The organism is Escherichia sp. E2586 (assembly GCF_005781105.1).
Classification (GTDB): Bacteria; Pseudomonadota; Gammaproteobacteria; order Enterobacterales; family Enterobacteriaceae; genus Escherichia.
Window position 1 is genome coordinate 1 of the sequence record NZ_VATN01000025.1, and the last position, 115,343, is coordinate 115,343.

General features: G+C 51.0%; 101 protein-coding genes, 1 tRNA gene and 2 pseudogenes (1 of these 104 running past the window's edge). 42 read left to right on the forward strand and 62 right to left on the reverse strand.

Annotated features, from left to right (window positions below; genetic code table 11):
• Positions 1 to 578 precede the first annotated feature (578 nt).
• Together FEK50_RS20985 and FEK50_RS20990 are read left to right on the forward strand one after the other, a co-directional pair.
• A complete protein-coding gene (locus FEK50_RS20985) occupies positions 579 to 956 on the forward strand; it encodes a DUF1878 family protein (protein ID WP_130205450.1) in 378 nt (125 codons plus the stop codon).
• A gap of 209 nt (positions 957 to 1,165) precedes the next feature.
• On the forward strand, positions 1,166 to 2,026 hold the full coding sequence (locus FEK50_RS20990) for a hypothetical protein (protein ID WP_131162293.1): 861 nt from the start codon (positions 1,166 to 1,168) through the stop codon (positions 2,024 to 2,026).
• Between the two features lie 113 nt (positions 2,027 to 2,139).
• On the opposite strand, the gene phoH is transcribed toward FEK50_RS20990, so the two are convergent.
• From phoH to FEK50_RS21020, 6 genes are all read right to left on the reverse strand, one after another.
• Positions 2,140 to 2,928: a phosphate starvation-inducible protein PhoH gene (gene phoH / locus FEK50_RS20995; RefSeq protein WP_167852377.1), complete on the reverse strand. Its 789-nt coding sequence runs from the start codon at positions 2,926 to 2,928 to the stop codon at positions 2,140 to 2,142.
• A gap of 641 nt (positions 2,929 to 3,569) precedes the next feature.
• Positions 3,570 to 4,841 (reverse strand): iron uptake transporter deferrochelatase/peroxidase subunit, encoded by a 1,272-nt coding sequence (gene efeB, locus FEK50_RS21000; RefSeq protein ID WP_131162295.1) that lies wholly within the window; start codon positions 4,839 to 4,841, stop codon positions 3,570 to 3,572.
• 5 nt (positions 4,842 to 4,846) lie between these two features.
• Complete coding sequence (gene efeO, locus FEK50_RS21005) at positions 4,847 to 5,974, reverse strand: iron uptake system protein EfeO (RefSeq protein WP_131162296.1); 1,128 nt, start codon at positions 5,972 to 5,974, stop codon at positions 4,847 to 4,849.
• A 57-nt stretch (positions 5,975 to 6,031) separates the two neighbouring features.
• On the reverse strand, positions 6,032 to 6,862 hold the full coding sequence (gene efeU / locus FEK50_RS21010) for an iron uptake transporter permease EfeU (RefSeq protein ID WP_000497942.1): 831 nt from the start codon (positions 6,860 to 6,862) through the stop codon (positions 6,032 to 6,034).
• Positions 6,863 to 7,174: 312 nt separating this feature from the next.
• Positions 7,175 to 8,683, reverse strand: a complete 1,509-nt coding sequence (gene putP / locus FEK50_RS21015) for a sodium/proline symporter PutP (RefSeq protein ID WP_131162297.1) — start codon at positions 8,681 to 8,683, stop codon at positions 7,175 to 7,177.
• A gap of 157 nt (positions 8,684 to 8,840) precedes the next feature.
• A complete protein-coding gene (locus tag FEK50_RS21020) occupies positions 8,841 to 9,047 on the reverse strand; it encodes a hypothetical protein (protein WP_138211679.1) in 207 nt (68 codons plus the stop codon).
• A 57-nt stretch (positions 9,048 to 9,104) separates the two neighbouring features.
• On the opposite strand from FEK50_RS21020, the gene putA reads away from it, so the two are divergent.
• Positions 9,105 to 13,067, forward strand: a complete 3,963-nt coding sequence (putA, locus tag FEK50_RS21025; RefSeq protein WP_131162298.1) for a trifunctional transcriptional regulator/proline dehydrogenase/L-glutamate gamma-semialdehyde dehydrogenase — start codon at positions 9,105 to 9,107, stop codon at positions 13,065 to 13,067.
• A 39-nt stretch (positions 13,068 to 13,106) separates the two neighbouring features.
• Here putA and rutR read toward each other — a convergent pair whose 3' ends face one another.
• Entirely contained in the window at positions 13,107 to 13,745 is a 639-nt protein-coding gene (gene rutR / locus FEK50_RS21030) for an HTH-type transcriptional regulator RutR (protein WP_000191701.1), read from the reverse strand.
• A gap of 260 nt (positions 13,746 to 14,005) precedes the next feature.
• Here rutR and FEK50_RS24595 point away from each other — a divergent pair.
• Positions 14,006 to 14,260, forward strand: a pseudogene (locus tag FEK50_RS24595) (solute carrier family 23 protein); the annotation flags it as partial.
• Between the two features lie 250 nt (positions 14,261 to 14,510).
• On the opposite strand, the gene FEK50_RS21040 reads toward FEK50_RS24595, so the two are convergent.
• Positions 14,511 to 14,684 (reverse strand): general stress protein, encoded by a 174-nt coding sequence (locus FEK50_RS21040; RefSeq protein WP_001273658.1) that lies wholly within the window; start codon positions 14,682 to 14,684, stop codon positions 14,511 to 14,513.
• 376 nt (positions 14,685 to 15,060) lie between these two features.
• Here FEK50_RS21040 and wrbA point away from each other — a divergent pair, with 376 nt between their 5' ends.
• Together wrbA and FEK50_RS21050 are read left to right on the forward strand one after the other, a co-directional pair.
• The gene (gene wrbA / locus FEK50_RS21045; protein ID WP_001151442.1) at positions 15,061 to 15,657 is read left to right on the forward strand and encodes an NAD(P)H:quinone oxidoreductase; all 597 of its coding nucleotides are present in this window, start codon (positions 15,061 to 15,063) and stop codon (positions 15,655 to 15,657) included.
• A gap of 20 nt (positions 15,658 to 15,677) precedes the next feature.
• The gene (locus FEK50_RS21050) at positions 15,678 to 15,905 is read left to right on the forward strand and encodes a YccJ family protein (RefSeq protein WP_001143120.1); all 228 of its coding nucleotides are present in this window, start codon (positions 15,678 to 15,680) and stop codon (positions 15,903 to 15,905) included.
• Positions 15,906 to 16,124: 219 nt separating this feature from the next.
• On the opposite strand, the gene agp is transcribed toward FEK50_RS21050, so the two are convergent.
• Both agp and FEK50_RS21060 read right to left on the reverse strand, forming a co-directional pair.
• On the reverse strand, positions 16,125 to 17,366 hold the full coding sequence (agp, locus tag FEK50_RS21055; protein WP_131162299.1) for a bifunctional glucose-1-phosphatase/inositol phosphatase: 1,242 nt from the start codon (positions 17,364 to 17,366) through the stop codon (positions 16,125 to 16,127).
• A gap of 149 nt (positions 17,367 to 17,515) precedes the next feature.
• Positions 17,516 to 18,949 carry a gluconate:proton symporter gene (locus FEK50_RS21060; RefSeq protein WP_130205434.1) on the reverse strand — a complete coding sequence of 478 codons (1,434 nt, stop codon included), beginning with the start codon at positions 18,947 to 18,949 and terminating at the stop codon, positions 17,516 to 17,518.
• 272 nt (positions 18,950 to 19,221) lie between these two features.
• Between FEK50_RS21060 and FEK50_RS21065 the strand changes: the two genes are divergently transcribed.
• The 5 genes from FEK50_RS21065 to cbpM all read left to right on the forward strand — a co-directional run bounded on the left by FEK50_RS21065 (position 19,222) and on the right by cbpM (position 23,232).
• Complete coding sequence (locus tag FEK50_RS21065; RefSeq protein ID WP_130205432.1) at positions 19,222 to 20,136, forward strand: LysR family transcriptional regulator; 915 nt, start codon at positions 19,222 to 19,224, stop codon at positions 20,134 to 20,136.
• A 50-nt stretch (positions 20,137 to 20,186) separates the two neighbouring features.
• Entirely contained in the window at positions 20,187 to 21,440 is a 1,254-nt protein-coding gene (locus FEK50_RS21070; RefSeq protein WP_131162300.1) for a D-amino acid dehydrogenase, read from the forward strand.
• A complete protein-coding gene (locus FEK50_RS21075; protein WP_131162301.1) occupies positions 21,437 to 21,793 on the forward strand; it encodes a RidA family protein in 357 nt (118 codons plus the stop codon). Before FEK50_RS21070 ends, FEK50_RS21075 begins: the two co-directional genes overlap by 4 nt.
• A gap of 213 nt (positions 21,794 to 22,006) precedes the next feature.
• A complete protein-coding gene (gene cbpA / locus FEK50_RS21080) occupies positions 22,007 to 22,927 on the forward strand; it encodes a curved DNA-binding protein (protein WP_130205426.1) in 921 nt (306 codons plus the stop codon).
• Complete coding sequence (cbpM, locus tag FEK50_RS21085; RefSeq protein ID WP_130205424.1) at positions 22,927 to 23,232, forward strand: chaperone modulator CbpM; 306 nt, start codon at positions 22,927 to 22,929, stop codon at positions 23,230 to 23,232. Before cbpA ends, cbpM begins: the two co-directional genes overlap by 1 nt.
• A gap of 155 nt (positions 23,233 to 23,387) precedes the next feature.
• On the opposite strand, the gene torD is transcribed toward cbpM, so the two are convergent.
• Genes torD through torC form a run of 3 tightly spaced genes read right to left on the reverse strand, consistent with a single transcriptional unit; the run spans position 23,388 to position 27,687 of the window.
• The gene (gene torD / locus FEK50_RS21090; protein ID WP_131162302.1) at positions 23,388 to 23,987 is read right to left on the reverse strand and encodes a molecular chaperone TorD; all 600 of its coding nucleotides are present in this window, start codon (positions 23,985 to 23,987) and stop codon (positions 23,388 to 23,390) included.
• Complete coding sequence (gene torA / locus FEK50_RS21095; protein ID WP_131162303.1) at positions 23,984 to 26,518, reverse strand: trimethylamine-N-oxide reductase TorA; 2,535 nt, start codon at positions 26,516 to 26,518, stop codon at positions 23,984 to 23,986. Before torA ends, torD begins: the two co-directional genes overlap by 4 nt.
• A complete protein-coding gene (gene torC, locus FEK50_RS21100) occupies positions 26,518 to 27,687 on the reverse strand; it encodes a pentaheme c-type cytochrome TorC (protein ID WP_130205418.1) in 1,170 nt (389 codons plus the stop codon). The genes torA and torC overlap by 1 nt, the downstream gene beginning before the upstream one ends.
• Before the next feature lie 131 nt (positions 27,688 to 27,818).
• Between torC and torR the strand changes: the two genes are divergently transcribed.
• From torR to FEK50_RS21115, 3 genes are all read left to right on the forward strand, one after another.
• Positions 27,819 to 28,511, forward strand: a complete 693-nt coding sequence (gene torR, locus FEK50_RS21105; RefSeq protein WP_130205416.1) for a two-component system response regulator TorR — start codon at positions 27,819 to 27,821, stop codon at positions 28,509 to 28,511.
• A 32-nt stretch (positions 28,512 to 28,543) separates the two neighbouring features.
• The gene (gene torS, locus FEK50_RS21110; protein ID WP_131162304.1) at positions 28,544 to 31,288 is read left to right on the forward strand and encodes a TMAO reductase system sensor histidine kinase/response regulator TorS; all 2,745 of its coding nucleotides are present in this window, start codon (positions 28,544 to 28,546) and stop codon (positions 31,286 to 31,288) included.
• 71 nt (positions 31,289 to 31,359) lie between these two features.
• A complete protein-coding gene (locus FEK50_RS21115) occupies positions 31,360 to 32,433 on the forward strand; it encodes a 4Fe-4S binding protein (protein WP_131162305.1) in 1,074 nt (357 codons plus the stop codon).
• A 48-nt stretch (positions 32,434 to 32,481) separates the two neighbouring features.
• Here FEK50_RS21115 and FEK50_RS21120 read toward each other — a convergent pair whose 3' ends face one another.
• The 4 genes and pseudogenes from FEK50_RS21120 to cspG all read right to left on the reverse strand — a co-directional run bounded on the left by FEK50_RS21120 (position 32,482) and on the right by cspG (position 33,260).
• Positions 32,482 to 32,655 carry an addiction module toxin, GnsA/GnsB family gene (locus tag FEK50_RS21120; protein WP_130205410.1) on the reverse strand — a complete coding sequence of 58 codons (174 nt, stop codon included), beginning with the start codon at positions 32,653 to 32,655 and terminating at the stop codon, positions 32,482 to 32,484.
• Positions 32,645 to 32,880: pseudogene (locus FEK50_RS21125) on the reverse strand (cold-shock protein). Before FEK50_RS21125 ends, FEK50_RS21120 begins: the two are co-directional and overlap by 11 nt.
• Positions 32,849 to 33,037, reverse strand: coding sequence for a cold-shock protein (locus FEK50_RS21130; RefSeq protein WP_130205730.1), 189 nt, complete (start codon positions 33,035 to 33,037; stop codon positions 32,849 to 32,851). The pseudogene FEK50_RS21125 and the gene FEK50_RS21130 overlap by 32 nt, the downstream one beginning before the upstream one ends.
• A gap of 10 nt (positions 33,038 to 33,047) precedes the next feature.
• A complete protein-coding gene (gene cspG, locus FEK50_RS21135; RefSeq protein WP_000066493.1) occupies positions 33,048 to 33,260 on the reverse strand; it encodes a cold shock protein CspG in 213 nt (70 codons plus the stop codon).
• Positions 33,261 to 33,546: 286 nt separating this feature from the next.
• On the opposite strand from cspG, the gene cspH reads away from it, so the two are divergent.
• Positions 33,547 to 33,759: a cold shock-like protein CspH gene (gene cspH / locus FEK50_RS21140; RefSeq protein ID WP_130205408.1), complete on the forward strand. Its 213-nt coding sequence runs from the start codon at positions 33,547 to 33,549 to the stop codon at positions 33,757 to 33,759.
• On the opposite strand, the gene FEK50_RS21145 is transcribed toward cspH, so the two are convergent.
• The 10 genes from FEK50_RS21145 to hyaA form a co-directional block, all read right to left on the reverse strand.
• Entirely contained in the window at positions 33,747 to 35,057 is a 1,311-nt protein-coding gene (locus FEK50_RS21145) for an AppA family phytase/histidine-type acid phosphatase (protein ID WP_131162306.1), read from the reverse strand. The genes cspH and FEK50_RS21145 overlap by 13 nt on opposite strands.
• Before the next feature lie 80 nt (positions 35,058 to 35,137).
• Complete coding sequence (gene cbdX / locus FEK50_RS21150) at positions 35,138 to 35,230, reverse strand: cytochrome bd-II oxidase subunit CbdX (protein ID WP_032161491.1); 93 nt, start codon at positions 35,228 to 35,230, stop codon at positions 35,138 to 35,140.
• Between the two features lie 12 nt (positions 35,231 to 35,242).
• The gene (gene appB / locus FEK50_RS21155) at positions 35,243 to 36,379 is read right to left on the reverse strand and encodes a cytochrome d ubiquinol oxidase subunit II (RefSeq protein ID WP_131162307.1); all 1,137 of its coding nucleotides are present in this window, start codon (positions 36,377 to 36,379) and stop codon (positions 35,243 to 35,245) included.
• Between the two features lie 11 nt (positions 36,380 to 36,390).
• A complete protein-coding gene (gene appC, locus FEK50_RS21160; RefSeq protein ID WP_131162308.1) occupies positions 36,391 to 37,935 on the reverse strand; it encodes a cytochrome bd-II oxidase subunit 1 in 1,545 nt (514 codons plus the stop codon).
• 134 nt (positions 37,936 to 38,069) lie between these two features.
• Positions 38,070 to 38,927 carry a hydrogenase expression/formation protein gene (locus tag FEK50_RS21165; RefSeq protein ID WP_131162309.1) on the reverse strand — a complete coding sequence of 286 codons (858 nt, stop codon included), beginning with the start codon at positions 38,925 to 38,927 and terminating at the stop codon, positions 38,070 to 38,072.
• Positions 38,924 to 39,322, reverse strand: coding sequence for a hydrogenase-1 operon protein HyaE (hyaE, locus tag FEK50_RS21170; RefSeq protein WP_131162310.1), 399 nt, complete (start codon positions 39,320 to 39,322; stop codon positions 38,924 to 38,926). Before hyaE ends, FEK50_RS21165 begins: the two co-directional genes overlap by 4 nt.
• The gene (gene hyaD, locus FEK50_RS21175; protein ID WP_131162311.1) at positions 39,319 to 39,906 is read right to left on the reverse strand and encodes a hydrogenase 1 maturation protease; all 588 of its coding nucleotides are present in this window, start codon (positions 39,904 to 39,906) and stop codon (positions 39,319 to 39,321) included. Before hyaD ends, hyaE begins: the two co-directional genes overlap by 4 nt.
• Positions 39,903 to 40,613, reverse strand: coding sequence for a Ni/Fe-hydrogenase b-type cytochrome subunit (gene hyaC, locus FEK50_RS21180; protein ID WP_130205393.1), 711 nt, complete (start codon positions 40,611 to 40,613; stop codon positions 39,903 to 39,905). The genes hyaD and hyaC overlap by 4 nt, the downstream gene beginning before the upstream one ends.
• An 18-nt stretch (positions 40,614 to 40,631) precedes the next feature.
• Positions 40,632 to 42,425 (reverse strand): Ni/Fe-hydrogenase large subunit, encoded by a 1,794-nt coding sequence (hyaB, locus tag FEK50_RS21185; RefSeq protein ID WP_131162312.1) that lies wholly within the window; start codon positions 42,423 to 42,425, stop codon positions 40,632 to 40,634.
• A complete protein-coding gene (hyaA, locus tag FEK50_RS21190; protein ID WP_010344442.1) occupies positions 42,422 to 43,540 on the reverse strand; it encodes a hydrogenase 1 small subunit in 1,119 nt (372 codons plus the stop codon). The genes hyaB and hyaA overlap by 4 nt, the downstream gene beginning before the upstream one ends.
• Positions 43,541 to 43,944: 404 nt before the next feature.
• Between hyaA and FEK50_RS21200 the strand changes: the two genes are divergently transcribed.
• From FEK50_RS21200 to tusE, 3 genes are all read left to right on the forward strand, one after another.
• A tRNA-Ser gene (locus FEK50_RS21200) sits at positions 43,945 to 44,032 on the forward strand.
• A 198-nt stretch (positions 44,033 to 44,230) separates the two neighbouring features.
• A complete protein-coding gene (gene yccA / locus FEK50_RS21205; protein ID WP_131162313.1) occupies positions 44,231 to 44,890 on the forward strand; it encodes an FtsH protease modulator YccA in 660 nt (219 codons plus the stop codon).
• A gap of 91 nt (positions 44,891 to 44,981) precedes the next feature.
• Entirely contained in the window at positions 44,982 to 45,311 is a 330-nt protein-coding gene (tusE, locus tag FEK50_RS21210) for a sulfurtransferase TusE (RefSeq protein WP_000904443.1), read from the forward strand.
• Here the strand turns inward: tusE and yccX are convergent.
• Complete coding sequence (gene yccX, locus FEK50_RS21215; RefSeq protein ID WP_131162314.1) at positions 45,308 to 45,586, reverse strand: acylphosphatase; 279 nt, start codon at positions 45,584 to 45,586, stop codon at positions 45,308 to 45,310. The two genes, tusE and yccX, sit on opposite strands and share 4 nt — an antisense overlap.
• 94 nt (positions 45,587 to 45,680) lie before the next feature.
• Here yccX and rlmI point away from each other — a divergent pair, with 94 nt between their 5' ends.
• The gene (gene rlmI, locus FEK50_RS21220; protein ID WP_064528417.1) at positions 45,681 to 46,871 is read left to right on the forward strand and encodes a 23S rRNA (cytosine(1962)-C(5))-methyltransferase RlmI; all 1,191 of its coding nucleotides are present in this window, start codon (positions 45,681 to 45,683) and stop codon (positions 46,869 to 46,871) included.
• 57 nt (positions 46,872 to 46,928) lie between these two features.
• Positions 46,929 to 47,246 (forward strand): heat shock protein HspQ, encoded by a 318-nt coding sequence (gene hspQ / locus FEK50_RS21225; RefSeq protein ID WP_001295356.1) that lies wholly within the window; start codon positions 46,929 to 46,931, stop codon positions 47,244 to 47,246.
• Between the two features lie 44 nt (positions 47,247 to 47,290).
• On the opposite strand, the gene FEK50_RS21230 is transcribed toward hspQ, so the two are convergent.
• A complete protein-coding gene (locus FEK50_RS21230) occupies positions 47,291 to 47,704 on the reverse strand; it encodes a CoA-binding protein (RefSeq protein WP_064528416.1) in 414 nt (137 codons plus the stop codon).
• Positions 47,705 to 47,876: 172 nt separating this feature from the next.
• On the opposite strand from FEK50_RS21230, the gene FEK50_RS21235 reads away from it, so the two are divergent.
• Positions 47,877 to 48,539, forward strand: a complete 663-nt coding sequence (locus tag FEK50_RS21235; RefSeq protein ID WP_130205387.1) for a DUF2057 family protein — start codon at positions 47,877 to 47,879, stop codon at positions 48,537 to 48,539.
• Positions 48,540 to 48,634: 95 nt separating this feature from the next.
• Positions 48,635 to 49,093: a methylglyoxal synthase gene (mgsA, locus tag FEK50_RS21240; RefSeq protein WP_064528411.1), complete on the forward strand. Its 459-nt coding sequence runs from the start codon at positions 48,635 to 48,637 to the stop codon at positions 49,091 to 49,093.
• Between the two features lie 31 nt (positions 49,094 to 49,124).
• Here mgsA and helD read toward each other — a convergent pair whose 3' ends face one another.
• On the reverse strand, positions 49,125 to 51,179 hold the full coding sequence (gene helD, locus FEK50_RS21245) for a DNA helicase IV (protein ID WP_131162342.1): 2,055 nt from the start codon (positions 51,177 to 51,179) through the stop codon (positions 49,125 to 49,127).
• Positions 51,180 to 51,301: 122 nt separating this feature from the next.
• Between helD and FEK50_RS21250 the strand changes: the two genes are divergently transcribed.
• Together FEK50_RS21250 and yccS are read left to right on the forward strand one after the other, a co-directional pair.
• A complete protein-coding gene (locus FEK50_RS21250) occupies positions 51,302 to 51,748 on the forward strand; it encodes a YccF domain-containing protein (protein WP_032161476.1) in 447 nt (148 codons plus the stop codon).
• Between the two features lie 9 nt (positions 51,749 to 51,757).
• On the forward strand, positions 51,758 to 53,920 hold the full coding sequence (gene yccS / locus FEK50_RS21255) for a YccS family putative transporter (RefSeq protein ID WP_130260791.1): 2,163 nt from the start codon (positions 51,758 to 51,760) through the stop codon (positions 53,918 to 53,920).
• Here yccS and sxy read toward each other — a convergent pair.
• Positions 53,883 to 54,512, reverse strand: a complete 630-nt coding sequence (gene sxy / locus FEK50_RS21260; protein WP_130205381.1) for a CRP-S regulon transcriptional coactivator Sxy — start codon at positions 54,510 to 54,512, stop codon at positions 53,883 to 53,885. The two genes, yccS and sxy, sit on opposite strands and share 38 nt — an antisense overlap.
• 217 nt (positions 54,513 to 54,729) lie before the next feature.
• Between sxy and sulA the strand changes: the two genes are divergently transcribed.
• Positions 54,730 to 55,239 (forward strand): SOS-induced cell division inhibitor SulA, encoded by a 510-nt coding sequence (gene sulA / locus FEK50_RS21265; protein ID WP_064528402.1) that lies wholly within the window; start codon positions 54,730 to 54,732, stop codon positions 55,237 to 55,239.
• A 356-nt stretch (positions 55,240 to 55,595) separates the two neighbouring features.
• Complete coding sequence (gene ompA, locus FEK50_RS21270) at positions 55,596 to 56,648, forward strand: porin OmpA (protein ID WP_064528817.1); 1,053 nt, start codon at positions 55,596 to 55,598, stop codon at positions 56,646 to 56,648.
• 74 nt (positions 56,649 to 56,722) lie between these two features.
• Here ompA and matP read toward each other — a convergent pair whose 3' ends face one another.
• The gene (gene matP / locus FEK50_RS21275; RefSeq protein ID WP_131162315.1) at positions 56,723 to 57,175 is read right to left on the reverse strand and encodes a macrodomain Ter protein MatP; all 453 of its coding nucleotides are present in this window, start codon (positions 57,173 to 57,175) and stop codon (positions 56,723 to 56,725) included.
• Positions 57,176 to 57,360: 185 nt separating this feature from the next.
• Between matP and FEK50_RS21280 the strand changes: the two genes are divergently transcribed.
• Positions 57,361 to 59,121 (forward strand): Lon protease family protein, encoded by a 1,761-nt coding sequence (locus tag FEK50_RS21280; RefSeq protein WP_131162316.1) that lies wholly within the window; start codon positions 57,361 to 57,363, stop codon positions 59,119 to 59,121.
• A 68-nt stretch (positions 59,122 to 59,189) separates the two neighbouring features.
• Complete coding sequence (fabA, locus tag FEK50_RS21285) at positions 59,190 to 59,708, forward strand: bifunctional 3-hydroxydecanoyl-ACP dehydratase/trans-2-decenoyl-ACP isomerase (RefSeq protein ID WP_000227926.1); 519 nt, start codon at positions 59,190 to 59,192, stop codon at positions 59,706 to 59,708.
• 69 nt (positions 59,709 to 59,777) lie between these two features.
• On the opposite strand, the gene rmf is transcribed toward fabA, so the two are convergent.
• The 6 genes from rmf to rlmKL all read right to left on the reverse strand — a co-directional run bounded on the left by rmf (position 59,778) and on the right by rlmKL (position 67,891).
• Positions 59,778 to 59,945, reverse strand: a complete 168-nt coding sequence (gene rmf, locus FEK50_RS21290) for a ribosome modulation factor (RefSeq protein WP_000828648.1) — start codon at positions 59,943 to 59,945, stop codon at positions 59,778 to 59,780.
• Positions 59,946 to 60,200: 255 nt separating this feature from the next.
• On the reverse strand, positions 60,201 to 60,764 hold the full coding sequence (gene pqiC / locus FEK50_RS21295) for a membrane integrity-associated transporter subunit PqiC (RefSeq protein WP_130222099.1): 564 nt from the start codon (positions 60,762 to 60,764) through the stop codon (positions 60,201 to 60,203).
• The gene (pqiB, locus tag FEK50_RS21300; protein WP_130205377.1) at positions 60,761 to 62,401 is read right to left on the reverse strand and encodes an intermembrane transport protein PqiB; all 1,641 of its coding nucleotides are present in this window, start codon (positions 62,399 to 62,401) and stop codon (positions 60,761 to 60,763) included. Before pqiB ends, pqiC begins: the two co-directional genes overlap by 4 nt.
• A 4-nt stretch (positions 62,402 to 62,405) precedes the next feature.
• Entirely contained in the window at positions 62,406 to 63,659 is a 1,254-nt protein-coding gene (gene pqiA / locus FEK50_RS21305) for a membrane integrity-associated transporter subunit PqiA (protein WP_131162317.1), read from the reverse strand.
• Positions 63,660 to 63,863: 204 nt separating this feature from the next.
• Positions 63,864 to 65,771 carry an ABC transporter ATP-binding protein gene (locus FEK50_RS21310; RefSeq protein ID WP_131162318.1) on the reverse strand — a complete coding sequence of 636 codons (1,908 nt, stop codon included), beginning with the start codon at positions 65,769 to 65,771 and terminating at the stop codon, positions 63,864 to 63,866.
• An 11-nt stretch (positions 65,772 to 65,782) separates the two neighbouring features.
• Positions 65,783 to 67,891, reverse strand: coding sequence for a bifunctional 23S rRNA (guanine(2069)-N(7))-methyltransferase RlmK/23S rRNA (guanine(2445)-N(2))-methyltransferase RlmL (gene rlmKL / locus FEK50_RS21315; protein WP_131162319.1), 2,109 nt, complete (start codon positions 67,889 to 67,891; stop codon positions 65,783 to 65,785).
• Positions 67,892 to 68,133: 242 nt separating this feature from the next.
• Here rlmKL and ycbX point away from each other — a divergent pair, with 242 nt between their 5' ends.
• Positions 68,134 to 69,243 carry a 6-N-hydroxylaminopurine resistance protein YcbX gene (ycbX, locus tag FEK50_RS21320; RefSeq protein ID WP_131162320.1) on the forward strand — a complete coding sequence of 370 codons (1,110 nt, stop codon included), beginning with the start codon at positions 68,134 to 68,136 and terminating at the stop codon, positions 69,241 to 69,243.
• Here the strand turns inward: ycbX and zapC are convergent.
• Complete coding sequence (gene zapC / locus FEK50_RS21325) at positions 69,240 to 69,782, reverse strand: cell division protein ZapC (RefSeq protein ID WP_064528385.1); 543 nt, start codon at positions 69,780 to 69,782, stop codon at positions 69,240 to 69,242. The two genes, ycbX and zapC, sit on opposite strands and share 4 nt — an antisense overlap.
• Before the next feature lie 173 nt (positions 69,783 to 69,955).
• Positions 69,956 to 70,966: a quinone-dependent dihydroorotate dehydrogenase gene (pyrD, locus tag FEK50_RS21330; RefSeq protein ID WP_130205367.1), complete on the reverse strand. Its 1,011-nt coding sequence runs from the start codon at positions 70,964 to 70,966 to the stop codon at positions 69,956 to 69,958.
• 236 nt (positions 70,967 to 71,202) lie between these two features.
• On the opposite strand from pyrD, the gene ssuE reads away from it, so the two are divergent.
• From ssuE to ssuB, 5 genes are read left to right on the forward strand one after another with little or no spacing between them, the layout of a single operon-like run.
• Positions 71,203 to 71,778: an NADPH-dependent FMN reductase gene (ssuE, locus tag FEK50_RS21340; RefSeq protein ID WP_131162322.1), complete on the forward strand. Its 576-nt coding sequence runs from the start codon at positions 71,203 to 71,205 to the stop codon at positions 71,776 to 71,778.
• Positions 71,771 to 72,730 carry an aliphatic sulfonate ABC transporter substrate-binding protein SsuA gene (gene ssuA, locus FEK50_RS21345; protein WP_131162323.1) on the forward strand — a complete coding sequence of 320 codons (960 nt, stop codon included), beginning with the start codon at positions 71,771 to 71,773 and terminating at the stop codon, positions 72,728 to 72,730. The genes ssuE and ssuA overlap by 8 nt, the downstream gene beginning before the upstream one ends.
• Positions 72,727 to 73,872, forward strand: coding sequence for an FMNH2-dependent alkanesulfonate monooxygenase (gene ssuD / locus FEK50_RS21350; protein ID WP_131162324.1), 1,146 nt, complete (start codon positions 72,727 to 72,729; stop codon positions 73,870 to 73,872). Before ssuA ends, ssuD begins: the two co-directional genes overlap by 4 nt.
• 11 nt (positions 73,873 to 73,883) lie before the next feature.
• On the forward strand, positions 73,884 to 74,675 hold the full coding sequence (gene ssuC, locus FEK50_RS21355) for an aliphatic sulfonate ABC transporter permease SsuC (RefSeq protein ID WP_053263467.1): 792 nt from the start codon (positions 73,884 to 73,886) through the stop codon (positions 74,673 to 74,675).
• Positions 74,672 to 75,439: an aliphatic sulfonates ABC transporter ATP-binding protein gene (ssuB, locus tag FEK50_RS21360; RefSeq protein ID WP_130205361.1), complete on the forward strand. Its 768-nt coding sequence runs from the start codon at positions 74,672 to 74,674 to the stop codon at positions 75,437 to 75,439. The genes ssuC and ssuB overlap by 4 nt, the downstream gene beginning before the upstream one ends.
• A 198-nt stretch (positions 75,440 to 75,637) precedes the next feature.
• Here the strand turns inward: ssuB and pepN are convergent, their stop codons facing one another.
• Positions 75,638 to 78,250, reverse strand: a complete 2,613-nt coding sequence (gene pepN / locus FEK50_RS21365) for an aminopeptidase N (protein WP_131162325.1) — start codon at positions 78,248 to 78,250, stop codon at positions 75,638 to 75,640.
• Positions 78,251 to 78,515: 265 nt separating this feature from the next.
• On the opposite strand from pepN, the gene pncB reads away from it, so the two are divergent.
• The 4 genes from pncB (at position 78,516) to aspC (ending at position 84,333) form a co-directional block, all read left to right on the forward strand.
• Positions 78,516 to 79,718, forward strand: a complete 1,203-nt coding sequence (gene pncB / locus FEK50_RS21370; protein ID WP_131162326.1) for a nicotinate phosphoribosyltransferase — start codon at positions 78,516 to 78,518, stop codon at positions 79,716 to 79,718.
• A 167-nt stretch (positions 79,719 to 79,885) separates the two neighbouring features.
• Entirely contained in the window at positions 79,886 to 81,286 is a 1,401-nt protein-coding gene (asnS, locus tag FEK50_RS21375; RefSeq protein WP_131162327.1) for an asparagine--tRNA ligase, read from the forward strand.
• 602 nt (positions 81,287 to 81,888) lie between these two features.
• Complete coding sequence (ompF, locus tag FEK50_RS21380; protein ID WP_130205353.1) at positions 81,889 to 82,959, forward strand: porin OmpF; 1,071 nt, start codon at positions 81,889 to 81,891, stop codon at positions 82,957 to 82,959.
• Positions 82,960 to 83,142: 183 nt separating this feature from the next.
• Entirely contained in the window at positions 83,143 to 84,333 is a 1,191-nt protein-coding gene (aspC, locus tag FEK50_RS21385) for an aspartate transaminase (protein ID WP_130205351.1), read from the forward strand.
• Positions 84,334 to 84,554: 221 nt separating this feature from the next.
• Here aspC and gloC read toward each other — a convergent pair whose 3' ends face one another.
• From gloC to cmoM, 7 genes are all read right to left on the reverse strand, one after another.
• Positions 84,555 to 85,202, reverse strand: a complete 648-nt coding sequence (gene gloC, locus FEK50_RS21390; RefSeq protein WP_131162328.1) for a hydroxyacylglutathione hydrolase GloC — start codon at positions 85,200 to 85,202, stop codon at positions 84,555 to 84,557.
• A gap of 26 nt (positions 85,203 to 85,228) precedes the next feature.
• A complete protein-coding gene (locus tag FEK50_RS21395) occupies positions 85,229 to 85,777 on the reverse strand; it encodes a YcbK family protein (protein WP_130205347.1) in 549 nt (182 codons plus the stop codon).
• Between the two features lie 180 nt (positions 85,778 to 85,957).
• Positions 85,958 to 87,805: a L,D-transpeptidase gene (gene ldtD / locus FEK50_RS21400; RefSeq protein WP_130260781.1), complete on the reverse strand. Its 1,848-nt coding sequence runs from the start codon at positions 87,803 to 87,805 to the stop codon at positions 85,958 to 85,960.
• Positions 87,806 to 88,062: 257 nt separating this feature from the next.
• On the reverse strand, positions 88,063 to 92,523 hold the full coding sequence (gene mukB, locus FEK50_RS21405) for a chromosome partition protein MukB (protein WP_130258245.1): 4,461 nt from the start codon (positions 92,521 to 92,523) through the stop codon (positions 88,063 to 88,065).
• A complete protein-coding gene (mukE, locus tag FEK50_RS21410; protein WP_010344468.1) occupies positions 92,523 to 93,227 on the reverse strand; it encodes a chromosome partition protein MukE in 705 nt (234 codons plus the stop codon). The genes mukB and mukE overlap by 1 nt, the downstream gene beginning before the upstream one ends.
• Entirely contained in the window at positions 93,208 to 94,530 is a 1,323-nt protein-coding gene (gene mukF / locus FEK50_RS21415; RefSeq protein ID WP_130205341.1) for a chromosome partition protein MukF, read from the reverse strand. Before mukF ends, mukE begins: the two co-directional genes overlap by 20 nt.
• Positions 94,527 to 95,312, reverse strand: a complete 786-nt coding sequence (gene cmoM / locus FEK50_RS21420) for a tRNA uridine 5-oxyacetic acid(34) methyltransferase CmoM (RefSeq protein ID WP_130260779.1) — start codon at positions 95,310 to 95,312, stop codon at positions 94,527 to 94,529. Before cmoM ends, mukF begins: the two co-directional genes overlap by 4 nt.
• Positions 95,313 to 95,447: 135 nt before the next feature.
• On the opposite strand from cmoM, the gene elyC reads away from it, so the two are divergent.
• Positions 95,448 to 96,227, forward strand: a complete 780-nt coding sequence (elyC, locus tag FEK50_RS21425; protein ID WP_131162329.1) for an envelope biogenesis factor ElyC — start codon at positions 95,448 to 95,450, stop codon at positions 96,225 to 96,227.
• On the opposite strand, the gene FEK50_RS21430 is transcribed toward elyC, so the two are convergent.
• From FEK50_RS21430 to FEK50_RS21500, 14 genes are all read right to left on the reverse strand, one after another.
• Positions 96,204 to 97,097 carry a YcbJ family phosphotransferase gene (locus tag FEK50_RS21430; RefSeq protein WP_130205335.1) on the reverse strand — a complete coding sequence of 298 codons (894 nt, stop codon included), beginning with the start codon at positions 97,095 to 97,097 and terminating at the stop codon, positions 96,204 to 96,206. The genes elyC and FEK50_RS21430 overlap by 24 nt on opposite strands.
• A 154-nt stretch (positions 97,098 to 97,251) precedes the next feature.
• Entirely contained in the window at positions 97,252 to 97,998 is a 747-nt protein-coding gene (gene kdsB / locus FEK50_RS21435; RefSeq protein WP_064528339.1) for a 3-deoxy-manno-octulosonate cytidylyltransferase, read from the reverse strand.
• A complete protein-coding gene (gene ycaR, locus FEK50_RS21440; RefSeq protein ID WP_000350058.1) occupies positions 97,995 to 98,177 on the reverse strand; it encodes a protein YcaR in 183 nt (60 codons plus the stop codon). Before ycaR ends, kdsB begins: the two co-directional genes overlap by 4 nt.
• Positions 98,178 to 98,228: 51 nt before the next feature.
• Positions 98,229 to 99,461, reverse strand: a complete 1,233-nt coding sequence (ycaQ, locus tag FEK50_RS21445; RefSeq protein ID WP_131162330.1) for a crosslink repair DNA glycosylase YcaQ — start codon at positions 99,459 to 99,461, stop codon at positions 98,229 to 98,231.
• Between the two features lie 36 nt (positions 99,462 to 99,497).
• Positions 99,498 to 100,484 (reverse strand): tetraacyldisaccharide 4'-kinase, encoded by a 987-nt coding sequence (gene lpxK, locus FEK50_RS21450; RefSeq protein WP_131162331.1) that lies wholly within the window; start codon positions 100,482 to 100,484, stop codon positions 99,498 to 99,500.
• Positions 100,481 to 102,229 (reverse strand): lipid A ABC transporter ATP-binding protein/permease MsbA, encoded by a 1,749-nt coding sequence (msbA, locus tag FEK50_RS21455; protein WP_130205329.1) that lies wholly within the window; start codon positions 102,227 to 102,229, stop codon positions 100,481 to 100,483. The genes lpxK and msbA overlap by 4 nt, the downstream gene beginning before the upstream one ends.
• Before the next feature lie 36 nt (positions 102,230 to 102,265).
• Complete coding sequence (locus FEK50_RS21460; protein ID WP_131162332.1) at positions 102,266 to 104,530, reverse strand: ComEC family protein; 2,265 nt, start codon at positions 104,528 to 104,530, stop codon at positions 102,266 to 102,268.
• A 205-nt stretch (positions 104,531 to 104,735) separates the two neighbouring features.
• Positions 104,736 to 105,020, reverse strand: coding sequence for an integration host factor subunit beta (ihfB, locus tag FEK50_RS21465; RefSeq protein WP_000167336.1), 285 nt, complete (start codon positions 105,018 to 105,020; stop codon positions 104,736 to 104,738).
• Positions 105,021 to 105,179: 159 nt separating this feature from the next.
• Complete coding sequence (gene rpsA, locus FEK50_RS21470) at positions 105,180 to 106,853, reverse strand: 30S ribosomal protein S1 (protein WP_000140327.1); 1,674 nt, start codon at positions 106,851 to 106,853, stop codon at positions 105,180 to 105,182.
• A gap of 110 nt (positions 106,854 to 106,963) precedes the next feature.
• Positions 106,964 to 107,647 carry a (d)CMP kinase gene (cmk, locus tag FEK50_RS21475; RefSeq protein ID WP_000125014.1) on the reverse strand — a complete coding sequence of 228 codons (684 nt, stop codon included), beginning with the start codon at positions 107,645 to 107,647 and terminating at the stop codon, positions 106,964 to 106,966.
• A gap of 172 nt (positions 107,648 to 107,819) precedes the next feature.
• Complete coding sequence (ycaL, locus tag FEK50_RS21480) at positions 107,820 to 108,584, reverse strand: metallopeptidase YcaL (RefSeq protein WP_130205325.1); 765 nt, start codon at positions 108,582 to 108,584, stop codon at positions 107,820 to 107,822.
• A 164-nt stretch (positions 108,585 to 108,748) separates the two neighbouring features.
• Entirely contained in the window at positions 108,749 to 110,032 is a 1,284-nt protein-coding gene (gene aroA, locus FEK50_RS21490; protein ID WP_131162333.1) for a 3-phosphoshikimate 1-carboxyvinyltransferase, read from the reverse strand.
• A 70-nt stretch (positions 110,033 to 110,102) separates the two neighbouring features.
• On the reverse strand, positions 110,103 to 111,191 hold the full coding sequence (gene serC, locus FEK50_RS21495; protein WP_022645462.1) for a 3-phosphoserine/phosphohydroxythreonine transaminase: 1,089 nt from the start codon (positions 111,189 to 111,191) through the stop codon (positions 110,103 to 110,105).
• 198 nt (positions 111,192 to 111,389) lie between these two features.
• A complete protein-coding gene (locus tag FEK50_RS21500; protein ID WP_131162334.1) occupies positions 111,390 to 112,082 on the reverse strand; it encodes a DUF421 domain-containing protein in 693 nt (230 codons plus the stop codon).
• 129 nt (positions 112,083 to 112,211) lie between these two features.
• On the opposite strand from FEK50_RS21500, the gene ycaO reads away from it, so the two are divergent.
• The 3 genes from ycaO to pflB form a co-directional block, all read left to right on the forward strand.
• A complete protein-coding gene (ycaO, locus tag FEK50_RS21505; protein WP_131162335.1) occupies positions 112,212 to 113,972 on the forward strand; it encodes a 30S ribosomal protein S12 methylthiotransferase accessory factor YcaO in 1,761 nt (586 codons plus the stop codon).
• Positions 113,973 to 114,376: 404 nt separating this feature from the next.
• Positions 114,377 to 115,234 (forward strand): formate transporter FocA, encoded by an 858-nt coding sequence (gene focA / locus FEK50_RS21510; protein ID WP_000642546.1) that lies wholly within the window; start codon positions 114,377 to 114,379, stop codon positions 115,232 to 115,234.
• 54 nt (positions 115,235 to 115,288) lie between these two features.
• Positions 115,289 to 115,343, forward strand: partial view of a formate C-acetyltransferase gene (gene pflB / locus FEK50_RS21515; RefSeq protein ID WP_001292820.1) — the beginning only. Its footprint extends 2,228 nt past the window's final position; 55 of the gene's 2,283 nt are visible here — the first part of the coding sequence; the start codon lies at positions 115,289 to 115,291; its stop codon lies beyond the right edge, outside the window.

The window sequence follows — 115,343 nt, forward strand, 5'->3', positions numbered from 1 at the left end:
GTACGGGCTTTTTTTTCGCATGTGACCCGTCCTGGCGGGGTGAGAAGCCCGGACCCGGGTTCGACAACTGCGGCAGCCAGTTGGACAGACCGCGAACGCAGTGAACGGGCTGCCCGCAGGGCGACGAGGAATTTCCCAACATAGTCTCCTGTTGCGTTCAGAAAGGATGCGGTAAGCGATACCTTGTTTTGCAAAATCATTTTTGCATTAGATAATACCGAAATAACATTTATTATTTACCAAAGCAAAAGCTGAATATAAATGTACAAAGTGATTCAATTCTAACTATTGCGGGTAAATGGATGGGAGTATCCTTTAATAACAGACAGCATGACTATGCTCTTCTGAAGCGAGCACAAGACAAAAGAGTTTCCGATATTGCTTTAGGAACTCTTGATACAAAAGATCCTGATGCTGATACTCACCTGCTTCTTGTTGAAGCAAAATCAATCTTAACTCTTACGAAACAGGTTGGCATTCAGGCACTCCAGACTCGCATATGTTCATGATCTACAAACCAAGACTCAAGATGTCATATCTGCGATGAATTCTACAAATTCTAAAATGGAGGATAAAGCATGAACTTAACTGAAATTTCAAAAGAAATTGAAAAATTGAAATACCATATAAGTATCCTTGGTGACATAATCGATTACCATAATCATCCTGTGGAGTCATTAACTATTTCAATGGATTGGAATGAAAAAAACATTAATCGTACACATGATATATTTGAAAAATACGATGAAAAATTAAGCAACAATGAAAAATTAAAATGGTATGAATTTGAAAACGACTTAAAAGATGAACTCGATATTGAATACCAAATGGTAAAACAAGTTATTCTTGCTTTTTACAAAAACCATCAGTGGACAGATGTTTGTTATCAATATGCGCTGAGTTTTGGCCCCAACATACCTGCCGAGTTTTACCAAATTATTCGCCACAATAACTGATTGTTTATCTGGTAGTAGGCTAAATCTATTACCAGATAAATGCTTTTGTTCATAATCATTTATTTATCAACTAATCTAATGCACAAACTGATATGGCATTGATTCGGGCGATGAGGCAGTAAATTATATACGATATTAATAATAATCTTGCGCATGCATTAATATCAATCAGTATAGTTTTCATAGTAAATCAATTTAAGGATATAACCATGTATAATACAAAGAGGATTGCCTGGCGTGCATATAAAAAAGGGTATCATACAGGGGAGAGTATAAAATGGTTTTCATATTTTCACTCAATTCTTACTGGAGCCTGCTTTACCTTTTTTATTGGGCTTTTTAGTGTACCCCCTGTTAATATCTCCAATAGTTTTCCGCTATGGTGGGCTACGTTAGGTTTCGCAATATCAACATTACTGAACACAGGCTTCTCATTATTTTACATATTCGCAAGTGACGAAAGGGAATTCATTTTTGAGCTACACTCATATAGTAAAGTCGGTAATTTATTGATTATTACTTCATTAGCACTACCAGTAATTTCATTTATCATGTTACTTTTTTATTACTCCACACATATTGGCGTAATTATTTTATTTGTCACGACCATCATTTTATTGATAATAAAAAGAATGTTTTCAGAGATAAAATCAACAAAGGATAAAATAGAAAAGAGAAAATTATGGTTAATTGAAAATGATAAGTTTGATGATTATGATACAATATGTGAACAATATGACTTTCCAATTTTCACACCAGAAGAACAAACCCAGAGAAATATTGAGTTTTATTTCCTTATCAAGATAAATAAAATTATTAAAAATTTTCAAGACAGCAACCCTCAAATCGACAACATGGATAATATTGATTTTTTCAATAACGAATTACTCAGCATTATTCAAGAAATGTATAACAGCAGAAATTTTCACCCGGGAATTTTATCAAAAAAAACAAAGGAATTGATTTTATTAACCATGACCGACAACAATGAATTAAACAAGGAAAAAATCGCAGAAGAGCTGACAAAACTGAATGAATATATTGAGAACAGACTTTATAATTTAAAATAGCTATCCTGCATTGCAACTAAACCGGCTGTAGGTAGTTTCAGATAAATTTGCACTCCGGGCATACACATCAAAAACAAAGCCCGGTTAGCCCGGGCTCTGTGCTTGTAATACGCTTAACTATAGGCATGTAGCGCACGTTGGCAAAGTGCCGAACGTACGCAATCATTTTTGCCGAACCGGACGATCCCGACCATTTCATCTTCTTCGAAACGTTCCAGCGCGTCACTTAATCCGGAGCGCACGCCGCGAGGCAGATCGCATTGCGTGATATCACCATTGACGATAACCGTTACGTTTTCCCCGAGGCGGGTTAAAAACATTTTCATTTGCGCGGCAGTCACATTCTGCGCCTCGTCAAGAATGACAACTGCATTTTCAAAGGTACGTCCACGCATATAGGCGAACGGCGCGATTTCCACCTTCCCTATTTCCGGTCGCAGGCAATACTGCATAAAGGAAGCCCCCAGGCGCCGGACCAGCACGTCATAGACCGGACGAAAATAGGGAGCAAACTTTTCTGCGATATCTCCAGGTAAGAAGCCAAGGTCTTCATCGGCTTGCAAAACTGGACGGGTGACGATGATCCTGTCGACATCCTTATGTATCAGGGCCTCAGCCGCTTTTGCCGCACTGATCCAGGTTTTACCGCACCCGGCTTCGCCCGTAGCGAATATCAGCTGCTTACTCTCAATAGCCTTCAGATAGTGCAATTGCGCTTCATTTCGCGCCACGATTGGCGAAGTATCGCGACTGTCGCGGGCCATACCAATGGCTTCTACGCCGCTCATCTGCACAAGCGAGGTGACCGATTCTTCTTCACGCTGTTTATGGCTGCGTGAATCCCGTCTCAGCACACGTTTTGCTTCGCGACGAGCTTTGATCACTGCTTTTTGTCTTCCCATGGAGAGCACCTTGAGTTGTTTGTATTCATCACACGCGCCGTTGGCAGCGCGATTATGCGCACGAACATCAGAGGGTTGGCTTCCTTGTAAGCCATAGTTTGCTTTTGGAAATAACACCGAAAACGGCTACGCGCACCGTTCACGGCGTCGGTAACACAAGAAAAGGGAGGAAGTGAGTAAAAATACAGAGTGACGAAGTTGCTACCGGAGGAGAAATCTCCGCGTTTGGTCGAGCGTTGATTGTCAAAAACATGTCCAGTGCAGGACGTTACCATCCGCGATCTCCATAGTGACTGACTATCACTGCCGGGAACTACCGCTGTTACTTAATAAGTACAACAGTTTTCGCATTCATTGCAACAATATTTTTACTTGCATTTAACCATAAAACACCATTTCAGTGACATCACTTTCTACTGGAAAGATGACAGAGTGATGACAGTGATGAAAAAAGCTGTGTGCTTTCAGCAGGATTCTCAGTACTGGTAAGATGTACCTTGTGTTTGCCGGATGCGGCGTAAACGCCTTATTCGGCCTACCGAGCCAGCACCGATTGTAGGCCTGATAAGATGCGCCAGCATCGCATCAGGCATCAGTGCACGAACGCCGGATGCGCCGAACTCCTTATCCGCCTAAAAACATTAAACCTGCAATAGCGCCCTTCCCAGGTAATCATTCGCGTCCTTCACCCCCGGCAACGCATAAAAATAACCGCCGCCGATAGGTTTGACGTATTCCTCCAGCGCTTCGCCATTGAGCCTTTTTTGTACTGTCAGGAAGCCTTTTTCCAGATCGTGCTGGTAGCAGACAAACAGCAACCCCATATCGAGTTGTCCGGAGTTGGTGACGCCCAACGAATAACTGTAGCCACGACGCAGCATCAGACTGGACTCACTCTCCGCCGTGCGGGGATTCGCCAGACGAATATGGCTGTCCAGCGCAATCACCTTCCCTTCCGGATCGCTGGCGTAATCCGGCACATCGTGCTCATGCTTCATCCCCAGCGGCGCACCGGTTTGCTTATCACGACCAAAAATCGTCTGCTGTTCTTTCAGCGGCGTTCTGTCCCAAAATTCCACTCGAAACTGAATCAAGCGCACCGCCTGGTAGCTGCCGCCGATAGCCCACGTAGGCTCCTGCTGATCTGCCGTGACCCACACCACTTTTTGCATCAACTTATCATTCTGGCTGTCGGGATTGGCAGTGCCGTCTTTAAAGCCCAGCAAATTTATCGGCGTCTCTTTGCCTTTACTACGCGCCGCGTGATCGGAAATAAACCCTTCCCGCTTCCAGCGCACACTGAGCAAATCCGGCGTGTGTTTGATGATATCGCGCAGCGCATGGATCACCGTGTCCTGGGTGTTGGCGCAAATTTGTAGCAACACATCACCATGACATAACGCCGCATCAAGCGAGTCGTTGGGGAAACGCGTCATCTTCTGCAACTTTTTCGGCATCTGCGGCGCAAGCCCAAACCGTTCATCAAACAATGAGTGGCCCACCGATAACGTGATGGTGAGATTATCGGGCGCAATGTAGTCGCCAATAATGCCGGAATCGAGTGGTGGCAGGCGCGGATTTGGTGTTTCTGGTGCCGCTCCGCCCTGAGTCAGAAAAGCAAAACGCTGAGTCAACAAGCGAAACAATCGTTCAAGATCGGCTTTATCGCTGGCAAGCACATCAAACGCCACCAGCATCATTGCGGCCTGTTGTGGCGTCAGGACCCCTGCCTGATGCTCACCGTAAAACGGCTGTTTCTCATTACGTGCATCCGGTGAAAGCGTACCCGGCGCACTTTGCGTTTTTTGTGCATGAGCGACCGGACAACTTCCCGCCAGCGCCAGCGCACCAATCCCTTTCAATAAACGTCGGCGTGACAGTTCATTCACGCCGTTTTCATCTTCATACTGCATAACGCTTAGTCCAGCCCCAGCACACCGCGAAGTTGCGCCAGATCTTCCGCCAGCGCAGTAATCGGCCCTTTCAGCGCGTTACGGTCGGCGTCGGTCAGCTTGTCGTAGGTTTCAAAACCGTCTTTGGTACGGTATTTCGCCAGAATGGTATCGACCTTTTTGAAGTTAGCATCGACTTTTGCCAGCAGCTCCGGGTTGGCTTTTTGCAGTTGTGGACGCAGCAGATCGACAATTTTCTGCGAGCCTTCAACGTTAGCCTGGAAGTCCCACAGATCGGTGTGGCTGTAGCGATCTTCTTCACCGCTGATTTTGCTGGCTGCCACTTCCTCAATCAGTCCGGCTGCGCCGCCGACCACTTTTGAAGGTGGGAAAGCCAGTTCACTGATGCGTTTTTGCAAATCGACCACATCGGTATAAAGCTGGTCAGCGTACGTATCCATCCCTTTGGTGGTGTTGTCGCCAAACAATGCTTTTTCCAGACGGTGGAAACCGGTGAATTTTGGATCGGCGGCTTTTTGCTCGTAATCATCTTCACGGGCGTCAATGCTGCCATCCAGATCGGAGAACAGTTCAGCAATCGGTTCGATGCGCTCATAGTGCTGACGCGTCGGCGCATACAGTGCTTTCGCTTTTTCGATATCGCCTGCTTTGATGGCGTCGGTAAAGGCTTTAGTGTCGGTCACCAGCTGCGTGGTTTCTGCCATGACATACGCTTTATATGCAGTAATTGCACCACCAAGACTTAACAGCGCATCACTTTGCGCCGCATCCGCCGTTGCCTCGCCTTTGACGATCAACTTCCCTTTCGGGTTAGTCAGCAGACCGCAGGTCATATCGTATTCGCCAGGCTGTAAATTCGCCGTCATTTTCTGGCTAAAGCCAGGGGCGATATTTTCCCGCTCTTCCACTACCATTACGCCTTTAAGGATCTCCCACTCCAGCGCCTTCTGGCTGTGGTTCTGAATGATAAATTGCGTTTTCCCGGCGTTAACCGTAATGGACATCGGTTCGCACTGCTTATCCGTCACGGTCACTTTGACCTGCGGCACATCAGCGGCGTTAGCCATAAAAGCAGAAGAAAACAGCGCAGCCACGCTCAACTGCAATGCGTTACGGTGGAAGTTAATGGTCATGACGAGACTATCCCTTTAAAGTATGTTGTAACTAAGCAAGAGTTTGCGTCGTATTCGTTATGCGGAGCGAGACGCTGTCGCCCCTGCACGTGGTGGCAGAGCAAATGCCACCAGCGCCGGGATGAGATAAATAAACCAGACGGCGACTTCGCTGACGCTCGGCGCTTCCTGATAGCCAAAAATCCCTTCCATTAGCGTGCCGAATAGCGAGTGAGTTGAGAGCACCGCGCTCATATCGAAGGCGATTTCCTGAAAGTGGTTCCACAGGCCAGCTTCATGAAATGCGCGAATGGCACCAGCTGCCAGCCCTGCGGCGACGAAGAGAATAAACAGGCTGGTCCATTTGAAAAATGCGCCGAGATTAAGACGAATACCGCCCCAGTAGAGCAGGAAGCCGAGCACCACGGCAGTAGCAAGACCGAGCATTGCACCCAGCGGCGGCCAAATCCCGACATCTTGTTGAAATGCCGCCAGCAGGAAAAAGACCGACTCCAGCCCTTCCCTTGCAACAGCAAAAAAGACCATCATCACCAGCGCCCAGCCATGATGATTTCCACGCTGCAATGCGCTATCGACTGCCTGTTCCAGTTGCACTTTGACGTTGCGCGACACTTTGCGCATCCAGAAAACCATCCAGGTGAGGATCACCACAGCGATCACTGCCACGATACCTTCAAACAGTTCCTGTTCTTTTTGCGGGAATTCGCCGGTAGTTTCGTTAATGAAGATACCCAAGCCCAGGCACAACGCAGCGGCAAGCAACACGCCAATCCACATGACACCAATCCACCGGCCTCGCTGGGTACGCTTAAGATAGCTGGCAATCAAACTGACAATCAGCGCGGCTTCAAGTCCTTCGCGCAACATAATGAGAAACGGAACAAACATGCCACCACCCTTAAACGTTTTTCTGAGTCAATCTATGCAAAGAAAAGTAAATCGCAGTGATAGCGATTATCATTACGATGAAGAAAAATACAAGCGGAATGTTTATAAAATGATGTTGGAATGTAAACAAAGAGAGATAATGCCCGGGATATAAACGATTATTCCAGGGTAGAAAGATGGGATTGTTTACAACGAGCCATGTGTTCTTGCCAGATGCCGCGTAAACGCCTTATCCGGCAAGAACCACACAACTATTTTAATGCTGCGCAACACGCTGCTGAAGCCAAACAAAACCGCCGCAGGCTAAGTCCCTTAGCTTTCCTGCAACCGTGACGGCGGCGCAGAATGATAGTGCGCATCTGCTTCAGCAAAGCGTTTTTGCATCGCCGCTGACGGCGCTTTACCCAGCAAACTGAACACCACAATTCCAATGCTACCAAAGATAAAGCCCGGAATAATTTCGTACAGACCCAGCCAGCCGAACTGTTTCCAGACGATAACCGTCAGCGCACCGATGATCATCCCCGCCAGCGCACCGTTGCGCGTCATGCGTGACCACATCACCGAGAACAGCACCACCGGACCAAACGCCGCGCCAAAGCCTGCCCACGCGTAGCTCACTAAGCCCAGTACGCGGTTTTCCGGGTTTGCCGCCAGCGCAATCGCCACCAGCGCCACCACCAGCACCATCACACGCCCTACCCACACCAGCTCTTTCTGGCTGGCATGTTTACGCAGAAACGCTTTGTATAAATCTTCGGTAATTGCACTGGAGCACACCAGCAGCTGGCAGCTTAAGGTTGACATCACCGCCGCCAGAATCGCCGACAGCAAAATCCCGGCAATCCACGGGTTAAACAGAATTTGCGCCAGTTCGATAAACACGCGCTCGGCGTTCTGATTTACCGCACCCGCCAACGCCGGATGCTCGTTAAAGTAAGCAATCCCAAAGAAGCCAACAGCCACCGCCCCTGCCAGGCAGAGGATCATCCAGGTCATACTGATACGACGCGCATGGACAATGCTGTGGTGAGAATCTGCTGCCATAAAACGCGCCAGAATGTGCGGCTGCCCGAAGTACCCCAGACCCCAGCCCATCAGCGAGATAATGGCGATAAAGTTCAGTCCTTTGAGCATATCGACGTTTTCAATGCTCTTTTGTTTGATCACTTCCAGCGAGTCGCCAAAGCCGCCAACGCTGATAATGACAATTACAGGCGTCAGGATCAGGGCAAAAATCATCAGGCTGGCCTGTACAGTGTCAGTCCAGCTCACCGCGAGGAAACCGCCAATAAAGGTGTAAAGGATCGTCGCCGCAGCTCCCGCCCACAGAGCCGTTTCGTAGCTCATGCCAAAGGTGCTTTCAAACAGGCGCGCGCCTGCCACAATGCCCGAAGCGCAATAAATGGTGAAGAACAGCAAAATAACCAGCGCGGAGATAATGCGCAAAATGCGGCTTTTATCTTCAAAGCGCCCGGTGAAATAATCCGGCAGAGTTAAGGCGTTATTATTGTATTCGGTATGAACACGCAACCGCCCGGCCACCAGCTTCCAGTTGATCCACGCGCCTAATGTCAGGCCGATGGCGATCCAGCTCTCGGAAATCCCGGAAAGAAAGACTGCGCCCGGCAACCCCATTAACAGCCAGCCGCTCATATCCGACGCACCCGCCGATAATGCCGTCACGAATGGCCCAAGGCTACGACCGCCCAGAATATAGTCGTCAAAGTTTTTGGTTGATCGCCAGGCGATAAACCCAATCAATATCATGCCAAAGATATAGACACAAAATGTCACCAACATCGGTGTGCTAATAGCCATCTAAAGTCTCCAAAAATTATTATCGGCAATGTCGAAACTTGCCGTTATATCTGCCACCGGAACGGGGTAACAGAGTTTATGTTTTACCAGGGCGACCGTATCCTGCCGGAAGTGCTGGTTATTCACAATCGATTTAACACATCATTTACATCAAATTTTATTGCCCAGCGATACTATTTTTCATCAGGTTGCACTTCCTCACATTTTTTACGGTTGCACCTTTCAAAAATGTTAACTGCCGCAGAGAAAAAGTCTGCATTACTTTTTTAATCCCTGTCATATCGATTTCTTTTATTAACATTTCATTCATTTTTAAGCTTGCTACGTAAGTCACATTTAACGTGGTTGCACAAAGTTGCAACATAATAGATATTTCACGATAACGTTAAGTTGCACTTTTCAGAACAACAGGAGCAATGGCATGGGAACCACCACCATGGGGGTTAAGCTGGACGACGCGACGCGTGAGCGTATTAAGTCTGCCGCGACACGTATCGATCGCACACCGCACTGGTTAATTAAGCAGGCGATTTTTTCTTATCTTGAACAACTGGAAAATAGCGATACCTTGCCGGAGCTGCCTGCACTGCTTTCTGGCGCAGCCAATGAGAGCGATGAAGCGCCGAATCCGGCAGAGGAACCACACCAGCCTTTCCTCGACTTTGCCGAGCAAATTTTGCCCCAGTCGGTTTCCCGCGCCGCTATCACCGCGGCCTATCGCCGCCCGGAAACCGAAGCGGTTTCTATGCTGCTGGAACAAGCTCGCCTGCCGCAGTCAGTTGCCGAACAGGCGCACAAACAGGCGTATCAACTGGCCGATAAACTGCGTAATCAAAAAAACGCCAGTGGTCGCGCAGGTATGGTTCAGGGGTTATTGCAGGAGTTTTCGCTGTCATCGCAGGAAGGCGTGGCGCTGATGTGTTTAGCAGAAGCGTTGTTACGTATTCCCGACAAAGCCACCCGTGATGCGTTAATTCGCGACAAAATCAGCAACGGTAACTGGCAGTCACACATTGGTCGTAGCCCGTCTTTGTTTGTTAATGCCGCCACCTGGGGGCTGCTGTTTACCGGCAAACTGGTTTCTACCCATAACGAAGCCAGCCTCTCCCGCTCGCTGAATCGCATTATCGGTAAAAGCGGTGAACCGCTGATCCGCAAAGGTGTGGATATGGCGATGCGCCTGATGGGCGAGCAGTTCGTCACGGGTGAGACCATCGCGGAAGCGTTAGCCAATGCCCGCAAGCTGGAAGAGAAAGGTTTCCGTTACTCTTACGATATGCTGGGCGAAGCCGCGCTGACTGCCGCGGACGCGCAAGCGTATATGGTTTCCTATCAGCAGGCGATTCACGCCATTGGTAAAGCATCCAATGGTCGTGGCATCTATGAAGGTCCGGGCATTTCAATCAAGCTGTCGGCGCTGCATCCGCGTTACAGCCGCGCCCAGTATGACCGCGTAATGGAAGAGCTTTACCCGCGTCTGAAATCACTCACCCTGCTGGCGCGTCAATACGATATTGGTATTAACATCGATGCCGAAGAGGCCGACCGTCTGGAGATCTCCCTCGATCTGCTGGAAAAACTCTGTTTCGAGCCAGAACTGGCAGGCTGGAACGGTATCGGTTTTGTTATTCAGGCTTATCAGAAACGCTGCCCGCTGGTGATTGATTACCTGATTGATCTCGCAACCCGCAGCCGTCGCCGTCTGATGATTCGCCTGGTGAAAGGCGCGTACTGGGATAGTGAAATCAAGCGTGCGCAGATGGACGGCCTTGAAGGCTATCCGGTTTATACCCGCAAGGTGTATACCGACGTTTCTTATCTCGCCTGTGCGAAAAAGCTGCTGGCGGTGCCGAATTTAATCTACCCGCAGTTCGCGACGCACAACGCCCATACGCTGGCGGCGATTTATCAACTGGCGGGTCAAAACTACTACCCGGGTCAGTACGAGTTCCAGTGCCTGCACGGTATGGGCGAGCCACTGTATGAGCAGGTCACCGGGAAAGTTGCCGACGGCAAACTTAACCGTCCGTGTCGTATTTATGCTCCGGTTGGCACACATGAAACGCTGTTGGCGTATCTGGTGCGCCGCCTGCTGGAAAACGGTGCTAACACCTCGTTTGTTAACCGTATTGCCGACACCTCTTTGCCACTGGATGAACTGGTCGCCGATCCGGTCACTGCGGTAGAAAAATTGGCGCAACAGGAAGGACAAACTGGATTACCGCATCCGAAAATTCCCCTGCCGCGCGATCTTTACGGTCACGGACGCGACAACTCGGCAGGGCTGGATCTCGCTAACGAACACCGTCTGGCCTCGCTCTCTTCTGCCCTGCTCAATAGTGCACTGCAAAAATGGCAGGCCTTGCCAATGCTGGAACAACCGGTAGCGGCGGGTGAGATGTCGCCCGTTATTAACCCTGCGGAACCGAAAGATATTGTGGGCTATGTACGTGAAGCCACGCCGCGTGAAGTGGAACAGGCGCTGGAAAGTGCAGTTAATAACGCGCCAATTTGGTTTGCCACTCCTCCGGCTGAACGCGCGGCGATTTTGCACCGCGCTGCCGTGCTGATGGAAAGCCAGATGCAGCAACTGATTGGTATTCTGGTGCGTGAAGCCGGAAAAACCTTCAGCAACGCCATTGCCGAAGTGCGCGAAGCGGTCGATTTTCTCCACTACTACGCCGGACAGGTGCGGGATGATTTCGCTAACGAAACCCACCGTCCATTAGGGCCTGTGGTGTGTATCAGTCCGTGGAACTTCCCGCTGGCTATTTTCACCGGGCAGATCGCTGCCGCACTGGCTGCAGGTAACAGCGTACTGGCAAAACCGGCAGAACAAACTCCGCTGATTGCCGCGCAAGGGATCGCCATTTTGCTGGAAGCGGGTGTACCGCCAGGCGTGGTGCAATTGCTGCCTGGTCAGGGTGAAACCGTGGGCGCGCAACTGACGGGTGATGATCGCGTGCGCGGGGTGATGTTTACCGGTTCAACCGAAGTCGCTACGTTACTGCAACGCAATATCGCCAGCCGCCTGGACGCTCAGGGGCGCCCTATTCCGCTCATCGCTGAAACCGGCGGCATGAACGCGATGATTGTCGATTCCTCCGCCCTGACCGAACAAGTAGTAATAGATGTGCTGGCCTCGGCGTTCGACAGTGCGGGTCAGCGTTGTTCGGCACTGCGCGTGCTGTGCCTGCAAGATGAGATTGCCGACCACACGTTGAAAATGCTGCGCGGCGCAATGGCCGAGTGTCGAATGGGTAATCCTGGTCGCCTGACCACGGATATCGGTCCGGTGATTGATAGCGAAGCGAAAGGCAATATCGAGCGTCATATTCAGACCATGCGTAGCAAAGGCCGTCCGGTGTTCCAGGCGGTGCGGGAAAACAGCGAAGATGCCCGTGAATGGCAAAGCGGCACCTTTGTCGCCCCGACGCTTGTCGAACTGGATGACTTTGCCGAATTGCAAAAAGAGGTCTTTGGTCCGGTGCTGCATGTGGTGCGTTATAACCGTAACCAGCTGCCGGAACTGATCGAGCAGATTAACGCTTCCGGCTATGGCCTGACGCTTGGCGTCCATACGCGTATTGATGAAACCATCGCCCAGGTCACTGGCTCGGCCCATGTCGGCAACTTGTATGTTAACCGTAATATGGTTGGCGCGGTGGTTGGGGTGCAACCGTTCGGCGGCGAAGGGTTGTCCGGCACCGGGCCGAAAGCTGGCGGTCCGCTCTATCTCTACCGTCTACTGGCGAATCGCCCGGAAAGCGCGCTGGCGGTGACGCTCGCCCGTCAGGATGCGGAGTATCCTGTCGATGCGCAGTTGAAAGCCGCATTGACTCAGCCGCTGAATGCACTGCGGGAATGGGCGGCAAACCGTCCAGAATTGCAGGCGTTATGTACGCAATATGGCGAGCTGGCGCAGGCAGGAACACAACGATTGCTGCCAGGGCCGACGGGTGAACGCAACACCTGGACGCTGCTGCCCCGTGAGCGCGTATTGTGTATCGCGGATGATGAACAGGATGCGCTGACTCAGCTTGCCGCCGTGCTGGCGGTGGGCAGCCAGGTGCTGTGGCCGGATGACGCGCTGCATCGTCAGTTAGTGAAGGCATTGCCATCGGCAGTCAGCGAACGTATTCAACTGGCGAAAGCGGAAAATATAACCGCTCAACCGTTTGATGCGGTGATCTTCCACGGTGATTCGGATCAGCTTCGCGCATTGTGTGAAGCAGTTGCCGCGCGGGATGGCGCAATTGTTTCGGTGCAGGGTTTTGCCCGTGGCGAAAGCAATATCCTTCTGGAACGGCTGTATATCGAGCGTTCGCTGAGTGTGAATACCGCTGCCGCTGGCGGTAACGCCAGCTTAATGACTATAGGTTAAACAGGTAGCCGGAGGATGTTGCAACCTCCTCCGGCATCATTAACGTGGTCGAATCCCTTCAATAATAATCCGCTGCACGTTTTCAACCGTTTGATTGAAAAATACCTCATCGCGCAACGTCGCGCCTGTCACCGCCTCCACCTGAGGGGCAAAATCGGCGTAATGTTGAGTGGAAGCCCAGATCATAAAAATCAAATGCTGCGGGTCAATCGGCGCGAGTTTGCCACTCTTGACCCAGCCTGCAATCAGCGCTGATTTCTCATCAATTAACGCCTTCAAATCGCCCGTCAGTTCATCCATTAACAGCGGCGCACCTGCCAGCATCTCCATACAGAACAGGCGCGAAGCCTGCGGATAATCGCGGGAGACTTCCAGCTTCAGACGAATGTACTCTTTGATCGCCGCCAGCGGGGCGAAATCTTCACGAAACGCCTTTAACGGCGCCAACCAGATATCGAGAATTTGCCGCAGCACGGCAATATACAGTGCCTCTTTCGACGGGAAGTAATACAGCAGATTGGTTTTAGAAACGCCCGCCAACTCTGCAATTTGCTCCAGCCTTGTGCCGTGAAAACCGAATTGCGAAAAAGTGTCCAGTGCCGCGCTAAGAATCGCTTTTTTCTTCGCGCTCACTGCGCGCGAACGTTTACCCGTTGTTTTCACTGCGCCTTGCGTCATGCGCTCTCCCCTCTTGTAGATTAGCAACAGGATAGCAAAACCCCCGTCTGGCCTCGACCTTCTGCACTCTCATCGCGCACGAACGCATGTTTTATGTGCAACTGTTTTGACCGTTTAGTCCACTTTTTACCAGTCATTTTCAACAACCAAACATTAACACATTAATAACATTGAATTTTTAAAAACTGGCATCCGCTTTGCAAACAAGCCATTACGCGGCTGAAAAGGATATGCAGGATGCAGCGCCCCGTCTGACTTTCACGTTATTGTTTTTCTTTATTACCGGCGGACACGTCCCCAGTTATCTCGGTTCCAGCGCGGCTTTTGTTGGCGTGGTGATTGCCGCAACGGGCTTTAACGGTCAGGGCATTAACCCGAATATCAGCATCGCGCTGGGCGGTTTTACGTTGGGAGGGATCGGTACAGCAACTTTTGGCGCGATTTTACTCAATGCGTTGTTAAGCAGAAAGTTGGTTGACGTTCCACCGCCAGAAGTTGTTCATCAGGAGCCATAAACAGAAAACCGCCGGGATTACCCGGCGGTGCAGATTGTTGACAACGTACGCATTGTTCATGCCGGATGCGACGTAAACGCCTTATCCGGCCTACAAAACAGTGCAAATTCAATATATTGCAATCTTCTGGTAGGCCTGATAAGCATCAGGCAATCGTGCATTTGTCATCAGTATCAACCGCCGGGTAACCGGCGGTGATGGCTTTTTGACGAGTTACAGACAAAAATGCATTCGTCATTGATTAGCCCGGCTAGTTGTCGCTTTTGCCGTGACTGCTCTTCCCACCTTTTTTACCTGCTTCAGATGCGCGCTGCGGGTCATTCTTGAAATTACCCCCGCTGTGCTGTCCACCTTTTTTACCTGCTTCTGATGCTCTTTCGCGGTCTTCTGCAAAATTACCTGAACCGCCTCGATGGTTTGCCATTACTGACCTCCGTCTTGATGTAGACATCATATTGCATTGCATAGGATTAACGCGGCGTATGGCGGTGCCATATTTTCGCTACGTGGGACTAAGCTTAGTGAACTGACGCGGGTGGACCCGCGTTTGGTAATATCCTGCAACAGGTTCTGAGCGAGAATAGATATCATTTCCAATAATTATCCATAAGCCTCTCTTATGATTAAAAAAACGCTATGGGATAAAAATGTATCATTTTGCGACAAATTTACGCGCTTGTGAAAGTTGTTATAAATCAAATAAGTGGTTGTGAAATTTGCACTCTGAAAAGGACGTCTTATCTTTAAAAGAGTGGTAGCGAATCGCTACGGAATAGAGATAACACGAGGAGTGGTTAGAAATGGCTAAAGTTCTGGTGCTTTATTATTCCATGTACGGACATATCGAAACGATGGCGCGCGCAGTCGCTGAAGGCGCAAGCAAAGTCGATGGCGCAGAAGTTGTTGTTAAGCGTGTACCGGAAACCATGCAGCCGCAATTATTCGAAAAAGCAGGCGGTAAAACGCAAACTGCACCCGTTGCAACTCCGCAAGAACTGGCCGATTACGACGCCATTATTTTTGGTACGCCAACCCGCTTTGGCAATATGTCCGGGCAAATGCGTACCTTCCTCGACCAGACTGGCGGCCTGTGGGCTTCTGGCGCATTGTACGGAAAACTGGCGAGCGTCTTTAGCTCTACCGGCACCGGCGGCGGTCAGGAACAAACCATCACATCCACCTGGACGACACTTGCGCACCACGGCATGGTGATTGTCCCTATTGGCTACGCAGCGCAGGAACTTTTTGACGTCTCGCAGGTTCGCGGCGGAACGCCGTACGGCGCAACCACCATTGCAGGCGGTGACGGTTCACGCCAACCCAGCCAGGAAGAGTTGTCTATCGCACGTTATCAGGGGGAATATGTCGCTGGTCTGGCAGTTAAACTTAACGGCTAATCTTCAACAGGAGGATACGCATGCCAACTCAAGAAGCGAAAGCTCATCACGTGGGTGAATGGGCATCTCTGCGCAATACGTCGCCGGAAATAGCCGAGGCCATTTTCGAAGTCGCCGGGTACGACGAAAAAATGGCGGAAAAGATTTGGGAAGAAGGTAGCGATGAAGTGTTAGTCAAAGCCTTTGCTAAGACCGATAAAGATTCGCTTTTTTGGGGCGAACAGACCATCGAACGTAAAAACGTTTAATCAGTAACTCCCCCGCGTCTCGCGGGGGAGCTTTCAAATTGTTGACAACGTGCGCTTTGTTCATGCCGGATGCGGCGTGAACGCCTTATCCGGCCTACATGAGCGTGCAAATTCGATATAGTGCAATTCTCGGGTAGGCCTGATAAGCGTAGCGCATCAGGCAATCTCACGTTTGTCATCAGTCTCATATTCCCCCGCTTCTCGCGGGGGAACTTTCTGTTATTTCACCGCTTCATTCAACACGCTATCAAACTTATCCATCGGGCAAAAACCGTTGGCATCTATCGGGCAACCGGTAAGTTCAAGCGTCACGCGTTGAGCCGGAGCCTGCAACGTTAACGCATCAGCATTACGCAACTGTTCCGCACTCTGGTACACATACTCGATTTTCATCAGGTCGCGATTGGCTTTGCTGTCATGCCAACGCTGGAAAACGATTTTGCCGCCAATCGGCGTGCGTTCGTTCTGGTCATGCAACTGATACGGTTTGAAATCCAGCGCCGTTAACAGAGAGGCAATATTTGAGTCATGCCCAACCAGTACAGTGATTTTTGGTGCACTGGCGCGCTCTGTCACCAGCGCTTTGTCGATATAACTGACCAGCGGTTTCGCAACATTGCGCGCCACTTCCGGTGAGGTAAACAGGCTATCCTGGTAGCCGTTTTTCAGCTTCGACAACACCTTCCACTGCTGATCTGATTTGATCTCTCCCCAGGCCACCTGATCCATCGGGAAACCTTCGTAGTATTGCAAAGTAAACGCATCCACCAGCGAGTTACCGATTTTCAGCGGCCCGGAAACGCCCGGTTCTTGTTGATACTTCGCGCTAAAGGTATTTTTGCCATCCACCAGCGAACACTGCTGTTTCTCTTTACAGGCAGGGGAATCTTTATAGTTAACGATTTTTTCCAGTAGCTGATAGCTGTCCGTTAGTTGTAGTTTGCTGAACTCTTTCTCCATTGCCGCCACCGCCTGCTCACTGAATGCGGCGGAATCATCGGTGATCACCGGATTAAAGGTTGGGTCCATAGTGCCCATTTTTTCCTGGTGATGAACAGGAATATCACACCCTGGGAATGCGCCGGTAATAAAGAACTGCGCAGTGGCGACAGTGCGTTGCAAACTATTGGCATAGGCATAAACGGTGTCCGGCGGCGGGCATTCACCCGTTTTCACTATTCCCTGCTCTGCCAGCCACTCACGCATGTAATGGCCCATATACACTTCCAGCACGCCGCCTTTGGTCGTGAGTTGTCCACCAGGAACATCCCACTCCGGCCATTTATTCGGCGTCGACTGCTCAAGCACACTGCCATTATTTGCCAATGGCGCACGTAAATTATGACGGCTCATGAGTAGCACTTGCTGTAGCTGATAGCCTTCCGGCATGGTCTGTGCCTGAGTATTCGAAGAGAGTAAAACCATTCCAGCCACGGCCGCAGCAATTAGCGTTTTTTTCATTCCCATCACCTCTTTAGTTATCAATCAATTAAGAGTGTGACAGAAATATGGCATTTTTCCGGGAACAGGTTCGCAATTTAGCAGATGACGAGGCGGGAAACCGTCAGGCGATAACGGACAGTAGTCGCGCTATCGCCTGGTTTGTATCGTTAAACTAATACCTGAAACAGCAAGGCAAAAAGAATGATATTGGCAATGACAATGGCCCAACCGTTATAAAGCATATATTTCAGGTGAGTAGATTGTGCCAGCCCCATTTGACCGAACATATCCGATGAAGGGAAAGGCCCAAACCAGTCCACTTGCGATGAGGCTAATAATACTGCCGTTGTACCCTGTGGCGGCACTCCCGCAGCCATCAACATCGGACCAAATATTTTATGCGTGAAGGTCATCTGAGCAACAGCAGCACCTGGCACATGACCGATAATATTAAAGGCAAAAATACAGAAGCAAAGCCATGCCGGAGATATCCCGGTTAACAGTGGTTGTGTGTATTCGAGCAATCCCTGATACGCCTGCAGGCTATCCATAAGCTCCAGAATCGGGTTATACAGCCAGTAGAGCAGAAACATCCACACCAGTCTGCCACACCCTTTATACAGGGCTTGCAGGATCCCGGTTGGGCTTAATCCCCCCACCAGCCCGGTGATCAACGCCACCAACAGCATAACGATAATGGCAAAACTAAAACCTGCTTTTATCACTACGCCAATAACCGCCATCACAATAATGGTTGCAGCAAATGCCAGGGCGCTGAGTTTGCGACGACGATCGCGGGCAGGATCCTCTTCTTCCTGAGTTTTCTCTGAGAGATCCACTTCGTAGTGTAATTTTCCTTCCGTCATCTTCTGAATTCGCCCGGCCATTATCCAGCCAGCAAATAACGTCACGGCGCTCATTGGCAGCCCGACGTACATCAGGTATTGCGGATAAGTCAGGCCGCCGAGTTGTAAAATCGTCACGGTACTGGGAGTAAATGGCCCGGTAAACAATCCCACTGACCCCGCCGTCATCATCAGTGCAGCCACTGTAGGCGGTGTCAGCCGTACTGCAGCCGCCACGGGAATAATCACCGCAACAATAATGGCATTACCGCCTGCCATAGTACCCAGCGCGCCACAGATAAGAATGGATGAGACAACGATGCCAAATTTGACCCGTGTCTGGCTGGAAAGCCCGATACGATGCACCACAAATTTGACCAGTTCAACGGCGGCTCCGGTACGTGTTGCCACTTCACCTACGCCTGCGCCAAGCATAATGATCAAACCAACAGTGGCGATAAACGATCCCGTCGATTTTGCCAGCATGGCACCCATTTCAGGTAAGCCGGTGGAAGTCATTATCATCGCAATAATAATCGATGAAATAACCGCCAGAACAATATCGACGCCTATCAACGAGAGCACCGCTAACGCCACCAGTGGTGTAAAACCAAGCAGTCCGAGTTCATTACCTGGACGCCCCTGGCACCAGAACGCTATCAGTAAAAATGCAATCAATAACAAACCAATAATGACATTCTTTTTGGTGATATTTTGTCTGGTTAGTAAACCACCAGCGAGCATTGAGTCACTCATATAACTCCTTAACCCCATCGAATCGACTTTCAATATCAGCCGATGTATTTGGACAGCTCAGAAAATATCCCCCCTCGTTATTATTGTTAGCAAAATGCACTGAGGGTTTGTCCGGGTACTACAGGTATTATTCTGAGTTCGTAATTAACCCCTTTAGGTGGGCAAATAACGCATTGTTACCAGAACAGACGTTACAGATTAAATTTATGTTAACTTGGTGTTACCATGAAATGACTTTTTATCTATCGTCTATAACTCTGGGTTAACTCTTAATGAAACTGCGCCACCTGGAAATCTTCTATGCTGTGATGACATGCGGGACACTTTCACGGGCAGCGGAATCGCTGAATATTTCCCAACCGGCCGCCAGTAAAGCGTTAAAAAACGCTGAGCAAAAACTCGGTTTTCAGCTCTTTCAGCGAGTTCGTGGCAAGCTTCTTCCAACCAGCGAAGCGATCACACTTTTTGAAAAAGCGCAGTCGATTTATCACGAACTCGACAACCTGCGACTGCTGGCCGATAACCTGACGCGAGATCCGCGAGCCAGAATAGCCCTGGGATGCCTGCCAAGCCTGGGATTAAGTCTGGTGCCGGAAATAGTCACGGCGTTTTACCAGCAGAATGCGAATCTGGTCATGACACTGACGACAGAGCACACTGAAACGTTGGTTAAAAAGCTTGATCTGCGTGAGATTGATCTGGCCCTGACGCTACAGCCGATTCAACAGGGGGAAATTATGACGACGCTGATAGCCGAAGTTCCGCTGGTTTATATCGACCGGGACTATCGCCTGGGCGCAGTAGAAATAGACAAGATTGACCAACAACGCTGGATTTCTCCCGGCCCTCATTCCCTTTCCGATGCAATAGCTAAACGACGTGATTTTTTGACGACGCGCCTGAATGTCCAGACCTATTACATGGCCACGGAATTTGTAAAACGCGGAATGGGATGCAGTATTACCGATATTTTCTCTGCCCGTCATAACCTTCCGGCAGAGACGATTCACCCCATCGAACCCCCAATGAAAATAGACCTTTGTTTGCTACGCCGTGCCGACGTTTCACTTAGTCCCATTACACAAAAATTTGTCGATTTCCTTTGCCAGCAATTACGTCAGCAACTGCGAGCCATTAACCTTGAGTTATACCCTGAAAATAAAAAGTCAATTGCTCCTCAGGCCTAAATGCTTTGACATACCCCCAACGCATTTATTAGCGGTGGATATCTCAGGTGATGAAAAAACGCATTGTAATTATTGGCGGCGGGGTAATTGGTCTGGCAACAGCATGGGTGCTGGTAAAACAGGGCCATCAGGTACAATTGTTAGAACGCAACAGTCAGGCAGGTATCGCCACCAGTTTCGCTAATGGTGGGCAACTCAGTTATCGCTACGTTGCTCCTCTGGCGGATAAAGGCGTACCGATGCAGGGGCTTAAATGGATGGGGAAAAGCAACTCTCCCCTGAATATGCGTTTGCGCATGTCATTTAGCCAGTGGCGCTGGTTGCTGGAGTTTTTACTGGCCTGCAATAGCCGGACAAATAAACTCAATGGCGACCATATTTTACGCTTATCACTGTTAAGCCGTCAGGTCATGGAAGAGTGGCTGCTGGAAGATAATCTTGATGATTTTCACTGGCGCCGTTCTGGCAAACTGATTATTCATCGCCGCCCGCAAGATTTAGCCAAAGCGGCAAAAGGTATTAATCCGCAATTTCAACAGGCTTTATCACGCGAAGAGTGCGTTCATCTTGAACCAGCACTAAAACATATTGGTCATTCATTGTGTGGCGGTATTTACTCTCCCGGAGATGAAACGGCGGACTGCTATAAGTTCTGCCAGGCATTACTTGCCAAACTTAATGCCAGCGCAAATTTTTCGCTACAAACCGATTGTGAAGTTTTGCAGTTGAATAAAAAAGGCGAGCGCATTGATTCCATCACCACCAGCACAGGAACGCTGGTTGCGGATGATTATGTCGTTGCCGCGGGTAATGGTAGTAAGCATTTACTTGCCGAAACCGGGACTCACGTACCGATCTGCGGTCTTAAAGGTTACAGTCTGACGCTTCCCTTCCCACAAGAAATGGGGATCGCACCGCAAATCAGTGTCACCGACTACGGTCATAAAATTGTCTATGCCCGACTCGGTGAGCGGTTGCGTATCGCCGCTATGGTCGATATTGGCTATGACGGAAATGAATTGCGCCCTGAACGAATCAATGCCTTAAAGCAGATCGTAGCTAACAGTTTTCCGCAACTGCAAGGCATCGATGATGCCGAATTATGGACAGGTATGCGTCCATCCACCCCTGCGGGTCCGCCACTCTTAGGACGGGCGAAGTATCAAAATCTGTGGATGAATCTTGGTCAGGGCAGTCTGGGTTTTACGCTGGCGGCAGGTAGTGCCGTAGTGTTAGGCGCGCTGCTGTCGGGCGAAGATCCCGCAATTTCCCTTGATGGACTGACATGGAGCCAATCAGCTTGAATATCAAACGTAATAACCCACAACCTCGTCTTGCCGCCAGTGTGGAATATGGCAATCTTGTATTTCTCTCCGGTCAGACACCGAAGGGCAATACTCCTGACATCGCGCAACAAACGCGCGAAGTGCTGGAGAAAATCGACGCATTACTTGCTGAAGCTGGCAGTGATAAATTTCATCTCTTGTCCGCTCAGGTATGGCTGAAAGATATCAGCCGCGATTTTGCCGATTTCAACGACGTATGGGTTAGCTGGCTGCCAGAAGGACATAGCCCGGCTCGCGCTACCGTACAGGCTGAGATGGCCCGCCCGGAGATTCTGGTTGAAGTGATGGTCACTGCGGTAAAAGCAGGATAAGTCACCATTTTCAGCCCCCTGACAACGTCGTCATGGGGCATCTGTGAAGGTTAAACGTCCCCTCTTTTACCTGCCAAAATTCAGGCTGAAAATATCATTTTTAGTTATGTTTTTATCACTGGCCTACGATTTTTTCTGATTTCCCCTACACTTAACACTGATACCTTGTCAGGGGTTTCCCTTTGTCTGTATTGATTTACGCGAGATAACGCTATGGAATTAAAGGATTATTACGCCATCATGGGCGTGAAACCGACGGACGATCTCAAGACAATCAAGACCGCCTATCGTCGACTGGCCCGCAAATACCATCCTGATGTCAGCAAAGAGCCCGATGCCGAAGCCCGCTTCAAAGAGGTTGCTGAAGCCTGGGAAGTGCTAAGTGATGAACAGCGTCGCGCTGAATATGATCAGATGTGGCAGCATCGCAACGATCCGCAATTCAACCGCCAGTTCCAGCATGGCGACGGTCAGAGTTTCAATGCCGAAGATTTTGACGATATCTTCTCGTCAATTTTCGGTCAACATGCCCGCCAGAGCCGTCAACGCCCCGCCACACGTGGCCACGATATTGAAATTGAAGTTGCGGTATTCCTGGAAGAAACGCTTACTGAGCACAAACGTACCATCAGCTATAACCTGCCGGTTTATAACGCCTTTGGCATGATCGAACAGGAAATCCCGAAAACGCTGAATGTGAAGATCCCGGCGGGTGTCGGCAATGGTCAACGTATCCGCCTGAAAGGCCAGGGGACGCCAGGCGAAAACGGTGGTCCAAATGGCGACCTGTGGCTGGTGATTCATATAGCCCCGCATCCGTTGTTTGATATTGTCGGTCAGGATCTGGAAATTGTGGTGCCGGTTAGCCCGTGGGAAGCGGCTCTGGGTAGCAAAGTCACTGTACCAACGCTGAAAGAAAGCATTTTGTTGACCATTCCGCCAGGCAGTCAGGCCGGGCAACGATTGCGCATTAAAGGCAAAGGTCTGGTAAGCAAAAAACAGACTGGTGACTTGTATGCTGTGCTGAAAATCGTCATGCCGCCGAAACCGGATGAAAATACTGCCGCGCTGTGGCAACAACTGGCAGACGCCCAGTCGTCTTTTGATCCACGTAAAGATTGGGGGAAAGCATAATGGCTCATGTTACGGTGACTTTTACCATTACCGAGTTTTGCCTGCATACCGGCATTTCTGAAGAGGAGTTGAATGAAATTGTCGGTTTGGGGGTGGTTGAACCGAGAGAGATCCAGGAAACAACCTGGGTATTTGATGACCATGCCGCCATTGTGGTGCAACGCGCGGTACGTCTACGTCAGGAACTGGCGCTGGACTGGCCGGGGATCGCGGTGGCGCTAACGTTAATGGATGATATTGCACATCTGAAACAGGAAAACCGCCTGCTACGCCAGCGGCTTTCCCGGTTTGTGGCTCACCCGTGAGTGTGGCTGCCGGAACTGGCTGCCGGATGCGACGCTTAACGCGTCTTATCAGGCCTACAAAAATCACCCTTTCCGTAGGCCGGATAAGGCATTCACGCCGCATCCGGCAGCTATGCCATAATGCCTGATGCGACGCTTAACGCGTCTTATCAGGCCTACCTATCGGCATTATCTCTATTGGTTATCGCAAGCAATAACTGGCTTAGTGCCGCGTAAAAACCAAAGCTGTCATACTGATGGCAACACACAGCAAACTCTGGTAACCATTGCCGCAGCGACATCAGTGTTTTTTGCCGCAGATTGTCAACTTCCTGTGCAGGTACAATCCCCTCTCCCCGGGCAAAATGCAGATGACTTAACAACTCAAGAAAAATCGCCAGATGATCTGCCGGTTCGTTGAAATTGCCACTGGTGTCCATCCCTGCCTCAGCCAGTAAGCCTTTGATCACATGTGGGTCCTGCTGATACGCCGATGCATACGGCAGTGCCGCCTGCTTGTCAGTCATCAAAAACAGGCTGCAAAAGTCAGCGGCCAGTTCCAGACGGGCATCGTCACGTACCGTCAAGGCGGCGATTTTAGCTTCCAGTTCGTTCACCGACGCAGTCAGCGGCGGCTCGCGTTTCAGCAAAGAAAACCATTCAGCCATCTGTGCACTGGCGATTTGCGTCAGTTGTTCATCGTCCAGTTCACGGGAGAACAACTGCGCCAGCCAGGCGTAGATACAGGCATTCTGTTCCACCGTTAGTGAAGTCATGATTTCACCTGCGGTGCCGGAACATATTCGCACTGTGCCACCATCTCAATCGGACCGCTAAACGCCGTTACCTTCTCTATTGGACCGGTGAATTTTTCAATTTCCACAATGGTCGTGTGTGAGCTGGTGGCCTGCGCCAGTTGCGAAGTCCCGATGTCGGGCGTTAGCACATTAGGGTTACCGTATTTACACAGCGCATTGAGCTCACCGCCTTTATCCGGATCATACCAGGCGCCTTCATGGATCCGGATCACGCCTGGTGCATAGAGATCAGAAACCACCGCGCCCACCAGAACCTGCCCCCGATCGTTAAAGACACGCACCACATCACCGTTAGCAATCCCGCGCGCACGGGCATCCTGCGGGCTGATATATACCGGCTCTTTGCCCGCTACGCTGTAATGCTGACGCAGTGTTTCGGATTCACACAGTTGCGAGTGGACGCGATAATCGGGATGCACCGATTGCAGATGCAGTGGATATTTCTGCGAACCTGGTCCACCGTGGGAACGTTCAATTTTCTCAAACCACATTGGATGCCCCTGACAATCGTCATAGTGCATGTCGGCGATAGTTTGCGAGTAGATCTCAATCAACCCGCTCGGCGTCCCCAGCGGTTCGAGGTCGGGATCTTCGCGGAATGCCTGATGACGCACGAACATCTGCGGATGGTCATAGACCACGTATTCTTTACTGTTCCACAACTCATCAAAGGTCGGTAAATGGATGCCGAGTCCTTTGGCCTGCTGGAGCGCGTCCTGCCAGATGCGCTTGAGCCAACCCATCTCATCCAGCCCTTCAGTAAAGGCTTCCTCACGGTCAAAGCGGCGGCATAACTCGCGGAAAATATCAAAGTCGTTGCGCGCCTCAAATTGCGGCTGCACCACCTGTTTAGTGGTGATAAGCCCATGGCTGGCATAGTCACCAAACTGGTCGAGATCGTTACGCTCAAACTGGGTGGTTGCGGGTAATACAATGTCGGAAAAGCGGCAACTGGAGGTCCACTGGTTATCAATGGAAATCACCGTCTCCAACTTACGCCAGCCTTCGATTATGCGGTTGATCTGCTGATGGCGGTGGAACGGATTGGTCCCGGCGAAAACACACATTTTCAGCGGCGGCAACTTAACTGTTTTGCCGTCCCAGTTGATCTCTTTCCCCGGTTCCAGAATGGCGTCGATATAACGGGCCGTTGGGATGGTGCTGCTGTAACCTTTGTAATCGTTGTTGTTATGAACTGGCGGAATTTTCGTGGCACCGGGAAAACCGCTCAGGATAATCCCTTTACGGCCTGGCACGCCTGAGCCGCTGCTGTGCCAACTAAAACCAAAACCGCCACCTGGCAGGCCAATCTGCCCGAGCATTGCCGCCAGCACCACAATCATCCATGACCACTGCTCGCCGTGCTGCATACGTTGGGCGCACCAGCCAGCCATAATTTGCGTTCTTGTGCCCGCCATTTTCCGCGCCAGCGTGCGGATCGTTTCGGCGTCAATGCCACACAGTTTTTCTGCCCAGACGGCATCCTTCGGCTGGCCGTCTTTCTCACCCAGCAAATACGGCAGAAATTGCTCGAAACCGACGCAATAATCAGCAATGAATTGTTTGTCGTACAGATTTTCGCTGTACAGGGTATGGGCCATCGCCAGTTGTAGCGGTACATCGGTTTGCGGGTTAACAATAATATGTTTAACGTGCTCACGCCCCAGATATTCATGCGTTGAACTGACCACCGGGTCGATGCTGATAACTTCGATTTCGCCCGCCACCACCTTTTCTTTCAGTTGCTCGTAATATTCATAAACATCGTGAGACGGGCAGCGGAAATTAACCTGCTGATTCTTCACCAAATCGGTGCCCCACATGACGATGATTTTACTGTTTTGCAACACTAACGGCCAGGAGGTTTGCTGTTCGTAAACTTCCATTGATCCCACCACCCGCGGCAGGATCACCTGCGCTGCCCCGGTGGAATAGTCACCGCCGGTACTCACTTTATTGCCATGTAGTGCGATGGCTTTCGACAGCATTCCCCCGGCGCTATGAAATTTACCTGATGATTGCCCGCCGCTGGCGGTCAGTAACGCACTGGGGCCATAGGTTTTTTGCACCCGTTCCAGTTCTTCATAGAACATGTCCAGGGCTTCATCCCAACTGACGCGGACAAAACGGTTATCACCGCGTTGAGTGGTGTCACTTAGATGGCGCTTACGCAGCCAGTCGACTCGCACCATCGGATAGCGAATACGCGCCGGATTGTGGACGTGATCCGGCAGCCCGGCGATAATTTTCGTCGGGTACTTATCCAGTTCAAACGGTTTCACCGCCACAAAGCGCCCGTCTTTCACCGTCGCGCGAATGGCGCCAAACCGCGAACCGGTCAGGATACCCTCTTTCGACGTAACAGCTTGCGCTGCGTTAACGCGGCGTGGAGTTAACAGCGATGGCCCCAGCATCCCTGCCAGCGTTAAGCCGCCAAGCTGGGTAAGAAAGCGTCGACGTGATGCCTGAAAAATGTCTTTATTTTTCATTATTTTCCTTCCTTATCGCTGTGAGACTTCCCTGCGGTATCCGACGCATGCATTTGCAGATATTTCAGCATGGTGCGTTCTTCCCGTTTATCCAGGCTGGTAAAACCAATCATGCCGTTGATTTGGCCGATCCAACCGTTGGCGTCGTAATGGGTCGTTGCTGACGCGCCGTGACACTGTTTACAGGCACTGCTGTACAGCGTATCGCCATAGGCCCAGATTGGTTTGATGTCGTCGACCATATCGCCCTTCTTCAACCATGCGGTGGCCTGCATCTTACTCCACTCGGTTTTGGTGTCAGCAACGGTGGTTTTCTCCAGCATTTTCGCCTGCTGCTGGATATCGCCGCGAATGGAAGCGACAAAAATCCGTTTGCCGGGCAACTCGGTCAGAACCCGTTGAGTTCCAGCGCTTTCCGTCCAGCCGATGATAGCCACCTGCAACCAGTCGCCGTCACGTTTAAGCACTTTCACTTCAGAGGCTGGCAGCAGTGAACCCGTCGCTTCTTTATCATCCTTTGCTGCATAAAGCGGCTTTATATCTATAGAATAAAGGATGTCTTTATCATCTCTGCCGCTGGCGCGTAGCTCTTCGAACTGTTTACGCGAGCCGCTGCTCATATCCGGCAGCTGGTGGGCAATGCCTTTATGGCAGTCGATACAGGTCTGATTATCTTTCGCTGCGGCGGCCATTTGACGTGCGGCTTCCGGATGCTGCTTTGCATGATCCATCGCGTCGTAGTTATGGCAGGAACGGCAGGTCGCTGAATTGTTCTCTTTCATCCGCGCCCATTCGCGCTCGGCGAGTTCTGCGCGTTTAGCGTTGAATTTCTCAGGGGTATCGATGGAGTGACCAATAACGGTCTGATACACCTCATTACTCGCTTCCAGTTTCCGCTTCAGCATTCCCGGTAAATCTGACGGGACGTGGCAGTCATGACACTCGGCGCGTACGCCGGAAGCATTCTGGAAATGCGCCGACTTTTTATATTCTTCATACACCGGCGTCATACTGTGGCAACTGACGCAAAACTCAGTGCTGCTGGTGGCCTTGATCCCGAAGTGAGGTAACACAATCAAGGCAATACCGATCACGATCCCCATCAGCACCAGCGCTAACACCGACCAACGCGCACTTGGCCGACGCAGCGCACTCCATAGTCGTCTCATAATAACTCCTGTAAAAATATAATTTGGCAACTGTGATCTTAATAAGCAAATATGAATAGCGGCACTCGTCAGGATGAATGGCTTATGACAGCATATGAATGGATATGAACAGGAAGATCGGGAAAGCAGGGATGTCACACCATATTGTCATTGTTGAAGATGAGCCTGTGACGCAGGCACGTTTGCAAAGCTACTTCATCCAGGAAGGGTATCTCGTGTCGGTCACGGCAAGCGGCGACGGACTACGGGAAATTATGGAAAACCAGCCTGTTGATCTCATTTTGCTGGATATTAACCTGCCCGATGAAAACGGCTTAATGCTCACCCGAGCCCTGCGCGAACGCTCAACGGTGGGGATTATTCTGGTGACCGGGCGCAGCGATCCTATTGATCGAATTGTCGGGCTTGAGATGGGCGCCGATGATTATGTCATCAAACCGCTGGAGCTGCGTGAACTCGTGGTACGGGTAAAAAATCTGCTCTGGCGTATCGATCTGGCCCGTCAGGCCAACGCTCTCTCTCAGGATAACTGCTATCGTTTTGCCGGATATTGTCTGAATATCTCACGCCACACGTTGGATCAGGACGACCGACCTATCAAACTCACCCGCGCGGAATACGAAATGCTGGTGGCCTTTGTCACTAATCCTGGCGAGATCCTCAGCCGCGAACGACTGCTGCGTATGCTCTCCGCCCGGCGGGTAGAAAACCCCGATTTGCGCACTGTGGACGTACTGATCCGCCGTTTGCGTCATAAACTCAGCGCCAACCTGTTAGTTACGCAGCATGGCGAAGGGTATTTCTTAGCCGCTGATGTCTATTAATCCACCGATTCAGGTAATGTGGTGCACCAAGGATGATTTTCACTCTGGCCAAAAGATTGTGGATGGCGTTTGCCCTGATGGCATTGCTGACTCTGGTAAGTATCTTTGTAGGTTGGTATAACCTGCGCGTTTTAACTCAAAGCGCTCAGACCAATACTCTGGCCCTGATCCCAACCATGAATATGGCCCGTCAGTTGAGTGAGGCCAGCGCGTGGGAACTCTTTACCGCCCAAAATCTGAACAACACGGATAGCGCAGAGATGTGGCAATCCCAGGGGAGAACGTTATCGGCGCAGAAGCTGAAAATTGACTCCCTGTTGCAGGGGCTGCGCGAGAAAGGGTTTGAAACGATAGCTATTGAACGGCAAGCCTATGAGATTGACCACTCGCTACGTCAACAGGGCGATCTGGTCGGTCAGCGGCTGAAACTCCACGATCAACAGCAACAACTCAGCCAGCAAATCGTCGCCGCGGCCGGAGAAATCGCCAACATCGCGCAATCCCAGACCCATTACATAGCCATCGCCACCGCATCACCGCAGTCTGGCCCGCAAAGTGTGTTTGGCTACAATCATAACAGGTCGGCGGAGAGCGCCGTCGAACAGTGGGTTGCTGGCGATCGTGAGTACGTCAGGCAGATGCACGAAATGCGCTTTAGCGCTCTGCAAATACAGCATTTCGTTATGAAACTGGAGCTGGAGGAGAGTGAAAAAAATAAGAACAGGCTGCCTGTTCAATTGAAAAACGCACTTAACAGGGTACAGCTTCAACAAAGACGTATTAAAGCTCCGCCGGTTCGCGCGCAGGCGGAAAAGGCACTGGAGACAGTACAACGATATGTCGAGTTACTGGCGCTCTACCAACGAGAAAAAGCACTCAATACTCACCTGCAGACGCTGACGCAAAATAATATTGTGCAGTTTGCACAGTTCAGCAACGAAGTTAATCAGTTGGTCGCAACCATTGAGCAGCGTAATCGGGCTGGACTTACACATCTGGAAAGCGCCAGTGAACATGTACGGTTTAACCTGCTACTGCTGGGCGTCGTTTCACTTTGCTCATTGATTCTGATCCTCTGGCGCGTGGTTTATCGCTCAGTCACGCGTCCACTTGCCGAACAAACGCAGGCTCTGCAACGGCTGCTGGACGGTGATATCGACTCCCCTTTCCCGGAAACCGCTGGCGTGCGGGAGCTGGACACCATCGGGCGGCTGATGGATGCTTTTCGCAGCAGTGTTCATGCGCTTAATCGCCACCGCGAACAGCTGGCGGCGCAGGTCAAAGCGCGTACAGCTGAATTGCAGGAACTGGTGATAGAACACCGACAGGCACGGGCGGAAGCAGAAAAAGCCAGCCAGGCAAAATCTGCGTTTCTGGCTGCGATGAGCCATGAGATCCGCACTCCGCTGTACGGAATTCTCGGCACCGCGCAGTTGCTGGCAGATAACCCGGCGCTTAACGCCCAGCGTGATGATTTGCGGGCGATTACTGACTCTGGCGAATCATTACTGACCATCCTCAACGATATTCTCGATTATTCGGCTATCGAAGCTGGTGGCAAGAATGTTTCGGTCAGCGATGAACCCTTTGAACCGCGCCCACTGCTGGAAAGTACCCTGCAATTAATGAGCGGACGAGTGAAAGGTCGCCCGATTCGCCTGGCAACAGCAATTGCCGACGATGTACCGACTGCGTTAATGGGCGATCCGCGACGTATTCGTCAGGTTATAACCAACCTGTTGAGCAACGCCCTGCGTTTCACCGACGAAGGGCACATTATCCTGCGTAGTCGCACTGATGGCGAACAATGGCTGGTCGAAGTGGAAGACAGCGGCTGTGGTATTGATCCCGCGAAACTGGCTGATATCTTTCAGCCGTTTGTTCAGGTGAGCGGTAAACGCGGCGGCACCGGGCTGGGGTTGACTATCAGTAGCCGTCTGGCCCAGGCGATGGGCGGCGAACTGTACGCCACAAGCACGCTGGAGGTTGGAAGCTGTTTTTGTTTACGCTTGCCGTTACGAGTTGCCACGGCCCCCGTGCCAAAAACAGTCAATCAGGCGGTGCGTCTGGACGGTTTACGATTACTGTTGATTGAAGATAACCCGCTAACGCAGCGTATTACCATCGAGATACTTAACACCAGTGGCGCTCAGGTCGCGGCCGTAGGAAATGCCGCGCAGGCTTTAGAGACGCTGCAAAATAGTGAACCGTTTGCTGCCGCGCTGGTGGATTTTGATCTGCCGGATATCGACGGCATTACACTTGCCCGGCAACTTTCGCTGCAATATCCGTCGCTGGTTTTGATTGGCTTTAGCGCCCATGTCATCGACGAAACGCTGCGCCAGCGTACCAGTTCGCTATTTCGCGGAATTATCCCTAAACCGGTGTCGCGTGAAGTGCTTGGTCAGTTACTGGCTCACTATCTGCACCTGCAAACACATAACCATCAACCGCTGGATGTATCGCAACTCAATGAAGATGCGCAGTTAATGGGGGTGACGAAAATCCACGAATGGCTGGCATTATTTAAACAACATGCCCTGCCCCTTCTCGATGAAATGGACACAGCCCGCGCCAGTCACGACAGCGACAAAATCAAACGTGCCGCGCATCAGTTGAAAAGCAGCTGCGCCAGTCTGGGCATGCGCAGTGCCTGTCAGTTGTGCGGACAACTTGAGCTGGAACCATTAACCGCGGCCCTGCCGCGTGAAGAAATTACGCGTAGCATCGCGGCCCTGGAACAGTGGCTGAATAAGAAAGCCCCGAACCCGATGTGAATCAATATCATCCCGTTGAGAAAACTTAGAATAGTGGCATTTGGTATGCAACTTAACGGGCGGGCAAAATCATGGCAGAGAAAAAAAGAATCCGCTGGCAGCGACGGCCAGGCACGACGGGCGGTAAATTACCGTGGAATGACTGGCGCAATGCCACGACCTGGCGTAAAGCGACGCAATTATTACTGTTGGCAATCAATATTTATATTGCCGTCACCTTTTGGTACTGGGTGCGCTATTACGAAACGGCAGGTAATACGGCATTTGTTGCCAGACCGGGGGGCATTGAAGGTTGGCTGCCGATTGCTGGTCTGATGAATCTGAAATACAGCCTTGCAACAAGTCAGTTACCTTCCGTGCACGCCGCCGCGATGCTGTTATTGGTCGCTTTTATCATTATCAGCTTACTGCTGAAAAAAGCCTTTTGTTCGTGGCTATGCCCTGTTGGTACGCTCTCTGAATTAATTGGCGATCTCGGGAAAAAACTGTTTGGTCGACAATTCGCCCCTCCCCGCTGGCTGGATATTCCTCTACGCGCGGTGAAATATTTGCTATTAAGCTTTTTTCTTTATATCGCGTTATTCATGCCCGCCCAGGCTATTCACTATTTTATGCTATCGCCTTATAGCGTGGTGATGGACGTTAAAATGCTCGATTTCTTTCGCCATATGGGGAAAGCGACATTAATCAGCGTGACGGTTTTGCTGATTGCCAGCCTGTTTATTCGCCATGCCTGGTGTCGTTATCTCTGCCCATATGGTGCGCTGATGGGACTGGTTTCGCTATTATCGCCGTTTAAGATTCGTCGCAATGCCGAAAGCTGTATCGACTGCGGTAAATGTGCGAAAAATTGCCCATCACGGATCCCAGTCGATAAATTAATTCAGGTCAGAACGGTGGAATGTACCGGTTGTATGACCTGCGTGGAGTCATGCCCGGTGGCCTCAACATTGACCTTTTCGCTGCAAAAACCTGCGGCAAATAAAAAGGTCTTTGCCTTGTCTGGCTGGCTCATGGCGCTACTGGTATTGGGAATTATGTTCGCGGTGATTGCTTATGCGATGTATGCGGGAGTATGGCAGAGCCCGGTGACAGAGGAGTTGTACCGACGCTTAATTCCACAAGCGCCAATGATTGGTCACTAAATTAGCAACAAGCGGAACATCACCTCGCACGGGGTGATGTTCACAAAATCACATTATTTTGATTTTGACATCATAACTTTCAAGCCCGGTCATTTTCTCCCGCGCGGTGAAGCGAATTTCAGAGACTTCTTTCCCTGTGTTCTTGTTAAATTCGGCGATTTTTTGCGCGATAAAATCTGAGATTTCCGTTTCGGCTTGTTTTTTTAGCTCTTCAATATTCACTGTTAACCTCTTCTGGTCTTAAAAGACAGCAACACGCCAGTAAGGTGTTGGTTCCCGGTACCTGGTCAGGCAAGAAATGTTATAAGCCATCTCCCTGAAAGATTCAATAATCAACAGGTTATCGCTTATTATACATACAGAATTGAGGAAAAATAAGCCAGATATAAAAAAGGCTCCACGAGGGAGCCTGATATTATTTGGTGAAATCCAGTGGTGTCTGGTCAGTGCGTATTTGCAATGCGATGTTATCAAAGGTGATCATCATCGATTTACAGAAAATACACTTTGCACCTAAAGGGTTTCGCTCCGTCACATCGAATGCCGATGTGCGGTACTGTGAACCATGACAACATGGACAGCGGAAATGGAGATGCTGAGTAATAGCGGCAACCTTAGAGCGTAACAACGTTCGCTGCCGAGGGACCACGTTGCCCCTGCTCAATAGAAAATTCGACTTTCTGATTTTCGTTCAGCGTGCGGAATTCATTGCTCTGGATGGCGGTGAAATGGACGAAAACGTCCTTGCTGCCATCATCAGGAGTGATAAAGCCGAAACCTTTATCTGCGTTAAACCATTTTACTAAACCAGTCATTTTATTAGACATATTATTACTTCCTTCATTTTGGGCCTTTCGGCAAACAGGGCTTTAATACAGAAACTACTTAGTGTTCAGGAGAGAGACTCAAAAGAAGGGGATAATGCCTGATAATGAGAACTGCTTTAGTAAACTACTTTGTATGATGTCTGTCTTTCAAACCGACGCAGCTATTAACGCATGATAAATAAGATTAAGCAAACTTTATTTTGGCCGTCCAGCGGTCTTAAATAAAACTGGCTTTATTTTATTTAGACCGTATAGTGCAGCGCAGATTTATCAGTAAGGAATTTGTTTGTCCCGTAAAATGACAGGAATTGTCAAAACCTTTGATCGCAAAAGCGGCAAAGGATTCATCATCCCCTCCGACGGTCGTAAAGAAGTCCAGGTCCATATTTCCGCATTCACCCCCCGCGACGCAGAAGTGCTCACCCCAGGGTTACGCGTGGAATTTTGCCGCGTCAATGGCCTGCGTGGCCCCTCAGCGGCAAATGTTTATTTGTCCTGATGGAGAGTGCATGCCGGAATGCGTGCTTCATTCACGATTTGCGTAAAACCAGCCAACGAACACATACCCTGCGCGTTTCTTTCGCCACACTCAGCCAACGTTAACGCCACTTCGCCTGGCGGAGTTTTTAGCGACAACGGAGTTTTGTCACGCATCTGCTGTAGGGTCTGGAATACCAGCGATACCTGAATCCACTGGCTGTTATCACTAAGTCGCCGCCAACGTTCAAAAACCAGTTCGCCCCCCGGTGGGGTATTATCCGGCTGGCCTGGTAGCGTCCAGTTAAGCTCTAGCGCGCCCCCCAGATTCGCCAGATTAGTGTCGTGTCCGGCAATAAATAGCAGTGAAGTGGGTAATGTCACGCCATAAACCTGTTGTTGCGTGTTATTTGGCGTCAGCGCCGTCAGCACTAAATCCAGCAACGGCGTGGCACGACTACGGGCAACATCTGGTGTCCGTTGCAGCAAATAAAACTGCGCGTTATGCAGACTTAGCAAGGTGTTCCACTGGTGTGAATCAGTAATTCGTCCCCAGCCAGGCTCCGGCATTCCCTGTGCCTGTTGCAGGAGAAATATCTCCGTCAGCATTGAAGCCAGGCTTGCCGCACCGGTCAGGGATACATTGTCATCACTCACTTTGAGTTCGGACGGCAATGCCTGAGTCAACGTACAACTTTCGTCCTGATTGTCTCGTTTAAGGCACAGATTTGATTGCTGGAAATTGAGAACCTGCTCCAGTTCGCGAAATGCGGTTTGCCGATGCTCGGTAAACTCCGCTATCGATCCCCCTGCTCTACTGAGAATAGTCGCGGTAACGTTCGGCTTATCCAGTTGGCAAACGCCAGTTTTAAGGGGATTAAACAGGGGATCGGGCCGGGAAGTATCTGGCTGGGTATGTACTGTAATCGTACAGTTGGGTGCCAGCCCGGCAGCAAAGGCTTCACCTGTTTTACGCGTACGTTCATCGACATCCGCAATAATCGCAACCTGATCAGGTTTCGGGCAGCCATTTTTTGCCAGTAAACCGTCAGCGACCAGGCGTTGGCGTTGATAATGCCCAAGATAAGTGACCAGTTCGCCGCCACGCGGGGTCAACCAGCCCAATTTCACCGGCCACTCAGGCCATGTGTCTGGAGTGACATCCTGCATGAGTGGCGTGGCTTTGGTGGCCGCACGCACGCCATGGCGGCTGACAATCACCACCCGCTCCAGCTTCAGTTCCGGCTCACTCTGAGCGAATGCAGGTGGCGAGGTTAACGGAATCAGAAGAGATAAAAATGGGATCAAAATCGCTTTCATCGATATGTTTCCGTTTTTCATATCCGACATGACTGCCTGATGCGACGCGTCGTATCAGGCCTAAGTTCGTTGTACGCCAGTCATCCCTTCAGACGCGGATCCAGCCATACCAACACGACGGTAGAAAGCGAACACATCAACAAAATGCCGACGAACCACAATAGATACCACATTGTTCATGCTCCTTAGTACAGCTCATGATCGTGACGGCGCAGCGTTTCAGTCGTCATACGACCCCACATTTTGTAGTAGCTCCATAGAGTGTAGAGCAACACTATTGGCAAAAATATCAGTACAATTACTAACATAATGCTAAGTGTCAGTTGGCTGGAGGTACTGTCCCACACGGTCAGGCTGGATATCGGACTGATACTCGAAGGCATAACAAAGGGAAATAACGTAATGCCAGCGGTGAAAATCACACCAAATTGCATCAACGACGCCATCAGAAATCCCCAACCGGGGCGGCCACGATAAATTGCCATCGACGTCAGTAACGGGCAGAAGAAACCGAGCAGTGGGAAGATCCACAAGACTGGCGATTCGATGAAGTTATTCATCCAGGCGCCTGGCAGTACCGTCACCATTTTCATCAGTGGATTGGACGGACCGTTGACATCCTGAGCGAGTAACACAAAGCCATCAATACCGACCCACAGCCAGTATCCCGCCAGCAGGAAGCAGAGCATCACCAACAGCGCGGCGCGTTTGGTCGCCAGTTGTGAACGCAGATGAATAGCGCCAACGGTTTTCAGCTGCAACCAGACGCCCCCTTGCAAAATCACCATACCCAGACTGAGCAAGCCGCACAGCAAAGGGAATGGCGTCAGCAACTGCCAGAAGCTACCGAGATACTCCACGCGTAATTGTGGTGTGAAGCTAAACGGCACGCCAAGTAACAAGTTACCAAACGCAATACCAAAGACCACAGGCGGGACCAGACTACCAATGACCAGACCGGCATCCCACATTTTGCGCCAGCGGGCATCCGCTATTTTGCCGCGATAATCAAAAGCTAACGGGCGGAAGAACAGCGAGCACAGCACCAGGATCATCGCCACATAAAAGCCAGAAAACGCCGCTGCGTAGACTCTGGGCCAGGCGGCAAATAATGCCCCACCTGCGAGGATCAGCCAGACCTGGTTACCCTCCCAGTGAGCGCCAACGCTGTTGATCACTATCCGGCGTTCATCATCGTCACGCGCCACCAGTGGCAGCAGACAACCGATCCCCATATCAAATCCGTCGGTGACCATAAAGACCACCAGGATGACGCCCATCAGCAGCCACCAGATGAACCGTAATGTTTCATAATCAAACATGACTCTCTCCTTTACCCCTGTTGCTGCGCTGGTTGTTCACTCTGCATCGCACTCGGCCCCAGGCGGGCATATTTCTGCATCAGGTAGACTTCGGCGATTAAGAACAGGGTGTAAAGCCCTACGATCATGATCAGAGAGAAGGCCAGTTGGCCCGTGGTTAATGCAGAGTGCGCGGAGTATGTCGGTAAGATGTCCTGAATCGCCCACGGCTGACGACCAAACTCGGTCATAAACCACCCGGCCTCAATGGCAATCCACGGCAGTGGCAAACTCCAGAGCGCCATTTTCAGCACCCAGCGATGTTGATCGATTTTGCCGCGCAGCGTCTGGACGAGCGCAATCAGCATCACCAGTAACAGCAGCGAACCGCAGCCAACCATGATGCGGAAACTCCAGAATACCGGCGCAACTTGCGGGATTGCGCCACGCATCGCCGCCTGGTACTGCGCAGCAGTGACATGATTCATATCCGGTGCATAACGAGAGAGCAGCATGCCGTAACCGAGATCGCCTTCTAACTCGCGAAACGCCTGTAATACATGCGGCTCGCGGTTGCCCTGCGATATCTCCTGCATTAACAGCCAGGCTATGCGTCCCCGTTGCAGCCGTGGGTAGGTTTCGGCCATCAAATTTTTCAGCCCGGGAACAGGTTTATCCAATGAATGAGTGGCGAGGATCCCTAACAGGGCTGGGATTTTAATGGCAAAAGCGTTGCGTTCTTGATCCTGTTCCGGCCAGGCTACGAGATGGAACGGCGCGGGTGCTGGTTCGGTTTGCCACTCCCCTTCCATCGCCGCCAGTTTTACCGGCTGTACTCGTGCGACTTCATATGCAGAGCTGTCTCCGAGTTGCAGCGCGCCGATTATCGCCAGGGTCCCGAAGACAGAACCGATGGCAAACGAGCGGAGTGCAACGTCGCGCTCCCGCCCACGCAGCAAATACCACGCGCTGATCGCCATAATGAACATCGCCCCGGTCACATAACCTGCCATCACCGTGTGCACAAATTTCACCTGGCTGACAGGGTTAAAGACCAGATCGCTGAAGCTGGTCATCTCCATACGTAGGGTATCGATATCGAAATGCGCCCCGGTCGGGAACTGCATCCAGCCATTGGCATTCAAGATCCACAATGCGGAGATATTTGAACCGAATGCCACCAGCCAGGTGACCAACAGGTGTTGATATTTGTTCAGGCGTTGCCAGCCGAAGAAGAACAGACCAACAAAAGTGGATTCGAGGAAGAAGGCCATTAATGCTTCCATCGCCAGCGGTGCGCCGAAAATGTCGCCTACATAGTTGGAATAGAATGACCAGTTAGTACCAAACTGAAACTCCATCGTCAGGCCGGTGGCCACGCCGAGAGCAAAGTTGATACCGAAGAGCTTACCCCAGAAACGCGTCATATCGCGGTAGATTGTTTTGCCGGTAACCACGTAAATAGTTTCCATGATGGCCAGCAAAAAAATCAGCCCCAGGGTAAGGGGCACAAATAAAAAGTGATACAGCGCGGTCAGCGCAAACTGCCAGCGCGATAAGTCAATAACATCCCACATGCTAACTCCTGTAGGCGAAGAGAGGGTAATAACCCTTTAATAGTAGATCCCTCTTTTTATCCTTACAGTTTGTAGGTAGTTGTATTCGCTAATTGCGATATTCACAGGACCGAAAGCGATATTTGCCACCGTTTTTACTGTTGTGCGCTTTCCGCCAGCCACTGACAAACCTCGCCGAGACGCTGCGCAGAGTCCGCCAGATCTTCCGGCGCAGCCAGCACAACTTCGGGTATCGGGCAGATTTCATAACTCTCAAGCAGAGGGCCTTTTAAGGTGTCCATACAGCGTAAATGCCAGACATGGCGTAATCCCGTAGCGTTGATATAGCTCTCGCCGTAGCCAATGGTCCGAATCTGAATATTGCCCGGTCCGCAAAGACGCGACAGAAAAAGCCGGTCAGCTTCGCTGATGGGTAACTGCGTCAGGTTAATACTGTGCGGCTGCGCGTCGGGGTTTCGTACATGCGCCAGCAACTCATGGGCCAGCGGTAAGCCATTCATCAGGCCATTGATGGGGGGCGGTAATAGCGAATCTGTCGGCAGCGCGTTTTGCGTTGCCGCCTGCCACAACGCCAGCGGCGCGCAGCCAGCCTCCAGTTTGTCCTCCAGCAACTGTTCGCCGCGACGTCTGCGTACACGCCATAATCCACAGAAGATCGCCTCCTGAATTTCACTTTCACTGCCGTCAGCGTGCTGGATGCGCACTGATACTTCCCCTTCCCCAAGCAGCGTATTGATGAAATGACGATCGTCGGCGTTGAGATTTAACAGATCGACTGCCAGCACCTCGCCCAGCGGTAGCTGACGTTCGCTTAGTTGATGTTGCAACTCGTTTAACAGCGCCATCACCTGCGGGCTGTGAGCACATTGCTCCAGTGCCGCCATACTCGGTTCATCATTCACCTGACAGGTGATCGGCAGTGGATTCATGCTGAAACTATCGTCGCCAGGTTGTGTTCCCGGTCCCAGCAGATGGAAGAAAGTGTCGCTCATGAGGCTCGCTCCTGTTGCGGTTCGACAAGCCCACGCATCAGGTTTATCAGCTCCGCCCACGGGTGAATGCCGTTCAACACGCCGCGATAGCTACCGCCGGTAAACACCAGGGTGGCGGGAAAGCGAAAAACACCAAAGCGATCGCCAATGACTTCGCTCTGCTCAAGATCGGCAATCGCCACCTTCCACGCATAGTCTCGAAACTCGCGCAGTAGCTCGCCGATCATTACCGGATTGTCGCTGACTTCAGGCGTCCGTTTTGGGTCACAGCTTAACAACACCACGCCGTCTGGCGCTTGCGTAAGCCAGTCATCAAGACAGGATTCACTAACCTGCGTCCAGCCGCGCGCCAGCATTCGTTGCCACAACGCATCAAATGGCGTGTCGTTGCTCATCCCTGCTCCTCCAGCGTCATCCGGTACTGGCGCAAGCGAACGCCTTCGTAATTTTCCATCGACAGACAGTCATAATTGAGACAACGAGACTCCTCAGTCGGTTGCGGTACAACTCCCCACTCAGCCAGCTGTACCAGCGCCGTCTGTTCCGCAGCGGGCAGTTGCTCTCGCGCCAGTTCGCTCAGGCTGCCGCCGTAGTCGTCGAGCATCGCGGGTTGCAGGCCGACGAGGGCAATATGTGCTGGCAGATGTCCGCGGATATCTGCCAGCGCCAGCACTTCGGAGAAACTGTTCTGGTGCAGGCTCATTTTCTTCGCACTGAGATAGGCCGGAATACGTTCTCCGGCATAGGTTCGTAGCGTTCCTGGCTCCAGCCCATAATCAATGGCATCGAGAATCAACAAGTGGCTGGCGCTTTCGACATAGCCCAGCAAGTTCAGCCCCTGAGTGCCGCCATCAACAATCTCCACTTCCTCGGGCCAGTGATAATGGGCATACAGCCGTTCTGCCACCCGCACGCCGAAGCCTTCATCGGCCCACAGCAGGTTACCCAGCCCCATTACCACCACGCGTTGCTCGCTCATGAACGCTCCTTGTTGCTTTTGACTTTAAAAAATTTGTGGCTGCGGTAGCCATTCACCATAGTGGAGATCACCGTGTCATCAGACATGATGTCTTCACGCAGCGCCATGTACACATGACCGATCACAAACGCGCCAATCAGCCACATCCCCAGCCGATGCCAGCTGTGAATGTCCATTGAGTTGCCGCCCGTCCAGTAGAAAAATTCCACCACGTAACGGAACGGTGTGAAGATGGCATACTGACTATGTTCGCTGAACAGCGCAAAACCGGTGACGATCATAAAAACGGACATCAGGAAATAGCCGAACATCGCGGCCTGGGCGATGGGATTATGACCAATATCAGCACTCGGGCGTTTTGCCAGAAACAGATACCAGCGGATTTCATACCACACGCCCAGCCACCAGCGTTTACGCCACACTGGCACGATGAACAGCTCGCGTGAGTAGCGATTACCAACAAATGCCCAGTAGATCCGCATCAGTAATATCACAGTAAAAATCATCCCGGCACTGAAGTGAATTAACCGGATGTACCCCATGTAGAACAGATAAGTCGCCTCGCCGCTGACCGAAGGCAGCGGTTTACCAATAAAGTAGCCAGTAACCATCAACACTGCCATGCACAGCACTGTCAGCCAGTGCCAGATCCGCACGGGCGCTTCAAAGACATAGTGGCTGACAACGTTGTCGCTTTTCTGTTGCATGATGATTCTCCTTCGCTGTTAACGCACCTGCACGGAGATAAGCTCGCTGCCATCGTCGCCCAGCACGTGAGTTGAACAGGCGAGGCACGGGTCGAAGCTGTGCAAAGTACGCAGGATTTCCAGCGGCTGTTCAGGAATAGCCATTTTGGTGTTCATCAGCGCCGCTTCATACGCACCAATTTGCCCTTTGGGATCGCGCGGGCTGGCGTTCCAGGTGGTCGGCACCACGCACTGATAGAGATCAATCTTGCCATCGCGAATGGCGGCCCAGTGACCTAACGCCCCGCGCGGCGCTTCGGTAAAACCGACGCCCCGGCACTCTTTCGGCCAGGTCGCAGGCTCCCATTTTTCAGTGGAGGCGGTGGCGAGGTTGCCGTTTTTCAGGTTGGTCATCAGCTTGTCAAAGAAGTATTGCAACTTACCTGCGGCCCACTGCGCTTCGTGCGCGCGGCACAAAATGCGGCCCAACGTTGACTGGATGCCATAAAGCGGCAGGTTCAACGCCGACATCATGCGATCGACCGACTCAACGGTTGCCGCATCGCCTTTGTGGTAAGCGATCAACGTGCGCGCCAGCGGCCCCACTTCCATCGCATGACCGCGCCAGCGTGGCGCTTTGATCCACGAGTAGCGTTCCTGTTCATTCAGCTGCTGAATGTTGGTGTCACTGCCTTTGACATCGCCGGGGTTGTACCACGGATCAGTAATACCATCGAACGGATGACGCCCGACCCGATCGTCGGGATAACGATACCAGGCGTGATCGACAAACTCCTGCACCTGCTGCGGATCAACCAAATCCACTGGCAACACGTTTTTGAAGTCGCCGTTAATTACTGCGCCGCCAGGCATCAACAGACTTTTTTCGCCAAAGTCGTTGGCGATATCGGGGAACGCACCGTAGCTGAGGACGCATTGATCCGAAAGGCCCGTGCCGATTTCGCTCCACGGTTTGTTGAACTGGCCGATGGCTAAAGCGTCGGGGATCATCACGTTATTAATGAAGTCCGCCGTACGGGTGATAATCGACTGCACCAGGTTCAGGCGTTCCATATTGACCGCGCCGACCGCGCCGCTTTCGTCAATGTTAATTGCGCATGGCATCCCGCCGACAATCCAGTTTGGATGAGGGTTTTTACCGCCAAAGACCGCGTGTATTTTGACAATTTCACGCTGAAAATCGAGAGCTTCGAGATAGTGGGCAAAGCCCATCAGGTTGGCTTCTGGCGGCAGTTTATATTGCGGATGGCCCCAGTAGCCGTTACGGAAGATCCCCAACTGCCCGCCTTCAACAAATTTCTTCAGTCGGTTTTGTACGTCGAAGAAATAGCCAGGGGACGATTTCGGCCACGAAGAGAGGCTTTGCGCCAGTTCGGAGGTTTTCCGCGGATCGGCTTTCAGCGCATCTAACACATCGATCCAGTCCATCCCGGCGAGCTGATAGAAATGCACCAGGTGATCGTGGCACCAGAGCGTTGCCAGCATAATATTGCGGATGATATTGGCGTTGTCCGGCACTTTAATACCGATGGCATCTTCGATGGCGTAAACCGAAGCCAGAGCGTGTACGCCGGTACAGACGCCACAGATACGTTCAACGAACGCCCACGCATCGCGCGGATCGCGCCCTTGCAGGATGATCTCCAGCCCGCGAAACATCGTGCCGCAGGAGACGGCATTGGTTATCTCATTCTGATCGTTGATATTTACTTCACAGCGCATATGGCCTTCGATGCGCGTGATCGGATCTACCACCAGGCGGCGTCCGGCATTGTTGATGGTGTATCCCTGAGTTTCGTACTGAGTGCTCATGCCTGTTTATCCTCGTTGCCCGGCTGTTGTTCTGCTTCTGCAAGTTGCTGGTTATGACGTCTGCGCTGGTCAACGGCGCTGGCGACTGCATGTACGCCAACCGCCGCAGCCACCACGCCAAGCGCAGTTAAGCCGACGGTATCGGCGGTGGAATGAGTCCCCATTTGCGGAATATCGACCACGCGGCTGTAGAACGAGCCGCGATCCCAGAAGCCATTTTCAGAACAGCCAAGACAACCGTGACCAGACTGAATCGGGAAGGAAACGCCATCGTTCCAGCGGGTAGAGGAACAGGCGTTATACGTAGTTGGCCCTTTGCAGCCCATTTTGTACAGGCAGTAACCTTTACGCGCCGCGTCATCATCCCAACTCTGCACAAACTCTCCGGCGTCGAAGTGGGCGCGGCGATAGCATTTATCGTGAATACGCTGACCATAGAACATCAGCGGACGCCCCATTCTGTCGACATCCGGCAGGCGATCGAACGTCACCATGTAAGTAATGATGGCGCTCATCACATCCGGGATTGGCGGGCAGCCAGGCACTTTGATAATGGGTTTGTCGGTGATGACTTTGTCGATAGGCGTTGCCTGCGTCGGATTGGGCCGCGCGGCCTGCACGCAGCCCCATGAAGCGCAGGTTCCCCATGCGATAATCGCACTGGCTCCGGCAGCGGCACGTTTGAGTTTTTCAATAAACGGCCTACCGCTGCTGATACAGAACATCCCCTGCTCACCCAGTGGCGGATTGCCCTCCACCGCAAGGATATATTTACCATTGTATTGTGTGATGATGTCTTCAAAGACTTCTTCCGCCTGAGTTCCGGCGGCAGCCATCAGAGTATCGTCGTAGTCGAGAGAAATAAGGGAAAGAATGACATCCTTCGCCAGTGGGTGAGCGGAGCGGATAAAAGATTCGGTACAGCAGGTGCATTCCAGACCGTGGATCCATACCACCGGAATGCGCGGTTTATTTTCCAGCGCCCAGGCAATCTTTGGTGCCATTCCCGCGCCTAATCCCAGCGAGGTTGCAGCCAGACTGCAATATTTGAGAAAGCTGCGCCGGGTGACCCCCTGACGCCGCATGGCCTGGTAAAATGTCTCCTCGTTATTCATATCGCACGTCTCTTCTCCTTGCGACACCAGCAGGACGCCGGGCGCTTATGGTCGGCAAGCGACGTCCCTGTAGCAAGGCAAACCATCGTTTTACGTGAGAGGCTGAAAACGAAAGCTCATCCTTCTGCACTGGCGCACGTCGCCAGAAAGTATTGTTAATAAAGCGTAGTGAAACTTTTGCACAAAACAATACAAACTGTGTGGATTTGTCTTTTAGCGATAAAAATGGGCCTTATTTTCCTTAAGGTTTGGCGCAGAACGATTACGAGCTCATTTTTATGGCGACAGAATACCCAAATTGCTGTTATTTCACGCAATCAACGCGCATTTGTCTGTTTTTCAAGCAAACAAACAAATTGGGGGTTTACACGACGCATCGGGATGTTTATAGTTCGCGTCATTCCGGAAGTGTGGCCGAGCGGTTGAAGGCACCGGTCTTGAAAACCGGCGACCCGAAAGGGTTCCAGAGTTCGAATCTCTGCGCTTCCGCCAAATAAGATAAGGGGTTAGCTAAATGCTAACCCCTTTTTCTTTTGCCTGTCAAAATGCTATACCACACTCAGTGGCTTAACCATCCTCTGCTAAACCTGTTCCAGATCAAATGCGTAAAGATGGGTAAAACCTCTGGGTAGCTTTCGGCATTATCATTATGCTGCTTCATTAATTACATCTGTCATAGAGAGTGACTCAATGGATCGTATTGTTAGTTCTTCACATGACCGTACATCGCTGCTTAGCACCCATAAGGTGCTGCGTAATACCTATTTTCTCCTGAGCCTGACACTGGCCTTTTCGGCGATTACCGCGACGGCCAGTACGATTTTGATGCTGCCATCTCCGGGGCTGATTCTGACGCTGGTGGGTATGTATGGTTTGATGTTCCTGACCTATAAAACGGCGAATAAGCCGACCGGGATTATCTCCGCGTTCGCGTTTACCGGTTTTCTGGGTTATATCCTCGGGCCAATTCTGAACACCTATCTGTCAGCCGGAATGGGTGACGTAATTGCCATGGCGTTGGGCGGTACGGCATTAGTGTTCTTCTGCTGCTCTGCGTATGTGCTGACCACTCGCAAGGATATGTCGTTCCTCGGCGGTATGCTGATGGCAGGTATTGTTGTTGTCCTGATCGGGATGGTAGCGAATATCTTCCTGCAACTGCCTGCTCTGCATCTGGCGATCAGCGCGGTGTTCATTCTGATCTCCTCTGGCGCAATTCTGTTTGAAACCAGCAACATCATCCACGGCGGTGAAACGAACTACATTCGTGCCACTGTGAGCCTGTATGTGTCGCTGTATAACATCTTCGTTAGCCTGTTGAGCATTCTGGGCTTCGCCAGCCGCGATTAATCTCGCCCGCTATCTCTTTCTGAGCCTCGCTTTATGCGGGGCTTTGTTTTTTGTTACACTGCCGCCAGTCTGACTAAGGTAGTAAATAATTATGCTGATCTTCGAAGGTAAAGAGATAGAAACCGATACCGAAGGCTATCTCAAAGAGAGTAGCCAGTGGAGCGAACCACTGGCGGTGGTCATTGCAGAGAACGAAGGTATTACACTGTCGCCAGAACACTGGGAGGTGGTGCGTTTTGTGCGTGACTTCTACCTGGAATTTAATACCTCTCCGGCAATTCGTATGCTGGTTAAAGCGATGGCGAATAAATTTGGTGAAGAGAAAGGCAATAGCCGTTATCTGTACCGACTGTTCCCGAAAGGCCCGGCAAAGCAAGCCACCAAAATTGCTGGCCTGCCTAAACCGGTGAAATGCATTTAACGAATACGAAAATCCGTTAACTCCCCGGAGGGATGATGCGGCTCGCTAAGCACCCGTTCCACACGCGCTGAACGCGGGCCGCCGCTTTTTAACCACTGCATTAATTTTTCCACCTGCCCGTCTTCACCGCAGGCAACGACTTCCACGCTGCCATCGTCAAGATTTTTGGCGTAACCGGTTAATCCCAATCTTTTCGCTTCGTACTGGGTGGTATAGCGAAACCCTACGCCCTGAACCCGGCCGTATACCCAGGCAATTATGCAGACTTTCGACATGACTGCTCCCCTTATCCTTAATGGACGCGTTGCAAATCCATGGAAAACTCCGGACAATGGCGCCCATTTCTTTGCATCGACAGAATAGTTAATTATGAGTGTACGTTTAGTGTTAGCCAAAGGGCGCGAAAAATCATTACTTCGTCGCCATCCGTGGGTCTTTTCCGGCGCCGTTGCCCGAATGGAAGGTAAAGCCAGCCTCGGAGAAACCATCGATATTGTTGATCATCAGGGAAAATGGTTAGCACGCGGCGCTTATTCGCCAGCATCGCAAATCCGTGCGCGCGTCTGGACGTTTGACCCGTCAGAATCCATCGACATTGCCTTTTTTACTCGCCGTTTACAACAGGCGCAAAAGTGGCGCGACTGGCTGGCGAAAAAAGATGGCCTCGACAGCTATCGTTTAATTGCTGGCGAATCTGATGGCCTGCCTGGCATTACTATCGACCGCTTCGGCAATTTTCTGGTGCTGCAACTGCTGAGTGCTGGCGCAGAGTATCAGCGCGCGGCATTAATTAGCGCCCTGCAAACGCTCTATCCGGAGTGCGCAATTTACGACCGCAGCGACGTCGCTGTACGTAAAAAAGAAGGTATGGAGCTGACCCAGGGTCCCGTTACCGGCGAGCTGCCACCTGCCCTGCTGCCGATTGAAGAACACGGTATGAAGCTGCTGGTGGACATTCAACACGGCCACAAAACGGGCTACTACTTGGATCAGCGTGACAGCCGCCTGGCTACCCGCCGCTACGTTGAAAATAAGCGCGTACTCAACTGTTTCTCCTATACCGGTGGTTTCGCCGTCTCGGCATTAATGGGTGGATGCAGCCAGGTAGTCAGTGTCGATACTTCGCAGGAAGCCCTGGATATCGCGCGGCAGAACGTTGAGCTGAACAAGCTGGATCTGAGCAAGGCTGAGTTTGTCCGTGATGACGTCTTTAAATTGCTGCGTACCTATCGCGATCGCGGTGAAAAATTTGACGTTATCGTGATGGACCCACCGAAGTTTGTTGAGAATAAAAGCCAGTTGATGGGCGCATGCCGTGGCTATAAAGACATCAACATGCTGGCCATTCAGCTGTTGAATGAAGGCGGAGTTCTCCTGACTTTCTCATGTTCTGGCCTGATGACCAGCGATTTATTTCAGAAAATCATCGCTGACGCCGCAATTGATGCCGGTCGTGATGTACAATTTATAGAGCAGTTCCGTCAGGCCGCCGATCACCCGGTGATCGCTACCTACCCGGAAGGGCTATATCTGAAAGGGTTTGCCTGTCGCGTCATGTAACTTGAAAAGTGAAATTTTGCCCATATATCAAAGGTAAAGATTTCCCGGGAGGTGACTATGATTGCCAGCAAATTCGGTATCGGCCAGCAGGTCCGCCATTCCCTGTTAGGTTATCTCGGAGTGGTCGTGGATATCGACCCGGTTTACTCGCTCTCTGAACCGTCGCCTGATGAGCTGGCGGTGAATGACGAGCTTCGCGCCGCTCCGTGGTATCACGTGGTGATGGAGGATGACAACGGCCTACCGGTTCATACCTACCTGGCTGAAGCCCAGCTAAGTAGCGAATTGCAGGATGAACATCCAGAGCAACCGTCAATGGATGAGCTAGCGCAGACTATCCGCAAACAACTCCAGGCGCCGCGTCTGCGTAACTAATCCTCATAAACATGCCCGGAAGGTTTTCGCCTTCCGGGTATTTTTTATTTCGCCAGGCCCAGACGAGGGATCTCAATCGCCGGGCAGCGATCCATCACCACGTTTAGCCCTGCATCACGCGCCAGCACTGCCGCCTGTTCATTTATAACACCCAGTTGCATCCATAAGGTTTTCGCACCAATAGCGATCGCCTCCTGCGCCACGCCCCATGCTGCTTCTGAATTACGGAAAACATCGACCATATCCACTTTTTCCGGAACCTCCGCCAGCGTGCCGTAACCTTGCTGGCCTAACAGCGTTTTACCGGCGACCTTTGGGGAGACGGGAATAACGTGATAGCCCTGATCGAGCAGATACTTCATTACGCGATAACTTGGACGATCGGGTTTGTCACTTGCTCCCACCAGCGCAATGGTGCGAGTGGACGTTAAAATGCCTGCAATATCGGTTTCTTTCATCATTTCCTCCAGACTATTTACCAAAGTGTACGACAATCCCGACATGCCAACCATGTAGCTACTACGAATGTATGAGAGCAAAAGCAGAAAACATGTCTATATGTTAGTAAGTATGATTAAAGAAAAATTTTGATACATTATTAGTCGGGCGGTCTTTGGACAGGAGCTACCTATGAAAACCGGCATTATGACCACCTTGATTGCACTGTGTTTGCCGGTATCCGTTTTTGCCACCACACTGCGGCTATCCAGCGATGTTGATCTCCTGATACTCGACGGCAAAAAGGTTTCCAGTTCTCTGCTTCGCGGTGCTGATAGCATCGAACTGGATAATGGACCACATCAGTTAGTGTTTCGCGTTGAAAAGACAATCCATCTTTCCAGTAACGAAGAACGACTTTATATCTCCCCGCCGCTGGTCGTTAGCTTTAATACCCAGCTCATTAGTCAGGTGAATTTTCGTCTCCCTCGCCTGGAGAATGAACGAGAAGCGAACCATTTTGACGCAGCGCCGAACCTTGAATTGTTAGATGGCGATGCGACGCCGATTCCGGTGAAGCTGGATATTCTCGCCATTACCTCTGCCGGGAAAACAATCGATTATGAGCTGGAAGTCGAACGCTATAACAAATCCGCAAAACGCGCTTCGCTACCGCAATTTGCCACTATGATGGCGGACGACAGTACACTGCTCTCCGGCGTTTCGGAACTGGATGCGATTCCTCCGCAGTCACAGGTGCTCACTGAACAACGGCTGAAGTATTGGTTTAAACTGGCTGACCCACAAACGCGTAATAACTTTCTGCAATGGGCGGAAAAACAACCTTCTTCCTGAGATTTTTGTGCCTGTGCGCAGGCTTTTTCAGTCTTTATCTTGCAGCGATAAGTGCTTACAGTAGTCTGTAGGAAAGTTAACTACGGATGTAAATTATGGAACTGACAACTCGCACAATGGCGGCGCGTAAACATATTGCGCTGGTGGCACATGATCACTGCAAGCAAATGCTCATGAGCTGGGTGGAACGGCATCAGCCGCTTCTGGAGCAGCACGAACTTTATGCAACGGGCACCACGGGTAACTTAATTTCCCGCGCGACAGGAATGAACGTCAACGCGATGCTGAGCGGCCCGATGGGCGGCGATCAGCAGGTTGGCGCATTGATCTCAGAAGGGAAAATTGATGTGCTGATTTTCTTCTGGGACCCGCTGAATGCTGTACCACACGACCCCGACGTGAAAGCGTTGCTGCGTCTGGCGACGGTGTGGAACATTCCGGTCGCCACCAACGTAGCAACGGCTGATTTCATCATCCAGTCACCACATTTCAACGACGCTGTAGATATTCTAATCCCGGATTATCAACGTTATCTCGCAGAACGCCTGAAGTAAGTTCGCACAGGCGGCACTCGCCGCCTGTTTCTTACGGTTTCCTTGCTACCGGTACATCCAGTTTTTTCAGGTCGTCCACAAAGGGAGAAGGATTCTCTTTGCTGAACAGTACCCAAACCCGATGCCGTGCGCGAGTGAGCGCAACGTACATTAATCGCCGTTCTTCGGCGTCCGGATAGTCCTCTACTGGCGGCAGTAGCGCCTCTTCCATAATGGACTCACGCGCCACAGCCGGGAAGCCATCACTCCCCTCCTGCAAACCAACGATGATGACGTAGTCGGCCTGTTGCCCTTTGCTGGCATGAATGGTCATAAAGTCGATTTGCAGCTTCGGCCAGCGCGTCGTGGCTTTATCCAGAGTAACGGGCTTCAGATGATGGTAACGCGCCAGTACCAGAATGCGCTCTTCGGGTTTGACATAACCAGATAGCTTGTCCAGTAAAGCGTCAAGCTGACTCTCATCCAACAAGGTGACGGCTTTTTTGTCACCATTCGTTAAGCTATTCAGCGGTTTTTTCAACTGATTAGGGTTCTGCTGAATAAAACGGTTTGCCACCTCTCCGATACGGCTATTGAAACGGTAAGTCGTGTCTAAATCACAGCGATCGCCTTCACCGAAGTTTTCATGGAAGGCCGTGGTGAGCGACATTTGCGCGCCGCTGAAGCGGTAAATAGCCTGCCAGTCATCGCCAACGGCAAACAACGTTGTCTGACTATTTTGTTTACGCAATGCTGCCAGCAAGGCCGCTCGCTGTGGGGAGATGTCCTGGAATTCATCAACCAGAATATGTTTCCACGGGCTGATAAACCGCCCTTTCTCAAGGATAGCAATCGCCTGATGAATCAGACCTGAAAAATCGACAGCGTTTTCCGCTTTCAGCGCACCTTTCCAGGCTTTCAGCAACGGTGCCATCAATTTGATTCGTTTACTGAACAGTTCCCGAATCTCTTCTGGCGCACTGGCAATCATTTCAGCCTGCGCGCCACCGTGCATCCGCATCAGACTGACCCAGCGATCGAGGCGAGATGCGAGACGACGCTGCAATTTGTCATCATCCCAGAAGTTGCCTTCTGGCACTGACCACTGCAGTTCTTCCATCAACCATTGTCGCCAGCCCTTCGCCTGTGCTTTCTTTTCACTACACTGCTTACGCCACTCAGCAATAAAGAGTTCATGGCGGGCTGCGGTGTCATTTTCCAGGTTGCTGACTGTCGGTACTTTTTTGCTACCTTGCTGAATAATATGCAGGGCCAGAGAATGAAACGTGCGCGCGGCAATCTCTTCGGTATGCAGCCGTTCGCGGATCCGCTCGTCCATCTCTTCCGCCGCTTTTCGACCAAACGCCAGCAATAAAATTTGCTCGGGTGATGCTTCACCACGCGCCAATAACCAGCCAGCGCGCGCCACCAGCACAGACGTTTTACCGCTTCCTGCGCCAGCCAGCACTAACAGGGAATGCTCACCATTAACCACCGCCCGGGCCTGCGCCGGATTAAGCGGTGAAGACTCAACCTGACGGAAAAAATCCGCATATTCGTTAAGCATGGTTTCGGTATACGCCTGATTATGCTGCAACCGACTGCCTTCAATATCTTTCAGCCAGGCCTGACATTTGCGCCACGCCTCACGACAGTTATCAAATTCCTCCAGGCGATTAACCGGTAATGGCAACGCTGACAAAGCCTGACGAATTTGTTGCTGTACCCCAGTGGTTTGCTCCCGCGTCAGCCATTTATTTTCTCCAGTGCGTGCAGCAATAAGATCCAGTTGTTGCTGCAATACGCCAGCGGCAATTTCGCTCATTTCCTCGCTCCAGCGCCGCCAGTGAGCATCAAGATGATGGTGAAAACGCTGCGTCTCTGCCCATTCAGTGCCATGAAGACGCACGACTTTTTCATCAGGCAATACAAATTCCAGCTCACCCCATACCAAACCACGTTTGCAGTGAATAGCCAGTAATTGATTGAAAGGAATAAGGTATTCGTGGCGATCGCCGGAAACTTTTATCCCGGCATTGAGGATCACCGCCCGATCGTAAGGGTGCTGTGCCAGACGTTTGCCAAGAGTTGTCGCTTTCAGTTCCATGTCTCTGTAGATCCACACGATGTCATTTCTTATCAGTGTAACCGCCAGAGAAAACGTGCTCCAGCCCAAAAAAACGTTACAATTGCCGCCCATTACTGAAAACCACAGTAAAGCGAGGTTTTATGCGTACCGTTTTGAACATTCTGAACTTTGTGCTTGGCGGATTCGCCACCACTCTTGGCTGGCTGTTAGCGACCCTGGTCAGTATTGTGCTGATTTTCACCTTACCGCTGACACGGTCCTGCTGGGAGATAACCAAACTGTCTCTGCTGCCTTATGGCAATGAAGCTATTCATGTCGATGAACTAAATCCGGCAGGCAAAAATGTGCTGCTTAACACTGGCGGTACGGTGCTGAATATTTTCTGGCTGGTTTTTTTCGGCTGGTGGCTATGTCTGATGCATATCGCAACAGGTATCGCGCAATGCATTTCCATCATTGGTATTCCGGTTGGTATTGCGAACTTTAAAATTGCCGCTATTGCTCTGTGGCCGGTCGGACGCCGCGTGGTATCGGTAGAAACAGCTCAAGCTGCGCGTGAAGCCAATGCACGTCGCCGTTTCCAATAATCCAACATTATGGCCTTTATGCTAAGTCCTTTGCTCAAACGCTATACCTGGAACAGCACCTGGCTGTATTACGCGCGCATTTTTATCGCACTTTGCGGCACCACTGCGTTTCCGTGGTGGCTGGGTGATGTAAAACTTACGATTCCGCTGACTCTCGGAATGGTGGCGGCAGCACTGACCGATCTCGACGACCGACTGGCGGGACGTCTGCGTAATCTCATTATTACGCTGTTCTGTTTTTTTATTGCCTCGGCTTCAGTAGAGCTGTTATTTCCGTGGCCCTGGCTGTTCGCCATTGGTTTAACGCTCTCCACCAGCGGCTTCATTTTGCTCGGCGGTCTGGGTCAACGCTATGCGACCATCGCTTTCGGTGCATTGCTGATTGCCATTTATACGATGCTGGGAACCTCCCTGTATGAGCACTGGTATCAGCAGCCTATCTATCTGCTTGCTGGTGCGGTTTGGTACAACATCCTGACGCTTATTGGTCATTTGCTGTTCCCTGTCCGCCCGTTGCAGGACAACCTGGCACGTTGTTACGAACAACTGGCGCGATATCTGGAACTCAAGTCACGTATGTTTGATCCTGATATTGAGGATGAAAGCCAGGCACCGCTGTATGATTTGGCGCTCGCCAACGGGCAACTTATGGTGACGCTGAACCAGACGAAAATCTCGTTGCTGACCCGCTTACGCGGCGACCGCGGTCAACGGGGAACGCGTCGTACACTACATTACTATTTTGTAGCGCAGGATATCCACGAGCGGGCAAGCTCTTCACATATTCAGTATCAAACGCTGCGAGAACATTTTCGCCACAGCGATGTGCTGTTCCGCTTCCAGCGCCTGATGTCGATGCAGGGACAAGCTTGCCAACAATTGTCACGCTGTATTTTGCTGCGTCAGCCTTATCAGCACGATCCACATTTTGAACGCGCTTTTACGCATATTGACGCCGCACTTGAGCGGATGCGCGAAAATGGTGCGCCCGCCGATCTGCTAAAAATACTGGGATTCCTGCTGAACAATTTACGTGCCATAGATGCCCAACTGGCGACTATTGAATCAGAACAAGCCCAGGCGCTGTCCCCCAATGCAGACGAAAATGAACTCGCCGACGACAGCCCTCGCGGGTTTAGCGATATCTGGCTGCGTCTTAAACGTAACTTAACGCCGGAGTCTGCACTATTTCGCCATGCAGTGAGAATGTCGCTGGTATTGTGTGTTGGTTACGCCATCATTCAGATAACCGGAATGCATCACGGGTATTGGATCCTGCTGACAAGTCTGTTTGTCTGCCAGCCAAACTATAACGCCACGCGCCACCGTCTGAAGTTAAGGATTATTGGTACGTTGGTGGGTATTGCGATTGGTATTCCTGTGCTGTGGTTTGTTCCGTCACTGGAAGGACAACTGGTGCTGCTGGTGATTACCGGCGTGCTCTTTTTTGCCTTCCGTAACGTGCAATATGCTCATGCAACGATGTTCATTACGCTTCTGGTGTTACTGTGCTTCAACTTGCTGGGTGAAGGTTTTGAAGTCGCGCTGCCTCGCGTAATCGATACGCTGATCGGCTGTGCAATAGCATGGGCGGCGGTGAGCTACATCTGGCCCGACTGGCGGTTTCGCAATCTGCCGCGAATGCTTGAACGCGCGACGGATGCTAACTGCCGTTATCTCGATGCCATTCTTGAGCAATATCATCAGGGGCGTGACAACCGTCTGGCGTATCGTATTGCCCGACGCGATGCTCACAACCGTGATGCTGAACTGGCGTCGGTGGTGTCGAATATGTCCAGTGAACCGAACGTCACACCGCAAATTCGCGATGACGCGTTCCGTTTACTGTGCCTTAACCATACTTTTACCAGCTATATTTCTGCCCTCGGCGCACACCGCGAGCAGTTAACCAACCCTGAAATTCTGGCGTTTCTTGATGACGCCGTTTGCTATGTTGATGACGCGCTACATCATCAACCTGCCGATGAAGAACGCGTCAATCAGGCATTAGCTGGCCTGAAACAGCGGATGCAACAACTTGAACCGCGGGCAGACAGCAAAGAACCTCTGGTCGTACAGCAAATCGGGTTACTGATTGCATTACTGCCAGAAATTGGCCGTCTGCAACGCCGGATTACTCAAGTTCCTCAGGAAACTCCTGTTTCGGTGTAATAGAATCTGCCCATTCTGCAAGCTCCTGGCGGCGTGCCACCGGGAGCGCAGCTTCATGAATACCGATAATTGCGCCTTCAAGCATGAACAGAATCTTTTCTGTCACCAGACTGTTATGCTGCCGTAGTCGCAACCAGCACATTTTCGCCCCCAGTATACGTAGCGCCCGAACATCCTTAATCCCCACTTCCCCGAGAATCGCTTCCAGGTGATAAGACATATTGGGCAAATCTTTCAGCCGTTGCTGGGTGTCGCGCGTACTTTTCTCTTTAAGCGCAGCGTCCAGCGAATATTTCGACAACCGCACCAACTTCTGTTGATTCCGCCATAAGCTTTCATCAACCCGGTAGTAATTGAGAGTAACGGGACGGCCACACTTTTTGTATGTCAGCCAGACTGGTGGATGTTTTACACAGTACTGTGCGCTTTGCTCACAAGCCCGAAGATACAACTCACCATCAGAAACCATCGCAAACACTGTATCGTCAACGGTCAGACTGTAACTGCCAAACAACGATCGATATTCAATAGTGCCTAACGTCGACAGGTATTCTTGTGACTTATAGATCCGCTTGTAGGAGAGGCTTTTCATAAAATTCCTTTTAAAATCATAATATAAAAGAATGATTCACATTAACGGATCCGTTAAATACGAAAATAGGCAACTTATTCTCAAGGGGCAAGATTAATTTAAGTTTTCAGGTCACCAACGACAAAAATTGCGAGGCTCTTTCCGAAATTTGTGTTGATCTTTGTTGTCACTGGATGTACTGTATATCCATACAGTAACTCACAGGGCTGGATTGATTATGTACACTTCAGGCTACGCAAATCGTTCTTCGATGTTCTCCTCCACAGCAAGCAAAATTGCGCGTGTCTCTACGGAAAACACTACAGCCGGGCTAATTAGTGAAGTTGTCTATCGCGAAGATCAGCCCATGATGACGCAACTCCTGCTTTTGCCATTATTACAGCAACTCGGCCAACAATCGCGTTGGCAACTTTGGTTAACGCCGCAACAAAAACTAAGTCGTGAATGGGTTCAGGCAGCGGGACTACCCTTAACTAAGGTGATGCAGATAAGCCAGCTTTCCCCTTGTCACACCGTGGAATCGATGGTTCGTGCTTTGCGTACGGGAAATTACAGCGTAGTGATCGGTTGGTTGGCAGACGATCTGACAGAAGAAGAGCATGCTGATCTTGTTGATGCCGCCAATGAAGGTAACGCAATGGGGTTTATTATGCGTCCAGTAAGCACACACTCTCACGCCACGAGACAACTTTCTGGGCTAAAAATTCACTCAAATTTGTATCATTAAGTAAATTTAGGATTAATCCTGGAACTTTTTTTGTTAACCCGTAGACGCTTTCACTTGTCACTAATTTTACTTGTGGAGGCTTGTCTGAAGCGGTTTCCGCGATTTTATCCTGTAAAGTATCGTTAACAAAAAAGGTTAAACGCACCTTATACAAGTCTTTTTTTTCATATGCCTGACGGAGTTCACACTTGTAAGTTTTCAACTACGTTGTAGACTTTACATCGCCAGGGGTGCTCGGCATAAGCCGAATTTATCGGCAGAGTTACAATTGAGCAGATCCCCCGGTGAAGGATTTAACCGTGTTATCTCGTTGGAGATATTCATGGCGTATTTTGGATGATAACGAGGCGCAAAAAATGAAAAAGACAGCTATCGCGATTGCAGTGGCACTGGCTGGTTTCGCTACCGTAGCGCAGGCCGCTCCGAAAGATAACACCTGGTACACTGGTGCTAAACTGGGCTGGTCCCAGTACCATGACACTGGTTTCATTCCTAACAATGGTCCGACCCACGAAAACCAACTGGGTGCAGGTGCTTTTGGTGGTTACCAGGTTAACCCGTATGTTGGCTTTGAAATGGGTTACGACTGGTTAGGTCGTATGCCGTACAAAGGCGACAACATCAACGGCGCATACAAAGCTCAGGGCGTTCAGCTGACCGCTAAACTGGGTTACCCAATCACTGACGATCTGGACATCTACACTCGTCTGGGTGGTATGGTATGGCGCGCAGACACCAAGGCTAACGTACCTGGTGGCCCATCCTTTAAGGACCACGACACCGGCGTTTCTCCGGTATTCGCAGGCGGTGTTGAATACGCGATCACTCCAGAAATCGCTACCCGTCTGGAATATCAGTGGACCAACAACATCGGTGACGCTAACACCATCGGTACTCGTCCAGACAACGGTCTGCTGAGCCTGGGTGTTTCCTACCGTTTCGGTCAGGGCGAAGCAGCTCCAGTAGTTGCTCCGGCTCCGGCTCCGGCTCCAGAAGTACAGACCAAGCACTTCACTCTGAAGTCTGACGTTCTGTTCAACTTCAACAAAGCAACCCTGAAACCGGAAGGTCAGGCTGCTCTGGATCAGCTGTACAGCCAGCTGAGCAACCTGGATCCGAAAGACGGTTCCGTAGTTGTTCTGGGTTACACTGACCGCATCGGTTCTGACGCTTACAACCAGGGTCTGTCCGAGCGTCGTGCTCAGTCCGTCGTTGATTACCTGATCTCCAAAGGTATCCCGTCTGACAAGATCTCCGCACGTGGTATGGGCGAATCCAACCCGGTTACTGGCAACACCTGTGACAACGTGAAACAGCGTGCTGCTCTGATCGACTGCCTGGCTCCGGATCGTCGCGTAGAGATCGAAGTTAAAGGCATCAAAGACGTTGTAACTCAGCCGCAGGCTTAAGTTCTCGTCTAATAAAAAACCCCGCTACTGCGGGGTTTTTTTTCATCTGTAGTAAAGTAAATGACCTTCGCCAGTTATTCCTTACCAAGTAATGCCTGCAAATCCTGCTTCAAAGAAGACATTTTATTCGCATACTTCTCTTTGTTTTCCGCATCTTCAATCAGCTGGATAATCGTTTCGGATAGCGTTTTACCGCGACGTTGCGCAAGCCCTGCTAACCTTTGCCAGACAATAAATTCCAGATCGATAGATTTCTTGCGCGTATGCTGATGCTCCGCATTAAAGTGCCGTTTTCGTCTGGCCCGAATCGTCTGTTTCATGCGATTAAGCAGCTCTGGATTCATATGTTTTTCAATCCAGCCATTTACGAGTACAGGTTCGTTCTCCAGCGATAGCAACACATCGACGGCTTCCTGGGCGGCACTGGCCTCTATGTAACGGGTGATCAACTCACCTTCACGGTGCTTCTTCACCAGATATTTCCATTTCCAACCACTTTCAAGATTTTCAAGTTGTTGATATTTCATAGCGATCTCAATGTTACCGTGTAACTCTTTACAGAATATCAGCTTTTTACCTGCGTGATGAAAAGAATCTCTGTCCTGTGAGCTTTAACGCGCATGCCGGGACTTTTGTCGGTGCTTTCTACGTGTGCTGCAGTGCCGGTTACGGTATAATCGCGCCTTTGACAACAGACTAAAAAACATCGACTTTGACCATTACGAAACTTGCATGGCGTGACCTGATTCCTGATACCGAAAGCTATCAGGAAGTATTCGCACAGCCACATTTGATTGACGAAAACGATCCTTTATTCAGTGACACTCAACCGCGACTGCAATTTGCGCTTGAGCAGTTGCTGCACGCGCGGGCATCATCCTCTTTTATACTGGCAAAAGCGCCGGAAGAATCCGATTATCTGAATCTTATAGCCGATGCTGCACGCACGCTACAAAGCGATGCAGGCCAACTGATGGGCGCTCACTATGAGATTTCCGGCCACACCATACGCTTACGGAACGCAGTTAGCACTGACGATAATTTTGCAACCTTAACCCAGGTTGTTACTGCTGACTGGGCTGAAGCCGAACAGCTTTTTGGCTGTTTGCGCCAGTTTAATGGCGACATTACCTTGCAGCCAGGACTGGTACATCAGGCCAATGGCGGCATTTTGATTATCTCCTTGCGTACACTGCTGGCCCAGCCATTGCTGTGGATGCGTCTGAAGAACATCGTCAACCGCGAACGCTTCGATTGGGTAGCATTTGATGAGTCGCGCCCTCTCCCCGTCTCTGTACCTTCAATGCCATTGAAGCTGAAGGTCATTCTGGTAGGCGAACGCGATTCATTGGCCGATTTCCAGGAGATGGAGCCAGAACTGTCTGAACAAGCGATCTATAGCGAATTTGAAGATACTCTGCAGATAGTCGATGCCGAATCCGTACGCCAGTGGTGTCGCTGGGTGACGTTTATTGCCAGACTTAACCACTTGCCAGCGCCAGATGCCGACGCCTGGCCGGTGCTTATCCGCGAAGCAGTACGCTATACCGGTGAGCAAGAAATGCTGCCCCTTAGTCCGCAGTGGATCCTCCGCCAGTGTAAAGAAGTCGCTTCATTGTGCGAAGGTGATACCTTCTCCGGCGAGCAGCTAAACTTAATGCTACAGCAGCGGGAATGGCGCGAAGGTTTCCTCGCCGAGCGCATGCAGGATGAAATCCTTCAAGAGCAGATCCTGATTGAAACCGAAGGTGAACGCATCGGGCAAATTAACGCCCTTTCGGTCATTGAATTTCCAGGCCATCCACGCGCATTTGGCGAACCTTCTCGCATTAGCTGCGTTGTGCATATTGGCGATGGTGAATTCACCGACATCGAACGAAAAGCGGAGCTTGGCGGCAACATTCACGCTAAAGGGATGATGATCATGCAGGCGTTTTTGATGTCGGAACTTCAGCTTGAGCAACAGATCCCTTTCTCGGCGTCACTGACCTTTGAGCAATCTTACAGTGAAGTGGATGGTGACAGCGCATCAATGGCCGAGCTCTGCGCTCTGATCAGCGCCCTTGCTGATGTCCCGGTGAATCAGAGTATCGCTATTACAGGTTCAGTGGATCAGTTTGGTCGCGCCCAGCCTGTGGGCGGTCTGAATGAGAAAATCGAAGGCTTCTTTGCTATCTGCCAGCAGCGTGAATTAAGTGGGAAGCAAGGTGTGATTATCCCCAGCGCTAACGTTCGCCATTTAAGTCTTCACAGTGAACTGGTGAAGGCGGTAGAGGAAGGCAAATTCACCATCTGGGCAGTGGACGATGTGACTGATGCACTGCCGTTATTATTAAATCTGGTGTGGGATGGCGAAGGCCAGACGACGCTGATGCAAACTATCCAGGAACGTATCGCGCAAGCATCGCAACAGGAAGGGCGTCACCGTTTTCCGTGGCCACTACGTTGGCTGAACTGGTTTATTCCGAACTGATCGGACTTGTTCAGCGTACACGTGTTAGCTATCCTGCGTGCTTCAATAAAATAAGGCTTACAGAGAACATGGTAGATAAACGCGAATCCTATACAAAAGAAGACCTTCTTGCCTCTGGTCGCGGTGAACTGTTTGGTGCTAAAGGCCCACAATTGCCAGCACCGAACATGCTGATGATGGACCGTGTGGTCAAAATGACTGAAACGGGCGGTAACTTCGACAAAGGGTATGTAGAAGCAGAGCTGGATATTAATCCGGACCTGTGGTTCTTCGGTTGCCACTTCATCGGCGATCCGGTAATGCCGGGCTGCCTGGGCCTGGACGCGATGTGGCAGCTGGTAGGATTCTACCTCGGCTGGCTGGGCGGCGAAGGTAAAGGCCGCGCCCTGGGCGTTGGCGAAGTGAAATTCACAGGCCAGGTGCTGCCGACGGCGAAAAAAGTGACCTATCGTATTCACTTTAAACGCATTGTTAACCGTCGTCTCATTATGGGCCTGGCGGATGGCGAAGTGCTGGTTGATGGTCGTTTGATCTATACCGCCAACGACCTGAAAGTAGGTCTGTTCCAGGATACGTCTGCATTCTGATTTTAATCAGACAGAGTATAAAAAGGCGAAACCTCCGCAATGCGGAGGTTTCTTTTTAAAGAGACAGAATCAGGCCATTACTACCCTGTCCGCCATGGCTTCTCGCCAGCCTCCCAGCCATTGTGACCTTTGATTCAGCGTCTGATAGGGACACATTTCTTTTGAGCGTCCGGCGATGCCGGCCTGATAACCACGTTGATGTGCCCGTTCCAGGCGATCTCGTTTTTGTCTCTTCATGCCTCGTTTCCCTCATACTGGTTTCTGGTGGAAAAGAAAACAGTGATTACTAAATGTGCAATCACAGTTAAGCAATACCGCGAATCATAACTGCCGTCAATGCGCAAAATTCACGCCACTGCCATATTTGTGAGCTACACGGGCATGTCGGTTGTACAAAAAATGTGAAGCGGAACAAGTTTTCCCATGGCTTATAAACAAAAAAACCGCCTCAGGCTACATGCCGGAGACGGTTATATTTACAAATCTTTATAATTAAGGTAGACGCTTTATCTCTTGCGCAATAGTCGCGGCTTCCTGACTCCAGACACTGGCCAGCACTTTGACCATTTCATCGTAGCCATCCTGATTCTGCACCCCTTCCACACGGAACGGACGTTTTATCAGTTGTCCCTGATGATTTAGTAGCCACTCGCCACTCACAATCACCTTACCATCGTAACGGCCATTAAACTCCGTCACTGTCACATTAAGCGTGTCCTGGGTGCTTCCCAAAGGCTGGGAGGCTACGACCCAACCGGGCAGTTGCGCACTCAGGTTAGCGACCAAAGTATTGCGCAACTGTTGATCCAGCGGGCTGGCCCACAGATTGTTATTAGCAATCACATACTTCACATCACTGGTTTGATAAACCACACCATTCCCCGCCAGATAATCAGGAACAACGACCTGCTCTACCCATAGCAGGCGGTTACCCTGGCTGGCGGTACTTTGCGTACCGCTCTGCACCACAGGCAATTGGTAATAGTTTTTGTTAATTTCACCGGAGCTGCATCCGGCCAGCCACAGTGCCGCTATCGTCACTAGCCACTTTTTCATTGTTTCGCCCTCTTCGGCTCTGGATCTTTTTTATCCTTCGCTTCAAATACCAGCGCGTTGCTCTTCTCGTTGAGCGTTTTCAGAACCGGTTGCAGTTCACGCAATACCTGATCAAGACGCTGCATATCCGCAACCATCTTGTTATAAGCTGCGGAACCCGGCTGGAAGCCCTGCATGCTACGATTCAATTCGCGCAGTGTCGACTGCATATCCGTCGGCAACTGTTGCATCGACTGACTGGCAAGGATCTTGTTCATACTATCCAGCGTAGTCTGCAGGTTTTTCATCGTGCGCTGACTTTCCGACAGCGTACTGGTCGCCTGTTCAATCATCGGGTTCAACGGCAGTTTGTTAATCTTATCCAACGCTTCCATCAGACGTTGCTGGATTTGCGCCAGACCACCGCTAACGGTCGGGATTATTTGATAGCCATTAAACTCACGCACACCGGTAATTGCCGGAGCATTTGGATAGAAGTCCAGATCGACGTACAGCGCTCCCGTGACCAGATTCCCGGTTTTCAGTGAACCGCGTAAACCGCGCTTCAGCAATTCGGCCAGGTGTTCTACCACATCAGCATTTTCACCTAGCTGCATTTTCAGTCGTTCTGGTTCAATACGCACCATGACTGGAATGCGATAATCATCGTTAAAGACCTGACGCATATTCGGCGCAAAGAATGGCACTTTGCTTACCGTACCGAGACGAATACCGCGGAATTCCACTGGCGCGCCAGGTTGCAGACCGCGTACCGAATCTTTAAAGAACATCAGATAATCAATGTGATCTGTGTACAGTGAATCCTGGATACTCTTCTGATCATCATACAAAACGAATGACGTTTTTGGCGCAACCGGCTGTCCCAAGTCCAGTCCTTCAGGCACGTCAAAGCTGACACCACCACTTAGCAACGTCGTCAATGACCCCATCTCTACGCGCATCCCCGCCGAGGTCAGATCCACCGCTATGCCGCTATCTTTCCAGAAGCGAACGTTGCTCGTTACCAGGCGGTCATAAGGCGCATTGATGAACAGTTGATAGCTGATATTACGCTTCTGGGTATCGAAGGTGCTGGTTTCAACCGACCCTACGCGATAACCACGAAACAGCACGGGATCTCCCGCCGTGAGCTGCCCAGCTTTGTTACTGTCAAGAATGACACGGATCCCTTTGGCATCTGGTGGGGCCAACGGTGGAGAATCAAGCAAATCATATTTTGTTTGCTTGCTGCCTGCAGCCCCCGGTTGCAACTCGATATACACACCGGAAAGCAACGTACCAAGGCCACTAATGCCTTCACGACCAATTTGTGGTTTCACTACCCAAAAGACAGTATCTTTGTGCAGCAGTTTTTCCATACCGGCGTTGAGACGCGCTTTGATTTCAACATGCGTTAAATCATCAGCCAGCGTGGCGCTTTCGACCACACCGACGTCCACGCTACGACTTTTAATGGTAGTCTTGCCGCCTTCTATTCCTTCCGCATTAGCAGTGATCAGGGTAACTTCCGGCCCTTGATGACTGTAATGATAAAAAAGTACCCAGGCCCCGATGAGTGCCGTAACGATGGGAAATATCCACACAGGGGACCAGTTCTTCACTTTCTGGATTTTGGCTTCCCCACTATTAGATTCCATACTGTCAGGACTCCTCATGCTCTGGTTCAGGTTGACGATCCCACGACAAACGTGGATCAAACGTCATCGCAGAAAACATTGTCATAATGACGACTAAAGCAAACATTAATGCACCCATTGCAGGATAAATACTCATTAAGCCTCCCATACGCACCAGCGCCGAGAGCACCGCTATCACGAAAACGTCAATCATTGACCAGCGGCCTACAAACTCAACAACTTCGTAAATCAAATGCATTCTTTCACTATCACGCTTGCCGTGCCCTTTCGCATCCCAGCACAGCCAGGCTATTGCGATCATCTTTAAAGTTGGCACCATGATACTGGCTAAAAAGATGACGGCGGCAACCGGATAAGAGCCTTCGCTCCATAATAAGATGACCCCGGCGAGAATGGTCGACGGCATCTTAGAGCCTAAAAAATCGGTCACCATAATGGGTAAGATGTTCGCCGGGAGATATAACATGATCGACGTAAAAAGCAGTGCCAACGTCCATTGCAGGCTGTTTTTGCGTCGAACATATCCTTTGGTGCCACAGCGCGGACACACGGGATTATCGGCAGGAAGAATTGCCGTACAGCATGAGCAAGAGCGCAGCCCCTGGCGTATTCCCGTTATGCCCGGTTTCAGCGTCTGGTGAAGCTCTGGCATCGGGGCAATATCATCCCATAACCAGCGGCGATCAACGCACTGAAAGGCGCGTAATTGCAGCACACAAAATAAACACCAGGGAATGAAACTACTGCCCACGCCAATGCTGCCGTAAGCCATCAGTTTGACAAAACTGACCAACACACCGGCAAGGAAAATCTCCGCCATTCCCCAGGTTTTAAGCTGAAAAAGTACCCGCCCCAGTTGTTCTTTTAAACGAACAGGTATTTCCGCGCGATTAACCAACAGTAAAATAGTAATCAGGCAAAACGCGGGGACCAGTTGCACAAACAACAGGAAAAAAGTACCGAGGCTGGCATAGTCCTCGGAAAACAGTACGCCCGGGATTTCCAGCAACGTAATCTCACTGGTTACCCCCGCAACGTTCATATTGACAAAAGGGAACAGGTTGGACAGCAGCAGCATGAACAGTGCAGCCAACGCATAAGCGGTAGGACGCTGTCGAGGGGCATCCCACGCAACGGTTAACGTTGTGCCACACCGAGGACATGCCGCCTTCTGACCATGCTCAAGGTGGGGTAAAACCACCAGCATGTCACACTGCGAGCACAGGATGTGCTTCGCGGCATGATGATGTTCGCACATTGGTACTCCTTAATGATGCGCTATTCTACAGAATGCTGACATAGCACTCGCTTTTAATGCCGGATGCTGAACTACCGCATTATCCGCTCAGGGAGCTCGTGGAAACGCAATAAATTGACGTTTCCACCCAGGCCAGATAAGCGTAGCGCATCAGGCAATTTGGCCGTTATCAGCAGTCTCTCTTTTCACTTAACTGATTAGCGATCAGCCACCATTTTTTAACGCTTCAAGATATTCCCAACGTTCAAAAGCCTGCTCCAGTTCCTGTTCAGCGGCAGTCAGATCAGCGAGCACTTTTTGCGTATGCTCATGTGGCTGGCTGAAGAAAGAGGCATCTGCCACCTGCGCCTGTAAGGCTTCCAGTTTTGCTTCTAAATCTTCAAGCAGTTGCGGTAACTGTTCTAATTCGCGCTGCAATTTATAGCTTAGTTTGCTACTGCTGCGTTTTACAGTTTCTGCTTTCGGCGCAGCTACTTCTTCGTTTTTTTTCACCGCAGGCTGTTTTAACGCCACATACTGTTCTTGCTGTCCGCGCGCGTCGTGATAACCGCCGACATAACGGCCAATTTTGCCGCCACCTTCGAAGATCCAGCACTCTGTTACGGTGTTATCAACAAACTGACGATCGTGACTAACCAGCAATACTGTACCCTGGTAGCTGTCGATCAGCTCTTCAAGCAGTTCCAGCGTTTCAACATCGAGATCGTTGGTCGGTTCGTCGAGGATCAGTAAGTTACTGGGTTTCAGGAACAGACGCGCCAAAAGCAGACGGTTACGTTCCCCGCCAGAGAGCGCGCGCACCGGCGTCATCGCCCGTTTCGGATGGAACAGGAAGTCCTGTAAATAGCCCAGTACATGGCGCGGTTTACCGTTAACCATCACCTCTTGCTTACCTTCAGCAAGGTTATCCATCACCGTTTTGTCGGGATCGAGTTCCGCGCGGTGCTGGTCAAAATAGGCGACTTCCAGTTTAGTGCCGACATGAATGCGTCCGCTGTCCGGCTGAAGTTGACCAAGCATCAGTTTCAGCAGCGTGGTTTTGCCGCACCCATTCGGACCAATCAGGGCAATTTTGTCGCCACGTAGAACCTGGGCAGAAAAATCTTTCACCAGTTGCTTGCCGTCAACCTGGTAGCAAACGTCTTCCATTTCGAAAACGATCTTACCGGAGCGACTGGCCTCTTCTACCTGCATCTTTGCAGTACCCATCACTTCGCGACGTTCGCCACGCTCGCGACGCATTGCTTTCAGCGCACGCACGCGGCCTTCATTACGGGTACGGCGTGCTTTGATCCCCTGGCGGATCCACACTTCTTCCTGTGCCAGTTTGCGATCGAACTCGGCATTTTGTAGTTCTTCCACGCGCAGGGCTTCTTCTTTTTCCAGCAGATACTGGTCGTAATTACCCGGATAGGTGACCAGTTTGCCGCGATCGAGATCGACAATACGCGTCGCCATATTGCGAATAAATGAACGGTCGTGGGAGATGAAAATAATCGTACCGTTGAACGTTTTCAGGAAACTTTCCAGCCAGTCGATGGTTTCAATATCCAGGTGGTTAGTCGGTTCATCGAGCAGCAACACGCGCGGATTACTCACCAGCGCTCGCCCTAATGCGGCTTTACGCAACCAGCCGCCGGAAAGCGACGACAGCGCGACGTTAGGATCTAATCCCAGCTGTGCCAGCACTTCGTTGATGCGGTTTTCCAGTTGCCACAGGTTGTGGTGATCCAACTGTTCCTGAACCTTCGCCAGTTCGTTAAGATTCTTCTCGCTCGGGTCGTTCATCACCAGGCGCGAAATATCGTGATAGCGTTTCAGGTATTCCGCTTGTTCTTCAATGCCTTCGGCAACGAAATCATAAACGCTACCCTCAACGTTACGCGGCGGATCCTGCTGCAAACGCGCAACGATCAGATCCTGCTCGTAAATAATGCGACCGTCATCCAGCCCCTGTTCACGGTTGAGGATTTTCATTAACGTCGATTTGCCCGCGCCGTTACGGCCCACCAGACAAACACGTTCGTTATCTTCGATATGCAGTTCTGCGTTATCGAGAAGCGGCGCGTCGCTGAACGACAGCCATGCGCCATGCATACTGATTAATGACATTACTATTCCTTTCAGGCTGCGGTAATCAGCCAGCAGTTGTGGATCTGGCGGTTACGGGCGAAATCCAGGGAGAGCGTTTTTTGCGTAATTTCTTGTGCTTTCAGTCCCAGTTTTGCCAGTCCGTCAAGATCCATACGGAAACCACGTTTGTTGTTCGAGAACATGATCGTCCCACCTGCACGCAGCAGACGTTTCAAATCTTTCATCAGCGCCAGATGATCGCGCTGAACATCAAACGCATCTTCCATTCGTTTCGAGTTAGAGAAGGTTGGTGGATCGATAAATATCAGATCGAACTGTTCATTTGCTTCACGTAACCACGCCAGGCAGTCGGCCTGAATCAGGCGATGCGCACGACCGGTTAAGCCGTTAAGGCGCAGGTTACGTTCTGCCCACTCCAGATAGGTACGCGACATATCCACCGTAGTGGTGCTGCGCGCGCCGCCTAATCCCGCGTGCACAGTGGCGCTACCGGTATAGGAGAACAGGTTGAGGAAATCTTTGCCTTTGCTCATCTGACCGAGCATACGACGGGCGATACGGTGATCGAGGAACAAACCAGTATCAAGATAATCCGTCAGGTTCACCCACAGGTGAGCGTTATATTCGGTAACTTCAAGAAACTCGCCCTTCTCGCCCAGTTTCTGGTACTGATTTTTGCCCTTCTGGCGTTCACGGGTTTTCAGCACCAGTTTGTTTGGCGCAATCCCGAGTACCGAAATGGTCGCCGCGATAATATCGAACAGACGTTGACGCGCTTTGTGCGCATCAATGGTTTTCGGCGGCGCATACTCCTGCACCACCACCCAGTCGGCATAACGGTCAACGGCAACGTTGTATTCCGGTAGATCGGCGTCGTACAGGCGGTAGCATTCAATGCCTTCCTGACGCGCCCACTTCTCGAATTTTTTGAGGTTCTTACGCAGACGGTTGGCGTAGTCTTCTGCCACCATTGCCGGTTTGCTGTCTGGAGTGCTTTCGGCAACGTGGTAATTTTTCTGCACGCAGTCTAATGGACCGTTTTTCGCTTTGTACTGTTTGTCTGCACGCAGCTGCAGGCAACTTAACAGATCCGGCGAGGCACTGAATAAAGAGAGATTCCAGCCGCCGAACTGGTTTTTCATGATTCGGCCCAGCAGGCTATGCAGCGCAATCAGCGCCGGTTCGCTGTCCAGACGTTCGCCGTAAGGCGGGTTGCTCAACACTGTACCGTACGGTCCTTTTGGCAGCGGATTGGTCAATTGCGCGACATCTTTCACTTCAAAAGTGATCAGTTCGCCAATCCCCGCAAGACGGGCGTTGGTGCGCGCACGTTGAATCACCCGCGCATCGCTGTCGGAACCGTAGAAATGAGAGTTGTACTCAGCCAGACCTTTACGGGCGCGGGTTTGCGCTTCCGCTTTTACTTCTTGCCAGATAGCTTCATCATGTTGCGCCCAGCCGCTAAAGCCCCAACGCCCGCGGTGCAAGCCCGGTGCGCGGTCGGTCGCCAGCATCGCCGCTTCAATCAGCAACGTACCAGAACCACACATTGGATCGAGCAGCGGTGTTCCTGGCTGCCAACCGGAACGCATCACAATTGCCGCCGCCAGAGTTTCTTTGATCGGCGCAATACCCGCACGATCGCGATAGCCGCGCAGATGCAAACCATCACCACTTAAATCGAGAGCGATGCTGGCGGTTTCTTTATTTAGCCACACGTTCACGCGGATATCCGGCGCATCGCGATCGACATTCGGACGCGGCAAATTCTTACGGGTGAAAGCATCAACGATCGCATCTTTGACTTTCATCGCGCCGTACTGGCTGTTGCGGATAGTGTCATTCAGACCGCTGAAGTGGACAGCAAAGGTCGCGCCAGGATTAAACATCTCTGTCCAGTTGATCGCCTGAACGCCGAGATAAAGGTCTAAGTCGCTGTAAACCTTGCACTCGCCCAGCGGCAACATAATACGCGAGGCCAGGCGACTCCACATCAGGCTCTGGTAAACAAGCCGCGTGTCGCCCTTGAAATGGACCCCACCCTGAACCACCTGGCATTCAACGGCCCCCAGGTTTTCGAGTTCAGTTTTTAACAGCTCTTCCAGCCCACGGGCCGTACTGGCAAACAGAGAATTCATATCGTCACTTTTACTCTAAGGCCTACCGCAGTAGGCGTAATTGTTGCAGTCAGTTTGGACATGGACAGCATGGAGAAACCGGAACGTACACCAGTACGTGAGGATTTCGAGCACTGCCCAGGGCTAAACTGACAAATAAAATAGCCTAACGGGATAGGCACTAAGAAAATTGTTGCGCATTATAGCTAATAAGCGCGTCATGTCATAAAGTTGAGGGCTTATTTTCATTTGAGGACCGCACCGTGACGACATTAACCCGGCTTTTTATTCATCCTGTTAAATCGATGCGCGGCATCGGTCTGACACATGCTCTGGCTGATGTCAGCGGTCTGGCCTTCGATCGCATCTTCATGGTTACAGAAGCTGACGGTACGTTTATTACTGCCCGCCAGTTTCCGCAGATGGTGCGATTTACCCCTTCGCCCGTGCATGACGGCTTACATCTCACCGCGCCAGATGGCAGCAGCGCATACATCCGTTTTGCTGATTTCGCTATGCAGGACGCGCCAACCGAAGTGTGGGGTAACCATTTTACTGCACGCATTGCGCCAGATGAGATCAACAAATGGTTAAGCGGCTTTTTCTCCCGTGAAGTGCAATTGCGCTGGGTAGGACCGCAGATGACACGGCGCGTAAAACGCCATAACACTGTACCCTTGTCGTTTGCTGATGGCTATCCGTATCTGCTCGCTAATGAAGCCTCACTGCGTGATGTGCAGCAACGCTGCCCGGCAAGTGTAAAAATGGAGCAATTTCGCCCCAATCTGGTGGTTTCCGGCGCGGCAGCCTGGGAAGAAGATACCTGGAAAGTGATTCGCATTGGCGATGTGGTGTTTGACGTGGTAAAGCCCTGCAGCCGCTGCATTTTCACCACTGTCAGCCCGGAAAAAGGACAAAAGCATCCGGCAGGCGAACCGTTAAAAACGCTGCAATCCTTCCGTACTGCCCAGGATAATGGCGATGTCGATTTTGGTCAGAATTTAATTGCCCGCAATAGTGGCGTTGTTCGTGTTGGTGATGCAGTGGAAATTCTTGCTACTGCACCGGCGAAAATCTACGGCGCGGCAGCCTCAGACGATACTCTCCCGACAAAGCAGCAAATGGATGCGAATGTAGATATCGACTGGCAAGGACTGGCATTTCGCGGTAATAATCAACAGGTATTGTTAGAACAATTAGAAAATCAAGGGATTCGGATCCCCTATTCTTGTCGCGCGGGCATATGTGGAAGTTGTCGAGTTCAGCTTCTGGAAGGCGAAGTCACCCCGCTGAAAAAATCAGCTATGAGCGACGACGGGACAATTCTTTGCTGTAGTTGTGTACCGAAGACTGCATTGAAACTGAAAGGTTAAACGGCCTGTTCAAGGCTGAAGCTGTCATAACTCATATGAGGTTTCAGCCTGTCATTCATAATTTTGATGGCGTCACCCAGTTGCATGGCGCGACCAGCGATGACAACACAAGGCTGCGCAAGGAGGCACAGCGCGGCATTTTCACCAGATTCAACAACCAGAAGGCTGACTTGTTCATTGGTATCGCTTAACCAGACACAGGCTGCATCACCCGGCACTGGCGACCACATTTCACCATGAGAAACAAAATGCCAGCTTTTCGGCATTTGCGGTTTGAGATAACGAACTGCCACCAGCGCATTAAGCACCAGTTCAGCTTTTTGTTCTTTTGATAAGTTAAGGTCGCGGCATTTTTCTTCAAACGAGAAATAGAGCGCGGCGTCATCAACGCAGAATCCCGCAGGAGAAAAGGCGTCTGGTGTCAACATCTTGCGCGCAAAACGTGAGCGAAATAGCATGCCATTGGCTAAATCAAGCATCATTCGATCATGCTCTTCATCATAATACCAACGCCAATTATCGTCTGGTTTAATTCGCATATGCTTCTCCTCTACCCTATAAATCCACTGCAACATATTCCATTGTCGCTTCGCTTAATAACCTCAACAAGAAAAGTACAAAATGTCTAAATAAGTAACAGCAATGAATATAAAACAACCAGGGCTGAAAATAAAGCCCTGATTATCTTATAAAGAGAAAATGAAAGAAATAATTAGATATGGTTAACGATTTCTTTAATCAGCGGCGGACCTTTAAAAATAAAACCGGAATAAATTTGCACCAAAGAAGCCCCCGCAGCTATCTTCTCGCGAGCAGCGATTACCGAGTCAATACCACCAACACCAATAATCGGTAAGCGGCCGTTTAATTCCTGCGACAAGCGACGAATAATTTCCGTACTTTTTAATTGTAAGGGACGACCACTTAAGCCACCGGTTTGATCACAATTTTTCATTCCCTGAACTAAAGAACGATCGAGGGTCGTATTAGTTGCAATGACGCCATCAATATTATGGCGAACTAAACTATCGGCGACCTGGATCAACTCTTCTTCAGAAAGATCCGGCGCGATCTTCACTGCTATTGGTACATATTTGTGGTGGTGCGCTTGCAGATCATTTTGTTTATTTTTAATTGCCGTTAATAAATCATCCAGCGCTTCGCCATATTGCAGAGTGCGTAATCCCGGGGTATTTGGTGATGAAATATTGATGGCAATATATCCTGCATAGGCGTAGATTTTTTCCATACAAATCAGATAGTCATCTTTGCCTTGCTCAACCGGAGTATCTTTATTTTTGCCGATATTGATTCCCAGAACACCGTCGTAATGGGCTTTTTTAACGTTCTCTACGAGGTTATCAACGCCGAGGTTATTAAAACCCATACGGTTTATTAAACCTTCAGCATCTACCAGGCGAAAAAGACGAGGTTTATCGTTTCCTGGTTGTGGACGCGGGGTGACAGTACCGATCTCGATCGATCCAAATCCCATTGCACCAAGGGCATCAATACACTCCCCGTCTTTATCAAGACCGGCTGCCAGACCAAGCGGGTTTTTAAAGGTCAGTCCCATACAGTTAACCGGCTTCGCTGGAACATTTTGCCGAACAAGCGCTTCAAACGGTGTTCCGGTGATGCGGCGTAATTGCTGAAAAGTAAACTCGTGTGCGCGCTCTGGATCGAGCTGGAAAAGGGCTTTACGAACGAAGGGGTAGTACATGAACTCTCCTGGATTCCCGGTGTGCAAACCGGGGGCGTATTATGTGCGAGTTCGCAGCAAAAGGGAATTGACCTGCGGCAATAAATAGCAAACGTTTTCTTGTTGCGCCTTTTTTATGCTTTTTTTGGCTTTCCTTCTTCAGATAAATCATTTCGACTCACGAACGCCCTCTGTCAGACTGACCGAATTGTTATCAATGTTAACAAAACAAGAACAATTGGTTATAAGGAGAGAGTATGCGTGTCATCACCCTGGCGGGTAGCCCTCGCTTTCCTTCTCGCTCCAGTTCCTTACTGGAATATGCGCGGGAACAACTGAACGGCCTGGATGTTGAGGTTTATCACTGGAATCTGCAAAACTTCGCCCCGGAAGATCTGCTCTATGCCCGTTTCGATAGTCCGGCACTCAAGACCTTCACCGAACAGCTGCAACAGGCTGATGGGCTGATTGTCGCCACACCTGTGTATAAAGCCGCCTATTCCGGCGCGCTGAAAACCCTGCTCGACCTGCTGCCAGAACGTGCGTTGCAAGGCAAAGTGGTACTGCCACTGGCGACGGGCGGCACGGTGGCTCATCTGCTGGCGGTTGATTATGCCCTTAAACCAGTTTTAAGTGCGCTGAAAGCCCAGGAGATCCTGCACGGCGTGTTTGCCGATGACTCGCAGGTGATTGATTACCAACACAAGCCGCTGTTCACGCCAAATCTGCAAACCCGTCTTGATACCGCCCTGGAAACTTTCTGGCAGGCGTTGCACCGCCGCGATGTTCAGGTTCCTGATCTTCATTCTCTGCGAGGTAATGCCCATGCGTAAGATCATTAAACTGGCGCTGGCGGGATTACTTAGCGTCTCTACACTCGCTTTTGCCGCAGAGTCTTCGCCAGAGGCGTTAAGGATTGGCTATCAGAAAAGCAATATCAGTTCGGTACTGGCGAAAAATTACCAAATGCTGGAAAAACGCTATCCACAAACAAAAATCTCGTGGGTGGAGTTCCCCGCTGGCCCGCAGATGCTGGAGGCGTTAAACGTTGGCAGTATTGATCTCGGCAGTACCGGGGATATTCCACCAATCTTTGCTCAGGCCGCCGGGGCTGATTTGGTGTACGTGGGCGTCGAGCCACCAAAGCCAAAAGCCGAAGTGATTCTGGTGGCAGAAAACAGCCCGATCAAAACCGTGGCCGATCTTAAAGGCCACAAAGTTGCCTTTCAGAAAGGTTCCAGTTCGCACAACCTTTTACTGCGCGCCCTGCAACAGGCCGGGCTTAAATTCACCGATATCCAGCCCACTTACCTGACGCCCGCCGATGCCCGCGCCGCGTTCCAGCAAGGTAACGTCGATGCCTGGGCTATCTGGGATCCCTACTACTCCGCCGCGTTATTACAGGGCGGCGTGCGGGTGTTGAAAGATGGCACCAGTCTCAATCAAACCGGATCGTTTTATCTGGCAGTTCGTCCATATGCGGAGAAGAACGGCGCCTTTATTCAGGGCGTACTGGAAACCTTCACCGAGGCCGATGCGTTAACCCGCAGCCAACGCGAACAGAGTATCGCTTTACTGGCAAAAATGATGGGCTTACCGGCACCGGTGATTGCCTCTTACTTAGATCATCGCCCTCCTACCACCATCCAACCGGTTAACGCCGAGGTTGCCGCCTTACAGCAGCAAACAGCAGATCTGTTTTATGAAAACCGTCTGGTGCCGAAAAAAGTCGATATTCGCCAGCGCATCTGGCAGCCCACGCAACTGGAAGGAAAACAATTATGAGTCTGAATATGTTCTGGTTTTTACCGACCCACGGTGACGGACATTACCTGGGAACGGAAGAAGGTTCACGCCCGGTTGCTCACGGTTATCTGCAACAAATTGCGCAAGCGGCGGATCGTCTTGGCTTTACCGGTGTGCTAATTCCAACGGGGCGATCGTGTGAAGATGCGTGGCTGGTTGCGGCGTCGATGATCCCGGTGACGCAGCGGCTGAAGTTTCTTGTCGCCCTGCGCCCCAGCGTAACCTCACCTACCGTTGCCGCCCGCCAGGCCGCCACGCTTGACCGTCTCTCTAATGGGCGTGCATTGTTTAACCTGGTCACAGGCAGCGATCCACAAGAGCTGGCAGGCGACGGCGTGTTCCTTAATCATAGCGAGCGTTACGAAGCCTCGGCGGAATTTACCCAGGTCTGGCGACGTTTATTGCTGGGCGAAACCGTCGATTTCAACGGAAAACATATTCATGTGCGGGGAGCCAAACTGCTCTTCCCGCCGATTCAACAGCCATATCCTCCGCTTTACTTTGGCGGATCGTCAGACGTCGCCCAGGAGCTGGCGGCAGAACAAGTTGATCTCTACCTCACCTGGGGCGAACCACCAGAACTGGTTAAAGAGAAAATCGAACAAGTGCGGGCGAAAGCTGCCGCGCATGGACGAAAAATTCGTTTCGGTATTCGCCTGCACGTTATTGTCCGCGAAACTAACGACGAAGCGTGGCAGGCCGCCGAGCGGTTAATCTCGCATCTTGATGATGAAACTATCGCCAAAGCACAGGCCGCATTCGCTCGGACGGATTCCGTAGGACAACAGCGAATGGCGGCGCTACATAACGGCAAGCGCGACAATCTGGAGATCAGCCCCAATTTATGGGCGGGCGTTGGCTTAGTCCGCGGCGGTGCCGGGACGGCGCTGGTGGGCGATGGTCCTACGGTCGCTGCACGAATCAACGAATACGCCGCGCTTGGCATCGACAGTTTTGTGCTTTCGGGCTATCCACATCTGGAAGAAGCGTATCGGGTTGGCGAGTTGCTGTTCCCGCTTCTGGATGTCGCCATCCCGGAAATTCCCCAGCCACAACCGCTGAATCCGCAAGGCGAAGCGGTGGCGAATGATTTTATCCCCCGTAAAGTCGCGCAAAGCTAAGGAACACGATGATGGCAACGCCAGTGAAGAAGTGGTTATTGCGCGTTGCCCCCTGGTTTTTACCGGTGGGCATCGTGGCGGTGTGGCAACTGGCCTCCTCAGTTGGCTGGTTGTCGACGCGTATTTTGCCCTCACCGGAAGGGGTGGTGATGGCGTTCTGGACGCTCTCCGCCAGCGGCGAATTGTGGCAGCATCTGGCGATCAGCTCCTGGCGGGCGCTGATTGGCTTTTCAATTGGCGGATCGCTGGGGTTGATTCTGGGGCTGATTAGCGGACTATCTCGCTGGGGAGAACGGCTGCTGGATACCTCAATTCAGATGTTGCGCAACGTGCCGCATCTGGCACTGATCCCGCTGGTGATTTTGTGGTTTGGCATTGATGAATCCGCGAAAATCTTTCTGGTGGCGCTCGGCACGCTTTTCCCCATTTATATCAATACCTGGCACGGCATCCGTAATATCGATCGCGGGCTGGTGGAAATGGCGCGAAGCTATGGCTTATCCGGATTACCGCTGTTTATCCATGTGATCCTGCCTGGTGCCCTACCCTCAATTATGGTCGGCGTGCGCTTCGCGTTAGGTCTGATGTGGCTGACGCTGATTGTTGCTGAAACCATTTCTGCTAATTCTGGCATTGGTTATCTGGCGATGAATGCGCGGGAGTTTCTGCAAACGGACGTGGTGGTGGTTGCCATTATTCTCTACGCCCTGCTCGGCAAACTTGCTGATGTCAGTGCGCAACTTTTAGAGCGTCTCTGGTTGCGCTGGAACCCGGCTTATCATCTGAAGGAGGCCACTGTATGAATACTGCTCGTCTGAACCAGGGTACGCCGCTACTGCTCAATGCGGTAAGCAAACATTACGCGGAAAATATCGTCCTGAACCAACTGGATTTGCATATTCCGGCAGGCCAGTTTGTGGCGGTAGTGGGCCGCAGCGGCGGCGGTAAAAGTACCCTACTGCGCCTGCTGGCCGGGCTGGAAACGCCTACCGCAGGCGATGTGCTGGCAGGTACAACACCGCTGGCTGAGATTCAGGATGATACGCGAATGATGTTTCAGGATGCGCGTCTGCTGCCATGGAAATCGGTGATTGATAACGTTGGGTTAGGCCTTAAAGGCCAGTGGCGCGATGCCGCTCGTCGGGCGTTGGCTGCGGTAGGGCTGGAGAATCGCGCCGGGGAATGGCCGGCCGCACTTTCTGGCGGGCAGAAACAGCGTGTGGCGCTGGCGCGAGCGTTGATCCATCGACCGGGTTTATTGTTGCTTGATGAACCACTCGGTGCGCTGGACGCTTTAACGCGGCTGGAGATGCAGGATTTGATTGTGTCACTCTGGCAGGATCATGGCTTTACTGTTTTGCTGGTGACGCATGATGTGAGCGAAGCGGTAGCGATGGCTGACCGGGTGCTGTTAATTGAAGAAGGAAAAATTGGTCTGGATTTGACGGTGGATATCCCCCGTCCGCGCCGGTTAGGATCAGTACGATTAGCGGAGCTGGAAGCGGAAGTGTTGCAGCGGGTGATGCATCGTGGGCATTCTGAACAACCGATTCGGCGTCATGGTTAATATGCCGGATGCGGCGCACAAAACCAGCAGCTTCAACGGGCTTGTAGGCCTGATAAGACGCGTCAAGCGTCGCATCAGGCAGTTGGACACGGTTGCCGGATGCGGCGTAAACGCCTTATCCAGCCTACAAAACCAGCAATTTCAACGGGTTTGTAGGCCTGATAAGACGCGGCAAGCGTCGCATCAGGCATGTTTTTATCAAGCCAGTGCTTTAGTTATTTTCTCGTACAGATCGCCAGAGAGATTTTCCAGTCCTTTCAACTGCTCCAGCGCCGCACGCATTTTCTCCTGACGTTTAGCATCGTAACGTTTCAGGCGAATCAGCGGCTCAATCAGACGCGAAGCCACCTGCGGGTTACGGCTGTTGAGGTCAGTAAGCATTTCCACCAGGAACTGATAACCGCTGCCATCTTCAGCATGGAACGCTGCCGGGTTGCTGCCCGCAAATGCACCGATTAACGAACGAATACGGTTCGGGTTACTCATGGTAAATGAGCGATGCTGCAACAGGCCGCGCACCGTCTCCAGCACATTCGCCGCCGGGCTGGTAGCTTGCAGGATAAACCATTTATCCATCACCAGACCGTCCTGATGCCACTTATCGTCGTACTCCTGCATCAGCGCGTCACGGCATGGCAGCTGTGCGGCAACCGCCGCAGAGAGCGCCGCCAGCGCATCGGTCATATTGTTCGCTTCGTGGAACTGCTTGCTCACCAGCACATCAGCCAGATGCGTTTCACCAAAAGCAAGGAAGCGCAGGCAGGCATTACGCAGAGTGCGTTTGGCAATATCTTCATGCTCAACGCGGTACTCGCTCTGGTAATTCGCGTTATAAATAGCCAGCAGCTCATCCGCCAGTTCAGTCGCCAGAGTACGGGTGAGTGCTTCGCGCACTTCGGCAATAGCTATCGGGTCGATGATATCGAACAGTTCCGCCATTTCATTGACGGAAGGCAGCGTGAGGATTTCTGCCGCCAGCGCCGGATCAATCTTCTCATCGAGCAGTACCGCGCGGAAAGCATCAGCCACATGCACCGGCAGAGACAGCGGCTGACCTTGCTGATGACGGACGACGTTCAGCTTGATGTAGGTTGCCAGCAGGCTTTGCGCCGCATCCCAGCGGGAGAAATCATTACGCGCATGACGCATCAGGAAGGTCAGTTGCTGATCGCTCCACTTATATTCCAGTTTCACTGGCGCAGAGAATTCGCACAGCAGCGCAGGCACCGGCTGGAAGTAGACATTATCAAAGGCAAAGGTCTGTTCCGCCTGAGTAACGTTCAGCACCGAATTAACCGGGTGACCGCCTTTCTGCAACGGGATCACTTTACCTTCGTTATCATACAGTTCGATGGCAAACGGAATATGCAACGGCTGTTTTTCTGCCTGATCCGGCGTAGCAGGCGTGTGCTGGCTGATGGTCAGGGTGTACTGCTCGGTTTCCGGATTGTAGTCATCTTTGACGGTCACAACCGGCGTACCGGACTGGCTGTACCAACGGCGGAAATGGGAGAGATCGACATTCGACGCATCTTCCATCGCCTGAACAAAGTCGTCACAGGTTGCCGCGCTGCCATCATGGCGCTCGAAATAGAGCTGCATCCCTTTCTGGAAGTTTTCTTCGCCAAGCAGAGTGTGGATCATACGAATCACTTCCGCGCCCTTCTCGTAAACGGTCAGGGTGTAGAAGTTGTTCATTTCAATGACCATGTCCGGGCGGATCGGGTGCGCCATCGGGCTGGCGTCTTCCGCAAACTGCAATCCGCGCATGGTGCGCACATTATTGATGCGGTTAACTGCGCGGGAACCAAGATCAGAACTGAACTCCTGATCGCGGAACACCGTTAAACCTTCTTTCAGACTAAGCTGGAACCAGTCGCGGCAGGTCACACGGTTACCGGTCCAGTTATGGAAATATTCATGACCGATAACGCGTTCAATATCAAGGTAATCTTTGTCGGTGGCGGTGTCGGTACGCGCCAGCACATATTTGGAGTTAAAGACGTTAAGACCTTTATTCTCCATCGCGCCCATGTTGAAGAAATCCACCGCAACGATCATATAGATGTCGAGGTCGTATTCCAGACCGAAGCGTTCTTCATCCCACTTCATGGAATTTTTCAGGGAAGTCATCGCCCACGGTGCGCGGTCGAGGTTGCCACGATCGACATACAGCTCCAGCGCCACTTCGCGACCAGAACGCGTGGTGAAGGTGTCGCGCAGCACATCAAAATCGCCTGCCACCAGCGCAAACAGGTAGCACGGTTTCGGGAACGGGTCCTGCCACTGTACCCAGTGACGTCCGTTTTCCAGTTCGCCTTGCGCAACGCGGTTACCGTTGGAAAGCAGGAACGGATATTTGGTTTTATCGGCAATAATTTTGGTGGTAAAACGCGCCAGTACGTCCGGGCGATCAAGATAGTACGTAATATGGCGGAAACCTTCGGCTTCACACTGGGTGCAAAGCGCATCGCCTGACTGATAAAGCCCTTCCAGCGCAGTATTCGCCGCCGGGCTAATTTCATTAACAATCTTGAGCGTAAAACGCTCCGGCAAATTACTGATGACCAGTGCGCCCTCTTCTTCTTTCCAGGCGGTCCACGGCTCATCATTAACATGAATGGAAACCAGTTTGAGATCTTCACCATTGAGACGAAGCGGAGCATCTGATGCGCCATGACGGACAGCCTGGCTGACAGCGATAACCACCGTCTTTTGCGCATCAAGGTCAAAGGTCAAGTCAATATCAGTAATCTGGTAGTCCGGCGCACGATAGTCGTGACGGTATTTGGCTTGTGGCTGTTGAGTCATAAAGAACCTTTCGCATCTTTTGTAGAGTCCGGTGTTCAGTCTATTCCTGTTGCGTAAATCGCGCTACGCAGAATCTTCATCTTTTCAGGCACAAACGCTCTTTTCGCTACATTTTTATAACATGCGCCACAAAATGCCCTCGACCGCAAAGGTGGCATATGGTGTGATCGGGGTTCAATAAATTAAGAAACAAGGTATACTCCAGCAGTTCCTGTAGATGTTTATTGTACTAAACGCTCCCGTAAGAGGACGCTACTGCGCACCTATGACACAATTCGCTTCTCCTGTTCTGCACTCGTTGCTGGATACAGATGCTTATAAGTTGCATATGCAGCAAGCCGTGTTTCATCACTACGATGATGTGCATGTCGCCGCAGAGTTTCGTTGCCGTGGCGACGACCTGCTGGGTATATATGCCGATGCTATTCGTGAACAGGTTCAGGCGATGCAATACTTGCGCCTGCGGGATGATGAATATCAGTGGCTCTCTGCCCTGCCTTTCTTTAAGGCCGACTATCTCAACTGGCTGCGTGAGTTCCGCTTTAACCCGGATCAGGTCACCGTCACCAACGATAACGGCAAGCTGGATATTCGCTTAAGCGGCCCGTGGCGTGAAGTCATCCTCTGGGAAGTTCCTTTGCTTGCAGTCATTAGTGAACTGGTACACCGCTATCGCTCACCGCAGGCCGACGTTGCGCAAGCCCTCGATACGCTGGAAAGCAAATTAGTCGACTTCTCGGCGTTAACTGCCGATCTCGATATGTCACGCTTCCATCTGATGGATTTTGGTACCCGTCGCCGTTTTTCCCGAGAAGTTCAGGAAACCATCGTTAAACGTCTGCAACAGGAAAAGTGGTTTGTTGGCACCAGCAATTACGATCTGGCGCGTCGTCTGTCGCTCACCCCGATGGGAACGCAGGCACATGAATGGTTCCAGGCGCATCAACAAATTAGCCCGGTTCTCGCCAACAGTCAGCGCGCCGCTCTTGCCGCGTGGCTCAATGAATATCCCGATCAACTGGGTATTGCTTTAACCGACTGCATCACGATGGATGCATTCTTACGTGATTTCGGCGTGGAGTTTGCCAGCCGCTACCAGGGCCTGCGTCATGACTCTGGTGACCCAATAGAATGGGGCGAAAAAGCCATCGCGCATTATGAGAAGCTGGGAATTGATCCGCAGAGCAAAATCCTGGTTTTCTCTGACAATCTGGATTTACGCAAAGCGGTGGAGCTTTATCGCCACTTCTCTTCCCGCGTGCAACTGAGTTTTGGCATTGGCACGCGCCTGACTTGTGATATCCCACAGGTTAAGCCCCTGAATATTGTCATTAAGCTGGTGGAGTGTAATGGCAAGCCGGTGGCGAAGCTTTCTGACAGTCCTGGCAAAACTATCTGCCATGACAAAGCGTTTGTCCGGGCGCTTTGCAAAGCGTTCGATCTTCCACAGATTAAAAAAGCCAGTTAATATCATCAGGGAGCTATTCGGCTCCCTTTTTTGCCTTTTATTCCGAAATCTTTTGTCCTGCCTGCGAATTCTGCTTGTCTGATTGCAGATGCCAGGTAACATAGGTATCCCCCCATTGAAGGGTGGACAAGTGTTTATTTTTTCCGACTATTAACAGAGAGAATATTATGAGCGTTGTGCCTGTAGCCGACGTACTCCAGGGCCGCGTAGCCGTTGACAGCGAAGTCACCGTGCGCGGATGGGTACGTACCCGCCGAGATTCAAAAGCTGGCATCTCCTTCCTCGCCGTTTATGACGGTTCCTGCTTTGATCCTGTACAGGCTGTCATCAATAATTCTCTGCCCAATTACAATGAAGACGTACTGCGTCTGACCACCGGTTGCTCGGTCATTGTGACGGGTAAAGTCGTGGCATCGCCGGGCCAGGGGCAACAATTTGAAATTCAGGCCAGCAACGTTGAAGTTGCCGGTTGGGTTGAAGATCCAGACACTTACCCGATGGCCGCAAAACGCCACAGCATCGAATATCTGCGTGAAGTCGCTCACCTGCGTCCGCGTACCAACCTGATTGGCGCAGTAGCACGCGTTCGCCACACGCTGGCACAGGCACTGCATCGCTTCTTTAACGAGCAGGGCTTCTTCTGGGTTTCTACGCCGCTGATTACCGCGTCCGATACCGAAGGCGCTGGCGAAATGTTCCGCGTTTCAACGCTGGATCTGGAAAACCTGCCGCGTAACGATCAGGGCAAAGTGGATTTCGACAAAGACTTCTTCGGTAAAGAGTCTTTCCTGACCGTATCTGGCCAGTTGAACGGCGAAACTTATGCCTGTGCGCTGTCGAAAATTTATACCTTCGGCCCGACATTCCGTGCTGAAAACTCCAACACCAGTCGTCACCTGGCGGAATTCTGGATGCTGGAGCCAGAAGTCGCGTTTGCTAATCTGAACGATATCGCCGGTCTGGCTGAAGCCATGCTGAAATATGTCTTCAAAGCAGTTCTCGAAGAACGTGCTGACGACATGAAATTCTTCGCTGAACGCGTGGACAAAGATGCTGTAAGCCGCCTGGAACGTTTCATTGAAGCAGACTTCGCCCAGGTTGATTACACCGAAGCAGTCACCATCCTTGAAAACTGCGGTAAGAAATTTGAAAACCCGGTTTACTGGGGCGTCGATCTCTCTTCTGAGCACGAGCGTTATCTGGCGGAAGAACACTTTAAAGCACCGGTAGTGGTTAAAAACTATCCGAAAGACATTAAAGCGTTCTATATGCGCCTTAACGAAGACGGTAAAACCGTTGCCGCAATGGACGTTCTGGCGCCGGGTATCGGTGAGATCATTGGTGGTTCGCAGCGTGAAGAGCGTCTGGACGTGCTGGACGAGCGCATGCTGGAGATGGGCCTGAACAAAGAAGATTACTGGTGGTATCGCGATCTGCGTCGCTACGGTACTGTTCCACATTCCGGTTTCGGTCTTGGCTTTGAACGCCTGATTGCCTACGTGACCGGCGTACAGAACGTGCGTGACGTGATTCCTTTCCCACGTACTCCGCGTAACGCCAGCTTCTAATTCACTTCCTGAAAGAGCCAGCGCACGCTGGCTCTTTTTTATCCCCTTCTGTCAAGTTATCTGTTTGTTAAGTCAATCAATCTATTTGCAACCCCTCAAGGCCCCTCTTCCTGTTACGGAATATTTCTCTGAAATATTTGCGAACAAAAAATTAACCCACAGTCTTATTGCGGATTAGCAATTTCTTAGCTGATAGCACAATTTTTATACTTATTTTTGGCTTTCTGGACGCCTGAAAGCGTGATTCAGTGAGACTGCGGGGAAAAATGATCAGAAAGAAAATTTTCGTTTAGTTAATTTAAACATAAGGAAATCATATAAATAGATCAAATTCACTGCAAATATCATTAAAGTCCAATGGAAATATGACGGCGTTCACAAAGTCCCTTGAATTTTACCATTGGTTACACATTTTTGCTTTTTGTAACTATATCTTTATCTTTGTAGCACTTTCACGGTAGCGAAACGTTAGTTTGAATGGAAAGATGCCTGCAGATACATAAAACACCAAACTCTCATCAATAGTTCCGTAAAGATTCATTGACAGAACTTATTGGCGGCAGTGGCAGGTGTTATAAAAAAAACCATGAGGGTAATAAATAATGATGAAGCGCAATATTCTGGCAGTGATTGTCCCTGCTCTGTTAGTAGCAGGTACTGCAAACGCTGCAGAAATCTATAACAAAGATGGCAACAAAGTAGATCTGTACGGTAAAGCTGTCGGTCTGCATTATTTTTCCAAGGATAACGGTGAAAACAGTTACGGTGGCAATGGTGACATGACCTATGCCCGCCTTGGTTTTAAAGGGGAAACTCAAATCAATTCCGATCTGACCGGTTACGGTCAGTGGGAATACAACTTCCAGGGTAACAACTCTGAAGGTGCTGACGCTCAAACTGGCAACAAAACCCGTCTGGCATTCGCTGGTCTGAAATACGCTGACGTAGGTTCTTTCGATTACGGTCGTAATTACGGTGTTGTTTATGACGCACTGGGCTACACCGATATGCTGCCAGAGTTCGGTGGCGATACCGCATACAGCGATGACTTCTTCGTTGGTCGTGTAGGCGGCGTTGCTACCTACCGTAACTCCAACTTCTTTGGTCTGGTTGATGGCCTGAACTTCGCTGTTCAGTACCTGGGTAAAAACGAGCGTGATACTGCACGACGTTCTAACGGCGACGGTGTTGGCGGTTCCATCAGCTACGAATTCGAAGGCTTTGGTATCGTTGGTGCTTATGGTGCAGCTGACCGCACCGACCTGCAAGAAGCTCAGCCTCTCGGCCAGGGTAAAAAAGCTGAACAGTGGGCAACTGGTCTGAAGTATGATGCAAATAACATCTACCTGGCTGCAAACTACGGTGAAACCCGTAACGCCACCCCGATCACTGGTGGCTTTGCCAACAAAACGCAAGACGTTCTGTTAGTTGCGCAATACCAGTTTGACTTTGGTCTGCGTCCGTCCATCGCTTACACCAAATCTAAAGCGAAAGACGTAGAAGGCATCGGTGATGTTGATCTGGTGAACTACGTTGAAGTGGGCGCAACCTACTACTTCAACAAAAACATGTCCACCTATGTTGACTACATCATCAACCAGATCGATTCTGACAACAAACTGGGCGTAGGTTCTGATGATACCGTTGCTGTAGGTATCGTTTACCAGTTCTAATAGCAGACCTCTTTGTTAAATGCCGAAAAAACAGGACTTTGGTCCTGTTTTTTTATGCCTTCCAGAGCAATCTCACGTCTTGAAAAAACAGCCTGCGTTTTCATCAGTAATAGTTGGAATTTTGTAAATCTCCCGTTACCCTGATAGCGGACTTCCCTTCTGTAACCATAATGGAACCTCGTCATGTTTGAGAACATTACCGCCGCTCCTGCCGACCCGATTCTGGGCCTGGCCGATCTGTTTCGTGCCGATGAACGTCCCGGCAAAATTAACCTCGGGATTGGTGTCTATAAAGATGAGACGGGCAAAACCCCGGTATTGACCAGCGTTAAAAAGGCTGAACAGTATCTGCTCGAAAATGAAACCACCAAAAACTACCTCGGCATTGACGGTATTCCTGAATTTGGTCGTTGTACTCAGGAACTGCTGTTTGGTAAAGGTAGCGCCTTAATCAATGACAAACGCGCACGTACAGCCCAGACCCCAGGTGGTACCGGTGCATTACGTGTAGCCGCCGATTTCCTGGCAAAAAATACCAGCGTTAAGCGCGTGTGGGTGAGCAACCCAAGCTGGCCAAACCATAAGAGCGTATTTAACTCTGCGGGTCTGGAAGTTCGTGAATACGCTTATTACGATGCAGAAAATCACACTCTGGACTTCGACGCTTTAGTTAACAGTCTGAACGAAGCTCAGGCTGGTGACGTTGTCCTGTTCCACGGCTGCTGCCATAACCCTACCGGCATCGATCCTACACTGGAGCAATGGCAAACACTGGCGCAGCTTTCTGTTGAGAAAGGCTGGCTGCCGCTATTTGACTTCGCTTACCAGGGTTTCGCCCGTGGTCTGGAAGAGGATGCTGAAGGTCTGCGCGCTTTCGCGGCTCTGCATAAAGAGCTGATCGTCGCCAGTTCCTACTCTAAGAACTTTGGCCTGTACAACGAGCGTGTTGGCGCTTGTACTCTGGTTGCCGCAGACAGTGAAACCGTCGATCGTGCATTCAGCCAGATGAAAGCAGTAATTCGTGCAAACTATTCTAACCCACCGGCTCACGGGGCTTCGGTTGTTGCTACGATCCTGAGCAACGAGGCTTTGCGTGCGATCTGGGAACAAGAGCTGACCGATATGCGCCAGCGCATTCAGCGTATGCGTCAGTTATTTGTTAATACACTGCAGGAGAAAGGCGCAAACCGCGACTTTAGCTTTATCATCAAACAGAATGGTATGTTCTCTTTCAGTGGCCTGACAAAAGAACAGGTACTGCGTCTGCGTGAAGAGTTTGGCGTGTACGCTGTTGCTTCTGGTCGCGTAAACGTGGCCGGAATGACGCCAGATAATATGGCGCCGCTGTGCGAAGCGATTGTGGCTGTGCTGTAAGCGTTAAAACCAATGAAGCCCGCTGAAAGCGGGCTGAGACTGATGACAAACGCAACATTGCCTGATGCGCTACGCTTATCAGGCCTACGCGTCCCCTGCAATATTTTGAATTTGCACGATTTTGTAAGCTGGATAAGGTGCTCGCGCCGCATCCGGCATAAACAAAGCGCACTTTGTCAGAAATCCAGGCCCGCATTAAAAGCGGGCTTTTTTATGCGCTTTTACCAGACGGGCATTTCGTCTTGCAGGAAGGGGTTATGCAGGCGCTCATAACCAAGAGTGGATAATGGTCCGTGACCCGGAATAAATGTCACGTCATCCCCCAATGGCAGCAATTTATCTTTGATTGAAGAAATCAGTTGATTGTGATCGCCTCGTGGGAAGTCACTGCGCCCTACTCCGCCTTTGAAAAGGACGTCGCCAGAAATCAACAGTTTTGCCTGATGATCAAAGAAAACCACATGGCCTGGCGTATGCCCTGGGCAATGTAACACCTGTAAAGTCACATTCCCTATGCTGATAGTGTCGCCTTCATTCAGCCAGCGATCTGGCGTTAATGGCTGACACTCTTCCAGGCCAAACATGCGACTCTGCGCAGGCAAGCCTTGCAGCCAGAACTCATCTTCTTTTTCCGGGCCAAGCACTGGCACACCGTAGTGTTGTGCCAGTTCCGCCGCTGCGCCAACGTGGTCCAGATGACCATGCGTCAGCAGGATCTGCATTAGCGTCAGGCCGCTGGCGTCAACTTCCTGTTTGATTTTTTCCGCATCGCCACCCGGATCGACCAGTGCGGCCAGGCGAGTTTGCTCACACCAGATCAATGAACAGTTCTGGGAAAATGCGGTGACCGGAATAATACGATAATTCATACTGCCCCTGTTTCGTTAAGCGATTGTTACCAGTGCCGCGCTGGCCCGGTATCAATATGCACAAAGTTACTGCGTGGGTAATATCCTACACCACCTGCGCGCATAGATAACGCTGCTTTGCGTATATTGCTTAACGCAATACCTTCAATATGGAAGTCCATCGCCTGCCCTTTAGTGTGATAGCTTTTCTTTGCTACTCCACGGCTGTGGGCGCGTAATTCATTATTGGTGTCAATCGAACGGTAGCCAGAAATGAGCTGTACTGGCTTGCGAGTGCCTAACAACCCTTGCAGGCGATATAACTGGTCGAATAATCCTGGGTCGATGGACCTTATTTTGTTCGCGCGGAAATCGCGGAAAAAATGGTTTAGTTTTGCCAATTCTTCCTGAATATAGCCTCTGCCATCGAAAAACTCCGCCTTAATTGACTCTCCGGTATGGAGATTGTTAAGTGTCAAAATGCGCGGACGTGGGGTAGAGAGTGTCGCAAATGAAGGCGTCGGCAGGATGGCGGCACCAAGTGCAACACCACCAAGCGCCAGTAGTTTGCGGCGATTAGCGTCGAATTTGTCCATGATAATCAAGTCTACAGGTCAATGTTATCGTTTATATGCACTTCTGGCGCACAAGAGGCACCTTAACCGCCCATAAAGCTGACGTCAAGATGACTCACCCCCAGCAGCGACGGGGGCTACAGAGAATAGCCCCCGAAAATGCTAATTATTACGACAACAGATTTTCCCGAACTACTTCATTTACCTGATTAATTGTTCCGCTTTTGAGACAATTTGCGAGCTGGATCGTGCCGGCAGATCATAATTGTAAATATCTGTACGATATTGGGTTCGACCATCTGCACCAACAAAAGCGGTCAGATAGTAAAGATTAACCGGTATCGATTGACGAATATTAACGTAACGGGTATCACCCCGCTTTAGAGCATCGGAGATACGCTTGTCATTCCAGCCAGCATCCTGCAGCAGCATATTTGCCAGATCCGACGCCTTATTCACCCGCACACAGCCAGAACTCAACGCGCGCGTTTCACGTTTGAAAAGATTGTGATTCGGCGTGTCATGCAAATAGATAGCGTCTGAACTCGGCATATTAAATTTATACCGTCCTAGCGAATTTCGCGGGCCAGGAGCTTGCTGGAAGCGGAACGGCAAATTCGATGCGGTTATCGTCGACCAGTCAATCTGCCACGGGTCAAGCGCATCTTTGCTGTTCCAGCCGCGCATAACCGTATAGCCATGGCTTTCAAGATAACCGGGATCGTTACGCACCTTTGGCAGAATATCTTTGCGTGCCAGCGTCGGTGGTACGTTCCACGGCGGGTTTACCACCACATTGTTTAAGGCACTGCTCATCATCGGCGTTTTGCGATCGGGACGACCGACAATGACCCTTGAATCCAGCACTTGATTGCCGTTCTGATAATAGACCAGCGAATAGGCCGGAATGTTAACCATGATGCCAGTAGAAAGCTCGGATGGCAGCAAGCGCAATCGCTGGATATTGAGCGCCAGCACGCCCGCTCGCTGTGCAGGCGTGACGTTTAACCAGTCTCGCGTTGCCGGGCCAATAGAGCCATCTGCCCCTAAGCCTTGCCATGCCTGAAAACGTTTCACGGCTTCCACCAGCTCATTATCATAGGCAGCTCGGACGGCTGGCGCAGGTTTACTGCGAGCTGTAGTTTGCTTACCCATCGGCTTAGTTTCGGCTGTTTCAATTGCAGCGGCAGACGGACTAACTACCGCGCCTGTCGATGTTTCATCGCCCGGCAGTGCTATTTTCGGCCCACCTTCGAGCATACCTGTACGCTGCAAAATCTCGCGCAGCGCCGGGACGTCGTTACTCCATTGACCAGGGCGTAGCGTTGCTTTACCGGTCAGTTGCGGCCACGGTTTGGAATCACTCAATAAGTTCAGCAAAGATTCATGCATTGCTGAATATTGCGGATGCTGTGGTGCCAACCCTGTGACAAACGTGGTCAGTTGACCGTTATCCAGCGCCACCTGCCAATGGTTAATGACCGAGAGCGGCGGTGTTGAGAGCGCATAAGGTTTACTGCTGTACAGCCAGCGGGTACCTTTGACCGGAATGTTTGCGACGAAATGGAGATACCCCATCATTGCATCCGATAGCACCACATCACGTGCCATACCGTTAACGCCAGGGTCAGTCAGTAACTCCACCCATTTGTTAAACTGCGGTTGAAAACCGGCAATCGCCACTTCCGCCAACTGCTGCTGGAAAGCTTTAACTGCATCACGATTTTCCCACATCGGCTGCATATCGCGTGCTGCATACAAGAGTTGAAGCTGGTTAAGATAAACCGGCTTATAACCTGCAGGTAATTGTGATTCAATTTGCGTGCGGGCCTTTTCTGCCGCACCTTCAGGTAGCGGTTGGATCCCCGCCATTATTGCCGTGGCTTGCGCCTGCGGCAGTACATCTCCCTGTTCACTTACAGCCACCGGGCTGTCACCAGGGATAACCTCAGGCTCATCAGCCTGCACACTGAACAGTGGAGCGAATGTTACGGCCAGGCACAAACTGATTGCCGAAAGCCGACGACCACACATCATGTTAAGCAACATCCCTTGCCCCCTGTTTTTATCATACTCTGAATAGCCAGGCTGTTTTATCTTAACTGCCTTTACAACGCCAATACTCATGAAAGTATGACGAGCAAGCCTGTTACTTATCAAGCTTACCTTCAGTATATAAACGTCGGTACGTTTTTACACAACCTAATGTAAAGAAGTTTAAAGAAAAGCGCGCCATAATGCGGCATTTTTTTAGTGCAGAAACGGAGTTTTTCGAAAAAAAAGGCGGCATCGCTGCCGCCTTGAACTTAACTTGCCTGAGAAGGCGCTTCATCCGTACCTGGAAGCGTTTCAGGGAGTTGCGGCGCAAATCCTCGCAGGCCGACGACGTGAACGTGTTCGGTATTCTGGAAGACTTTACGCACCAGTTTATAGGTGGTGCCTTTCTCCGGGCTGATATTTTCAGGTGCCGCGATGATGAGCTGCATTTGCAAACGCTCACACAATTCAAACAGCGTGGCGATGGAACGGGCATCCAGTCGCGCAGCTTCATCGAGGAATAGCAGACGGCAAGGAGAGATATCTTTACCGCGCAGGCGGCGAGATTCATCTTCCCAGCTCTGTACCACCATCACCAGAATCGACATACCCGTACCGATAGCCTCACCGGTCGACAGTGCGCCAGACTCCGCGCGCAACCAGCCATCGGAACCACGGTTAACCTCAACTTCCATCTCCAGGTAGTTACGGTAATCCAGAAGTTCTTCACCAATGGTTTGCGGCGTGCGCTGACCCATATCAATTTGTGGATTAAGTCGCTGATACAGTTTTGCCAGAGCCTCCGAGAAGGTTAGACGGTTGCTCTTGAATAGATCCTGATGTTGCTCATGCTGTTCTGAAAGCACGTCAAGCAGCATGGCGTGGGTTTCACGCACGTTCACGTTCAGACGCACACTGTTCACCTGACCGAACGATACGCTCTGCAAGCCCTGGTTGAGCATGCGGATACGGTTCTGTTCGCGCTGAATGGTTTTGCGAATGATGTTCGCCACACTGCGGGAGCTGATCGCCAGTTTCTGTTCGCGAGAAGTTAACTCTTCGGTCAGACGGCTAAGTTCGATTTCCATCTGCTCGATAGCTTCCACCGGATCATCGGTACGAATAATATCCTGGCGAATACGTTCGCGCAGATGCTGATAAACCGCCACGAAGAACTGGATTTTGCGCTCAGGTCGTTTTGGATCTTCCGACATGCGCAGCACGTCGCGCAGATGTTCGTTATCCGCCACCGCCAGACGCAGCGCACCTAACGCCTTATCCGACATGGAACGCAAATCATCAGCGGAGAGATAGGCTAGCTCACGACGGTGTAAGCGGCGCTCAACGCCATTATCTTTCACCATGCGCATTACCGCACACCAGCCCGCTTTCGCGGTCACTACCTGCTCGCGCATCTCAAAGTAATCCCGCTCCAGCTTGCGTAGTTTGCGGGTCAGGTTGTCCATCTCCGCTTCGCAGAAGGTCAGCGCTTTTTCCAGTTGATTGCGGCGTGAACGGTTATTGCTCAGTTGCGCATGCAATTCGTCACGGCGAATACGCGCCCGCTCTTCTGCCCCGCTATCGGCACGCACGCCGATATCCTGCAGTTCTCGTTGTAGATCGTTAAGCAGCTCTTTTTTGGTGTCGTAAGAACTTTTCAGCGAAGCCAGTACCTGGTTGTACTGACTCAACTGCGCAGCGTGGCCGCGCAACGCTTCACGAGCACGAGTACGTTCCGCTTCCGCCTGCTCCAGACGTTCGCGCAGTTTTTCGTTGAGATCGCTGTTCCCACTCAGCATTTCTGCCGAGTCAGAGTAGCTAAAGTGCGCACGACGCTGTACCACTTCAGTCAGGGCAAATGCCTGTTGACGGGCATCGCGCTGCATCTGCTGAGAATACGCGTAATCTTCTTTTAACTGTTCGAACTGTTCCGGGTCGCTCTGCAACACAGAAACGATCGGCTCCAGTTTCGCCAGTTGATTGCCAAACTGCTGAACAAAACGCGCGGCTTCCTGAGCTTCATCAAGACGTTCGCGGATTTCATCGACACGATCCGCCAGTGAGTCATCCGCTAACAGGTTGAGACGCGGCAGGATACGGTTCAGTGCCGCAACGCCCTCTTTCGCCTGCTCAAACTGAATTCGCTGCTGCTGGTTATCATTTTCATGATTACTCAACGCCCGCTCCAGTTCGACACGACGGCTGTTCAGTTGGCGAATTTCGGCTTCTGGATCGGACTCAAACGCCACTGCCAGATGGCTGCCAATAAAGCGGCTGAATGCCTGATGCAGTCGCTGGGTTTTCTGAACATCAAAGGAGAGCGTAGCAAAGCGTTCAGAGAGCAATTCGCGCTCGGCGTGCAAGCTTTCGATCCGGCTTTCACGCGCCGCGCGACCAAACAGCGGCACTTCCGGGAAGCGCGAGTAACGCCACTGACGCTCGGCGGTTTTCACCACCACCGCTTTTTCCAGCTCATCGACGTTGAACACGCTATCATCGAACGACTGCGGATCCCCCTCGATCAAGTAGAGATCTTCCGGACAATCGGTTAAGCCTTCCAGCTGTTCGGCCACCTGAGACAGATCCGGCACCACAATGGCGTGGCGAGACGGGCCATACAGCGCCGAGAAGTACGGCGCATCTTCCAGGCTAACGTCGTCATAAATTTCTGACAGCAGCACGCCGCCAAAACGCTCGGCCAGCGCATTCAGACGCTGGTCTTCGGAGCCGCCTGGCTGGCTTAAACGTTCGATCTCTTCATCGACAGCGTTTTTGCGCGCGCCCACTTCATCACGTTCAACAATCGCTTCGCGCTCACGCTCCAGCAGTTGTTGCAGATATTCGGTGACATCCTGGCTGCAGGTGAACTCTTCACCGCACTGCTCGCTCAACTGATTGAGGCTGTTTTGCGCTGCCAGCCAAACCGGCGCACGCTGCATCAGGCTCTGAATACGGGATTGCAGCTGTTCTTGTTCCTGACGCAGTGCCATGCGCTCTTCACGGGCGTTGGAAACGCTGTCAGAAAGAGAGGCAATGCGCGCTTCCAGTTCCTGATGCAGGGCTTCCAGTTCGTCGATATCAAAATTCTTGCCCTGACGTTTGCAGAAATCTGCCAGCAGACGCTCAGCTTCTTGCTGCTCGCGCAGACGCTGTTCCAGTTCGCTTAAGCGCATCCGCAGTGGCTGAACCTGCTCTGCCAGGTGACGCTGATCGACCCCTTCGCGCAGCAGTTCGCGGGCGACATCCCACGCCTCGTTACGCGCCAGCGGGCCGTTGATTGCGACCACCAGTTGATAAGCCTGCTCAAACTGGCTGTGCGCGGTTTGCGCCATGCTCATTTTCTGCTCAAGAGAGAGCATTTTTTCGGTCGCTTCCAGCTCTTTCGCCTGGAAGGTTTCCAGCCATTCGGCGGCGCTGTCGGCGGTTAAGTCGGGCAGATGGCACAGTTCTTTGGCGCGATTAAGCGCAGCAATCGCCTGGTTGTACTGGATCGCACGCGTTTGCTGGACGTCCAGCGCCTGCTGGTAGTCGGCAAGCTGGCTTTTCAGCTCGTCCACTTCCAGTTCGGCGGCTTCCGCGCGCGCTTCGTTATCTTCCTGACGCTCGATGGCTTCTGCCACCACTTCATTTTGCTCTTCGAGACGGATCTGCAGTTCATCGAGATCTGCTTCGTAACGTTCGATCTTCTCCTGCTGACGCAGTGCGGTTTGCACCAGGTTCAGGTGATCGCTGGCCGCCTGATAATCCGCTTCCAGATCGCCCTCGGCACCGTTGTGCTCTGCCAGTTCACGCGCCATATCGACATGTTTGTACTGCTCCGCCGCCAGTTGCTGACGCGAAGTATGTAGCTCGCGACGAAACTCCAGCGCTTTATCGAGATGGACACGGCGCTCGTTGGCGTGACGCATGTAGTCCGCCGCCACGTAGTTGGTGGCTTCGCTGATCAGATGTTTAAACAGGTCGCGGTCCGACTGGGTGACGCGAATCGCTTCCAGCGTCATACGGTTTTCACGCAGCGCCGCTTCCATGTCCTGGAACGCTTTACGCACGCCGCTGTTTTCCGGCAGCAGGTAGTCGCGCAGAGAACGGGTAATGGCACTGGAGATCCCGCCGTACAGCGAAGCTTCGATCAGACGATAGAATTTACTACGATCAGACGCTGAGCGCAGACGACGCGCGATGATGCCCAGATCGAACATCAGCGAGTGGTAATCGGTAATGGAGTTGAACTGTTTAAACTGCACGCCTTCCATCGCCTCGAGCTTGTCTTTGAGCTCGTTAAGCGGCAGCACGCGCGCCTGACGTTCGTTCAGGGATTCGGTCACCAGCTGTGTCGGCTGCACCGACATCGGCAGTCCCTGAATGGCAAACGGCTTGATATCCACTTTACGATCGCGTCCGGCAACCTGTTGCAGACGCACACCGACCACCACGCGCTGGTGGCGCGAGTTAATGGTGTCGAGCATCGAATAACAGACACCCGCTTTCAGCTTACCGTGCAGACCTTTATCGCGCGAACCGCTGGTAGCCCCGGCTTCCGTGGTGTTACGGAAATGCAGCAGGGTCAAGTCGGGAATGAGCGCCGTAACAAACGCCGCCATCGTGGTGGATTTACCCGCACCGTTACCGCCGGAAAGCGTCGTGACCAACTCATCCAGGTCAAAGGTGCGAGCAAAAAAGCCGTTCCAGTTAATCAGCGTCAGTGAGCGAAATTTACCGCGTTCAATCATTATTCTTCCTCTCCGCTATCTGGCTGATTCTCTTCAGTTTCGTCATTGAGTTGCAGGTGATTTTCCAGCGACATTGCTTCACCATCGCGAATCAGACGACGTTGTGCTTCACGCGGATCGTCGCCCGCACGCACATCGGCACCAAAGCGGAACACCGATTCGGTAATGCGGAACTTGCTGCTGTCGTGGCCCATAAACCACACCATGCCTAAGCGACGCAGACGGTTGAGCGAAGAGCGTACTTTTTCCTGCAACTTCTGGCGGTCAACGTCTGAACCGGTAGAACGATTGTTCACCAGTTTCAGCAATTTTGCTTCATCGGCCAGGGTGAGCAGTTCGTCATACAGTTCCTGCTGGGTAAAGATCCCCTCGTTCGCCAGCCGTTCCGGGCTGAGATAGAGATAACAGAGGATTTTCCCGACCATCATGTCCAGTTCCGACAACACGGAACGTGGGATGATGGTGGTGGAACGTGGACGTAAATAGAAGAAACCTTCCGGCGCGCGGATTAGCTCCACGTTATAACGCGCGTAAAATTCTTCCAGATATTCCTGAAAATCCATCAGGAAAGCATGATTATCCAGTTCGTCGAGGCCAATATGGCGGCCTGAACGTAAGGCGCTATCCAGCGCCGGAAATAACGGATTCGCCAGCGCCTGCGCCAGCTTAACCGGCATCACTTGTTCAATATTTGTCGATGACATGCGCCTGTACCTTGGCTCCGTAATCATTAATCGGCTGCCATTTCGCTGGCAGTCCGGTGAAGTCTGCTTGCGCTACGCCGAGGCGTACCGCCTGATCAATAACAATACGCGCGACGTCAAAGTGACGCGCACGCGGATACTGCGCCAGATATTCGCGTACCACCAGACCAAGATCCAGCGGTACTTGCCTGGTTTTATAGACGGCGAGCTGCTCTTCGATAATCGCTGCGAGTTGTTCGCGGATCTCGTTAAACTCTTCGTACTCTAAATCTGGCGGAAGTTCCCCGGTCACTTCTTCATCGCGCAGTGCCATCTCTTCGTCACGCATATCCAGCAGACGATCGGCATTGGCGTAAGTCAGCGCCCACGGCTCATCAAAATAGGTTTGTACCGACTGGCGTAAACGCTGGGCAAAGACGCGGTTTTTATCCATATCGATAGCGGTACGAATAAATTTGTGTACGTGGCGATCGTAGCCAATCCACAAGTCGATGGATTGCTGGCCCCAACTGATAATACGGTCGAGTTTGCTCTGCAGATCGAACACCAGACGATCGACAAAATGCAGATCGTCATGGGTCATAGTGGCATCCTGAATGCGCAACAGATTGGCCTGGAGTTTGTCGCCTGCCGCTTCCAGCGTATCCTGCAATTCACGCAGCGTTCCGGAAGTTTCCGAAAGCAACAATTCACAGCTGGAGATCGCCGCCCGCCAGTCTTTATTCAGCAACTGAGCGATATCGTCCTTCACCTGCTGCTGCTGTTCGTCCATCAGACGTTGCGTCAGGTCGATGCTGTCGAAAATTTCCGCTACCGAATATTTCAGCGGCGCATAGACGTTGCGGTGCCAGTGAAATTCATCACCGCCCTCTTCAGCGGCATCGGCTGCACGTTTTAACTCACCCGCCACAATCGACAACTGCATAGAAAGGCGCAACGTAGAAAACTCGCGCTGACGGATGTAGTAGTCAGTAATGCCGATGCCGAGCGGCGTCAGGCGATAAATAGCATTCCCTTCCGCCTGCTCGCTGGTAAAGCGGTTCAGCAGACGTTGACGCACCATATCGTTGATCGCGTTGTTGGCGCGCACGCCGATGGTTTCGCTGGTTTGCTCAAACGCATCACTCACATGGCGGAACGCATCCACCAGCTCGCCCTCACTCATCTCACCATCAAGACGCTCGCCATTCAGCGTGGCAACAGCCAGCAGAAAAGAGAGTCGGTCTACCGGCAGCGAGATGGAGAAGTCATTTTTTCTGGCCCAGGCAACCAGTTCGGGGACTGTCTGGGATAATTCACTCATACTTTATCCTTGCTCTGCGGTTTGTGCGCGGTGACATGAATATAACGCCCCAGGTTAATATACGGTTCCTGACGGCAATAACGCGTTTCTAATTCAAGTAATGCTTCATAGCTGTCGCGCTGTTGGTGCTTTTCACGCAGATAATCATGAAACACGCGAACGCCTGTCTTACCCATAATTTGCCAACCAGCTTCTTCCAGCCACAGATAAACCTGCGCCGGGTCGCGTGGATAATCTGGCGAAAGCGTCCGTTTTTTCTTTTTCGGCATTCCCGCCTGCACGTAATCAAAATTCCCGGCGACCATGTTATGCATCAGCAAGCCGTGCGCATTGTAGAACATTAACGACAACACACCGCCTGGACGCAACACGGACCACAGGGTCTGCAATACGCTGCGGGGATCGGCCACCCACTCCAGCACCGCATGGAACAATATCAGATCAACGGGCGTTTCCAAATGTGAAGCAACATCCTGAGCGGCGCAATGTATAAATTGCATGTTGTCGCTCACACCTTTTGCTTCTGCCGCCTGTTTTGCGCGGTCGATCATCTGCGCAGAGAGATCGCATAAAATGACCTGATGCCCGCGCTCGGCCATTTTGATTGCGGTCTGCCCTTCACCGCCACCGGCATCCAGCACACGCAGTTTTTGCGCGCCCATTTCCGCCAGCACGCGATCGAGATCTTGCCACAGAATAGCCTGTCGAAGCTGCCCTTTGGTGGTGCCGTAAATGTTACGGGAAAACTTTTCCGCAATATCATCAAAATTGCGATCCTGCATTGCTTTCTCCACCGGTTGGCTAAGACGTTTTCTGATAAAGACGCTATTTTGTCACAGCCACGGCGAGAATGAACCCGTCTGGTGTAATATCGCTGGCGATCCCTTGCTATATGGTCAAAAAAGGAACCAAAAAGGATGCTTTTTACACTGAAAAAAGTGATTGGCAATATGTTGCTGCCACTTCCGCTGATGTTGTTGATTATTGGCGCTGGCCTGGCGCTGCTGTGGTTTAGCCGTTTTCAAAAAACCGGGAAGATTTTTATTAGCATTGGGTGGCTGGCGCTCTTGTTATTGAGTTTGCAACCGGTAGCCGACCGCCTGCTGCGTCCCATCGAAAGCACCTATCCGACATGGAATAATTCGCAAAAAGTGGACTATATCGTGGTGCTCGGAGGTGGTTATACCTGGAACCCGCAGTGGGCACCGAGCTCTAATTTAATCAATAACAGTTTGCCGCGCCTGAATGAAGGTATTCGCTTATGGCGCGAAAATCCGGGATCAAAGCTGATCTTCACGGGAGGCGTAGCAAAAACCAATGCGGTGAGTACAGCGGAAGTAGGTGCCAGAGTGGCGCAATCGCTGGGTGTCCCACGCGAGCAAATTATCACACTGGATTTACCAAAAGATACCGAAGAAGAAGCTGCCGCAGTGAAACAGGCGATTGGCGATGCCCCTTTCCTGCTGGTGACATCTGCGTCTCATTTGCCACGCGCGATGATCTTTTTTCAGCAGGAAGGGCTAAATCCGCTGCCAGCCCCGGCGAACCAGTTGGCAATCGACTCGCCGCTTAATCCGTGGGAACGGGCAATCCCCTCTCCGGTCTGGTTAATGCATAGCGACCGCGTTGGCTATGAAACGCTTGGCCGCATCTGGCAGTGGCTAAAAGGTACGTCAGGCGAGCCACGGCAGGAGTGATTTAGTCGCCAGATCAAAGTTGCTACGGTTAAATCGCCCGGTATTGACCAGTTGCGCAACTTCATCCCATAACACATACAGCCAACGCCGCCAGATGAAAGACTCTGCCACTGGCGCGCGTTGAAGGTAACTCCAGAGCAAATCTTCCGCCAGGGTGTTATCCATCAACCGGAATAATTCATACTCACGCGGTGCCCAGAGCATTAACCCCGGTCCGACCATCGCCAGGAGCTGATCGCTACGGGAATCTTTCAGCATGCTACGCAAACAGAAATTGCCGTGAATCAGCACACAATTATCGTTAAAACCTTCAAACAACACCGGCAGACATTCACGAGTGCGAAACAGAATCCGCTTATCCTGCATGGTTAAACCTGTGTTATTGAACTGATTGAGCGTCGCCCACAGCATTTCAACGTGCTGACGATACCAGGAAGGCCAGAAATTTTCCTGAGTATTGTCAACCGCGCCAACACATCCGCGGCTGTCCTGACGGTGCCAGGCCAGCAATGCTTCAACAATTTGATCTTTCAGATGTTCCCAGCGCTCTGGCGTTCTTGCGGGAGCTTCCACAGAAACACCGCGCATCCGCTCCAGCAACAAGACATCGGGGCCGGGATGTTCTTCATGCGTCATCACGCCATAGATAGTCGGCATGCGAACAGTCCCGCTCCGAGCCAGCATGGTGGTTTTCCATGCCAGCTGTCTGGCCTGCCCCGGGGTAGAAAAACTTCGCGCCATGAGCGGCATCGGGTTTCCCTGGCTGTCATACAACGCCCACAGAGTTGTGTCTGCTTTTTCATTCACACACTCTATACGACTCAATCTTTCGCCCAGTAAATGGCTTAGTTCGGCACGCAGCTGTTCCATTCAGATTACCCTCATAAAAGCTACTGCTTTCATAATGAGCGCCAATGTAAAAGATGTCACCTGAATGAGATCAATTGTTGAAGGGAAAAAATGAAGAGAATCGTAACGCTACGACACTCCTCCCAAAATTGAGATGGAGTGTCGTGGGGAAAAATTAAGCCATTTCAGCGCGAACACGCTCAAGATCTTCGGGAGTATCTACACCGGTGCCAGGAACCTCCTGGGCGACAGCAACATGGATTTTTTCTCCATACCACAGCACACGAAGCTGTTCTAACATTTCGATATGTTCTAACGGGCTTGGCTGCCAGTTAACATAGCGGCGGATAAAACCTGCACGATAGCCATAAATGCCGAGATGGCGCAGGAAGTTATCTCCTACGGTTTCCAGACCTTTCGCAAAACGGTCACGATCCCACGGAATAGTGGCACGCGAGAAGTAGAGCGCATAACCTTCGGCGTCGAGAACAACTTTAACCGCATTCGGGTTAAAGGCTTCTTCCGCACTGTGGATAGGCACAGCCAAGGTCGCCATTCCAACCTGACGCTGGGCAAGGTTATCGGCAACCTGACGAATGATTGTCGCGGGGATCATCGGTTCATCACCCTGCACATTCACAATCACCGTGTCGTCGCTGAACGCGCATTTTTCGACAACCTCCGCCAGGCGTTCTGTACCTGACTGGTGATCTGCACGCGTCATGCATACTTCACCGCCAGCAGCTTCAACAGCGCGGGCGACATCCTCATGATCGGTTGCGACGATGATGCGCTCGGCTCCTGATTCGCGCGCGCGTTCGAGTACATGAACAATCATGGGTTTGCCGTTAATATCGACCAGCGGCTTACCTGGCAGACGCGTGGAAGCGTAGCGCGCGGGAATAATGACCACAAAACTCATGATTTACTCTCATCAGCAGTCAGCACGCGGGCTTCCGTTTCCAGCAGCACTGGAATGCCATCGCGCAGCGGAAAAGCCAGGTTGTCCAGTTTGCAAATAAGTTCTTGTTTTTCCTGGTTATACCAAAGTTTGCCGTTGCAAACCGGGCAGGCAATGATTTCAAGCAGACGATGATCCATAGTTCCTCCAGATGGATCGGGTTATGAATGCATAAATCTTATCATAATCATTTATGCGTCGGGGTCTATTTCCCAGCCAGTGCGGTAATCGGTAAAGAAACCGTGCGGGCAGCGCCCTATTGTTACTCGCGTTGCCTGCTGCCAGTGAGCAAAATCCGTAATCGCCTGACGCAGCCCTTTTTGAAGGGTCACTGTTGGTTTTACCCCATCCTGTAGCCAGAGAGAGAGCACTTCAAAGATGCCAGTCTGGCGATGCATCTTAGAATCCATTCGCCCAACTAATTGCCCACGATGCAATAACGGTAGAACGAAATAACCATACTGGCGTTTGGGCGCTGGCGTGTAGCACTCCAGCCGGTAGCTAAAATCAAAAAGTTGCTCTGCCCGTTTACGATCCCAGACAACAGGATCAAAAGGCGAAAGTACCGCGCTGTGCGTTGCAGTGAGCTTTCCGGCGAGCGCACGTTCGAGTAGCGGCAGAAAATCAGCATGCAGCCAAAGATTACCCAATTTTTCAACATGCACAGCAATGATTTGCTGCTGTTCAGCCCTCGCTTCGCGCCACGCCGCCAGCGCCGGACGTTTCAGCCGGTAGTAATCCGCCAGCCACTGTTCGCGAAATATTCCCAGGCTGCGCGCACTGTTATCCAGCATGATGATTTCTGCTTCTGTTTGCGAAACGAGATCGCGCTCATCATCCCAGTCAGGCATGACTCGGTGGGTTAAATCATAAACGCGCTGGAAGTTGCGCCGTTCAATCACCATCACCTTTCCGGCGGTAAAGAGCCCTTCCAGATGCCGTTTATGCGGCTTCCACTCCCACCAGCCGCTCGCCCCTTTACGAGGATGCTCAAAATCGGCTGAACGTACCGGCCCCTTATCACGAATATGCTGAATTAACTGTGCAATTTCCGCCGCATGTTCCTGCATCCAGGCATCTTTGTATTTCCAGCCCATTTTTTCAGGTGCCAGCATGCGGTGGCGAATAAGACGAAAATCGCTACGCGGCATAAAGCAGGCTTCATGCGCCCAGTATTCCATTAATTCGCCACACGCCAGAGACTCATCCAGCCACTGCGCAGGATAATTTCCCAGACGACTGAAAAGCACCAGATATGGACTACGGGCAACAATATTGATGGTATCGATTTGCAGCAAGGACATGCGAGAAATGGTAGCCAGAATATCTTCCGGCGACGCGCGACGACGGGGCTTGTTTAACAGCCCTTGCGCGGTGAGATGAAGATTTCGTGCATCGGTGAGGGAGAGATAAGGCAGCGTCATTCATTGCTCCGTCAATTAAACGCTGCCGCGGCTGAATTAGTTGCCAGAAGCCAGCGAGGAAAGTTGTGCGAGCAGTTTCTCTGGTTCATCGCCCGTAAGCTGTGCGTCAACGGGCAAATACCACCAGTTTTCTTCTGCAAAAGCCCGACATTTCACCGCATCTTTTTCAGTCATGACCAGTGTTTGCCCGGCGCTTAATAGTGCGCTGACATCCGCATGATTCAAAGATTGATGATCTGCCAGCGGCACACATTTTTCCGGTTGTATACCGCACATCTTTAGTGTGGCAAAAAATCGCGGCGGATGCCCAATCCCCGCCATCGCCACCACATGTTCAAGCTGAGCAACGTCACAACGCGTACCGGTACGTAAATTCACCGCCTGACCCGGCAGCAGATGCATGGGGATTTCACCGCTGCGGGGGACACCGCCGTTGACGATTACCGCATCAACCGATTTTAAGCGCCCCGCGCGCTCGCGCATTGGCCCCGCAGGCAACCACCAGCCATTGCCAAAGCGACGCACGCCATCGATGACGATGATTTCCACATCACGCGCCAGACGATAGTGCTGTAAACCGTCATCAGTCACGATAATCTGCACATCGGGATATTGCGCCAGAATGGCTTTTACCGCATCTGAACGGACAGGAGAAACTGCAACAGGTGCACCCGTACGCTGATAAATCAGCACCGGTTCATCGCCCGCTTGTGCGGTGGTGGTATCTGCCGACAATAACAGCGGATACGACTCAGCTTTACCGCCATAGCCCCGAGACACCACGCCAACACGAATACCGCGCTTTTGTAGTTGTTCCACCAGCCAGACAACCACCGGAGTTTTTCCGTTGCCGCCTGCGGTGAGATTACCAACCACGACAACCGGTACGGGGGCACGCCAGGCGCGCTTCAGTTTTAGTTTATAGCAAAGACGGATAGCGCCACTCACCAGGCCATACAACCAGGAGAGTGGCAGCAATAACCGCCACAAAGGGGATTCACCAGACCAGATTTTTTCGATCATTGGCCAAACTGCATTTTATGAAGTTGCGCGTAGACTCCACGGTGCTCAAGCAAATCGTTATGCGTACCGCGTTCCACAATGATCCCGTCCTCGACGACCACAATTTCGTCTGCCTTTTCAATGGTAGACAAGCGGTGGGCAATCACCAGTGAGGTACGGTTTTTCTGCAACTCGTCCAGCGCCGCCTGAATCGCGCGTTCGGATTCGGTGTCCAGCGCCGAAGTGGCTTCATCCAGAATCAGAATTGGGCTATCACGCAGCAAGGCACGGGCAATGGCAATACGCTGGCGCTGGCCGCCAGAAAGCAACACGCCGTTTTCACCAATCACCGTATCAAGACCGTTATCCATCTTATTGATAAAGTCCATGGCATAGGCCATACGTGCCGCTTCTTCAATCTGCTCACGGCTGTACTGTTCAGTACGGGCGTAAGCAATGTTGTTGGCAACCGTGTCATTAAACAGATGGACATTCTGCGACACCAGAGCAACCTGGTTACGTAAAGACGCCAGGGTATACTCGCGCAGATCGTGACCATCCATCAGGATCTCGCCTTCATCGATATCATAAAAACGGGTGATCAGGCTGGCAATGGTCGATTTACCCGACCCAGAACGCCCTACCAAAGCCACTGTTTTCCCTGCCGGGATCTTCAGGTTGATATTACGCAGCGCAGGGACTTCACGCCCCGGATAGGTAAAAGTGACATTGCGGAATTCAACGTCACCAGTAGCACGCTCAATCTCGCGTTTACCTTCGTCTTTTTCCTGTTCACTATCCAGAATGGTAAACAGCGTCTGACATGCCGCCATCCCGCGTTGGAACTGGGCGTTAACGTTGGTCAGCGATTTCAACGGACGCATCAGTGCAATCATCGAAGAGAAGACGACAGTAATCGTACCGGCAGTCAGGCTATCCATCACGCTTGGGAAGCTCGCAGCGTAGAGAACAAATGCCAGCGCCAGAGAGGCGATCAGCTGAATGATCGGGTCAGAGATGGAAGAAGCAGAAACCATCTTCATCCCCTGCAAACGCATCTTGTTGCTGACCTTATCAAAACGCTTTGTTTCTACTTCCTGGCCGCCAAAAATCAATACTTCTTTGTGGCCTTTCAGCATCTGTTCAGCACTGGTGGTCACCTGCCCCATGGTGTTCTGCATGTTTTTACTGATGCTGCGAAAACGCTTCGATACGATACGAATCGCAATCGAGACAATCGGCGCCAACACAATCAAAATGATCGACAGCTGCCAGCTGTAATAGAACATCATGGCGAACAGACCGATAATGGAAGCACCTTCACGCACCACCGTAATCAGCGCGCCGGAAGATGACGAAGCAACCTGTTCAGAATCGTAAGTAATACGTGAAAGCAATGTCCCGGTTGATTGTTTGTCAAAAAATGACACTGGCATTCCCATCATGTGGCCGAACAGACGTCGGCGCATGGTCATAACCACTTTTCCTGATACCCAGGAGATACAGTAGCTGGAGATATAACTGGTGATACCACGTAAAATCATCAGGCCGATAACCACCAGCGGCATCCACATCAGCACGGAGCGATCTGTTTTACCAAAGCCATCATCGAGAAGCGGCTTAAGGAGCGATAACATGAAGGTATCGCTGGCTGCGTTGAGAATTAACGCTATGCCCGCCACGATCAGACCCGCTTTAAAAGGCGCAATGGTTGGCCACAGTCGGCGGAATGTCTGCCACGTAGAGAGATCTTTGTCGTTATGCATTCAAAAAACCAGCATTTGTTGAAATAGCCGCATATTCTACCCGTTATCCACTGGCACGCCAAACCACTGATGATACCAACGAGGTAAAATTTGCTCCCTTATGCTGCTGACCCGCCAACCTTGCGCTGAAAAATTGACCGTTATTTGCCCCTGATGCGGGGTGTCAACCCATTGATATCCTTGTAGTTGATAGCGAAGTTTAACTTTACCGGAGGGCAATCGCCATGCGTTATAGCGCGATGCCGATGCCAGTGCCATTTTTCCATTTACCCGCTGAATCAATGGCACTGATGACGAGGTATTACTACCGTGATGGGGTACCTGAATCAAAGTTGCCTGAACCTGTTGCCAGTAATGACTTAGCATTTTTTGTTCAGCGGGGGCTTCAATATCGCCAGTCAAAAGAATGCTATGTGTTCCATCATCAACCTTAATCACACAGGAATGGTTATTTCCCTTTTCGTTACTCCCTTGCAAAGGCCAGTGCACACTAAACTGCAATCCTTGCCACTGCCACGCTTCGCCACGCACGCAGGGCTGATGATGCACCCAGTTTAAGGGGCTTCTTACCCATAACGTCGGCCAGGCATGTAATATCGAGTCCAGTCCACCCCGATGATCAAGATGTTCATGACTAAGAATAACGCCTACCGGTTCAAGGTCATGCCAGCGGAGCCAGGGAATAATCAGTTGTTGCCCACTGTCCCCCTCCGGCCAGGCGAGCCCTGTGTCATAGAGAACCGCTTTACCGTTTCGAGCGATCACCATTGCCAGCCCTTGCCCGACATCAAGCATATAAACCTGCCACTCATCAGACCGTGGTTTTTGCCACAGTGGCCAACACATTATAATTCCTCCAGCCATACACACCGCAGGCAACGTTTGCCATGCATTTAGTCGCCATATCACCAGTAATAACCAGGGCGAAAATGATAGCCATTGCCAACGTTCAGCAATGCTTATCCACCCTTCAGGCAAACTCTTTAACCCCCAAAAAAGTAAAGCTAAGGACCGATCGGCAAGAAACCATAACCCTTGTTCCAGGATTAATGGCCCGCTTAAATGCACAACCATCGCGGTGAGGATCAACGGAACCGAAATAAATGTCACTAAGGGAATAGCGAACAAATTTGCCATAAATGAAGTCAGACTAACGCCATGAAATATGACTATTTGCACCGGCATTAGCAGGAGTGTGATACCAAGTTGCAGATGGATGAGTGAAACAATAGATTGCAATACAGGCGGCAATGGCCAGACTGGGCAGGGAAACCACTGATACCAAAATATCAGCGCGGCCACCGCTGCGGCAGAGAGCCACAAACTTTGCGAGAGGATAGCGACAGGATCCATCAGCAGAATTGCTGCCAGGCAGCATATCCACACATCCCAACCACTCCATTGCCGGCCGCTCAATTTGAGCGCTCCCCAGGTCGCAAGCGCCACCACGGTACGCAATGCAGGCAGCTGCATACCGGTAAGCCAGGCATAAAAAGCAGCGCAGCAAACTCCACCGATTAATGGCATCTGCCAGTAAATCCAACGCCCGGGGAGGAAAATTTGCCCGCCACGAATTAGCCCCGCAGCCAGTAATGCTGCAAAAGCGATGTGTAAACCCGATATCGCCATTAAATGTGCCGTACCGGTATCGCGCATTATATTTTTAATTTCTTTAGATACCGATAACCGTTCACCCATTCCTAAGCCGAGCATCACCGTCTGCCATGAATACGGCTGCAGCGTCGTTTGCAGGGATGCCAGATATTGCGCACGTAGGCTACAACCTGGTTCAATGACGCTTGCTTGCAGAAAACGTCCGGTAAGTGGCTGATGCTGGGCAATGGCATAACGCTGGCTATCAAAGCCGCCATCATTAAGTTGACCATGAACAGCACGCACTTTGAGTTTCATCGACCATCGTTGCCCGGCGCATACCGATTGTGGCAAATATTCGCCATATAGCGCGATGCCTGGCGCGGGAAATAACCGCCGCCCTTGTAGATGAGTAATTTTCCCGTAATGCGTGGTCATGCCGTCAGTGGCGGTAATCTCGACGACTGCATCCTGCGTCGCGCTAGTTAAGTTTTCTCCTGCCCACAGAATTTGCTTCGCCGCCAACACGCCCCAAAGAAAAAACAGCAATGTCAGCGTGAAATAACGGACGACTTTAACAGGAATAAATGCCAGTACGCAGACGAATACAGTCAGACTCGCAAGAGTTAATGTCCCAGGCAACTGCGGCAAAATCAGCAGCGGAAAAATCCCGCAAATTATGCACAGGCTAACTGTCGTTATTTTCATGCACTCCTCCCTGTTTTTGGAAAGTGTGCAACTTTGTTGAGTGGTTGTCTGGCGGGAGTTTTGCGTTGCCCGAGGCACGTTCAGAAGAATTTAGCAGGATGATGAAAACTGTACACAACTCTGCGAGACAGCTTCCAGAACCCTATTGCAGAAATGAAAAAAGCACCCGACAGGTGCTTTTTCCGCGTTCAAGTTTTACTAAAACTTAACCGTAAATATTGGCGCGATCGCGCAGTTCTTTACCTGGTTTAAAGTGAGGAACGTATTTTCCTTCCAGCTCTACTTTATCGCCAGTCTTCGGATTACGTCCGGTACGCGGTGCGCGGTAGTGCAAAGAGAAACTGCCGAAACCGCGGATTTCAATACGCTCGCCCTGCGCAAGAGTCGAGGCCATATGCTCCAGCATCTCTTTTACTGCATCTTCAACCGTCTTGGCGGGAATGTGCGATTGCTGGGTGGCAAGTCTTTCTATCAATTCTGACTTGGTCATGATTCCTCCGGTTCCTTAAAGGCAAATTTAACGGCTGCTGTTGCTGCATTGATTAAGGGCGGCCGTAGCCGCCCTTAGTGCTTGATTACAGGACGAAACCTGCAATCTGTCAAGTAAACTCAGCAAACTTCGGAATAAAAATCCCGAAGAGTCAGAGAATTACTCGCCTTTAGCTGCTTTGAAAGCTTCAGCCATTGCGTTGTTGGAGAAGTTTGCATCTTCCTGTTTGTTAACAGTTGCGATTGCATCTTTCTCGTCAGCTTCGTCTTTCGCACGAACAGACAGGCTGATTGCGCGGTTTTTACGATCAACGCCAGTGAATTTAGCTTCAACTTCGTCGCCAACGCTCAGAACCAGGGTAGCGTCTTCAACGCGGTCACGGGATGCTTCAGAAGCACGCAGGTAACCTTCAACGCCGTCAGCCAGTTCTACGGTTGCGCCTTTAGCGTCAACTGCAGTTACTTTACCGGTTACGATAGCGCCTTTCTTGTTCAGAGCAACCCAGTTGTTGAACGGATCTTCTGCGAGCTGTTTAACGCCCAGGGAGATACGTTCACGTTCTGCGTCAACCTGCAGAACAACTGCAGCGATTTCGTCGCCTTTTTTGTATTCACGAACTGCTTCTTCGCCTGCAACGTTCCAGGAGATGTCAGACAGGTGAACCAGGCCGTCGATGCCGCCGTCCAGGCCGATGAAGATACCAAAGTCAGTGATAGACTTGATTTTACCTTCAACACGGTCGCCCTTGTTGTGGGTTTCCGCGAACTGCTGCCACGGGTTAGCTTTGCACTGTTTCAGACCCAGGGAGATACGACGACGTTCTTCGTCGATATCCAGAACCATAACTTCCACTACATCGCCAACGTTAACAACTTTGGACGGGTGGATGTTTTTGTTGGTCCAATCCATTTCGGAAACGTGTACCAGGCCTTCAACGCCTTCTTCGATTTCAACGAAGCAGCCGTAGTCGGTCAGGTTGGTCACGCGACCAGTCAGTTTGGTACCTTCCGGATAACGTTTAGCGATAGCTACCCACGGATCTTCGCCCAGCTGTTTCAGGCCCAGGGATACACGGGTACGTTCGCGGTCGAACTTCAGCACTTTAACAGTGATTTCGTCGCCCACGTTGACGATTTCGCTCGGATGCTTAACGCGTTTCCAAGCCATGTCAGTGATGTGCAGCAGGCCGTCAACGCCGCCCAGATCAACGAATGCACCGTAGTCAGTGAGGTTCTTAACGATACCTTTAACTTCCATGCCTTCCTGCAGGTTTTCCAGCAGCTGATCGCGCTCTGCGCTGTTTTCGGATTCGATAACGGCACGACGAGAAACAACAACGTTGTTGCGCTTCTGATCCAGCTTGATTACTTTGAATTCAAGCTCTTTGCCTTCCAGGTGCAGAGTGTCACGCACCGGACGAACGTCTACCAGAGAACCTGGCAGGAACGCACGAATACCGTTCAGCTCAACAGTGAAGCCGCCCTTAACTTTGCCGTTGATAACACCGGTAACAGTTTCAGCATCTTCGTAAGCTTTTTCCAGCGTGATCCAGGCTTCGTGACGTTTAGCTTTCTCACGGGACAGCAGAGTTTCACCGAAGCCGTCTTCTACTGCGTCCAGAGCAACGTCAACTTCGTCACCTACCTGGATTTCCAGTTCGCCCTGGGCGTTTTTGAACTGCTCAGCCGGGATGGCAGACTCAGATTTCAGACCAGCGTCAACCAGTACTACATCTTTGTCGATAGCAACAACAACGCCACGAACGATAGAACCCGGGCGGGTTTCGATTTCTTTTAAGGACTCTTCAAAGAGTTGAGCAAAAGATTCAGTCATGTTTAATCTTCAGGTTTATATTTAACGTCCACCTGGCTCCGTGCCGGATGGGGTTGTTTAACATACCCGCTGTCATTCCATTGCAACGGGGGTACTGCAAATTCGGTCGCTTATGCGAGAGCCAATTTTTGGCGCGCGTAGTGTAACGCTTTTTCAATCACTTGCTCAATGCTTAAGGTGGTGGAATCCAAAACTAAAGCATCGGCTGCCGGAACCAAGGGCGCTACCGCGCGATTACGATCGCGGTCGTCGCGTTCTTTGATCTCGGCCAAAAGGCGCTCAAAGTTAACACTAAAGCCCTTCTCCTGCAACTGTAGCATGCGGCGATGCGCACGTTCTTCCGAGGAGGCGTCAAGGAAAATTTTTACTGGCGCATCAGGGAATACCACTGTCCCCATATCGCGACCATCGGCGATCAAACCGGGCAACTCCCGGAATGCGCGTTGGCGACGCAATAATGCTTCACGAACGCGTGGGAATGCAGCGACTTGTGAAGCAGCATTCGCCACTTCCTGAGTACGAATTTCGCCGCTGACATCTTCCCCTTCGAGGATCACTTCCAGATTGCCATTGGTCGACACAAAACGTACATCCAGATGGGATGCCAGCGGCACCAGCGCATCTTCCGACGCAACATCAACATGGTGATGTAATGCCGCCAGTGCCAGTACGCGATAAATTGCACCCGAGTCCAGCAGATGCCATTGCAACGCTTCCGCCATAGCCTTACACAAGGTGCCTTTCCCTGCACCGCTTGGGCCATCAATGGTAATAACCGGGGCAATTGCCGTCATCTTTATCTCCTTAAAACAGGCGTACCGTTAACATAACCGCGCGCATTATACGCGTCGGCGCCACAAATCGTTAACGTTGTGTGCAAAAACCAGTTTTGTCTGTATTCAGATGGGGATTTATTGCGCAATTATAGCGGGCTGGCGAAAGACCAGCCCGAAAGATGACAATGATTTACTTACCGGAGGCAATACGATCGCGGATGTGCTGTGCACGCTCTGCTGATGGTGGATGAGAGTCAAACATAGACTGAGTACGACCGCCATCCAGGCTGGCCAGTTTTTCAAAGCTACCGACCAGTCCCTGGGTGTTAATGCCACGTTTCTTCAGCAGATCAAAGGAGAAATCATCTGCTTCAGACTCTTTATCGCGGGAGTACTTAGCATTGATAGCGCCTTCTGCGATATCGCCCAGTTGCGAGCGAGAAAGCTGGGAAGCAACACCGCTGGTGGCGGAAATTGCATCACGTGCGGCAACGATCGCATAAGAGGCTTTCATTTCAGCCAGTGAGTGACCCAATGCAACGTGTCCCAGTTCATGACCCAGAACGCCTTCAATTTCGTTGTCGTTCATCATGTCCATCAGGCCACTGTAGACACGGACACAGCCGTTTGCCATCGCCCATGCGTTAACGTCGCTGGTCATATAAACCTTATAGTTGACCGGCGTACCGTTAATGTTGTTACCCAATGCTTTGGCGATTTTTGCCAGACGTTTACCGTACTTGCTGGATTTGCTTGCAACTTGATTGCCGCTGTCCATTTCGGTACAGCCCTGATTGGCAATGGCTTTTGCATCGGCGTCGCTTAACGTTGCAGCTTTATAGGCATTTAAACCGGAGCTGATAGCCATATTGGTATCAATACCGTGCGTATTTTGACACCCTGTCAGTAGTGCTGCAGAAGTCGCAATCGCCAGCAGTAATTTAGTATTCTTCATGTGAATCATCCGTTGATTAATCATATATAAATATTATGTATCAATAACTTACATTGATAATCGACGTTACCACTGTTCAAAATGACTCACAAGGTCCGAAAAAAAACGCCGGCAATGTGCCGACGCTTTTAGAAAGAAATATTTGTCTATTTATCGCCCGTTATTCAAGCTGGTTGGCTTATCCGCGCCAGTTGTTCGAAGTAATCCGGGAAGGTTTTAGCCGTACATTTGGGGTCAAGAATCGTCACTGGCGTATCTGACAATGCCACCAGCGAGAAACACATCGCCATCCGGTGATCATTGTATGTCGCGATCTCGGCAAAGTTCAGTTTTTCCGGTGGAGTTATGCGAATGAAATCGTGCCCCTCTTCAACTTCCGCACCGACTTTACGTAGCTCTGTTGCCATCGCGAACAGGCGATCCGTTTCTTTTACGCGCCAGTTATAAATATTGCGCAGCGTGGTTGTGCCTTTTGCAAATAACGCCGTCGTGGCAATGGTCATCGCCGCATCGGGAATATGGTTCATATCCATATCGATGGCGTTCAGTTCGCCACGCGTGCAGGCAATATAATCATCGCCCCAGCTAATGGTCGCCCCCATTTTTTCCAGTACATCAGCAAATCGAATATCGCCCTGCATACTGTTGCGTCCAATGCCGGTCACTTTTACCGTGCCGCCTTTGATTGCTGCTGCTGCCAGGAAGTAAGAAGCTGAAGATGCATCTCCTTCGACCAAATAAGTACCCGGAGACTGATAAGACTGCCCCCCTTTTACGACAAATTGTTGATAGTGCTGATTTTCAATCTCAACACCAAACGTTTTCATCAGGTTGAGCGTGATATCGATATAAGGTTTAGAAACCAGATCACCTTTAATACGAATAACTGTATCTTTCGGCGCAAGAGGCGCAGTCATTAACAGTGCGGTGAGGAACTGGCTGGAAACGGAGCCATCAACGTCAACGTTGCCGCCAGTAAAACCGCCCTGTAAACGCAACGGTGGATAATTATCTTGTTCCAGGTAAGTGATTTTCGCTCCGCCCTGGCGCAACGCATCCACCAGGTGACCAATCGGGCGTTCTTTCATACGCGGCTCACCAGTCAGGACAATATCATTGTTTCCCAGACAAAGTGCCGCCGCCAGCGGACGCATAGCCGTTCCGGCGTTTCCAAGAAACAACTCCAGGGCACTTTCTGCGTGTAATGGACCGCCGTTACCGATGATTTCGCAACGCGTACGATCGGCTGAAAGCGTGTAACTTACCCCTAACGCCGTTAATGCATTCAGCATATGGCGCACGTCATCGCTATCAAGCAGATTAGTTAATACTGTTTTGCCGTGTGCTAATGCCGCCAGCAATAAAGCGCGGTTAGAAACGCTCTTGGAACCGGGCAGATTAATAGTGCCATCGACACGGGCGATGGGGTGCAACGTCAGGGATTCCATGAACTCAACTCTCTACAACAGAAATAAAAACCCCACAGTCTGGCTGTGGGGATTACGCAAAATGTCGGCATTAGCCGTGACGACGTTCGAACTCAACCATGAAGTCTGTCAGTGCTTTAACGCCTTCCAGCGGCATGGCGTTATAAATAGAAGCACGCATTCCGCCGACCACACGGTGACCTTTCAGCGCATGTAAGCCCGCAGCGAAAGACTCTTCGAGGAACAATTTATCAAGCGCGCTATCCGCCAACTGGAACGGCACGTTCATCCGCGAACGGTTAGCTTTCGCCACATCATTGCGGTAGAAATCGCTGTTATCAATCACCCCATACAGCAGTTCTGCTTTTTGCTGATTGATCTTATCCATTGCAACCACACCGCCGTTCGCTTTCAGCCATTTGAAGACCAGACCAGACAGATACCAGGCAAACGTTGGCGGCGTGTTAAACATGGAGTCGTTATCGTTGAGGATGGAATAATCCAGAATCGACGGACAAGCGATATTCGCTTTGCCCAGCAAATCTTCACGAACGATGACGATTGTCAGGCCAGCCGGGCCGATATTTTTCTGCGCACCAGCGTAAATTACGCCATAACGGCTGACATCAATCGGACGGGAAAGAATGGTTGAAGAGAAGTCGGCTGCGACCACCACATCTTTGCCGAAGTCTGGCGTTTCGTCGATGGCGATACCATCAATGGTTTCATTCGGGCAGTAATGCATATAAGCAGCATTATCAGAGAGCTGCCATTCACGCATTGGCTTAACCGCGCGCAGACCATCAACAGTCACTTTGGCGTCAAAGACATTAGGCGTGCAGTATTTTTTTGCTTCTTTAATGGCACTTGCCGCCCAGTAACCGGCATCAACATAATCTGCGGTGGTTTTATCACCAAGAATATTCAGCGGTACAGCAGCAAACTGACCGCGACCGCCGCCGTGGCAGAACAATACTTTGTAGTTGGAGGGGATATTAAGAAGATCACGAAAATCCTTCTCGGCTTCCTCTGCAACCTGAATGAACTCTTTGCCACGGTGACTCACTTCCATCACCGACGTACCAAGACCGTTCCAGTCGCGCAGTTCCTGTTGAGCCTGTTTAAGCACCTCTGCCGGCAGCATTGCCGGACCAGAACTAAAATTGAAGATTTGAGCCATTTCCCCTCACCACGTTGCGTTGCTATTAACCCGCGGTCAATCGATTGCGACCACAGGTAATACATTATTCCTGTGGCTATCGGTTTTATCATTCAGTGACACACATCGCAATGAGTAAAACCGTTGAGGGCAAAAATGTGGCTTGCATCACACAAAAGAATCTCTCGGATTATTAGCCAAAAGCCGATGTTTTTACTGTCAGGTAACCCGTTTTGCCCGACTTGCCTTCGTCCATTCTGGATTTGCACAGCGCGGACATAATTGTTTTTCCCCCGCGTTCATATGAATGATTTCACTGCAACGGATGCATGCATAGTCCGCCGACTCCGGCACCACTTTGTAACGCTGAGTACAGTCACTGGGTAAAATAAGTAAGCCTGGTTTTACTTTGTCATTTTCAAAGAAATAGACGCTAATTTGGCCATTGGTTTCGAGAATAGCCAGACGCACCTGCCCCAGTTGTTCCACGCCACGCAACCGTAGTTCCATAAAGAACTCAAATTCCGTCATGTTGGAGTTATTGAGTTTCGACCAGGCCAGCTCGCCATCTTCAATAATGACAACCGGTTTACCTTCCAGCAAATCTTCCAGTTTTTCACTGTGCGCCATCAACCACATTACCAGGCGGTATAACAACGCCAGAGTAATAAAGACGATAAGCACCGGGACCATCGGCACATCTTCATAAAACGCCACATCCCCTGCCGCCGACCCCAGAGTCAGAATGATTAATACTTCAAATAGCGACATTTGCCGCACGCCGCGTCTCCCTGTCATTTTGAGGAACAAAAAGACCAACACAAAGGTATAGAGACTGCGTAGTGCAACTTCGCCAAGGAAATCAAAAGGCACTTTATCGAATGCCATACGGTGGAGATCGAACGCCTTCATTTTTATGCTCTTATCGTAGTTTATCCGCTAAAAGCATAGCTAACAGTTCATCAGCGTGGCGGCGGTGATAGCACCTTTGAGATAAAACCCGTATTATTGCGCGCTTTCCGTACGACTAAAGTGATTTTCATGACGCAAACATTTATCCCCGGCAAAGATGCCGCACTGGAAGATTCCATCGCTCGCTTCCAGCAAAAACTCTCCGACCTCGGTTTTCAGATTGAAGAGGCCTCCTGGCTGAATCCGGTACCTAACGTCTGGTCCGTGCACATTCGCGACAAAGAGTGCGCCCTGTGTTTTACCAACGGCAAAGGCGCAACCAAAAAAGCGGCGCTGGCTTCTGCCCTCGGTGAATATTTCGAGCGTCTGTCTACCAACTACTTTTTTGCGGACTTCTGGCTGGGCGAAACCATCGCCAACGGTCCGTTCGTGCATTATCCCAACGAAAAATGGTTCCCACTGACCGAAAATGACGATGTGCCAGAAGGGCTGCTCGATGACCGTCTGCGCGCGTTTTACGATCCGGAAAATGAACTGACCGGCAGTATGCTGATTGACCTGCAATCCGGTAACGAAGATCGTGGTATTTGCGGCCTGCCGTTTACGCGTCAGTCCGACAATCAGACCGTTTATATTCCGATGAATATCATTGGTAACCTGTACGTCTCTAACGGTATGTCCGCAGGTAATACCCGCAACGAAGCACGCGTTCAGGGGTTGTCCGAAGTTTTCGAACGCTACGTGAAAAACCGCATTATTGCTGAAAGCATCAGCCTGCCAGAGATCCCAGCAGACGTGCTGGCGCGTTATCCAGCAGTAGTTGAAGCGATCGAAACGCTGGAAGCGGAAGGTTTCCCGATCTTCGCATATGATGGTTCCCTTGGCGGCCAGTATCCGGTGATTTGCGTGGTACTGTTTAATCCTGCTAACGGCACCTGCTTTGCCTCATTCGGTGCGCATCCTGATTTTGGCGTTGCACTGGAACGTACCGTGACCGAGCTGCTGCAAGGTCGCGGTCTGAAAGACCTGGATGTATTTACTCCGCCAACCTTCGATGATGAAGAAGTCGCTGAACATACTAACCTCGAAACGCACTTTATCGACTCCAGCGGTTTGATCTCCTGGGACCTGTTCAAGCAGGATGCCGATTATCCGTTTGTGGACTGGAGCTTCTCCGGCACCACTGAAGAAGAGTTCGCCACGCTGATGGCTATCTTCAAAAAGGAAGATAAAGAAGTTTATATTGCCGATTACGAGCATCTGGGGGTCTACGCTTGCCGAATTATCGTGCCTGGCATGTCCGATATTTATCCGGCTGAAGATTTATGGCTGGCAAATAACGGTATGGGCAGCCATTTACGGGAAACAATTCTGTCACTGCCCGGTAGTGAGTGGGAAAAAGAAGATTATCTGAACCTCATTGAGCAACTGGATGAAGAAGGTTTTGATGACTTTACCCGCGTGCGTGAGCTGCTGGGTCTGGCGACCGGGCCAGATAATGGCTGGTATACCCTGCGTATCGGTGAGCTGAAAGCCATGCTGGCGCTGGCTGGCGGCGATATGGAACAGGCTCTGGTCTGGACCGAATGGACGATGGAATTTAATTCATCGGTGTTCAGCCCTGAACGCGCCAACTATTATCGCTGCCTGCAAACTTTATTGCTGCTTGCTCAGGAAGAAGATCGTCAACCGCTGCAATATCTGAATGCATTTATTCGTATGTACGGTGCAGATGCGGTTGAGGCAGCCAGCGCGGCAATGAGTGGCGAAGCCGCGTTTTATGGCCTGCAACCAGTAGATAGCGATCTGCACGCGTTTGCTGCACATCAGTCGTTGTTGAAGGCCTACGAAAAGCTGCAGCGCGCCAAAGCAGCATTCTGGGCAAAATAAAATCAAATAGCCTACGCAATGTAGGCTTAATGATTCGTCTGAGTTATATTACGGGGCGTTTTTTAATGCCCCGCTTTACATATATTTGCATTAATAAAATAATTGTAATTATAAGGTTAAATATCGGTAATTTGTATTTAATAAATACGATCGATATTGTTACTTTATTCGCCTGGTGCTCCCTTTTAATTAACTGTTTTAGCGGAGGATGCGGAAAAAATTCAACTCATTTGTTAATTTTTAAAATTTATTTTTATTTGGATAATCAAATAGTTACTCCGTATTTGCATAAAAACCATGCGAGTTACGGGCCTATAAGCCAGGCGAGATATGATCTATATCAATTTCTCATCTATAATGCTTTGTTAGTATCTCGTCGCCGACTTAATAAAGAGAGAGTTAGTGTGAAAGCTGACAACCCTTTTGATCTTTTACTTCCTGCTGCAATGGCCAAAGTGGCCGAAGAGGCAGGTGTCTATAAAGCAACGAAACATCCGCTTAAGACTTTCTATCTGGCGATTACCGCCGGTGTTTTCATCTCAATCGCATTCGTCTTCTATATCACAGCAACCACTGGCACAGGCACAATGCCCTTCGGCATGGCAAAACTGGTTGGCGGCATTTGCTTCTCTCTGGGGCTGATTCTTTGTGTTGTCTGCGGAGCCGATCTCTTTACTTCCACAGTGTTGATTGTTGTTGCCAAGGCGAGTGGGCGCATCACCTGGGGTCAGTTGGCGAAAAACTGGCTAAATGTCTATTTTGGCAACCTGGTCGGCGCACTGCTGTTTGTACTTTTAATGTGGCTTTCTGGCGAATATATGACCGCGAATGGTCAATGGGGACTAAACGTCCTACAAACCGCCGACCACAAAGTGCACCATACTTTTATTGAGGCCGTCTGTCTTGGTATCCTGGCAAACCTGATGGTATGTCTGGCAGTATGGATGAGTTATTCTGGCCGCAGCCTGATGGACAAAGCGTTTATCATGGTGCTGCCGGTCGCGATGTTTGTTGCCAGCGGTTTTGAGCACAGTATCGCAAACATGTTTATGATCCCGATGGGTATTGTAATCCGCGACTTCGCATCTCCGGAATTCTGGACCGCTGTCGGTTCTGCACCGGAAAATTTTTCTCACCTGACCGTGATGAACTTCATCACTGATAACCTGATTCCGGTTACGATCGGTAATATTATCGGCGGTGGTTTGTTGGTTGGGTTGACATACTGGGTCATTTACCTGCGTGAAAACGATCACCATTAATGGTTGTCGAAGTACGTAGTAAATAAAAAATCCACTTAAGAAGGTAGGTGTTACATGTCCGAGCTTAATGAAAAGTTAGCCACAGCCTGGGAAGGTTTTACCAAAGGTG

Coding starts and splice junctions, on each gene's coding strand:
- pepN (WP_131162325.1), bottom strand. CDS start 78,250: ATGACTCAACAGCCACAAGCCAAATACCGTCACGACTATCGTGCGCCG.
- hyaD (WP_131162311.1), bottom strand. CDS start 39,906: ATGAGCGAGCAACGCGTGGTGGTAATGGGGCTGGGTAACCTGCTGTGG.
- ompF (WP_130205353.1), top strand. CDS start 81,889: ATGATGAAGCGCAATATTCTGGCAGTGATTGTCCCTGCTCTGTTAGTA.
- FEK50_RS21065 (WP_130205432.1), top strand. CDS start 19,222: ATGAAACTGCGCCACCTGGAAATCTTCTATGCTGTGATGACATGCGGG.
- wrbA (WP_001151442.1), top strand. CDS start 15,061: ATGGCTAAAGTTCTGGTGCTTTATTATTCCATGTACGGACATATCGAA.
- torR (WP_130205416.1), top strand. CDS start 27,819: ATGTCACACCATATTGTCATTGTTGAAGATGAGCCTGTGACGCAGGCA.
- zapC (WP_064528385.1), bottom strand. CDS start 69,782: ATGCGAATTAAACCAGACGATAATTGGCGTTGGTATTATGATGAAGAG.
- ycaO (WP_131162335.1), top strand. CDS start 112,212: ATGACGCAAACATTTATCCCCGGCAAAGATGCCGCACTGGAAGATTCC.
- elyC (WP_131162329.1), top strand. CDS start 95,448: ATGCTTTTTACACTGAAAAAAGTGATTGGCAATATGTTGCTGCCACTT.
- sulA (WP_064528402.1), top strand. CDS start 54,730: ATGTACACTTCAGGCTACGCAAATCGTTCTTCGATGTTCTCCTCCACA.
- efeU (WP_000497942.1), bottom strand. CDS start 6,862: ATGTTTGTTCCGTTTCTCATTATGTTGCGCGAAGGACTTGAAGCCGCG.
- hspQ (WP_001295356.1), top strand. CDS start 46,929: ATGATTGCCAGCAAATTCGGTATCGGCCAGCAGGTCCGCCATTCCCTG.
- FEK50_RS20985 (WP_130205450.1), top strand. CDS start 579: ATGAACTTAACTGAAATTTCAAAAGAAATTGAAAAATTGAAATACCAT.
- FEK50_RS21235 (WP_130205387.1), top strand. CDS start 47,877: ATGAAAACCGGCATTATGACCACCTTGATTGCACTGTGTTTGCCGGTA.
- rmf (WP_000828648.1), bottom strand. CDS start 59,945: ATGAAGAGACAAAAACGAGATCGCCTGGAACGGGCACATCAACGTGGT.
- ssuE (WP_131162322.1), top strand. CDS start 71,203: ATGCGTGTCATCACCCTGGCGGGTAGCCCTCGCTTTCCTTCTCGCTCC.
- ycaQ (WP_131162330.1), bottom strand. CDS start 99,461: ATGACGCTGCCTTATCTCTCCCTCACCGATGCACGAAATCTTCATCTC.
- hyaE (WP_131162310.1), bottom strand. CDS start 39,322: ATGAGCAACGACACGCCATTTGATGCGTTGTGGCAACGAATGCTGGCG.
- cspG (WP_000066493.1), bottom strand. CDS start 33,260: ATGTCTAATAAAATGACTGGTTTAGTAAAATGGTTTAACGCAGATAAA.
- rlmI (WP_064528417.1), top strand. CDS start 45,681: ATGAGTGTACGTTTAGTGTTAGCCAAAGGGCGCGAAAAATCATTACTT.
- msbA (WP_130205329.1), bottom strand. CDS start 102,229: ATGCATAACGACAAAGATCTCTCTACGTGGCAGACATTCCGCCGACTG.
- cmk (WP_000125014.1), bottom strand. CDS start 107,647: ATGACGGCAATTGCCCCGGTTATTACCATTGATGGCCCAAGCGGTGCA.
- FEK50_RS21070 (WP_131162300.1), top strand. CDS start 20,187: ATGAAAAAACGCATTGTAATTATTGGCGGCGGGGTAATTGGTCTGGCA.
- FEK50_RS21310 (WP_131162318.1), bottom strand. CDS start 65,771: ATGTCATTAATCAGTATGCATGGCGCATGGCTGTCGTTCAGCGACGCG.
- putP (WP_131162297.1), bottom strand. CDS start 8,683: ATGGCTATTAGCACACCGATGTTGGTGACATTTTGTGTCTATATCTTT.
- ssuA (WP_131162323.1), top strand. CDS start 71,771: ATGCGTAAGATCATTAAACTGGCGCTGGCGGGATTACTTAGCGTCTCT.
- rutR (WP_000191701.1), bottom strand. CDS start 13,745: ATGACGCAAGGCGCAGTGAAAACAACGGGTAAACGTTCGCGCGCAGTG.
- ssuC (WP_053263467.1), top strand. CDS start 73,884: ATGGCAACGCCAGTGAAGAAGTGGTTATTGCGCGTTGCCCCCTGGTTT.
- kdsB (WP_064528339.1), bottom strand. CDS start 97,998: ATGAGTTTTGTGGTCATTATTCCCGCGCGCTACGCTTCCACGCGTCTG.
- mukE (WP_010344468.1), bottom strand. CDS start 93,227: ATGTCATCGACAAATATTGAACAAGTGATGCCGGTTAAGCTGGCGCAG.
- pncB (WP_131162326.1), top strand. CDS start 78,516: ATGACACAATTCGCTTCTCCTGTTCTGCACTCGTTGCTGGATACAGAT.
- putA (WP_131162298.1), top strand. CDS start 9,105: ATGGGAACCACCACCATGGGGGTTAAGCTGGACGACGCGACGCGTGAG.
- FEK50_RS21040 (WP_001273658.1), bottom strand. CDS start 14,684: ATGGCAAACCATCGAGGCGGTTCAGGTAATTTTGCAGAAGACCGCGAA.
- phoH (WP_167852377.1), bottom strand. CDS start 2,928: ATGGGAAGACAAAAAGCAGTGATCAAAGCTCGTCGCGAAGCAAAACGT.
- FEK50_RS21165 (WP_131162309.1), bottom strand. CDS start 38,927: ATGAGCGACACTTTCTTCCATCTGCTGGGACCGGGAACACAACCTGGC.
- pyrD (WP_130205367.1), bottom strand. CDS start 70,966: ATGTACTACCCCTTCGTTCGTAAAGCCCTTTTCCAGCTCGATCCAGAG.
- ompA (WP_064528817.1), top strand. CDS start 55,596: ATGAAAAAGACAGCTATCGCGATTGCAGTGGCACTGGCTGGTTTCGCT.
- rpsA (WP_000140327.1), bottom strand. CDS start 106,853: ATGACTGAATCTTTTGCTCAACTCTTTGAAGAGTCCTTAAAAGAAATC.
- lpxK (WP_131162331.1), bottom strand. CDS start 100,484: ATGATCGAAAAAATCTGGTCTGGTGAATCCCCTTTGTGGCGGTTATTG.
- serC (WP_022645462.1), bottom strand. CDS start 111,191: ATGGCTCAAATCTTCAATTTTAGTTCTGGTCCGGCAATGCTGCCGGCA.
- ldtD (WP_130260781.1), bottom strand. CDS start 87,805: ATGTTGCTTAACATGATGTGTGGTCGTCGGCTTTCGGCAATCAGTTTG.
- torD (WP_131162302.1), bottom strand. CDS start 23,987: ATGACTTCACTAACGGTGGAACAGAATGCCTGTATCTACGCCTGGCTG.
- efeO (WP_131162296.1), bottom strand. CDS start 5,974: ATGACCATTAACTTCCACCGTAACGCATTGCAGTTGAGCGTGGCTGCG.
- FEK50_RS21060 (WP_130205434.1), bottom strand. CDS start 18,949: ATGAGTGACTCAATGCTCGCTGGTGGTTTACTAACCAGACAAAATATC.
- ycaR (WP_000350058.1), bottom strand. CDS start 98,177: ATGGATCATCGTCTGCTTGAAATCATTGCCTGCCCGGTTTGCAACGGC.
- appB (WP_131162307.1), bottom strand. CDS start 36,379: ATGTTTGATTATGAAACATTACGGTTCATCTGGTGGCTGCTGATGGGC.
- mukB (WP_130258245.1), bottom strand. CDS start 92,523: ATGATTGAACGCGGTAAATTTCGCTCACTGACGCTGATTAACTGGAAC.
- pqiB (WP_130205377.1), bottom strand. CDS start 62,401: ATGGAATCTAATAGTGGGGAAGCCAAAATCCAGAAAGTGAAGAACTGG.
- rlmKL (WP_131162319.1), bottom strand. CDS start 67,891: ATGAATTCTCTGTTTGCCAGTACGGCCCGTGGGCTGGAAGAGCTGTTA.
- efeB (WP_131162295.1), bottom strand. CDS start 4,841: ATGCAGTATGAAGATGAAAACGGCGTGAATGAACTGTCACGCCGACGT.
- FEK50_RS21050 (WP_001143120.1), top strand. CDS start 15,678: ATGCCAACTCAAGAAGCGAAAGCTCATCACGTGGGTGAATGGGCATCT.
- ycaL (WP_130205325.1), bottom strand. CDS start 108,584: ATGAAGAATACTAAATTACTGCTGGCGATTGCGACTTCTGCAGCACTA.
- sxy (WP_130205381.1), bottom strand. CDS start 54,512: ATGAAAAGCCTCTCCTACAAGCGGATCTATAAGTCACAAGAATACCTG.
- FEK50_RS21115 (WP_131162305.1), top strand. CDS start 31,360: ATGGCAGAGAAAAAAAGAATCCGCTGGCAGCGACGGCCAGGCACGACG.
- matP (WP_131162315.1), bottom strand. CDS start 57,175: ATGAAATATCAACAACTTGAAAATCTTGAAAGTGGTTGGAAATGGAAA.
- helD (WP_131162342.1), bottom strand. CDS start 51,179: ATGGAACTGAAAGCGACAACTCTTGGCAAACGTCTGGCACAGCACCCT.
- FEK50_RS21230 (WP_064528416.1), bottom strand. CDS start 47,704: ATGAAAGAAACCGATATTGCAGGCATTTTAACGTCCACTCGCACCATT.
- yccS (WP_130260791.1), top strand. CDS start 51,758: ATGGCCTTTATGCTAAGTCCTTTGCTCAAACGCTATACCTGGAACAGC.
- mgsA (WP_064528411.1), top strand. CDS start 48,635: ATGGAACTGACAACTCGCACAATGGCGGCGCGTAAACATATTGCGCTG.
- FEK50_RS21395 (WP_130205347.1), bottom strand. CDS start 85,777: ATGGACAAATTCGACGCTAATCGCCGCAAACTACTGGCGCTTGGTGGT.
- hyaC (WP_130205393.1), bottom strand. CDS start 40,613: ATGCAACAGAAAAGCGACAACGTTGTCAGCCACTATGTCTTTGAAGCG.
- hyaA (WP_010344442.1), bottom strand. CDS start 43,540: ATGAATAACGAGGAGACATTTTACCAGGCCATGCGGCGTCAGGGGGTC.
- gloC (WP_131162328.1), bottom strand. CDS start 85,202: ATGAATTATCGTATTATTCCGGTCACCGCATTTTCCCAGAACTGTTCA.
- asnS (WP_131162327.1), top strand. CDS start 79,886: ATGAGCGTTGTGCCTGTAGCCGACGTACTCCAGGGCCGCGTAGCCGTT.
- FEK50_RS21430 (WP_130205335.1), bottom strand. CDS start 97,097: ATGGAACAGCTGCGTGCCGAACTAAGCCATTTACTGGGCGAAAGATTG.
- pqiA (WP_131162317.1), bottom strand. CDS start 63,659: ATGTGCGAACATCATCATGCCGCGAAGCACATCCTGTGCTCGCAGTGT.
- torC (WP_130205418.1), bottom strand. CDS start 27,687: ATGAGACGACTATGGAGTGCGCTGCGTCGGCCAAGTGCGCGTTGGTCG.
- FEK50_RS21500 (WP_131162334.1), bottom strand. CDS start 112,082: ATGAAGGCGTTCGATCTCCACCGTATGGCATTCGATAAAGTGCCTTTT.
- yccX (WP_131162314.1), bottom strand. CDS start 45,586: ATGTCGAAAGTCTGCATAATTGCCTGGGTATACGGCCGGGTTCAGGGC.
- agp (WP_131162299.1), bottom strand. CDS start 17,366: ATGAAAAAAACGCTAATTGCTGCGGCCGTGGCTGGAATGGTTTTACTC.
- yccA (WP_131162313.1), top strand. CDS start 44,231: ATGGATCGTATTGTTAGTTCTTCACATGACCGTACATCGCTGCTTAGC.
- FEK50_RS21020 (WP_138211679.1), bottom strand. CDS start 9,047: ATGTTGCAACTTTGTGCAACCACGTTAAATGTGACTTACGTAGCAAGC.
- pqiC (WP_130222099.1), bottom strand. CDS start 60,764: ATGAAAAAGTGGCTAGTGACGATAGCGGCACTGTGGCTGGCCGGATGC.
- FEK50_RS21250 (WP_032161476.1), top strand. CDS start 51,302: ATGCGTACCGTTTTGAACATTCTGAACTTTGTGCTTGGCGGATTCGCC.
- ssuD (WP_131162324.1), top strand. CDS start 72,727: ATGAGTCTGAATATGTTCTGGTTTTTACCGACCCACGGTGACGGACAT.
- ssuB (WP_130205361.1), top strand. CDS start 74,672: ATGAATACTGCTCGTCTGAACCAGGGTACGCCGCTACTGCTCAATGCG.
- hyaB (WP_131162312.1), bottom strand. CDS start 42,425: ATGAGCACTCAGTACGAAACTCAGGGATACACCATCAACAATGCCGGA.
- cbpM (WP_130205424.1), top strand. CDS start 22,927: ATGGCTCATGTTACGGTGACTTTTACCATTACCGAGTTTTGCCTGCAT.
- aspC (WP_130205351.1), top strand. CDS start 83,143: ATGTTTGAGAACATTACCGCCGCTCCTGCCGACCCGATTCTGGGCCTG.
- torA (WP_131162303.1), bottom strand. CDS start 26,518: ATGAAAAATAAAGACATTTTTCAGGCATCACGTCGACGCTTTCTTACC.
- cmoM (WP_130260779.1), bottom strand. CDS start 95,312: ATGCAGGATCGCAATTTTGATGATATTGCGGAAAAGTTTTCCCGTAAC.
- torS (WP_131162304.1), top strand. CDS start 28,544: ATGATTTTCACTCTGGCCAAAAGATTGTGGATGGCGTTTGCCCTGATG.
- tusE (WP_000904443.1), top strand. CDS start 44,982: ATGCTGATCTTCGAAGGTAAAGAGATAGAAACCGATACCGAAGGCTAT.
- aroA (WP_131162333.1), bottom strand. CDS start 110,032: ATGGAATCCCTGACGTTGCACCCCATCGCCCGTGTCGATGGCACTATT.
- appC (WP_131162308.1), bottom strand. CDS start 37,935: ATGTGGGATGTTATTGACTTATCGCGCTGGCAGTTTGCGCTGACCGCG.
- FEK50_RS20990 (WP_131162293.1), top strand. CDS start 1,166: ATGTATAATACAAAGAGGATTGCCTGGCGTGCATATAAAAAAGGGTAT.
- cbpA (WP_130205426.1), top strand. CDS start 22,007: ATGGAATTAAAGGATTATTACGCCATCATGGGCGTGAAACCGACGGAC.
- cbdX (WP_032161491.1), bottom strand. CDS start 35,230: ATGTGGTATCTATTGTGGTTCGTCGGCATTTTGTTGATGTGTTCGCTT.
- ihfB (WP_000167336.1), bottom strand. CDS start 105,020: ATGACCAAGTCAGAATTGATAGAAAGACTTGCCACCCAGCAATCGCAC.
- FEK50_RS21460 (WP_131162332.1), bottom strand. CDS start 104,530: ATGAAAATAACGACAGTTAGCCTGTGCATAATTTGCGGGATTTTTCCG.
- FEK50_RS21145 (WP_131162306.1), bottom strand. CDS start 35,057: ATGAAAGCGATTTTGATCCCATTTTTATCTCTTCTGATTCCGTTAACC.
- mukF (WP_130205341.1), bottom strand. CDS start 94,530: ATGAGTGAATTATCCCAGACAGTCCCCGAACTGGTTGCCTGGGCCAGA.
- fabA (WP_000227926.1), top strand. CDS start 59,190: ATGGTAGATAAACGCGAATCCTATACAAAAGAAGACCTTCTTGCCTCT.